Here is a 109,724-nt window from a genome sequence, read left to right on the forward strand (position 1 = left end):
AATTTACGCTTTTCCGTTGCGGCTGATCGGATCGCGTTGCGAGATTGTTGATCTGGGACGGTTCCGGACCCTCGAGATCCCAGGCGGAGCCGGCCGGAACCTGATCAACCAAGCAATGTTTGACTCATACGGAAACCGCTCTCCCGGGGCGGGATAGGACTCTGCATGGAAACTTCAAGCTCCTTCGAAGCCGCCCAGTCCAGCGACGGCCGCTACCGGCTCCTCGTCGAGGCGATCACTGATTACGCGATCTATATGCTGGATCGCGAGGGCCGCGTGACCAGTTGGAACCCCGGTGCCAGGCGCTTCAAAGGTTATGAGGCCGACGAGATCATCGGTCGCCATTTCTCGATCTTCTACACCGACGCTGAACGGGCGGAGAACATCCCCGCGCTGGCGTTGGCGGAAGCTGAGCGCACTGGCCGCTTCGAGCGCGAGGGCTGGCGCGTGCGCAAGGACGGCTCTCAGTTCTGGGCCCACGTTGTCATTGACGCAATCCGCTCCCCCGAAGGCGACCTTGTCGGCTTCGCCAAAATCACACGCGACTTGACCGAGCGAAGGGCCGCCGAGACTAAATTGCGCGAAAGCGAACAGCAGTTCCGAATGCTGGTGCACAGCGTCACCGATTATGCCATCTACATGCTGGATGTGGACGGGCACGTGGCGAGCTGGAACGCCGGTGCCCAGCGCATCAAGGGCTATGCCCCCGAAGAGATCATTGGCCGTCACTTCTCCAACTTCTACACCGAAGCTGACCGTGCTGCCGGCCTTCCGCGTACCGGCCTCGACACCGCGACCCGAAATGGACGCTGGGAGAACGAAGGTCAACGAGTCCGAAAGGACGGCACGGCGTTCTGGGCGCACGTCGTGATCGACGCCATACGCGACGACGACGGCAAGCTTGTCGGCTTCGCCAAAGTGACGAGGGATATCACCGAACGCCGCGAGGCGGAGGCTGCTCTTCAGGCGGCGCAAGCGACGATGATCCGTTCGCAAAAACTGGAGGCGATCGGGCAACTCACAGGCGGCGTCGCTCACGACTTCAACAATCTGCTGCAGGTCATCAGTGGAAATCTGCAACTGCTGAGCAAGGATATCGCCGGCAATGCCCGGGCCGAGATGCGGGTCCAAAGCGCGCTGGCGGGCGTTGCCCGCGGTTCGAAACTTGCCTCCCAATTGCTTGCCTTCGCACGGCGCCAGCCGCTGGAGCCGAGGGTGGTGAACGCGGGCCGTCTGATCAAAGGCATGGATGAGATGCTTCGTCGCGCCCTCGGTGGGGAGATCGAGGTCGAAACGGTAGTCGCCGGCGGGCTTTGGAATAGCTTGATCGATCCGGATCAATTCGAAAACGCGGTCTTGAACCTCGCGATAAACGCCCGCGACGCGATGAACGGTGATGGTCGCCTGACGATCGAGGCCAGCAACGCCTTCCTCGACGACGACTATGTCCGGCAGCATGATGAACTGTCCGCGGGACAATACGTGATGATCGCGGTGACCGACACGGGTACAGGCATTCCAGCGGACATCCTGGAGCGGGTCTATGAACCGTTTTTCACTACCAAAACGGAAGACAAGGGTACCGGTCTGGGCCTTGCCATGGTTTACGGCTTCCTCAAGCAATCTGGTGGACACGTAAAAATCTATAGCGAGATGGGCTCCGGAACGACAGTCAAGCTCTATTTCCCACGAAATCTTGCCAGTGAGGACGCTCTAGTCACTGCTCCCCACGGTGAGATCGAAGGCGGCGAAGAAACCGTGCTTGTGGTCGAGGACGACGATGAGGTCCGCGAGGTTGCGGTCTCCATGCTCACCCAACTCGGGTACCGCGTGGTCAAGGCGAAAGACGCGGCAAGCGCACTTGTTGTCGTCGATAGCGGCATTCCGATCGATCTGATCTTCACAGACGTCATGATGCCGGGCGCGCTGCGTAGCCCGGAACTGGCGCGAAAGGCCAAAGAACGGTTGCCCAACGTCGCGGTGCTTTTCACGTCCGGCTATACGCAGAACGCCATTGTGCACGGCGGACGACTCGATCCCGGGGTGGAGTTGCTCGCCAAACCCTACACGCGCGAGGCGCTCGCCCGGAAGATCAGACACGTGTTGGCCAATCAAGCTCAACGGCGCGTCGCTCAGGGATCGCAACACCCGGCAAACGAAAGAGCTCTCAAGGGGACGACCGTATTGTTGGTAGAAGACGACGACCTCATCCGTCTTACGTCGACGGAGATGCTGAGCGATATCGGATGCAAGGTGAGAGAAGCCAGCACGGCTCAGGAGGCTCTGAAGATCCTGGATGAGGGAACCGTGGACATCCTCCTTACCGACGTTGGCCTGCCTGGAGTTTCCGGCCTGCAACTCGCAAGAGACGTTTACGCGCGCTGGCCCGGTCTACTCCTCGTTCTCGCAACAGGAGACAGCGGGGTCAAATCTGAAGCCGCACGCTTGGGGGCACTATTCATCATGAAGCCCTACACGCCGGAGTCTCTTCGCCTTGGCTTAGAACAGGCGCTGAAGAAGCAACCCTGAGCGTCGATTAGGGCGTGAACCTATAAACTTGGAGCGGTCGGCGGACGTCCGCTTTGGTGCCGATAACGGACCCATGTCGGACATGGCCCCATGTCCGAAAAGTGACAGACGCGATCTGCAACGCTTTTTGCTCGATATCACGATTCTCTGCTCGTCAGGTAAACTGACAGATCGCAAAGGCGGGACCTCCGGAACGCTGAGCTATCCGGAGGTAATGGTGATCGGCAAGCGCGCGAGCTTCATGCGCAGTCGGACTCGATGGCTCTATCGCACTTCGGAGGCTTCAAGGATCCATCCAGAAGTCGACGGACTTGCGGCGACCGCAGTGGATCGTCGCAACGGGTCGCGGAAGGCCGGGCTGGGGGAGTTTGCGCGAACTTGGCCATCCATCGACGTTCGATGCGGTTCAGCACGTCTCGGGGCAATCCTATGTCCGCCATCGAAACCTCCATCTCAGGCGGCCAGAACCCTGGATGTCGAGCGGAGGCGATTCGGTCTGCCTCCGGGGGGATTGCGTGGACCACCGTCGAGTTCGCACAGCGCCTCGAGGATCTCGTCGATGGTGACCGGCGCTTTCAGCCCCGCCGGCGCCCTCAACGACGGGCAGGAGGCAATGGCCGATGCGTCGGACGCCCAGGATGCCAAGATAGCGCGTTTCTCGGAGGTCGAGAGCGAAGCGTTCGTCAGCACGTCCCGCGGGTGGCCAAACACCGTCCCGGGATGCAGGAGCGCGTTGAAGTCGATCACGTTGTCGTCGGAAGCGGTCGTCGGCCGCATGGTGTCCTCCATTCTTTGGACGAAGCCAGTGGCCGCGCGTCGGAAGACGCGCGGCATTCTCGGAGAGTGATGGATCAGGCCGCCTTGGACTCGATCTGGTGGACGTTGCCGGAAACCGATGCGCCGGCGATGGCGATGCGCCGCGGCTTCATGGCTTCCGGGATTTCCCGGAACAGTTCGATCTTCAGCAGGCCGTTGTCGAAGGCAGCGCCCTTGACCTGGACGTAATCCGCCAGGTTGAACTGACGCTTGAAATGGCGGGTCGAGATGCCCCGATACAGAAATTCCCGCTCGGTCTTCTCGGTCTTGCCGCCTTCGATGGTGACGACGTTTTGCTCTGCAGTGATCGAGATTTCATCCGGCGAGAAACCCGCGACCGCCAGCGTGATCTGGTAACGGTCTTCGGCAAGCCGTTCGATGTTATAGGGCGGATAGCTTTCCTCGGCACCGCGCTGGGCGGTCTCGGCGAGGTCGAATAGACGATCGAAACCGATGGTCGACCGGAAGAGGGGAGCGAAGTCATAAGTGCGCATAGCCAGATCCTCCTAAGAGCAAAATGGTTAATAGCGGCACCGGACACGACCGGTGCCCGTCTGGATTTCCTGGGCCCATCAGGCGCCCGGGAGCCACCCTGTGGTGGCGATTCAGAAAATACAAAACCCGTTTTTGGTTTCAAGGGGAGTCAAAATTTTTTCGCTGATTTGGATCGGTCGGCCGGGGCGATACGTCAGCAGGCAGGGCGCCTTGACGGCGCTCATTCGCCGTGAGCTATGGGCAGGCCCGGCGCACGGTGAGATCCAGCTTTTAATTCTGCTTCTCCAAACGGGCGTTTCGGCTTGCGAGCGCTTTCACAATGCGGCCCGCTTGGCCGCGTGGCCTGGTCGAAGAAGCCCAGCGAGGTTTGCTAGGTCTTCAGCTTTCTTGCGATGAGGCCCGGCCCTCTACTCTGCGGGCGGGACCGTTGGGGTCGCGTTAAGAAGCTGGGATATAGCAGTTACGATTTGAGCGGGGGCAAAAGGCTTTGTAAGCAGCAGGCTGTTAGGGACGCCCTTGGACGTCCATTCCTCCCCGTGAGTGCCGGTCATGTAGATGATGGGCATCGTCGGATCAATCTCCTGGGCAAAGCGACCGACCTCCCATCCATCGAGCTTTCCCAGCAGGTTGATGTCGGTCACGATCGCCCGGTATTTGGATTTGTTGTCCCGGAGAAGCGTAATTGCTTCCTCCCCGGACGCTGTCAGGGCCGACGCAAAGCCGCCTTCTGAAAGAGCTTCTTCGACCATAGCCTGAATGAGCTGGTCGTCCTCGATGACCAGAATCTTAACCGCATCGTTCAAAGCCGTATTCCCCTGGCTGCCTCGTTGCAGTCCTCCGGGCAGGACAACAGGTGGCGGAACAATAGGTTCCGTCATTAAACATACCGAAGAGTCTTCCAGCAATGCCGGGCCTGGCACTGGACGGTAGAGCGCCCGATCTCCCATCCCGCAAGACAAACCTAAGCGCGCTCGTCCGGTCGGCAACTTATCATGCTACAAGTGGAGGGCGGGCCGCTCGCCGGCATTTCGAAGGGACGAATATATGCCAACCCCCGCAGGGACAGAATCCGTAACGTCTCCCGTCGCGTCGAGCGCTGCAACCAGGCAGGAACTTCCTTACCGGTTGAGGCAACAGTCCTTGTTGGGCGAATTCGGCCGAACCGCGCTCCAGACCCGCGACATCAGCCAGATACTGCAACGTGCGACGGAGCTCTGCGCACAGGGTCTCGAAACACCGTTCGCCAAGGTCCTGGAGTACATTCCGGAGGCAAAAAGGTTGCTGGTGAGCGCAGGCGTCGGATGGGCGCCAGAGACGATCGGCCAAGTATCTTTGGGCGTCGACTTAGAGTCACCCGCCGGCTATGCGTTCCATACCGGCCAAATCGTCATTTCCAATCACCTTCAAGAAGAAACCCGCTTTCGGACGCCGAAACTGCTGTCGGAGCACGGCATCAAGCGCGCTATCAACGTTCTCATCGCGCGCGGCGGCGAAGGTCATCTACCGTTTGGAGTTCTAGAAGTCGACAGCGCGGACTCAGGTCAGTTCGATCTTGCAGATGCCGATTTCCTTGCGGGCTTTGCGGGCCTGCTCGGCATCGCCATCGAGCGGCAGCATGCCGACGCCGAGCTTCAAAAAGCCCTCGAGCATCAAGCCATGTTGACACGAGAGATGAGCCATCGTGTCAAGAACAGCCTGGCGTCGGTGGTAGGGCTGCTTCACGTCCAGTCGCGTAGCGCGCAGTCCAAGGAAGTGCAAAACGCACTCAAGGACGCCGCTTCCCGCATCACCACGATCGCGCAGGTTCACGACCACCTGTGGCGCAGCACCCGGATCGGATTCGTTGACATTGCGGACTTCGCGGGCGAGCTTTGCAGGAAACTGCAGGAGACGCTCGCCTACAAGATTGACTGCAACTTCGACCACCTGATGATTCCGGCGGACAAGGCAATTCCCCTTGGCCTCCTGATTAATGAGCTTGTCACGAACGCGGCGAAGCACGCCTATTCCGACAAATCCGGCGAAATCCAGGTGGCGGGCGCGGGGCGCGGAGCGGATTTGCATGTCTTAGTAGCGGATCAGGGTGTGGGACTGCCGGCGGATTTCGATATGGACCAGCCACGAGCGAGCCTGGGCTTCAAGGTGATCAAGAGTTTGCTTGCCCAACTCAATGGACGCATCGCTGTCTCATCAAACGAGCCAAAGGGCACAACAATCCAACTTGATGTACCGCTCGATTAGAGAAAGTTCCGCCCATCCTGCATCCGGGACCTGTCAGGGCTTCACGAACCGATAGGCGAAGCGATCGGTCTCGCCCTTGATCGAGGGATCGAACACCTTGATCGAGTGCGGATCGTCCTTGTTCGCGAGCATGGTGCTTTCCCCGTCCAGTACGAAGCCAGTCGCCTCCACCTCCTCGCGAACGGAGGTAGGCTCAATCCGATGCAACGACGGGGCGTCGCTCGTGCCCGCCCCAACGACGGCGGCGTGGTCTACGATGACGTAGAGCCCACCGGGCTTCAGCCGCTCGTAGACAGCTCGATTGAAGTGGGCCGCCGTCGCGCCCTTGGCCTGGATCAGCGCGGTGTGGAGATCGTGATAGAACAGGTGCAGCCACAGGACATCCGCTGGTTGGGTGACCTCCGGCATCGCCACGAGGTCCGCCGAGACGACTTCGACGTTCTCTCGGTCCGGCTCCTTCGCGAGCGTCCGCATGCGACCGACCGGATCGTTCTTGAAGTGGGCGACTTCGGTCGGCACGAAGCTGTAGACGCGTCCTTCGGGTCCTACGACGTCGGAGAAGAGGTGGGTCCAGTCGCCGTCGCCTGGGTAAACGTCGATGACGACGGAGCCCGCATTGACTCGTGCGAACTGGATCAACAAGGATAGCTTGGATTGGTCGTACATTGGAATCTCCTTTACGGCGGCATTCGACAAGCGCGCGGCGTGCGAGGGCGATTTACGGCTGATCCACCGTCTATCGCGAACCGACGGCCGCAGATCGGCAGCGCTACGCCGTCCCGGACGCGTCCATCTGCGCGGCCCGCGCCAGTGCCTGCGTGTCGACGTATTCTCGTATGTTGGTCACCTGCCGTCCCGGACCGTGATGGCGAAGATCCAGTCGTCCTCGAAAGTCTTGTTCGTTGCTTTGATCTTCCCTTTCGCGAAGCCGACGACCAGGACCCGGTCTCCCTGCGCGACGAACTCCCGGGGTTCCGTGGAGGTCTCTATCGACTCGGATGCCGTCTTGAGCAAATCCGCCAGCCCCGCGTGCCCGCGGTGCGTGCCGGCCAGCGGCCAGTCCTCGCCGGGGACGATCCACTCGATGTCTTCGGCGACAAGCGCCAACAGATCCTCCCTGTCGCCGCGGCCTATCGCGGCGAAGAAGTCCTTCACGGTCTGTACGTTCCGTTCAATGCTCATCGACGCATCTTCCTTGTCTCTCGATTGATGACGGTGGATCGGCCGGTGCCTGCGCCTACGCCCAGCGACCGGCCTCCTCGAAGCTCAGGCGGGGATTGCGCGGGAAGACGGAAGCCGGATCGCCGTGTCCGATGCTGCAGATGAAGTTCGACTTGATCCGCGTGCCCGCGAAGAACGCCTTGTCCACGCCCACGTTGTCGAAGCCGGACATGGGGCCGCAATCTAGTCCCAGCGCCCGCGCGGCGACGATGAGGTAGGCGCCCTGCAGCGTCCCGTTGCGCATCGCCGTCGCCTCGGCCACTTCGGGCGGAGCGAAATACTTCTGCATCATCTCGGCGGCGTGCGGCATGAGCTTCGGCAATTCGCCGGCGAAATCCATATCGTGCCCGACGATCACCGTGACGGGAGCCGCCAGAATCTTCGGCCTGTTCGCGTCGGCGGCCAACCTGGCGAGCGTGGCCTTGGCGTCGGCGCTGCGCACCCAGACAAAACGCTGTCATTCGGCCTGCAATATTTGAACGCCGATTGACACCTGGGGCGGCTTCGTCGATTGCACGCCGGACGCAGTGCCCGTGGTATCGCAGGTGGACGGGGTGAAAGGCCTGGTCCTCGCGGCGGGCTGCTCGGGTCACGGCTTTGGTTTGGGCCCGGGGCTCGGCTATCTGGCCGCAGAGCTTGTCGTAAACGACACGCCTTGCGTCGATCCCACACCGTTCCGGCTGTCGCGTCTGGTCGATGGCTCCAAGCTGGACATCGCCGCCATCTGAAGATCGAGCTGGAAGTCAGGCCTGACGTGCACCCTGGCGAGCAAAGGATTCGGAGCTGAGCTCGAAGATCCCCATCTGCGTGCGGGACTTAATGTCCATCGCGGATGGCTAACTTCAAGGGCGGTGGCCGAGAGTCTCGGCCTGCCATGCTCACTGATTGAACAGGTCGCGGCCTGATCGCGATTTAGCAGTCCCTAAAGGGCGTTTCCTCCCCCAACTTGAGCCACTCCTTCGGAGTGGCTCTCTCTTTATGGACAAGACGATTTGGCTGATCGAGGTGACTCTGCCGAAGATGCACCGTTTGGTTCGGGACGAAAGCAACGCCAACTGGCCGGCCGATGGTTCAACGGGCAGACTTCTCTCCCAAGGGGCAAACGATCGCGCCGGCGTTCATGATGTCCGCCGGATCAAAGGCGGTCTTGATCCGGCGCATCGCCGCAATACGCCCGACATCACCGTACCGTTCCAGAAGGTGCTTCTTGAAACGACCGACGCCGTGCTCCGCGCTGAACGTGCCGCCGAGCGTCGCGGCCGTATCGTAGAGTTGCAACGACAGGCTGCCTTCGATCCGCCTGGTGAATTCCAGCCGGTCGACGTCGGGAGGAATGAGCACATTGTAGTGCAGATTGCCGTCGCCGACATGGCCGTAGACGGACAGCTCAAGCTGGGCGTCATACGATCGCACCTGCGAGCCGGCCAGATTCAGAAAGCGCTGAATGGAGGAAAGCGGTACCGAGATGTCGTGCTTGACCGATCCGTTCCGGCATTTCTCGCCCTCGGGGATGGTCTCGCGGAGCTGCCACATCGCGGTCCGCTGCGATCCACTCTGCGCCAAGAATGCGTCCTCGATCCATCCAGCCTCGATCGCCTCGGCCAGAACGGCTTCCATCAGTTCGTCTAGATCGAGATGGCATGAGGAAGAGGCGAACTCGACGAGGACGGCGCCTGCTGAGCCCGCTCCAAGGGATGGCGGGTCCGTCATTGCGTCGCTCGCAAGCGCGATGGATCGGGCCGCCATGAATTCGAAAGTGGTCAGCAGATCCGCGGACTCGCGACGGACCGGGGCGAGAAGCTCAGCGAGCGGCGCGCCGCTCGCGAGCTTCAGCCAGGCAGTCGCGCGGCGGGTCGGCAAGGGCGCGAGACGCAACACCGCGCCGGTGACGATGCCGAGAGTCCCCTCGCTTCCGACGAAGCACTGTTTGACGTCGTAGCCGGTATTGTTCTTCCGCAGCTTGCGCATGTCGGAGACTACCGTGCCGTCCGCGAGCACCGCCTCGATTCCGAGCAGCAGATCGCGCGTCATCCCGTACCTGACGACCGACAGCCCGCCGGCGTTGGTGCCGATATTGCCGCCGATCCGGCAACTGCCCTCCGCGCCGAGGCTGAGCGGGAACAGAAGTCCGGCAGCCGCTGCGGCGTCCTGTGCGTTCTTCAGGATGACGCCGGCGTCGACAGAGATGCTCATGGAGACGGGATCGATTTAGCGAATCCTGTCCATCCGCTCGAGGCTCACGATGATTTGGCGTCCGGACGCGTCAGGCGTCGCACCGCCGCAGTAGCTAGTGTTGCCACCCTGCGGAACGATTCCGATACCGTGGTACGCGGCGAGCCGCACGATGTCGGCGACCTGCTTCGTCGTCTTCGGCTTCAGCACGGCAAACGTCGAGCCCGTGGAGAGCCGGCGTTGATCCGTCGTGTAGGTAGCCATCCGCTCCGGGTCGTCAACGACGCCTCCGTCGCCTACAAGGTCGCGAAAGGCTCGAACGTGTACTGACTGGGACATGCTCAGCTCCCGATTGGCATCGGGTCATCTTTGCGCGTTTGTGCCGCATTGGCTGCTGTTGGGGGGGCATTCAGAAGAAACCAATGCCGAATTGCTACGATTGTCGGCAGCTTGCGCCGCGCATCGAACAGTTTCATCGCGAGGACTTAGGGACTTCAGAGGAGCAATCGATTACTTCACCGGTAATCTATCGCGGCTTGGTCGCCGAAGTGCGGCGTCGGCCGTTCGCCGGGTCGCCACCGGTAGCCAAGATCGTAGGTTGCCCTGTGCTGAAATGAAAAACGACTTATATTTCAACGGGGATTGACTGACACTGTCTCCGCCAATTCCACGAATTTGTACGCCAAATCTGCGATTCCATGCGACTTTCCCCTCGGGATTCGTAAACTGTGCCGAATGGACGCTAGTCGCCAAGGCATAAGCAGAAACCGCAGCCGGACCTCAGATCGGTGTTTCCCTTCGCTGCGTCTGCGACCGGGGAGGCTGCGGCTCGGCCGTGTCGTCCGGAGACCCCGAGAGTGCATCCTTGCATCGGGCCGCGAATGTCATGAGGTACTCGCCGAGCTCTGCGCCAAGCACTTCGTTGGGCTCGACGTCCTGCACGCTCATGTTGAGTGCGTAAATCGGCAAACCGTCCAAAACGATCGGCGTTGCTACGGCGAGCACGCCAGGTTGCCAGGAGACCGCACAGTATCCGTCGCGCCGGATCGCGCGGATTGATTTCTGGATGTCGGCGATCAGCGCCTTCGTCGCGGCGGCAGAGCGTCGTCTGAATTGCGCGATTAGCCTGTCGCGGTCTGCGTCCGGGACGGCCGCGAGATAGGCGCGCCCGAGCGAGGTCAATTCCATCGGCACTTGTTGGCCGGCAACGATGCTGCGCAGTGTCGGGCGCGAGTTGTAGCGAATGGATTCCAGATAGACCATCATTGCACGATCAGCAGTCGCGAGACCGACGTTCAGTCGACGCCGCGTCGATTCGGCCCGCATCAGGGGACCAAGTACCTTGAGGACCGGCGATCCCATGCGAACGGCGTGGCCAAGGCTGAGAACGGCGGCTGAAAGGCGATAGTTTCGCGCAGTCCGGACTTCGTCGAGCATGCCGAACTCGACCAGCGTCTTGGTCAGGCGGCTGACGGTGGAGCGGGGCAGGCCGGTGCGCTCGGCAATCTCGCCGTTGCCGAGCGTATCGACGCCAGGCCGGAACGTGCGCAGGATTTCGATGCCGCGCTCCAGCGATCGATTTCCGTTTGCGCCACCCGAATATTGCCTCGCCAAAGCCATGCTGCCGGGACCAATTCCACTTAGTGGAAATAGGGGATATCTGCTTTTATGACGGTTCAGTATAGAAGCAAGCAATAAAACAAGCACAAAGCATCTCGGGAGTACGAAACGCAATGTCTGAAAACCCTGTTGAGTAATGTCCGGCGTGGTGCGGTTCGTCGATGAGGCGACGGACGCCGGTTTGAAATCGATACATCGTTGGTCCCCCGGCGCGTGCGCCGAGCTAGCCGGTCGGCATCAGCCAACGCGGCTGGAGTGATGTGTCCTCCACGATGCAGATCCGCGCATAGCGCCGAACCACAATCGAAGGCTTGCTCATGACCTATCAGCTCATCGAACTCTCAGTCGACGCCGGCGTTGCCACCATCGCCCTGAACAGGCCCGACCGCCGCAACGCAATGAGCGACGAGATGCGCTCGGAATTTGTGGACGCGCTTCAGAAGGTCACGAGCGACAACGCCATCAAAGCGCTGGTGCTGACGGGCCGCGGCAGCGCGTTTTGCGCGGGCGGCGATATCAGCGGCATGAAACGGCGTCTGGAAGCTCCGCAAGGCGAGGTCGCATTCAATGGCTGGAGTCGGCAGCAGGGCGTGCACCGGGTCCAGTCCCTGCTGCTCAACCTGCCCAAGCCGACCATTGCGGCGGTGAACGGAGCCGCGGCCGGTCTCGGCGCCGATACCGCGCTCGCGTGTGATTTCCTGATCGGCTCGGAGCGTTCGAAATTCACTTGGTCCTACATCAAGCGCGGACTGATCCCGGACGGCGGCGGATCCTATTTCTTGCCGCGCCGCGTCGGGCTTCCCAAGGCCAAGGAATTGATCTTCACCGGGCGGATGGTCCAGGCAGAAGAGGCCCTGGCGCTCGGCATTCTCGATCGCAAGGTGGTCTCCAGCGAACTCTTGTCGGCCGCGCAGGCATGGGCCGTCGAGCTCGCGCAGGGATCGGCGACCGCGCTGGCATTGAGCAAGAAGATCCTCAACCAGACTTTCGAGCGTTCGGCCCACGAGATCTTCGACCTTGGCAGCCAGGCGCAAGCCATCTGCTACACCAGCGCCGAGCACCGCGAAGCGGTGATGGCGTTTCTCGCACAGTCCTCCGCGAAGGAGTGATGCCATGAATGCCATCGCACGCCTCATCCGGCCGCGCAGTGTCGCCGTCATCGGCGCTTCCGCCGATCCAGCCAAGACCTCCGGGCGGCCAGTGTCATTCCTGCAAAAGCACGGCTTCTCTGGCGCGATTTACCCCGTCAATCCCAAGGTCGAGCGCATCGGTGACCTCACCTGCTATCCCGATGTTGGGGCGCTGCCGGCTGTCCCCGATGTCGGGATTGTCCTTCTCGGGGCAGAGCGCGCGCATCTCGCGGTCCGCGAGCTGTCGAAACGCGGCGCCGCTGCCGCGATCGTCCTTGCCAGCGGCTATACGGAAACGGGCGAAGAGGGGGCCTTGCGCCAGATGCAGCTCCTGGACGCTGCCGGCTCGATGCGGATCCTCGGCCCCAACACGATCGGCCTCGTCAACCTGACCGACAACATCGTGCTGTCGGCCTCGGGCGCGCTGGCGATGGACCACTTCCCGGCCGGTCCAATCGGGCTGGTGTCGCAAAGCGGCGGAATCCTTGGGGCGTTGCTCTCCCGCGCGGCAGCCCGTGGTATCGGGCTGTCGAAGCTCGTCTCCACCAGCAACGAAGCCGATCTCGAGCTTTCGGACTTCATCGAGTTTCTTGCCGACGACGAAGCCACCAGGGTGATCGCCCTGTATGTCGAGGCAATCCGGCATCCGGCTCGCTTCCGCGAGGCGGTGCGAAAGGCGCGCGAGGCCGGTAAGCCGGTGGTGGCCTTCAAGATCGGCCGCTCGGAGGCCGGAGCCAAGGCTGCCGTTTCACATACTGGCGCGCTGGCCGGCTCGGATCGGATGTACGACGCCCTGTTCAGGCAGCTCGGCGTGATCCGGGCGAAGACGTTCGAGGAGTTGCTCGACATTCCGGCTGCTCTGGCGGCTGGACGGAAGCTCGGCGGTAAGCGCGTGGCGATTCTCACCTCCACCGGGGGCGCCGGAACGATCGTCTCCGACAGCCTCGGTGTCGCCGGCTTCGAGACACCGGCGCCCGATGCGGAGACCGCGGCTCAGCTCGCCTCGCTGCAATCGGGCTCCTACGCCAGTCTCGACCGCAATCCGGTCGACTTGACTCTGGCCGGCCTGCATCCGGACATCTTGCGCGGCGCGATCCGCACTCTGCTAACCAGCCCCTCCTATGATGCCCTGGTCATCATCGCGGGGTCCTCCGCCGTTGGATCTCCGGCGTTGCTTGCAGACGCCGTTCACGACTGCCTGCCGCTGTCGGACAAACCGGTCATTGCCTATGTCAGCCCTCACGCGCCGAACGTCGGCGCAGTTCTCACCGAGCGCGGCGTGCCGGCCTATACGTCGGCCGAAAGCTGCGCATCTGCATTCTCGGGCTTGCTCCTGGCAGCTCAGTCCTCGCAAGGCGATTTTGCCGTGCGGGCCGAACGGCGGGTCGACATCGGCGATTTTCCGCCGGGCTCGCTCGACGAAGCTCAGGCCAAGGTGCTGTTCACCCGGTTTGGCATTCCCGCCGTAGCCGAGCAGATCGTCAGTACGCCGGCGGAGGCAGAAGTCGCCGCTCGCGAGCTTGGCGGAAAAGTGGTCCTCAAGATTCTCTCCGGCGAGATCACGCACAAGAGCGACGTCGGCGGCGTCGCCGTCAATCTGACGCCCGACACGATCAGCGCTCGCCTGACTGCCATGGCGGCCGACGTGGAAGCGGCAACCGGTCGGCGCCCACAACGCTTCCTGGTGCAGGAGATGATCGCGGGCGGCACCGAGCTGATCTTGGGCATGCATCGCGATGCGCTTGGCACCGCGGTTCTGATCGGCATGGGCGGTGTCACCGCGGAGCTCTTCAAGGATACGAGCATGCGCCTTCTACCGCCGCAGGGCGGCCTCAGCCGGGAGGAGGCGCTCTCGATGCTGCGTGACCTCATCACCTGGCCGCTGCTCGACAGATTTCGGGGAAGAGCAAAGGCGGACGTCGAGGCGCTGGTGTCGACGATCGTGGCTTTCTCGCTGATGGTGGCACAGCTCGGCGAGCGCCTGATCGAGGCCGAGATCAACCCCGTCTTCGTCTTGCCGGCGGGCCATGGCGTGCGGGCCGCGGACGGCGTCGTGGTGCTGGGAGCGGCAGGCGGCTGAGCAGGTCCTGCTCGCTCGGGGTAACTTGGCACTGAACTCTGACGAAGATCAGACCGCAACGATCATCAAAAAGCATCGGCACTTCGTCGGTGACCAAGAATCAAAATGGAGGATACGCATGTCGACGCTGGTTCATGCTGCGTCCGAAACGAACGGGGCGAGCACAAGGAAATTCCTGACCGTGCTGATCGGTCTGGCGATCATGGTGGCAATCATCATGGCTCCATCGCCGGCGGGTCTTTCGCCAGCGGGGCAGCGCGTCATCGCCGTGATGGCCTTTGTGGTGCTGATGTGGATCACCGAGGGGATCCCTTATGGGGTGAGCGCGGTCGCGCTGGTATTCCTGTTGATCCTCGCGCTCGGCTTTTCACCCGCAGGGAACGACGGAGGCGCTATTCTAGGAACCGCAAAGGCCATACCGCTGGCCCTCAGCGGCTTCTCGAACAGCGGCTGGCTATTCGTTGCGGCAGGTCTCGCCATGGCGGCGGCGATCACGAGCACTGGGCTCGAGAAGCGCGTCGCCTATCTGATCCTCAAGCTGGTCGGGGCGAACACCCATGCGATCATGTTCGGCATCATTCTGACCGCTTTCGCTCTCACCTTCTTCATTCCCTCGGTGATCGCGCGTGCAGCGACGCTGGTTCCGATCGTGATCGGGTTGACCGAGGCATTTGGTCTTCCGCGCAGCAGTCAGATCGGCAAGGCTATGCTCCTGCTCGCCGGCATCCTGCCGTCGGTGACCGGAGTCGGCGTGCTCACCGGAGCCGCGCCCAATCCGGTGATGGTCAATTTCCTGACCGGGGCTGGCCAGCCCCAGCTCGGCTATGTCGATTGGCTGACCTACCTTTTTCCTTATACCGTCGTGTTTTCGATCGGCCTCTATTTTCTGGCGACTAGGCTGTTCAAGTTTGAATTTACGGAATTGCCCGGAGGAAGCGATTACATCGCTGCCCGCGTCGCCGAATTGGGGCCGATGTCCACGGCCGAGAAGCGGGCATCTTTCATTATGGCGCTGACGATCGTGCTCTGGGCGACCGACAAAGTCCACCATGTCGAGTCTTCCGCCATTTCGGTGCTATGCGTGCTGTTGCTCGTGATGCCGGGCGTCGGCGTTACGACCTGCAATGATCTCTATAAACGAATCGATTGGAACTCGATCCTGCTGTTCGGCGCAGGAATATCGATGGCGGAGATGTTGACCAGGACCGGCGGCGCGGCGTGGCTGTCGGAGGTGGCATTCGTCGAGTCCGGGATGGCAGGCTTGTCTGTCACGGCGCTGGCGATCAAGATCTTCGTCGTCGTGTTCTTCGTCCGCTTCTGTTTCACCAGCATCACGTCGTGCCTGACCGCGATTACGCCGGCGATCATCGGCTTTCTGGTCTCCCTGCACAATCCGGACCTGCCGATCGTGGGAATCGTGCTGGGGGTGGCTCTCATTGCGCAATGCCTGTCGATCATCCCGGTGACGTCAGCTCCGGCTATGATCGCCTATGGCGCCGGCGGCTTCACGACGCGGGACATGATGCGGCTCGGCCTACCGCTCGCGGCCATCATGTACGGCCTGATCGTGCTGTTCATGTTCACTTACTGGCCGCTCGTGGGTCTCTGGAAGTGAACGGTGAAGTGCGCATGGACCGGGGGAGAACGCGCTGGCCTCGATCGCATTTGGCTGGCGTGGTGGCAGCGTTACTGGCCGGCTTTCCCCAGACTGCCATCGTCACGTCGAGAAAATCAATGACTTAGAAAACACTCACTGCGTTCGGGACGCAGGTGTCAAATTGCCACCTGAACCGAATGTCGGTATCGGTGGTTGCGCCTCTCCGCAACCACCGATACCGACACTCTAGGAGCCATCGCTGCTGCGGGGATTTTCGTTTGAGATCAGGAGCGCGCTCATCGAGCTCAACGATTAGTCAATAAGCTTACGCACGAGATGCACACATCTGCGGCTCGACGACATCGCCGTCCCATGCCTTGGTGTCCTTGATCTCTTCGTGGTGAGACAGGGCCGAGAAGGTGATCAGCTTTGCCGGCCTGCTATTGTCCGGCGTTACCAAGAGGTAGACCGCAGCCGGTCACGTCGAGAATGTTGGCAGGGATCCACGTGCCCTAGTCGAATTTACGTCGGGCGCCGCGGCAGTCGACGTGTTCGCCTTGGCGCTCATGCCATCGTCTTGCGGGCCATCTGCTCGATGCCTTCGTTCGGAATATCGAAAGTCGCTGGCAACGTTTGTTCGCCCGATACCAGCAAAAATGCCAGCAAACTGGACGGCCGTAGCGAATTTTTACGGGTGTTTTCAACGTGTCGCGAAAGTTTTCTCGTGAGAACCGGAATCGAACCAGCGACTTAAGTTATTGTTATTATTTGAATTTTTTTCGTGGTGCCCCTGGCCGACAATCACCTAGTACCATAACTAATTGAATTTGAAGTCACTTTTGTCATCAATTGCCACCGATACCAGCACAAATACCAGCAACGTGAGTTAGCTGGCAAAAAAAAATAAGTGCGTGGCTTCACGAAAGGAGGCGCGCCGGCTGCCGCCGTCCTCCGGGAGGGAGTGCCTAAGCTGTGACCGGACCGGATGGCGGCATACCTTCGAAGATCTTGTCGATCGTGAGCCGTAGTTCGTCCAGCCAGACCGGCTTGCGAAGCAGCGGGTGTCCCTTGAGTAGCGACGGAAGAACCTCGGGGCCGTAGCCGGACGCGAATAAGAACGGTTTGCGGCGAAGGGCTATCAGATCCGCCACGGGATCCACGTAGCGGCCGTGCAGATTGATGTCGAGGATGGCGAGGTCGTACTCGGCCGTCATGGCGAAGGACGAGGCGCTCTCGATGTCTCCAGCCTCACCGGCCACGCGATGACCGAGTTCGTCGAGCATGTCGGACAAGTTCATCCTTATTAGGACCTCGTCCTCGACCAGCAATACCGCGAGCGAGCGCTTCATGACTATAGGGTCCTGGCGAGAACCTGCGTTCGCGCCTCCTTGCGCTGTGTAGCCTCTCACTAAGACCGCGGCAAATCCATGGGGAATGGCTGCTTCGCAGGTCCACACTTCTGGAAATGGAACTACTTGAGAATTCGCTCGGCGCGGCATGAATTCGTCGGAGAAGAGGCCGCCCGCATCGGTGCGGACGGCTTCAAAAGTTCGTCGCTTCTGGCTACGCTGCCTTCTCGTTCACGCGAAGGGCCATCGTATTGAGCTCCTCGTCCGTCGACTTATCCTCACCGAGGTTCTGCTGAGAGGAACCGAAGCGCAGTCGCCGCGGTCGAGCTTTTTGGCCCGACGATCAGGGCTCCGTAGCGCGCGTGTTTACTCATTCCACCTGGTGGCGAACCGGTCCAGGTAGATGTGGAGCGCGCGGTCTCACGATCGGGCGGTCCCGACGGTGTCCGCCATCTTCGCGCCTCTGGCGCCGAGCGGCTTAGGCTCTCCCGTCGTCGTGTCGCGTGCCGTCTGGTGCTCCATCTCCGCGTTGAGCTCGGCACCCAGAAGGATCACGATGGCCGAGATCCAGAGCCAGGTCATGAATCCTATCACCGCGCCCAAGGACCCGTAGGTGGCGTTGAAGGTGCCGAAATTGGCGGCGTAGAAAGAAAAGATCGCGGAAGCCGCAAGCCAGAGGGTAGTGGCGGCGGCGCTGCCCCAGGTTATCCAGGTCCACCGCGGCGCCTCGCGGCTCGGACCGAACCGGTAGATGCAGGCCAGCGCAAGGGCCAGAGCGACGAAAAGAGCGGGCCAGCGTCCGATCCGGACGAGAAGGTCCGTCGCATTCGACAATCCTACGTACTGCAGCACCACGGGGATGACGACGACGGCGCCCAGCGCCGCCAACACGAACGCGATTCCGCCGACGGTGAATCCGAGCGAAATCGCGTTCAGTTTCACCAACCCGCGCTTTTCCTCCTCCCCATAGACGATGTTCAGGGTGTCAAACAGCGACTTCATGGCGGCGTTGGCGCTCCAGAGTGAGATGGCGAGGCCGATAGCGAAAGTGAAGCCGAGGGTCCGGTCGCCCTTGGTGGCGACGCGCGTTAGCTGCTCGCGCGCCACGTCCACGGCCCCGCCGGGAATGAAGCCGGACACGTCGTCGAGATGCTTCGCGATGCTGCCGGGATCGGAAAAGAATCCGTAGATCGCGACGAGTGCGGCGATCGCGGGAAAGATCGCTAGAAGGCTGTAGTAGGTCATGCCGGCAGCGAGCGCGAGAATACGATGCTCGCCGATGTTGCCGTACACGCGCCACAGGATGTCCTTCCATCCTCTCGCCGGGATTTCTGCGGGCGAAGTCGCCTGTCGTCCGCGATCTCCAACTTCGGTCGACATCTCGGTGGGCGAGGCGTCCCGATTGGCCTCTCGATTTTCGGGGAAGTCGTGATCGTTTTCGGGCCGCGCGACGCGATCGGGCGGGGCCAGCCGATCCCACAGGAAGGCGACGGCCAACAGCCCCAGCGCTGCGGCGAAACTCCACTTTTCGCTCTGCGATCTTCCTGCGCGAGTTTTTCCGAATTCGGCCATCGATCTCCTCCGCGGACTTCAATCGCCGCGGAAGGAGCCGGTTCCTGCTCGGGGGCTCCGTCAGCCTCGCAACGCGCCGAGCGGTAGCGTAATCCGGACGCAAAGGCCACGCTTCAGCCAATCGCGCTCGATCTCGCCGCCGACCCTTTCGATCGTCGTCTCGACAAGCTTCGATGAAACAACTCGATCGACGCACCAAGGCCGCCCTCGATGCCGTGCTCGAAGACGCCTGTCGCGACCTGCCGCACGGCGGAGATCACCTTTTCCGAAAAGCGATTGCCCAGAAGCTCATCCACAGCGCGCGCAAGGGCAACACCACAATCGAAGGCTTGATGATTGTCGCCCGCAATGCCATTCGTGAGACCACGGAACGCAAGTCGGCTTAGAAATAATGCGCGCGCGTGACGAGTGAGTGCCATGCCGCATGTCTTCGTATTCGGAACGCTAAAAAGAGGGCGGCCTCTTCACAAATGCGGTCTCGATGGGGCCTTGCTGCTCGGCGAGTACCGAACGGTCGAGCGTTTTCCGCTCGTTATTGCCGGACCGTGGTTCGCGCCAATGATGTTCAATGAACCTAGTTGCGGACATTGGATCACCGGCGAGGTGTATCGCATTGATGCGTACCGGCTTCAGAAGCTTGACAGGCTGGAATCGCTCGGCAAGCCAGGCAACTTCCGCGTCGCCATAGACGTCGTCCCAGTTAGTCTCGGCCAAACTGTCAGGGCCTTCGCCTATATGAAATCGCGCGATCTCGCCGAGGCGGCATATCACAGCGATCTCCTTGAAAGATACGAGGACGACCGATTTGTCGCTCCATGGCGACGATAAGATCAGACACGCGTTTACGATGCGCAACAATCGTCGCACGCGGCAGGGCGTTTTGAGGATAGATCCGCACCTTCTCCGCGCGCGGCGCGCGGCGCGCGATCGTGTCTGCGATGGCAGTTCGCCGAATAGTCTCCGATAGGCGCGCGAAAAATCACCGAGATGCCAGAAGCCATTTTCAAGCGCGACAGCCTTGACTCTAGGCGTCACCTCGCAGGAGGCTGCGCTGCATGGCCTGTAGCCTTTTCTGGCGTATGTAGTCGTGCAAGCGCATCCCCAGCACGGACCATGTAGCTTCTCGCAATGTGCGCACGGAGGTGCCGAGAGATCGGGCCAAGTCGATACTATAGACGGGAGACGCTAATCCGCCCAGATTGAATGAACGCTTAAACGGCGGTTAAGTTGGAACCGGCAACCGACGATCGCGTTTGCGCCTGCACAATCCAATGTGGGAGGACAGCATGGCAAAGCCGACGGATGAGCAGATACGCGAGCGCGCTCACTTGCTGTGGCAAGCGGCGGGCGAGCCTGAAGGGCAGCAGGATCGGTTTTGGTTCGAAGCCGAGCGCGAGCTGACGCGGTCCGATCCGGCGCTCAATGCGGACGAGAAGTCTGGTAACTTTACCGAGTAGCGGCTCCGGTTCCAGGCAACGTGCGCCGGAGCCGCCACATGCCCACGGCGACGGCGAACCAGACCAGAGAGGCGGCAGCCAGGCAGAGCGCCGGATTGAGACGGGGTGCCTGCCACCAGATCACCAGCGCGAACCCGGCCATGCCGATGCTGCCCCAGCCAGCTCCGGCGGCATCAAGCGCGGCGGCGCCCTTGCCGCGCTGCTCGCCCCGCAGGCCCTTTTGTTGCTTGCGCTCGCGTTCATGCTTTTCGATCAAGGTCGCACTGGCGCAGAAAATCGCCGGAAAGGCCAGCATCAGCCCGCCGGCCTCGGACCCTGCCAAGTCCGCCACGAGACCGGCAACGACAGTCGCGAACCCGCCGAGGGCGAAGCGCGCGACATATTCATAAGGTCGTCCCTGCTTGAGCGCGGAAAACTTAAAATGTGCCGCCATGACCGTTACCCGATGAGGGCTTGCTTGAGGCCTGCCGCCATCACGATCCAGACCACGAGAGCCGCGAGAGTGGATTTGAGCGCCGACCAGTCGGCCCGCATCAGCAACTGGCAAACAACCATGCTGTAGGCGGCCAGCGCAACCGAACCGAGGATCATCGAGCGAGCTTCGATCGCAACATAGTCGCCGCCATGCTTCCAGAAAGCGAGGCCGAGCGTGGCAAGCGCCACCGAGGGCGCGGCGCCGAACAATCCCGCGAAACTCTTAGGCCGCAGCACGTCGCCTATGACCGCGAACAGTGAGACCACAAGGCCGCCGATGATGAATCGCAATGCATAATCCACGACAGCTCCTTGCTTCTCGCTTTTAGGACGTTGTCGGCATCAGCATGCTGGCGGCCATGCCGACGATGCAAAGAGCCATCGCGGCTGTTGACGCCCAGCCGAGCCAGTACAGCCAGCCTTCGACGACAAGCTTGCCCATCACGTCACGGCGCCTGACCAGCAGCATCAGCATGGTCATCACCGGCGCCGCCAGTACGCCATTGATGACCGCGCTCCAGTAAAGCGCCTTGATTGGATCGATGGGCGTGAAATTGAGCGCAACACCGAGGCCGACCGAGAGGGCAAGCACCGAATAGAAAGCCACCGCTTGCTTCGGTTTGCGCGCGAGACCAACCGGCCATTTGCGGCCTTCGCCGATGGCATAGGCGGTCGATCCGGCCAGCACCGGCACGGCGAGCAAACCCGTGCCAATGATGCCGAGCGCAAAAACCAGTTCGGCCAGCGGCCCCGCAATTGGCTTCAAGGCGGCGGCCGCCTGCGCCGATGACTGCACATCGGTCACCCCCTGCTGATGCAGCGTGGCGGCCGTCGTGATGATGATCGCGATCGCAATTATGTTCGAGAAGGCCATGCCAATCATCGTGTCGAGCCGAATGCGCCAGAGCTCGCGCTCTTCAGTACGCGCGTCCTCCTTGAGCGGTTTCTTGTCGGGATGAATGCGCTGTTCCTCGGCTTCCTGCGAGGATTGCCAGATAAACAGGTACGGCGAGATCGTGGTGCCGAGGATGGCGACCAGCGTCGTCAGAAAGGCGCCGCTCCATTCGACCTTCGGGATGAACAGTCCCTTGAGCGCGTCAGGCCAGGGCACTTTGACGACCGCCAGCGCAACCACATAAGCAAAAAGCACCAGCGTCAGCCATTTGAGGATCGCGACATAGCGCTTGTAGGCGATGAAGATCTGCGCCAGTACCGAGACGACCGCAAAGGCAACGACATAGATGATCGCCGAGCCGCCAATCACCAGCTTCGCGGCATCCGCCATGGCGCCGAGATCGGCCGCAACATTGATCGTGTTGGCGACAAAGAGAAGACCGACGAGCGACCCAATCACCCAGCTGGGATAATTGCGGCAGACATTGCCGGCGATGCCGTGACCGGTCACCCTTCCGATCCGGCCCGAAATCTCCTGGATCGCTACCATTAATGGATAGCTGAGAAGCATCGTCCAGCCGATGCCAAAACCAAGCTGCGCGCCGGCCTGGCTGTAAGTGCCGATGCCGGAAGGATCATCGTCCGATGCGCCCGTAATCAGTCCAGGACCGAGCCGTTTCAGAAGGCCATTCTTCTCATCCGGCTTTTTGTCATCCGGCGTTTTGGCCTCGGCTTTTGCCATGTGCTCCTCGGGATCAGGGCTGCGCAGCGTCCCGTTTGCCACGTCAAGAAGCAACGAGGACTTCTTCGGTCAGAGTTCAACGCGCGATAGGGGACGCCCGCGCCGCCGGGGACGCGGCTCGCCAGCCTAATGGTGCCAGAAGATCGCCAGCAGCAGAATGATCGGCAGCGGGATACCCAGCAACCACAACAATGCGCCTCGTCCAAAACCCATGGCTCTTTCCTCCAATCATCTGTCCCACGCTTTCAACGCCACCGTCCGCCGCACAGTTCCTCGCTGGGAACGGTTTTCGCGGCTGTTGATTGAGAGACCGAGATGACCTGCTCCGCTTGCCAATCGCTATTTTATGGGATTGCGGCAGGCCGATCGTGGAAAGGAGGTCAAGGCTATCGATGACAATACGCGTGCACCCTTTGCCTGCCGACACCGCGCTCGCACGCATGATCGCGCGCAACACACGGCCTCTGCCTGAAGACGTATTCTCGATCATCACTTGGGGAGCCGATGGACATGTCCTGACGGCGCTCGCCGTCGGATGGTGGCTCTGGTCGCGCTCCAAGCCACCCGCGCAGCGACGGGTAAGCGATCATGTGCTGCTGACGACGCTAGCGGCGGTTCTGCTGCCTCACCTTTTGAAAACGCAGTTCGATCAGGTCCGGCCCGATCGTCGCACCGTGCGCGGCCATCTTCATGGCATTCCGCTCTCGGGCAAGGCGCTGGATGCGTTTCCGTCGGGTCACGCTGTGCATGTCGGCGCCCTTGCTTCCGCCGCAACCGAGTTGCCTCCAGTCAAGAGAAACCTTGTCTGGGCCGTCGGTGCCGTTCTCGTCTCGACGCGCATCGTTTTGCTCGCGCACTGGGCAAGCGACGTGATCGCGGGTCTGGCGATCGGCGCGGTCCTCGAGCGCCTGATGCGGCGGCTGACCGGCTTCGGAAGGTCGCGCTAGTCATGGGGCAATTGCTCTCACCGCCTGGCCCGCATGCCGTCCATCTCTGCATCGATATGCAAGGATTGTTCGCGCCCGGTGCTCCATGGGCAACGCCTTGGCTTGAGCATGCGCTACCCGAGGCGGTCAGGTTGATTGCACATGCGCCGCAGCGTACCGTCTTCACGCGATTCATACCCGTCCGCAACAAGGCCGAGGCGCGCGGCGTCTGGAAGGCCTATTACGAGAAATGGGAATGCGTAACACGTGATAGGATCGATCCGGCGCTGCTGGAACTGATGCCGGCCCTGCTACGCTTCGTGCCGCCTGCCACTGTCATCGACCGCCAAACCTACTGCGCTTTCGCCAATGGGCGGCTGCAAGGCTTCCTTGATGGGCATCAGGTGGATACGCTGATCGTTTCCGGCGGCGAGACCGATGTTTGTGTGCTGGCCACCGTGCTTGCCGCGGTCGATATTGGCTACCGCGTGATCCTTGCCGAAGACGCGCTATGCAGCTCATCCGATGAGAGCCACGACGCGCTGATCGAGCTCTATACCAAGCGCTTCAGCCTGCAGATCGAGGTGGCATCGGTTGACCGCATTCTAGCGAGTTGGGCGGTCGATGACTGAGCGCGTAGGATGATGGAACTTCTAGGGCGCGCTTAACATAGGTTAGACTTGTGCTTGCAAAGCAAACACTTCGATCAACGGGCTTGAATTGAAGCCGATCACATGGCCCGATGGGTGGGCGTCCCGCCGATCAGGATCGAAACTGTGAGCCGTACCAAAAGGCGCCTTTACCAATTGCTTCTCGCCGCCGCGCTGCTGGCGGCGGGGGCAGCGGCCGCCCAGGAAAACAAGAAGACCGACGACGATAAGCCGGCCGATCCCGATACGGGCGAAAGTACCGTGGAGGAAAAGACGCTGGGTCTCCTTCCCAACCCTTTCCAAAAATACGGCGTCAAATTCGCAGCCACCTATATCGGCGAAGTGCTGGGCAACCCTTCCGGCGGACTGAAACAGGGTTCGGTCTACGAAGGTCGGTTGAATCTCGCCGTGGACCTAGACCTGCAAAAGCTCGCCGGCCTCGATCAGCTGACATTCCATGCCAACTTGTTCCAAATCCATGGCGGCGGGTTGTCGCGCGGCAGTCTACAGAATTACTTTGTGGTCAGCGGGATCGAGGCGTTGCCGTCCACGCGTCTTTACGAGGCATATTTTGAAAAGCAGTGGGGCAACAAGAAAGTCTCAATCAAAATGGGGCAACTCGCGGCCGACAGCGAGTTCTTCAATACCAAATACACCGACGTGCTGACAAACGCCTCGATGGGCTGGCCGGCTATCACCTCGCTTGATTTGCCAAGCGGCGGTCCGTCGCCTCCCTTGGCTGCCATGGGAGCCCGGCTTCTGGTGAATGTCACTGAGCAGTTGTCCGTTCTTGGCGGCATCTTCGATGGCGATCAGGCTGGGCCCGGCCCCGGGGATCCGCAGGAGCGTAACCGCTATGGCCTCAACTTCCGCGTCAACGATCCGCCCCTCCTGCTCGGCCAGATCCAGTATGCCTGGAATAACACAAAGGGCGATCCGAACCCGGCCGGCCAGATCAAGTTTGGCGGCTGGCGACATTTTGGGTCTTTCGCCGATCAGAGATTGGCGTCCAAAGGCGTCTCACTCGCTTCACCCGTTAGCAGCGGCGAACCTCTGCTCTTGTCCGGTGATGTCGGCGGCTGGATGGTATTCGAGCAGAAGCTCTATCGTGTGCCGAAAAGCGACGACCGTGGCATTGGCATCTTTGCGCGTATCTCGGGTGCGCCTGCCGACCGCAATCTTATTGATCGCTACGCCGACGCCGGCATCGAATTCATCGGACTCGACGACCGCCGTCCCGACGACAAGTTCGGAATTGCAGCCGGCTACGCACATGTATCGAAGCGCGCACAGGCGCTCGATGCGGATTATCGCACATTTGTCGATCCAACCTGGCCGATGCGAAGTTTTGAAGGCCTTCTGACGGCCGTGTATCAATATCAGATCAGGGACGGGTGGACGTTACAGCCCAATCTTCAATACATCATCCATCCGGGTGGAAGTGCCACCAGCCCTTCCAGTGCAATGCCCGGCAAGGCGCTTCACAATGCGACAGTGCTTGGCCTGCGAACGACCCTGAAGTTTTGAGCCATGTGCCTGGAAACCTGGCGCCACGCGTTGCAGGAAACGTCGAGACGTCCCGAATGACGCGTGACTGCGCAGTGCCTGAATATTGCCCCGTTACTTCTTTTTCTTGGGGACTTTCTTGCCTTTTTTGCGGGCCTTGGAGAGGCCGATCGCGATTGCCTGCTTCTTGCTTTTCACCTTGCCGCCCTTTCCACCACGGCCGCTTTTGGCGGTCCCCTTCTTGTACCGTCGCATCTCGCTCTTGACGTCCGAGCCTGAGCTCTTCGAGGTGCGACGCTTCTTCTTTGCTTTCTTTGCCATGGGTTTCTTCCTTTCCGTGTTCGGATAACGACAGACGTTGTCAAGTCGTCGGGCTGTCACCACCCCCACCGACCATCCAATCCTCGATGCCTTCGTCGTCTTCCTCAGTACTCAGCCGCCAACTGCGTCGGCGGAATCGGTCGGATATCTGTTGCTTCAGCTGAGTTCTGGTGCGGCGCATCGATCAAGGGTTCTCCACGCCATCAACCATGCAACATCTGGCGGCGTTCCTATGCGGTCAATCCTATTCATCGCGTGCTAGGTCGGATGCGCGGAGCTGTACCTTGGAATTTGCCCGCGCCATCGAAATGTGTCGCCACACAGCTTAGCCGCGCGACGGATCAGCAAGATACACGCTCTAGTCACCAGTGATGAGTACGATGGCGATGACTGAGAGTGCAGCTCAGCGGGCCAGCCGTTTGATGGCCTTGGTCGTACGGTTTGGCCCATGCCAGCCGAGAAACTTCAGATCCTTGTTCTCCAGGGCATTCGTTGCCCGGAAGAACTGCTCGAGATCATCGCGCGCATGCGATGGAAGATTGCGGATATCCTTGAGATCGGTTTCGAGCGGTGACCGGTCCGGTACCGCAAAAATGCGGTCGTTTCGCTCGCTCTTGCCCTTTTTCTTCTGCTCGACTTCGAGAATGCCGATCGGCCGGCAGCGTAGCACAACACCGGGATAGGTTTGCGCGTCGTGCAGGATCAGCACATCCAGCGGATCGCCATCCTCGGCCTTGGTCGAGGGAATGAAACCCCAATCGTAGGGATAGGTCAGGCCCGCAATCAACGGCTTCGCCAGAGCAAAAGCACCGAGCTTAGGATCGAATTCGAGCTTGCACGAACTACCGCGCGGCGTCTCGACCACGGCGAAGATGTTGTTATCGTCAGCCCAACTCGGCAGTTTTATCAGATTGGTCATGACGGATGACTTGGCCTCGCAAGGAGTAGCAGGCCCGATGGAAAACGATCCGTCGGGCCCTGCCGGATCATGCGGCGGTGGAGGCCTTCTTGTTGACGCCCTTGCGCAACGCGACTGTGTTGAGCTTGGTGTTCGCCGCCTTTTCTTCGTTGAGGTTCGTCGTCAGGAAGCGCACGATGTCGTCGTGGCCGAGCTCTTCCGCCCAAGCGATCAAGGTGCCATAGCGGCAAATCTCGTAGTGCTCGACGGCCTGCGCGTTGGCTACGATCGCCGCATCCAGCACCGTCTTGTCTTCGATCTCGCCGGCCGTTTCGTCGGCTTCCTTGATGATGCCGTCGATGGCCGGGCATTGCGTGCCGCTTGGCGATTGGCCGAGTTTCTCGAAGACCTTCTCAAGCCGTTCGATCTGCTTGTTGGTTTCCTCGAGATGATTCTTAAGGCCAGTGGCCAGATCACGGTTGGTGGCCTTGTCGATCATTTTCGGCAAGGCCTTGGTGATCTGCTGTTCGGCATAATAGATGTCCTGCAAGCCATGCAGCAGCAGGTCGTCCATCGTCTTGATGTCTTTGGTGAATAGTCCCATGGCTTACTCCTTGCTCCAAAGCGGGGGAAACGCACGCTCAGCGTGCCGGTTCCTATGCGACAACGCCGCAGCCGGCCGGGAAGATGATGACATGGCGTATCGCGCGTCCGCAGGAACTCGCGCGAACAGGCCGCGTTTTGCCTCTTTGGGTGGAGTTCAACATGGTCAGCACCTCGCTCTGGATGGAGACCGAGATCCGGCCGGAGGCGGGGGCGCTTAAAGGCGATGTGCACTGCGATGTCGCCGTGGTCGGCTCCGGCATCGCCGGGCTCTCGACGGCGTACGAACTCATGAAGCGCGGCCGGTCAGTCGTCGTCATTGATCGCAAAGGCATCGCAAGCGGTATGACGGCGCGCACGTCGGCGCACCTTGCGCCGCTTTGTGATGATCTGATGAGCGAATTCAAGAAGCTGCGCGGCGCCGATGCCGCCAAGCTGTTCTACGAAAGTCAGGCTGCCGCCGTCGACCGGATCGAGGACATCCAGGCCGGCGAGAATATTGCCTGCGACTTCCTCCGTACTAACGGCTATCTTTTTCAAGGCAACGGCATGCCGGCCGATATATTCGATGAGGAGCTGGAAGCGGTGCGCGAGGTCGGCGCTCCCGTTCACCGGCTGGTCGGCGTGCCCCTCAAAGGCTGCGAGAACCGGCATGTCCTTCGATATCCACGCCAAGGAAAATTCCACCCCCTTAAATATCTCGCCGGACTTGCGGCCGTTTGCGAGAGCGGCGGCGTTCGTTTCTTTGCCAACAGTCCAGTGGAAGAAGTTGCCGAGCAGGACGGCGCCGTCACGCTGCGAACATCGCAAGGGCAGGTCACGGCCAGCCACGCCGTGATCGCGACCAACGCATCCATCGCCGATCGGTTTCAACTGCACACGAAGGTGGCTCCCTATCGCACGTATGTCGTCGCTTTCGACATTGAACGGGGCGAACTTCCCGATGCGCTCTATTGGGACACCGAAGATCCCTACCACTATGTACGGCTGCAAACCGGCCCAGACGATCATGATTTCGTCCTTGTCGGCGGCGAAGACCATAAAAGCGGCGAGGCCAACGACGCCGACAAACGCTTTGCCCGGCTGGAAAGCTGGGCACGCGACCTGATCCCGGCTTTGGGCCGCATCACCCATCGCTGGTCGGGTCAGGTTCTCGATACGATCGACTATGCCGGCTTCATCGGCCGCGAGCCCGGCAGCGAGCGCATCTACCTCGCGATGGGAGATTCAGGCCAGGGTCTGACCCATGGCGTGATGGGCGCGATGCTGAACACGGCGCTCATTCTGGGCGAAGATCATCCCTGGAAGCCCGTCTATGCGCCGGATCGCAAGCCGCTCGCAGCGGCGCGGAACTTCCTACGCGAGAACATGACGATCCTGCAAAATCTCGCGGAATATGTGGCACCGGGTGAAATCGCTTCCCTCGAAGAGCTTGAGCCGGGTGAGGGCGCTATCCTGCGGCGGGGACTCGAAAAGATCGCCGCCTACAAGGACAAGGCCGGCGAACTGCATCTTCATTCGGCCAGTTGCACCCATATCGGCTGTCATCTGCACTGGAACAGCTTTGAGAGCTGCTGGGACTGCCCGTGCCACGGTTCGATCTTTGCCCCCAACGGACAGCCGATCAATGCACCGGCCGTGTCGGCCTTGCGCCCGGTGAAGGTCTAGGGGGTCAAGGCACCTGGGAGCGTTCCATCTTCAAAAATGATGACATCGAGCAGGACGATCTGCGCAGCCCGCGCGCACCGTGGGCCGTCCTGCCGCCGCCGCCGATTGAACCGATAGCTGACAGCTTTCGATGCGAGGTTCTGATCATCGGCGCCGGCATCACCGGCGCGCTGGTGGCCGAGCGTCTGACACGGCAAGGCCATCAGGTTGTCATTATCGATCGCGAGCTTCCGAGTCTCGGTAGCACGGCTGCCAGCACCGCCATGCTACTCTGGGAAATCGACCGGCCGCTGTTCGAACTCGCGCAGCTCTATGGCTTCGAGAAGGCGGCGCGTTGCTATCGAGCCAGCCACCATGCTGCGCAAGGCCTGCTGTCCCTGGTTGCGCAGCATGGAATTGCCTGCGAGATGCGGCCACGTCTATCGCTCTATCTCGCCATCGATGACAGTCGGAAGCTTGTTCAGGATGAATATGCTCTGAGGAGCCGCGCCGGTCTGCCGTCGCTCTATCTCGAACATGCCGCGCTGCTGAAGCGCTTCGGCATCGCGCGGGCGAGCGCCCTTTTGTCAAGGGACGCGGCTGATGCCGATCCCGTGCTGCTCACGCATGGCCTGCTCGATATCTCCGTCCAGCGCCGTGCACGCCTTCTCAAGGCCAATGCGGTTGCCTTTGATAGCGCGGCCCAAAGCGTAACCGTCGGCCTCGAAAGCGGGCTTTCGATCGAGGCCCGCCATGTCGTGCTGGCGACCGGCTACGTGGCACCCGACATCGTGAAGCTCAAAACCCGACCAGCCTCCAGTTGGGCTATCGCGACCCGGCGGCAGCCAGGTAATCTGTGGCCCGAACAGGCGCTGATCTGGGAAGCGAGCCGGAACTATCATTATGCGCGGACCACAGCTGATGGCCGCATCATCCTTGGCGGCGAGGACGATCATGCGCTGATCGAGCCCGAGGTTCGTAATAATGTCACACCGGCAAAGGTGGTTGCGCTCAAGAATTATTTGAAGGCACTTTGGCCGCATGCATCGGACCGGGTCGACTTCGCCTGGTCGGGCGCTTTCGATACCACCCATGACGGCCTGCCGCTGATCGGCGCGGTGCCCAGCTGCAAGAATATCTTCGCCGCCTTTGGCTATGGCGGCAACGGCATTACCTTCAGCTTTCTTGCGGCGGGACTTCTGGCCGCGCTGCTTGCCGGAGGCTCTTCGCCCCTGCTCGATGATCTTGCGATTGACCGCGATATTCTCGGCTAACGACGCGCGATCAGGCAGCCCAGCATGAAGGCGACGAGTAGCGAGGGCAGCGGGGCCTCTCGCACCACGTCGCGCAGAAAGGCGAGCGCCTGACCCGGCGGCTGTCCCTCTTCCAGGCTCTGCCGCACCGTGCGGGCGGTCTCACGCACGCCTTCCGAAACGTCCTTCACTTTTGCCAAGGCGTCTTCGGTGTCCATCTGATCCTCCTCCGGCATGTCCAGCAAGCCAAGCTCATGGATGCCCAGTCGTTCCTCCACCGTTCTGGCTTTCACCATGAAGCCGTTCTAGGAGCCATCAGCGGAAGCTTGCCTCGGCGCCTGAGACGAAAGACGGAGAGCAAGCCCCAGCGACTCCGCTTATCGTAGCGTAATGGTTCGTCCTCGCGTGTGCCGTACGGAAGACCTGATTTAGGAACTTCTGATCTCGGCCGGGCGTTTAGGCATGTTTCGCGGAGTCGGGAACCAACCGGCCAAGGCGACCCAGGGGCAGGAAAAACAATGGTACCGCACCCCTCTGGTCCTGGCGCGGGGGATGAGGCCTATGAATATTCAGCAGACGGCGGTCGATCTTGACAGTCTCGAGCCGCTCGCAGCGCTCGGTTTGCAAAGCCCGTCACCCGCTTTCCTCGCGCAGCTTCCCATCGCAATCCACGCCTGTGACGCGGAGGGGCGTATTCTGTGGTTCAATTCACGCGCGGCGGACTTGTGGGGCCGCGCGCCGCGGGTTGGCGACAATAGCGAACTCTTCTGCGGCTCCTACAAGCTCTTCCTTGATGGACGGCCGATCTCGCGCGAACAGACGCCAATGGCCGAAGTGCTGCGGACCGGAACTCCGGTCCGTGGCCTCGAAGGTCGCCTGGAAAGGCCCGATGGCTCACACGTCTGGGCCACCATCCATATTGCGCCGGTGTTCGATGAGGACGGTGTCCTGGCCGGGGCCATCAACTGCTTTCACGAGCGCATCGGCGGCCGACCGGAAATGTCGGACGCCCGTTCCGACGACTGGGTGCAGGCCCGCGACGAACGGCTTGCGGCCACCTATGAGCATGTCGGTGCCGGCATCGTCGAAATCGATCGCGACGGCCGCATGCTCCGGGTCAACCAGCAGCTTTGCCGGCTGACCGGATATACGGCCTCCGAGCTTCTGGGGCGAACGATCTTCGAGGAGACGCTGCCCGATGATATTGCCGAGGACCGCGCGCAATTCAGCCGCCAGATCGCGGGCGAATTCGATCGCTACAGCATCGAAAAGCGCATCTACCGCAAGGATGGCGGACATATCTGGGCGGCCGTCACGTCATCGAGCATTCGCGACGCCGCCGGCCAATTTCTCTACGCCGTCCGCGTGCAGCACGATATTACGGACCGCAAGCGCGCCGAACAGGCGCTCGCCCGGCGCATGGAAGAGCAAGCCGCCTTGTTCGCTTTCTCGGAGCGACTTCAGCACTGCCAATCGGCCGAGCAAGTCCACCAGGCCGCGCTTGATGCCATCACGCGCGCGCTGGGCTGCACGCGGGCCTCGATTCTGCTCTATGATCAAGCCGAGGTCATGCGGTTCGCGGCTTGGCATGACCTCTCGGAAGCCTACCGGAAGGCGGTGGAAGGACATTCCCCGTGGGACCGCAATGAGACAAGGCCGGCGCCTGTCTGCATCGAAGACGTTGCCCGTAGCGACCTGCCTGATGATCTGAAACAGACAATCCTCAACGAAGGCATTCAAGCCGCGGCCTTTACGCCCATTGTCCAGGATGGCCGGCTTGCCGGCAAGTTCATGGCCTACCATGGTGAGCCCCATCACTTCACGCCATCCGAGCTCGATACGGCGCTCACGCTGGCACGCCTGCTCGGCTTTGCCCTTGCGCGCCTTGCCGGCGATGAAGCCCGCCGCCTGGCCGAGCGCGATGCCCAGCAACTGGCGGCCATCGTTGAATCGTCAGCCGATGCCATCGTCAGCAAGAATCTTGATGGCATTATCCAGACCTGGAATGACGGTGCCCGGCGTCTGTTCGGCTACAGCCGAGATGAGGCTGTCGGCCGGTCGATCGCGATGCTTATCCCGTCCGACCGGCAGGATGAGGAGCCGCACATTCTGGCCAAGATCAAAGCCGGCGAGCGGGTGGATCATTTCGAGACCGTGCGTCGCCGCAAGGATGGCAGTCTGGTCGACATTTCGCTGACAATCTCGCCGATCCGCGATCGCATGGGGCGCGTCATTGGAGCCTCGAAGATCGCCCGCGATATCACAGAGCGCAAGCTCTCCGAAAGGAGATTGCAGGAGAGCGAACAGCGGTTGCAGGAATTGCTCGACGCCATACCGGCCGCCATCTACACGACCGACGCCGACGGCAAGATCACCTATTTCAACCAGACAGCCGTCGAATTTGCCGGCCGGACACCGTCGCTCGGCAGCGACGAATGGTGCGTGACCTGGAAGCTCTATCTTCCCGACGGTACGCCGTTGCCACATGAGCAATGCCCGATGGCCATCGCCCTCAAGGAAGGCCGTCCGGTGCGCGGGGTCGAGGCGGTTGCCGAACGGCCCGATGGCACACGCGTTCCCTTCATCCCGTTCCCGACGCCCCTGTTCGATGCATCCGGCCGGGTCACCGGCGCCATCAACATGCTGGTTGATCTGAGCGAGCGAAAGCAGGCTGAGACCCAGCAGCGCCTGCTGCTCAATGAACTCAACCACCGCACCAAGAACAACATGCAGATGCTCCAGGGGCTCCTGTACACGGCGGCCCGCAGCGCCCGGAGCGAGGAGGCCCGGCGTGTGCTCGACGATGCCTGTAGCCGGATTGCCGCCATGGCCGCTGCCCAGCGTGTTCTTTATGGCACCACCGACGCGACCAGCTTCGCGGCGGATGAGTTTCTTAGCGCAGTGGTCGAAACGATCCAGCAGACGCTGCCAGCGAGAATCAAGATCACGCATACGCAGGCTACCGGTGCTCTGTCCAACGATATTGCCATGCCGCTCGCCCTGATCCTCAATGAATTGCTGACCAACGCAGCCAAGCACGGGATCAGCGATCCGGCCGCCGACAGTATTCGCGTCAGCCTTGTTGAGCATGATGGACAGTTCGAGCTTCATGTCGAGGATGACGGGCCCGGATTTGACTTGAATGCGGTGCGACAAACGTCGTCGGGCCTGCGTCTGATACTTGGCCTTGCCCGCCAGCTCCATGCCGAGTTTACCGTGAGCCGATCGCCTTCGCGCGCTACGCTTCGTTTCGGCGCATCGCGAGGTGCATGATGACACAGGCGAGCATGTCCGAAAGCCATGAGCTGGCCGATCCGACCGATCGTTCGCCTGATGATAAAGTGGCGCCCGCCGCCGACGAACCGAACGATCATGTTGATCAGTCCCGCGCGGTCCTGATCGTCGAAGACGATTTTTTGATCGCCATGCAGGCTGAAGCCGCGTTGCTCGATGCTGGCTTTCGGGTGACCGGCATTGCAACCACCGCCGAGGAAGCCTTGACGATGGCAAGGGAACAGAAGCCGGCCCTTGCTATCATGGATATACGTCTGGCCGGCCGACGCGACGGCGTCGAGGCAGCCGGTGATCTCTTTCGCGAGCTCGGCTTGCGCTGTGTCTTTGCTACGGCCCATGATGATCTCTTGACCCGCACGCGGGCCGAGCCGTTCGCGCCGCTTGGCTGGCTCTCGAAGCCTTATACCATGGCTTCCCTGACGAGCGTGGTCCGTGCAGCGTTGACGCGGCCAGCCTAGCTTCTGCGCGTCCAGCGTCGATGGCGCGACACTTCAGTAGATAGGAACGACCGCGTTGCGAGGCCGTTTGGGACTCATCTCCCTTCAAGCCCGAGGCTCTTTCATGTATCACCACGTCAAGAAGTTGATGTTCACCGTCCGCGTCGATGAGCCGGACCCGCGCTTTGGCAATATGCTTCTTGAACAGTTCGGCGGCGCCAACGGCGAACTTGCAGCCGCGATGCAGTATTCGATCCAGGGCCTCAATTGCGAGGACCCCGATCGCAAGGACCTCCTGATGGATATCGGCACCGAAGAGCTGAGCCATCTGGAAGTCGTCGGTACGCTGGCCCGCATGCATCTCAAGCCGGCGAAGTTTGATCGCCAGGCGGCCGAGGCCGATCCGCTGATCGCGATCGCGGGTGGGGGCGGCGTGAATCTCTTCAATTCGCAAGGCAATGCCTGGACCGCCGATTACCTGAAGATCACGGGCGAACTGGACGTGGACCTGCGCAGCAATATTGCCGCCGAAGCGCGGGCGAAGATCGTCTACGAACGCCTGATCAACTTTACTGACGACGCCGGCACTAAGGACGCCTTGCAGTTCCTCATGACCCGCGAAATCACCCATATGAAGGCATTCTCGCTCGCCCTCGAGAGCATGAGCAAGCCGGCCTTCAGCATTGGCCGCATCGCGCCCACACCGGGTCTCGTCGACCAGTTCTTCAACGACTCCACGGGCACCGGCGATCATGGTGAGATCGACACCCGCGGGCCCTGGAACGAGGGCGGCGAATGGGTCTTCACGGAATCGCCGGCCATTCAGGCCGGGGAACCAGGACCCGCGGCGGCTATCGTCACCGAAAGCTCACCGCCGGTCGACGAGGCCGGTCTTGGCGACCTGCTGATCGACGAGCTCCGCGACATCCTTCACGCCGAGAAGCAGTTGACGAAGGCGCTTCCCAAGATGGCGGAAGCGGCGCGATTCGACCAGTTGCGCGAGCTGTTCGAGCTGCATCTCGGCGAGACCGAAACCCAGATCGAGCGCATCAATGAATGCTTTGAGTTGCTCGGCAAGTCCGCGCGCGCCAAGCCCTGCAAGGGCATGATGGGTCTTGTCGAAGAAGGTCAGGAAGTCATGACCGAGGGCGAGGAGAAGGAAGACGCCGCGGCCGACCTCGCCCTGATCGGCGCGGCGCAGCGGGTCGAGCATTATGAGATTGCCGGCTACACGACAGCGCGCAACCTTGCCCAGCAGCTACGCCATAGCGCCGTCGTCAGCCTCCTATCGAAGTCACTGGCAGAAGAGGAAAACGCGGACCAATTGCTCAACCAGGTCGCGCGGTCCCTGATGTCCGTCGCCAAGATGCCGGCCGCCGTCGAACAGACCGAACAGTAGGCGGATGAGGGCGGTCCCGAGCAATGCCACGGTAACTGCGCAGCTTTGAGTCTGCGTCAGCCGCCGTGCCTTGCTGTAGTCGGAGGCGTTGCCGATGTCGTCCATCGTCCCTCAGCGTGACGAGCAGGACATCTATCTCGGTGAAGACGATGGTGGCGCCTCGGGCCCTGTCTGGTGCGAGGCGCCCGTCCTTGGCAACGACTTCGAAGCCGTTGTGATGGATCTGCTGGAGGGAAACTATCAATGCCCGCGCCGGGTCGCGGTCTATCGCTCAAGGTTGGGTGCGCGATGCGTCGGCCGAGGTGGTTCACGAATTGCGGCGGCGCTGCGATCTCCAGCTCCGCGATATACCGGAGGCCCTGCATGCCTTTACCGACCGCTATGAAGGACGCTTCGCGGACGTGCAATTGCCGTTGCCAATACCAATAGGCATTTAAGCCTTCCACACACGCCATGACACAACCTGTCACCCCTGCCACCTTTCTAAGCCTTCCTGCGGGCGCGCCCGACATGGTCTCAAGCGCGGATGTCGTGATCTTTGGTGCGCCGGACGCGACGCCGCATGTTCCGGGCGCCACCAGCCATGCCGCACGGGCTCCTTCGGCTCTACGGGAAAGTACCCAGCAAATTGCGCGTGATCCCTTGCGGTGGGATTTCGATCAGGACGGCCCGTTGATCCCCGAAGGATTGCGGGCGGTTGATCTTGGCGACCTTCCAACCGATCCGGCAACACCGCAGGAGAACCGCTCGCTGATCACATCCACAACCGTGAGCATTCTGAAGGCGGGCGTCGTGCCTCTGCTGCTCGGCGGGGATGACTCGGTTCCCATTCCATTCTTCGCGGGGTTCGAGCGGTTTGGCCCCGTCACCATCCTGCAAATCGATGCGCATCTCGACTGGCGTGACGAGCGGGATGGCCTCAAGCATACATTCTCCAGCACCATGCGCCGCGCCAGCGAAATGCCATGGGTGGAGCGGATCATTCAGGTTGGACAGCGCGGCATCGGTGGTTCGCGGGAACGGGATCTTGCCGACGCCCAAGCTTGGGGCGTGACACTGTTCAGTGCGGCGACCGTGCGCCGACATGGCGTGCAGCCAGTCATCGACCTCATCCCGCCGGGCAGCCAATGCGTCGTTACGCTCGATTGCGACGGCCTCGACCCGACTGTTATTCCCGCGGTGCTGGTCCCACAGCCGGGCGGTCTCGGCTATCTCGATATCGTCGAGCTGTTGCATGGCGTTACGCAACGGGCGCGGATCGTTGGTTTTGATCTCGTGGAATTGGTGCCGGATGCGGATGTACGAGGCTTAGGCGTGCTCGCCGCCTCGCGCATTCTCTGCGTTGCCCTCGGATGCGTGGCGCGACAGCGATCCGCTATGAGGCTAGCGGATCAATGACAGCACGAGAGACCTGATCAGGATTTTGCGGTGCCGGGCTCCGCCTGTTTGCGATGCTGCTTGGCGAGTGTTTCGGCCGGCGTCACATTGGCAACCGCCGACTGGATCTTGTTCTTGAGGCCGGTCACGACATCGCCTTCGCCATTCATCATCGCCTCGAAACCCTTGCGGGCGACCATCGCCGCATCGTCCTTGTCCTCAGAGCCCACTTTGGTGTCGAGCATATCTGCGCGTGCGAAGAACTCGGTCTCGGTGGCGCCCGGCATCAGGCAGGTGACCGTCACTTTCGTGTCGCGCAGTTCCTCGCGCAGCGCAAAAGAGAGGGAGTTCAGGTACGACTTCGAGGCGTTGTAGACGGCCTGGAAGCTCCCCGGGGTGAAGCCCGCGATCGAACCGGTAATAAGGATCTGTCCCTCATTGCGCCGGCGCATGTCCTGGCCAACCCGATGGAGCAGGTAGGTCGTCCCCATGACGTTGGTGTCGATCACCTGACGGACACGCGCCCACTCCTGATCCAGGAAAGCATGGCCCAGGCCGCGGCCGGCATTGGCCATCAGCACGTCGACCTTGCGACCTTGTGCAACCTCGTAGAGCTCGTCGACGCCTTCAATGGTAGCTAGATCGGCTTGCAACGCCACAACGGCGATGCTGTTGACTTCTTTGCGCAGCGCCTCCGCGGCCGCCTCGATCTCGGGTTCATCCGCGGCGACGAGAAGGTCATATCCTTTGGAGGCGCAGAGCCGGGCAAGCTCAAAGCCGATGCCGGTCGAGGCACCCGTCACAATTGCAAACTGTCCGGCCATGGGCGCATTCCCTCTCGGTTTTTTTTACGTGGCTCTGAGCCTAATGGGGCACAGGCGAGAGCGTTCCTAAGCGGTTAGGAACCAGCCGCAAGATTGATGCTTGGTCTGGTCGCGCAACCTTTGGAGCGGAGCATGAAAGCCCTCACCTGGCACGGCAAGAGCGACATCCGCTGTGAATCCGTTCCCGATCCCAAGATCCAGGACGGACGTGACGCGATCATCAAGGTGACGGCCTGTGCGATCTGCGGCTCGGACCTTCATCTGTTCGACGGCATCATGCCCACCATGGAAAAAGGCGATGTGCTCGGCCACGAGACAATGGGCGAGGTTGTCGAGGTCGGCAAGGACAATAGCAAGCTCAAGGTCGGCGACCGCGTGGTGGTGCCCTTCACCATTGCCTGTGGCGAATGCTTTTTCTGCAAGAACGGCTTCTACTCCGGTTGCGAGCGCTCCAACCCCAACGCCAAAGAGGCTGAGAAAATGTGGGGGCATTCGCCCGCTGGCCTGTTCGGCTATTCGCACATGTTGGGCGGCTTTGCCGGCGGCCAGGCCGAGTATATGCGCGTACCGTACGCGGATGTCGGGCCTTATAAGGTCCCGGAGGGGCTCACGGACGAACAGGTCTTGTTTCTCTCGGATATTTTCCCGACCGGCTATATGGCCGCGGAATTTTGCAACCTCAAAGGCGGCGAGACAGTCGCCGTCTGGGGCGGCGGACCAGTCGGCCAGTTTGCCATCAAGAGCGCATTTCTGCTGGGCGCCGAACGGGTGATCGCCATCGACACGGTGCCCGAGCGATTGACCCTCGCCATGCAATCGGGCGCCATCACGCTCGATTTTATGAAAGAGGATGTCTACGAGCGCATCCAGCAACTCACGCAAGGGCGCGGCGCCGATGCCTGCATCGATGCGGTCGGCACCGAGCCTGACACCATGGCAAGCAAGGATTCTGTGATCGATCGCATCAAGGTCGCGACCTTCATGGGAACCGATCGCCCGCATGTTTTGCGGCAGGCCATCCAATGCTGCCGCAACTTCGGTACTGTCTCGATTGTCGGCGTCTATGGCGGCGTGCTCGACAACATCCCGATGGGCAGTGCCATCAATCGCGGACTAACCTTCCGCATGGCCCAGACCCCTGTTCAGCATTACCTGCCCAAGCTTTTGCAACGCATCGAAAAGGGCGAGATCGATCCAAGCTTCGTTATCACCCATCGAGCGACGCTTGAGGAAGGGCCCGATCTCTACAAGACGTTCCGCGCCAAACAGGATGGCTGCATCAAGGTCGTGATGAAGCCGTTCGGCTGATGGGAGAGGGCGCCGCGAAAGAGTCGAAGTCGAATTGGCTGGCGGCCGCTCAACTCGGGCTTGTCAGCAGCACGTTTTCGACGCTCATCAGCCAGCTTGCGGCGTCACAGTTGGGACGGGACGCGGCGGTCGACTGGATGACGGTCGCTGCCATTCCAGGTCGCGACGCCATGCTGAGCGCGTCGCCTTCGGTTCACGCGATTGCCCTTGGCATCGCCTTTCATCAATGGGCGGACTTTTCCTGGGCGCTGGTCTTCTTCGGTCTGTTTGGGCGCTGGACGAGCCGTCTTGTGCCCGGCACTCTCTTTTGGCTGGCGATACCCTGGGCCGCGGTTACTTCGGCGACCGAGTGGTTTGGACTGGTGCCGCTGTTTCCGTTCTTCCAGCCGATCTTCACTTTGCAGCAACCCTACTGGATCGGCTTTCTCGTTCATCTCTCGTCCGCTTTGATCTATCCCCTGTTCGCCTGGCTGCGTTGGCCGCTGGGGCGCGCGCCGCCAACATCCGCGGTGCGCTTTGCCAAACGGTGGGCAGCGGGAGCACTTCTCGTGCTTGCAACGTTCGGCCTTGTTTCCGTGATTGATGGGTTGGGTTGGCCGCTGCCAATCCTCAGCCGCGATGTTGCCGGTGATCAGCGCTATATCCGCCATATGGTCACGCATCATGAGCAAGGAATTGAGCTTGCTAAGCTCGGCCAGCAGCGTGCGCAGGACCCGCACCTGCGCGCGCTCGCGGCCTTGATGATCGCCAGCCAGCAGGGCGAGAACCGCATCTTCGATCGTTGGTGGCGCGGGTGGTTCAGCGAGCCGATGGCGCTCTGCTCGAGCGAGGAGCGGGTGGCCATGCCTGGCTATCTGACGTCGGCACAAATGGCGGATGCGCGCAACGCGGCCGATGGTGAGTTTGATGCGATGTTTATCCGTCTGATGAGCCTGCATCATGCCGGCGCCGTCCAGATGGCGGATAACCAATGGCATTCGTCCGGCGATCCCCGCCTGCGTCTGATGGCGCATGCCATACGACATGAGCAGCAAGGCGAGATTGCTTTGATGAACAACGTCACGGGCATCGAAGCCGTGCGGCAGGCGACGCGCAACATGCTGGCCAACAATCTCTGACCAACCTTAATCTTTCTCTCAGGAACGAGCTTCTGATCTCGCCATTAGCCTTCATGGGCCGGGCAACAAACAAGGAGAAGATTGATGGCAGACGAACAACGTGGTGGCTCCGGAAATTTCGCCAACGATCCGCAGCGCGCGTCTGAGGCCGGCAAGAAGGGTGGCGAGCAAAGCCACGGCCAGCAGGGACAGCAGACCCAGGGCGGAAGCAAGCCCGGCCAGCAGGGCGGGAGCTCGACGGACAATCCGGGCAATTTCGCCAACGATCGCGAGAAGGCCAGCGAAGCCGGACGTAAAGGCGGCCAGTCCTAAGGCTTCACTGACCCAGCAAGGCCAGGACGTCGATGAGATGTCCTGGCCTTTGTTAAAAGCGCGCCGAGCTACGTCGCTGCTCGGAAGGTTTGTGTGGCCGCCCTCTGCCGAAGCTGATCCATGCGACATTGCGAGGGCTTCTTGTCAGGACGCCACCGGATGACTTTCGTGCCGTGCCGAAAGCGGTCGCCCGTCACATGGTCATAGGATACTTCGACCACGAAAGTTGGACGCACGGCTTTCCATTCAGCCGATCGCTTTGTCGACCAGCGGCTTGGACCGCCCGGTGAATTGCCGGTGAAGCTCTGCAACCTGACGATTTTCTCCAGCCGATCGGTGAGAGCCAGTCGATCGGACGATCGGATGCCGGACGTAAATCCGACATGGTGCAGAAGTCCACCCTTGTCGTAGAGGCCGAGCAACAATGAGCCAACGACTTTTCGATTGCCCTGCTTCTTCTCGGCATAACGAAATCCGCCGACAACGCAATCAGCCGATCGCAGCAGCTTGATCTTCTGCATGCCGTCTCGGGTGCCGCCTCGATAAGGCAGGTCGAGGCGCTTGGCGACCACGCCGTCATGATCTTCATTTACGCTGTTGAGCCAGGCCTCGGCATCCGCATAGTTTCGGCTTGCCGGTGTCAGCCGGAAAAGCCCGCTCGCCTGGAAGGCCTTTCCCGCAAGTGTTTCAAGGGCGGCGCGGCGCATCATAAGCGGCAGACCCGAAAGATCTCTCGCGCCCGATCGCAACAGGTCAAAAACCATGAAGGTTGCGGGAGTTTCTTTGGCAAGGTGCTTGACCCGGCCGGCGGCCGGATGAATGCGTTGAAGCAACGCATCAAACGAATAGCCCTCATCAAGCTCGATAATCAACTCACCATCCAGGGTGAGCGTCTTCGGCGACAAGGCGGCCGCGGCTGCGGCAATTTCCGGGAAGTAACGAACCAGATCGCGGCCGCTTTTGGATTGCATGCTGACTCGGCTGCGTTCGCGGATCAAAAGACAACGGAATCCATCCCATTTCGGCTCGTATTGCCACTGGGCCCCCCGTGGCAGTTGGGCGACGGACTCGGCTTCCATGAGCTGCATTGTGCGGTTCAAGCCTCCCGGAGGGGGCGCAGGACACTGATCGTGTGGCTTTTCACGGCATCAAGCGAAACCGTCCCGAAACGTTCCTCCGTCACAGTTATACTGCGACTGAATGTTGGCGGCTTCTGGCCCAACCGCTACAGCAGTTCTCTCAATGCCTGCGCGTCGGCCGGCGCTGCACTCTTCTGATCATTGTCGAAATAAACATAGACGTCACAGCCTTGCCGCTTCCACGACTTGAGGCGTCCGGCCCACTGGGCGAGCGCGGCTTGCGAGTAATGGCCGTGATAGCGTCCGCCTGGGCCATGTCCGCGGACATAGACGAAGTCCGCAGTGCGCTTCCACGGAGCCGGCGCCTCGTGATGATCGGACAGGCAGAGTGAGATATTCTCGTCAGACAGCATCCGGAGAATGCGCGGCTGGTACCAGCTCGGATGCCGAAATTCGAAACTGTAGCGGCGCTTCCTGGAGAGAAGCTTGAAGAAGGATCCCAGCCGATCGGGGTCCACTTCAAACTGCGGCGGAAGCTGAAACAGGATCGGGCCGACCTTGCCGCGTAAAAGGGAAATGCGACTTTCAAGCAGGTCGAGGCTGTTCTCGGAGCGTTCGGACAGGCGCTTCCAGTGCGTGATAAACTTCGAAGCCTTCCAAGCGAAGACGAAGTCGCGCCCGGTCTGGTCGCGCCATGCCTTCACTGCCTCTGGCGTAGGAGTACGGTAGAACACGCCGTTCAGCTCGGTGGTCTCAAACCGCCCGGCATAGTAGGGGAGCTGCTTCTTAAGCGGCAATCCTTCGGGAAAAAACGGACCTCGCCAGGAGGCGTAGTGCCAGCCGGAGGTGCCAATCAGAACGCGCGCCATCTGCCTTGCCATTGTTGGGCGCGATGCCATCCAAGTCGCGCTTTCAAAGAACAACGTTGGGGCGCAGGATACGTTGCTGTCGGTGCAGCCGACTTAGGGAACCACGCGATCTTGGGGCGGTTCAGAGCGCGTGCATTAACGTGGGTTGATCCGTCTGAGCACGAGCCGGCCCTCAGGAGACAGCCCGCGCGGTCGAGGCCGTCGACATCGCTATGAGCGCGGCGGCCCGAGGCCGCCGCAGTCGCATCGTCGCCCCGCCCGGGCGAGGTGGACCGTCGTCCTCGCCGTCGAGGCGCCGCAGCGCCGCCAAGATATCGGCGAGTCGGATCGTATGCCCCATGCCAGGTATCTCGCGCAGGTTGGGGCAGGATTCGACCGCGAACATGTCGGACGCCCAAGACGACAGGATGATGCGCTTCTCCGACGTGGAGAGGTCGGCGTCGTTCAGGACATCGTCCGGAGATCCGTAGTGCGCAGCGGGGTGAAAGAGGGGACTAAGATTGCCGGAATTGGTTTTGGCATCGGTCATCGGTGGTCTCCCTTACGCTCCTTTCCAAGGGATGGTGTGATGGGCGGCGGGCTTGCGCGCCCGCCGCCGCTTGCCGATCGCATGAGAGCGATCAGGCTGCCTTCTTTTGCTCGATCTGGGGCGAAGCCGTCGCGCCTGCGATTTGGATCCGGCGCGGCTTCATGGCCTCCGGCACTTCGCGGACGAGATCGATGATCAGAAGACCGTCCTGGAAGGATGCCTGTTTCACCTGGACGAAGTCGGCCAGATTGAAGATGCGGCGGAACGGACGTGCTGCGATGCCCTGGTACAGGAATTCGCCGGCGGCCTTCTCGGGCTTCTTGCCTTCGATGGTCAGCGCGTTCTGCTCGGCGGTCACGCTGATGTCGTCGGCGCCGAAGCCTGCCACGGCAAGCGTGATCCGGTAGTGGTCCTCGCCGGAGCGCTCGATGTTGTAGGGCGGGTAGTTGTCCTCGGTCGCCTGGCGCAACGCGCTGTCGACGAGGCCGGCCAGATGGTCAAAGCCGATGGTGGAGCGCCACAGGGGCGCGAAGTCGAACGTGGTCCTCATATCCAAGTCCTCCAAAGAGCAAGATGGTTACGAAGGAGCGCAAGACGGCGGTCCGAGGACCTGCCGGCCGGCGCCCGAGCCGGACCCATGGGGGCGTCCGGCACACCGCTCTCGCGGCGAAAAACGACTTAGAGAAACGCAAGGGAGATTCAAGAGGTCGGCCATAATTTTTTTTCGCTCCGCCTTGGCTAACGCGCTGGGAAGGATTCGGCGTCGCACCAGTGCCATCTTGACAGCTTTCCCGCGGCGAATATTTTTTGCCGGGAAGTCGCCTTCCCGTTTCTCGAAACGCAAAGGACCTAAGAGACCGTCAGGAGTGGCGAAGATGATCGACGAAGATTTTGCCCGCATCCGCGCGCAACGCAACAACATCCACCGCTACCGCAGGCTGCTGAAGACGCAGCTCTCGGAGCTCGAGCGCCAGTTCATCGAACGGCGTCTCTCCGAGGAAAGCTCCGCGCTGGAGGCTTTGACCTCCAAGACTTTCCCCATCGCGTTCGCCATGCCCCCAAGGCGACCCGCTCCGGCGAACGTGGGGGCGGCGCCATGACCGACGTCAGAGATCTGCTGGTCCGCGGCAGCGAGAAGGTCATCGAGCACTACCGGCTGCTCCTTGCCGGCGCCAAGACCGAGAAGGAACGCGAGCTTTACCTCCGTCGGATCGAGCGCGAGCAGTGGCTTATCGACCAGTTCAAAGGCAGCTTGCCGGGACGGTTAGCGGCATGAACGTCGAGAAAGAGGATCGCTTTGCGGGCTACGACATCATGTTGAAACAACGTGGGCGGAGCCGGTGGAAGTGGGCGGTCTGCGCGGCCGGAGGGGAGGTCGTAATGTCTGGTTCGGAGTGGAGTCGCTCGGCCGCCAGATACAAGGCGGAACGCGCGTTGTTCGATCTGCTGTGCGCAAGCGCGTCGTGCACCGTCGTCGGACGGGAGGGCCTTACAGGTCCTCCCGCAAACGCTTGAACATAGGGCCAAGCTTTTTCTTGGCCGACTTCGCCCAGAAGAAGCTCAACCAGTGCACCGCTGGTGGGGGGCGGACGGCGGCTGAAGCGCCCAACCTTCGGCGGTTCAACTATCGAAACAATGGGAACGTCGCTGCCGGAATGGAGGGTAGCTGTGGTCACGACAAATAGGCGCCATAGGGCAACTTCGCCACCTAGGAAGCATTTGATTGACCTCTGAGCCCTCCGGCGGGCCACGCCGCTTCGACGCCGGCAAGCGCCTCCGGCCATCGGACTCGCTTGGCTCCACGCCGCCCATCTGAGGCTCCTAACTCGCCCATTGGCCAGCCCTGAAAGTGTCTACGCTTTTTGAGTTAGGCTCTTAGCTAGGACAGTCCTGCCAGGAAGTGCCGAATTTTCCCAACCGTTCAGGAACTTTTTGCTTGTGCACACTTTGTAACGTCCAGCCGACATGTAGGATCTGGTGGAAGGTTTGACGCAAATGCCAGCAACAGTCCTTGTCATCGAAGACGGCGAGGAGAACTCAGTTCTTTAACGCGTGCTTGGCGGCCGGTTCAGGCAAGGCTCAGACAAATGAAACAGGCATCGATATTCCTTGTCGAAGATGAGGTGCTCATTCGGATGATGCTTGTCGAAATGGTCGAGGATCTGGGGCACGAGGTCATCGCTGAAGCAGGCAACGTAGATGACGCGCGCTCACTGGCGGAAATCGAGCAATACGACCTTGCGATCCTCGATATTAATTTGCACGGTTTCAGCGTGCAGCCCGTGGCCGAAGTGATCGCAGCTCGCGACTTGCCCCTCTTTTTTCTGAGCGGCTACGGGTCGGAAGGCATCCCTGATCAATTCAGGGGGAGGCCGGTGCTCTCCAAGCCGTGTGAGCTGGAAATCCTAAAGCGCACGATTGATGCCGTTCTAGCGAATGGAAGCCTGTGACAAGCCGAATGCTTGGACCCGAGAAGTGTCGTAAGGCTTGAGAGGGCTTTGCGGCCATCGCGACTCATGCCTCTCTCAGCGTTCTCTACCAAACAAGCTCGGATTTGCCCCAACATACTCTGCCCAAAGCTCTTGCATCATCCGCCTCACGGTCACCGGATCGTATCGTTCACCGGTTCGAGGATCGCCTTCGAGCTGGCCCGCGCGAATTCTCCCGGCATGAGGATTGCCGATGTCAGGTATAAAAGAAGCACCCGTTGGCTTGTGTATGATGCCTTCGGGTGTCACGTTGAATTGGTCTCGACTGACTAGGATGTTGGCCACTCGCTGCTACCTCACGGCGACCTGGCATTTTCGGTGTGACGCCCAACGTCTCGCGGATCGCAACGTTCCTCTCGAACTTCCCTAACTTCCGCGGCGTCGACGACTATTGCCGCGGCATTCCGTAAGTTCGGTCGCATCGTGGCTGCAAGGTCGGCTACGCTGCCTTCGTTGAGCCGCGTTGACCCAAACCAGCGCCTACCTTGGTGGCTGCAAACCGGGTGATGTCAGCCACTCGTGTATGTCAGGCAATTTCGATCGTCCGGCGCTTGCGTTTACAACTTCGCGCTGTGGTCCCTGTTCAACCTTTTCGAAGGCCGCCTCGATGCGAGCTTTCAGCCAGACAGGACGTCGTTCGGCTAGGGGGCGTCAAAACGCGTACCGCGCTGACCGGTCAGCTTCTGCGTTACGCATGATTGGAAGTGCTTGCCGTGACCTTGAGCGCTCGTCGGCTCATTGCTCAGGAGGCCGCTTGCGTGTGCTTGTCGAACCGCTTCTCGGTGCTCCGGTCTTTGCCTGCCTTGAGCAGATATTTGGTGCTCACGCCGCGCGTCGGCGATGGAGGGACCGCCGCCGGGCACGCCGGAAATCTTAGCCAGGCTTCCACGCGCCAGTGTCGCATTTCGGTCGGGCGGATCTACTTGGGGTTGGCGCTCTCGCCATCGTTCTTGCAGACAACGTCACGCGAAAAGTGGTGAACGGGGCCAGGCCGGCGCTCAATTCCTCGCTCGGAATATCGAAACTCGCAGCGGCGCGCGTTTGGCTTGGCGATACCAGCAAAAATACCAGCAAAGCGGACGGCTGCAGTCGGCTTGTGCTTGTATTTTCAACGCGTCGGGGAAAGCTTTTCGGAGAAATCCGGAATCGAACCAGCAACCTAAGTTATTGTTATTGTTGTAATTTTTCTCGTGGTGCCCCTGGCCGGAATCGAACCAGCACTCCTTGCGGAACTCGATTTTGAGTCGAGCGCGTCTACCAGTTCCGCCACAGGGGCCTTCGGTCGGCCGCTCGGAGGAGGGGCGTCGCGAAGCCGGCGGACTATAGCCATGGACAGGACGGGGTCAACCCGCGCCAAAGTGATCCCGGCCGTTCTCGACAGCTGCATGGGCCGGAGTTAGCTAAGATACGCGACCGATCGGAGAGAGCTGCCGTGACGACCCAGAGTGCCGCAATCCCAGCATTCAAGCCGGCCGGCGCGGGCCCCGCGCTGACCGCCTCGCTGCTCGTCACATTGATCGCCGCGGTTACGATCGCGGGCGCCTGGTTCTTCCAGCTCGTGCTGGAAATCCTGCCCTGTCCGCTCTGCCTGGAGCAGCGTTACGCCTATTATCTCGCGATTCCGCTCGGCGCGCTGACCGCCGTCGCGGCAAGGACCGGCGCGGCGCGGCCGCTGCTGCTCGCCGGACTTGCGATCCTAGCGCTGGCGACGCTCGCCAATGCCGGTCTCGGCGCCTATCACTCCGGCGTCGAATGGGGATTTTGGCAGGGGCCGACCGAATGCTCAGGTCCCGTCGTCAATCTCGGCAATGCCGGCGACCTGTTCTCGCGGCTCGACACCGTGAAGGTGGTCCGCTGCGACGAGGTGCAGTGGCGTTTCCTCGGCCTCTCGCTAGCCGGCTACAACGTGCTGATCTCGCTGCTGATGGCCGCGATCGCCGGGTGGGGATTCGTGCGGACGGCGAGCGCTAGGACCTAATCATCCACGTCGTCCTGCGTGCGCCCGAACAGGTGCACGATGCCCGGGGTTGCGATCGTCACGAAGACGAAGCGCGACAGGTGATGGGCGCCGACGAAGATCGGGTCGATGTGCAGCGTCAAGGCCAGCGCCAGCATCGCGTCCATCGCGCCCGGCGCGAATGCGACGACGACATCGGAGAATTTCACCTGCGTGGTGAGCGCGACGATGCCGACGAAGACGGCGGAGATGGCAATTGCGACCGCGAACGAGCCCAGCGCCGCGTTGATGTGACCGGCGAGCGTCTTGATCCGCATCCGCGCGAAGCGGCTGCCGATCAGGGCGCCGATGCCGACCAGCGCCACGCCCCGCATCCAGTCCGGCAGGCCGCCCTCGACCCAGCCCGCGCCATGCAACGCGCTGGAGGCGATCATCGCGCCGAACATCCAGCTCGCCGGAAATTTGATCAGCCGCAGGACGAGCGCCACGGCCAGCGAGGCTGCGGCCAGCTCCACGAGGTCGAGCGGCGAGGCGATCGTCGTCGTCAGCGACGGTGCGGCAGAGGGCGCCACGCCCGCACTCGCCAGCACCATCGGCAGCGCCGCGGTGAGGATGATGACCCGCATGGTCTGCACCACCGCGATGCCCGGCAAATCGGCACCGCGCTCGACAGCCAGGATCGTGATCTGCGAGAGCGCCCCGGGGCTGCCGGCGAGGAAGGCCGAGGTGCGGTCCCAGCCGTGGATGCGCTGGAGGTAATAGCTCGAGCCGAAGGTCGAGCAGAAGGTCGCGAGCGCGAGCAGGCCGATGGTGACGGGATAGGCGCTGACCTGCTGGATCAAATGGCGCGAGACGACCGAGCCCAGCGAGATGCCGAGCAGCACCAGCACGGTCTGGGTCAGGATCGGCGGCAGCGTCAACTGACGGCCGGCGATTGCGGCGATCCCGACCGCGATCATCGATCCGGAGATCAGCCCGCCCGGAAGGCCGGCGAGCAGGAACGCGAGACCGCCGGCGGTGCCGATGACGAGCGTCTCCATCGTGCTCAAGACGCTGGCACGGCTCGGCCATTCGAACGGCAGGGAGGCGACGATCTGCTTCACGCCGCCTTATCGCAAATCAGCAAGAGGCGCACAATTGCAGGCTCGTCATGCCGCAATGCGTGCGCCTCCCGCTGATGCTCGCGGAGGATCGTGACCGGCTTATTTCTTGTCGGCGGCGGGGGCGGCAGGGGCCGCGGTGCCGGCCTTCGCTTCCTTCTTGCACTCGCGGCGGAATTTCTTGCGCTCCTTGCCCTTCAATCCCTTGGCGTCCGCCTGCCTGGAGCATTCGAGCGATTCCGCCGAGCGCTCCTTCGTTGCCTTCTTGTCGGCGGTAGTGGCGGCCGCGTCGGTCTTGGCAGCCGGCGCGGCGGTCTGTGCGAACGCGGTGCCGGTGACGAGCAGGGAGGCGAGGGCGATGGCGGCGAGGCGGGACGTGGCGGTCATGTGTTGCACTCTTCTTGCGAGAATTGCGAAGAACCGGGAACGTCGGCCTGCGTTGCTGAACGCCACATGAATGATGAGAGCGGCGGGGATCACTATATTTTGCCGCCGCAACTCATCGCATCCTTGTCGCAAGCGGCCGGCACGCTAGGATAGCAATGTTCGTTTCACTTCCGTCGAGGAAGATCAAGGAGGAGACACAGGGATGACCATTCAGACCAGATTGATGTGTGCGATTGCAGCGTCGGGTGTCGCGGCATTGGTGGCAAGCGCGCCGGCGCAGGCACTGACCTCGCAGGAGTGCAGCGCGAAATATCAGGCGGCCAAGAAGGACGGCTCGCTCGGCACCATGAAGTGGAATGATTTCCGCAAAGCCCAGTGCGGTGCAGACGCAACGCCGGCGGCTGCGCCTGCCGCGGCCGCTCCAGCTGCGCCTGCCGCTCCCGCCGAGCCGAAGCAGGCCAAGAAGGAGGCCGCGCCCGCCGCCGCACCGGCGCTGCCCGCCGGACCTGCGATCTATCCGAACGCGGTCGATCCGAAATATGCCAAGGAGACTCCCGGCAAGGCACGCCTGCACACCTGCGTCGACCAGTACAATGCCAACAAGACCACCAACGGCAATGGCGGCTTGAAGTGGATCCAGAAGGGCGGCGGCTATTACAGCGAATGCACCAAGAAGCTGAAGGGCGCTGCCTGAGCCTCGACGCGCGCGACAATGCGATGGCCGGAGCCTGGCTCCGGCCATTTTGTTTGGTCCAATCGTCTAGGCCAGCAGCTTCTCGGCCGATTTCGCCACGAGCTGCGATCGTTTGCGCGGGCCGCGCTCGACGAACAGCAGGCTCTGGCCGAAGATGAAGCAGTAGAACAGGAAGGCCTGCGCCTCGGCCTCCTCGGCCGCAAGGCCGGTCGCGCGATAGAGCTCGGCGACGTGCTTGAGCCGCGCCGCGTCCACGCTTGCCACCGCCGCGGCCGCGCCCTCGTCCGCGCGGGCCCATTGCCGGATCGCGAGTTCGATCGCCATGCCCTCCGGGTTCAGCCGCTCGGAATAGAGCTGGATTACCGCCCTCAGCCGCTCGCGGGGCTCTTCACCGTCGAGACTTGTCTGCTGTGCGATGGCCGCTGTGCGTCCCTCGCGCCAGCGCTCCAGCATGGTTTCGAGCAGCGCGGCGCGGTCGGCAAAGCGGCGGTAGAAGCCGCCCTTGGTGACGCCGAGGTGCTTGGCGAGCACCTCGACCCGCACGCCCTCGACCCCCGAGCGGGCGAGCTCGGTAAACCCTGCCTCGACCCAGACATCGCCCTTGCCGTCGCTCATTGAAGGAAGCCTCGCCGGTTCTTGATACGGTGCCGTATTGCTAGCGCGCCCGGGCTCTGATACGCTACCGTATCAACGAAGAAAAGCCGGAAACAGCAGAGGAGGAATTGCGATGGAGCACGAGGCGACCTATCGCGGCACGGTCTATCCGTGGCAATGCGATCATGTCGGCCACATGAACATCATGTGGTATGTCGGCAAGTTCGACGAGGCCAACTGGAATCTGTTCGCCCGGCTCGGGCTGACGCCGAGCTATCTGCGCAACTCGGGGCGCGGCATGGCCGCGGTGCAGCAGAACATCGCCTACAAGCGCGAGCTGCTCGCCGGCGACATCGTCGAGATTCGCAGTCACCTGCTCGAGATCAACGACAAGTCCATCCGCTTCCGGCACGAGATGAGAAATGCAGAGACCGGCGAGATTGCCGCGACCTGCGAGATCACGGGCGTGCACATGGATCGCAGCCAGCGGAAGTCGATGCCGTTCGCCGACGCCGTCCGCGAAACTGCGTCGCGGTATCTTGCCGGGCCGGTCGAGGTGTAAGCCATGACCGCGTTCGAACCGAAGGACCCGGGCTATCGGGCGGCGGCCATCGCCATGTTCAATGAGCAGCCCGCGATGCACACACTCGGCATCGTGATCGTCCGCCTTGCGCCGGGCGACGTGGAGCTGGCGATGCCGTATTCGGCCGCCTTCACGCAGCAAAACGGGTTTGCCCATGCCGGCATCATCACCGCGGGCCTCGACAACGCCTGCGGTGTTGCCGCCTTCACCCTGATGCCGCGCGAAGCGGACATCCTGACCGTCGAGTTCAAGACGACGCTGCTCGCGCCTGCGCGCGGCACGCGCTTCGTCTTCAAGGCGGAGGTGGTCAAGCCCGGCCGCACGCTAACCTTCTGCGAGGCCAGGGCCTTTGCCGAGCACGAGGGCAAGACGACGCTGATCGCAACCATGACGGGGACGCTGATGGCGATGCTGCCGCGCGCCTAAGGCTTCGCTAGCGCCGGCCAACCGCGCATAGCCTGGCGATGACATTGCGTCCGCAAGGTTCTATACCAGCCGTAGCAATTCCCGGTCGCGAACCGTATTTGCGGCGATGGGACCGAAACGGGACGAGATATGGCTGGATCTGGAAACAAGAACCTTCTGACGACGCGGCGCGCGGCGTTCACGCTGATCGGGGCTGGCGCCTTGGCGGCGGGCGGGATCACCTACGCGCGCGCGGCCGCCGATGACGACGAGGTACTGACTGAATCCAAGGTGCTGCGCGATCCGGACACGCCGGTTGCCGGCAATCCCGACGGCAACATTACCATCGTCGAATGGTCCGACTACAATTGTCCTTACTGCCGCAAGCTCGAGCCCGAGCTGCGCCAGGTCGTCCAGGACGACGGCAAGGTGCGGCTGGTGATGAAGGACTGGCCGATCCTCGGGCCGGTCTCCGTCACCGCGGCGCGAAGTGCGCTCGCGGCGAAATTCCAGAACAAGTACCATCAGGCCCACGATGCCATGATGGGTGTCAGCTCGCGCCTGACAGAGCCGCGCATCAACGAACTGCTGGCGGCTGCCGGCGTCGACATGGATCGCCTGAAACGCGATCTCACCGGCCGTGGCAGCGACATTGACGCTCTCCTCAAGCGCAACAATGATCAGGCCGAAGCCTTCGGCTTCCGCGGCACGCCGTCCTTCATCGTCGGCAAATACCGCGTGCCGGGCGTCTTGAGCATGAACGAGTTCGAGCAGGTGATTGCCGATGCGCGCAAGGCCAAGATGAACTGAGCCGGGCTGTCTTCATCGCGCAACACAAAGGCGCCGCCGCGGAGTTCGCGACGGCGCCTTGTTCATGATCAAGCGTCGTTACTTCGACGAGATCCGGACCCAGTCCTTGTGCGCGCGGTCGCGCAGCGCGTCAAAGTCGGCCTTGGCGACGTCCCAGTTCACGATGGTGCGATTGGTGGTCGCAACCTCGCCTTTGGCGACCGACGACGTCTGCATGGAGTCGTAGACGTAGACGCCGCCCGCAAGCAGCAGCGCGCCCAGGATCATTCCAAAAAAAGTCTGCATGGCGAACCTCCGGTGACCGGCAATAACGTCGACCCGGAATGATGGTTCCGCGGCAGAACGGCGCGGATAAGGACGGGGTGTTCACGTCCCATTCAGCCATGCCAGCAGCTCCGCGTTGATCTCGCGCGGGTAGGTGTGGCTGAGATCGTCGATCTCGCGATAGGTGACGTCGGCGCCGGCGGCCGAGAGTGCGGCCTGCGTCTGCCGCGCGGTTTGCACCGGAAACATCCAGTCGAGCCTGCCGTGGGTGATGAAGACAGGCAGGCCCTGCAGGCGCGTGGCATCCGCCACCTCCGCCATCAGCGGATGGAAGGTCGCCGACACCGGTGCAAGATGCGTGAAGGGCGATGCGCCGCCGAGGCCGGTGACGTAGCAGAAGGTGCCGCCGTCGCTCATGCCGGTCAGCAGCATGCGCGAGACATCGATGGTCCAGCGGCTGCGCACGATGTCGAGGATGCGCATGAGGTTCGGCGTGTCGTTGTCGTCGCCCATCAGCGCCCAGGTCGGGCCGGTCGCGGTCGGCGCCACCAGGATCGCGCCGAGGCTGCGCGCATCGCGCAGCCAGCTCCACAGGAAGCCGCGTCCATTGCCGCTGCCGCCATGCAACGCCATCACAAGCGGCATTGGCCGGTCGGGTGTGTAATATTCGGGCACATAGACCGAGAAGCCGCCGCGGCTGCCGGGCTCGTTGTGATCATGGAAGATGCCGGTGTGCTCGCTTGCGCCGACTTCCAGTCGCGCGAGCAGATCCGCATTCTCGCGATTTGCGGCGTTGAGGAAGAAGCTGCTCACCGGTGGAAACTGCACGGCCAGCGGATAAAGCGCCTCCTGCGCGCGGGGCACGTGGCGCAGCGCGCGGAATACCGCGACGAGATCGCCATTGCCGCGCTCGACCTCGCGAATGCCTGCAAAGGCGGCGAGCGTTTCATCGCAGGCCCGATCGAGCTGGCCACGCAGTCCGGCAAACTGCTTCGGCCACTCTCGGATCGCCGCGCGTGCGGCTTGCAGAGTTTCGTCCGGCGTTCCGATCGCGTTCATCACGGAGGCGAAGGCCGGCGGATGCAGGTGCCGCTGGAAAAAGCCCAGCGCTTCCAGCGCATTGAGCAGCGGTGGTAGCACGGCCACAATGTCGTCCACCACCGCCTCGGTCATCGCTGCTTCCTCGAAGTCGGCTCAGTGCAGCTTCGGCGCCTTCAACAGCTTGAAGCGGTCGGTCGACGTCACCGTGACATCGAAGGTGACGCCTTCATGATGCACGGTGAGCGGCACGTCGACGCCGGCGGCGCCGAGCGCCCACATTTTCTTGTAGAACGCGGTCTGGCCCGTGACCTTGTCGCCGTCCACGGCGAGGATGACGTCGCCGGTCTTGAGCTCGGCGCGGGCAGCCGGACCGTTGGCCGAGATTCCGATCACCACCACGCGGTTGTCGATCTCGGTCGAATAGAGTCCGAGCCAGGGTCGCGCCGGCTTGTTGACGCGGCCGAACTTGCGCAGATCATCCAATACCGGCTTCAACAGGTCGATCGGCACGATCATGTTGACGTGCTCGGCCTTGCCGTCGCGTTCGCGCTCGAGCTGAAGCGAGCCGATCCCGATCAATTGGCCACGCTCGTTGAGAAGCGCCGTGCCGCCCCAGTTCGGATGTGCGGGGTAGGTAAAGACGGCCTCGTCCAGCAGATATTCCCAGTAGCCGGCGAATTCCTGCTTGGCCACGATCTGGCTCGCGACCGATCGCGTGCGGCCGCCGGCGCCGCCGACCACGACGCGGTCGCCGATCCTGGTTTCGGCCGAGCTTCCGAGCGCCAGGGGCTCGACGTCGAGCTCGCCGAGCGCCTGCACCAGGCCGAACCCGGTCTCGGAATCGAAGCCGAGTGCATGCCCCTCCACGACCCGTCCGTCGGCGAGATGCAGCCATACGGATTCCGCCTCGGTGATGAGATAGCCGATGGTGAGCACCAGCCCGCGGTCGATGACGACACCGTTGCCGGCGCGTTCAGTGCCCAGCGTCTCGGCGCTGAAGGCATCCGGCGGGATGATGGAGTGCAAGCCGACGACGGACGCGAGCGCGCGGTCGAGATCGAAACCATAATCGCTCGCACGCGGCTGGTTGGCCGGTGGCACTCTCCATTCGGTCATGGCGGGCATGGAGTTCTCCTGGCTGGGTGCGTTGCGCCGCCAAGGCCACCGGAGCGACGCGCGAAGCAAGGATAATTTAGGCCGGAGGAGGCCGTCTTGAAAGCCTCGTCCCCTAACTATTCCGGAGAACCTCATGTGAAATCTTCGAAATGTGCGCGACCGGTTCGTGCAAGGCGCGACCAGGGAGTCCACTAATCCGGCACCGGCCGCATGGCAGGTGTCCGGCGAGGTGCTAGGCGGAGTGCGATGAAGCTGCTACCGATTGTCGCTTCGTTTTGACCTAGGGATCACGGACCGAAGCAATGGATAACCGCAGCGACATCTGGCGTGGCATCGACACGATCAAGGCGCGTTTCATCGACCTCAGCGACAAGGTCTGGGGCATGCCTGAGGTCTGCTACACCGAAGCGAGGTCCGCGGCCGAACATCTCGCCGAGCTCCGCCATCAGGGTTTCCGCATTACCGAGCAGGTAGCAGGCATTCCGACCGCCGTGATGGGCGAATGGGGCGAGGGCGGTCCGGTCATCGCCTTCATGGGTGAATATGACGCGCTCCCGGGATTGAGCCAGGAGGCTGGCGTCGCCGAGCACCGCCCGATCGAGACCGGCGGCCATGGCCATGGCTGCGGTCATAATCTGCTCGGTTCCGCGGCGCTGCTCGCCGCAACTGCGGTGAAGGACTGGCTTGCCGAGACCAAGGTGCCCGGCCGCGTACGCTATTACGGCTGCCCTGCGGAAGAAGGCGGCGCGGCCAAGGCCTTCATGGTGCGCTCCGGCGCGTTCGAGGACGCCGACATCGCCATCACCTGGCATCCGCACAGCTTCTGGGAAGTCGCGGTGACGCCTTCGCTCGCCAATACGCGCGCGGATTTCATCTTCACCGGCCGTACCTCGCATGCGGCGGCCTCGCCCCATCTCGGCCGTTCCGCGCTCGATGCGGTCGAGCTGATGAACGTCGGCGTGAACTACATGCGCGAGCACATGCCGAGCGACGCGCGCGTGCACTATGCGCTGCTCGACACCGGCGGCATCGCGCCGAACGTCGTGCAGGCCCATGCGCGCGTGCGCTATTCGATCCGCGCGCGCGATCTTCCCGGGATGAACGAGCTGGTCGAGCGCGTGTCGAAGATCGCGCAGGGCGCGGCGCTGATGACCGAGACCAAGGTGGAGATGAAGATCATTTCCGCGGTTTCCAACATCCTGCCGAACGCGCCGCTGGAGCAGGCGCTGCACCGGGTGATGGAGGAGCTCGGGCCGCCGCATTTCGACGAGGCGGACAAGGGCTTTGCCAGCCAGATCCGCGCGACGCTGAGCGACAAGGACATTTCATCGGTCTATTACGCGATCGGCATGGAGCCGACCGACCGGCCGCTGGCCGACTTCCTGGTGCCGCTGGATGCCAAGCGCAACCCGCTGGTGGGCTCCACCGATGTCGGCGACGTGAGCTGGGTGGTGCCGACCGTACAGGTTCACGCACCGACGGTTGCAATCGGCACACCCTTCCACACCTGGCAGGTCGTGGCGCAGGGCAAGAGCCCGCACGCCCACAAGGCCATGGTGCAGGCCGCCAAGGCGATGGCCGGTCTCGGCATCAAGGCGCTGACGGAACCGGAGCTGATCAACTCCGCCAAGGCCGATCTGAAGAAGCGGACGGCCAAGACGCCTTACGTTTGTCCGTTGCCGGACCACGTCGCCCCGCCGCTCGACATGTCCGTGGCGTAGAATTTTGCCTCGATACTTCGTCTGATCCGGCGAATAAATTTTCCGCAGTGCAGCGTGCAATCCAGCCTGTTTTCATGCTGGATTGCCGAACAGTTGGGCTAACGGAACACCGGTTTGCCCAACGGACAGTCAGAAGACCGTTTGCACACACACGGTCCCAGTTGACGTGCACCCCATTCGGTGCGCCATCTACTGCCAGCCAAATGGGCGGCCGCGCATCACGGCCGCCTTCATCACTATGGGAACCAGACGGGGGACAACCATGCTGGATAAAGAACTGCGTTCGATGATCGGCGAGGTGAAGGACGGGCGGATGGATCGCCGCGCCTTCATCCAGCGTCTGGCGGCGGTGGGCCTGACCGCGCCGCTGGCCAACCAGATCCTTGCGCTCGGCGGTGTGGCGATGGCGCAAGGCGCCTCGACCTACAAGCCGACCAAGCGCGGCGGCGGCGGCCCATTGAAGCTGCTGTGGTGGCAGGGCCCGACCCTGCTCAATCCGCATTTCGCCACCGGCACCAAGGACCAGGACGGCTCGCGCCTGTTCTATGAACCGCTCGCCTGCTGGGACCCGGACGGCAACATGAAGCTGGTTCTGGCGGCCGAAATCCCCTCGGTGCAGAACGGCCTGCTCGCTGCCGACGGCACGTCGGTGACGTGGAAGCTGAAGCCGGGCGTGAAATGGCACGACGGCAAGCCATTCTCGGCCGACGACGTCGTCTTCACCTGGGAATACACCAAGGACCCGGCGACCGCGACCGTCACCAGCGGTACCTATCGCGACCTCAAGGTCGAGAAGATCGACGATCTCACGGTCAAGATCACCTTCCAGAAGCCGACGCCGTTCTGGGCCGACGCGTTCGTCGGCGCTGGTGCCGGCCAGATTATTCCGAAGCATCTGTTCGCCGACTTCATCGGCTCGAAGTCCCGCGAAGCACCGACCAATCTCTCGCCCGTCGGCACCGGTCCCTACAAATTCGTCGAGTTCAAGCCGGGCGATCTGATCCGCGGCGTGATCAATCCCGACTATCACATGGCCAATCGTCCCTATTTCGATTCGATCGAGATGAAGGGCGGCGGCGACGCCGTCTCGGCCGCGCGCGCGGTGATCCAGACCGGCGAATATGATTTCGGATGGAACATTCAGGTCGAGGACGACGTGCTTCTCCGCCTCGAGAAGGGCGGCAAGGGCAAGACCATCTACGCCGTGGGCGGCGACACCGAGTTCATCGCGCTGAACTTCTCCGACCCCAACACCGAGGTCGACGGCGAGCGCTCCTCGATGAAGACCAAGCATCCGCTGTTCTCCGACCCGGCGGTTCGCAAAGCGCTGTCGATGCTGGTCGACCGCGACTCCATCAAGAAGGCGATCTACGGCCGTGCCGGCCGCACCACCGCCAACTTCCTGAACGGTCCCGAGAAGTTCGTTTCCAAGAACACCTCGTGGGAATTCAATATCGAGAAGGCCTCCAAGCTGCTCGACGACGCCGGCTGGAAACCCGGCGCCGACGGCATCCGGGAGAAGGACGGCAAGAAGCTGAAGCTGCTGTACCAGACCTCGATCAACGGTCCGCGCCAGAAGACCCAGGCCATCGTCAAGCAGGCCTGTCAGAAGGCCGGCATCGACGTCGAGCTGAAGTCGGTCGTCGCGTCCGTGTTCTTCTCGTCCGACGTCGCCAACCCCGACACCTATCCGAAGTTCTATGCCGACCTCGAGATGTTTCAGATTCCGCTGAGCCAGCCGGATCCGTCGCAGCACATGCGCCGCTATCATTCGCGCTATATCGCCAGCAAGGAAAACAAGTGGCAGGGCACGAATTTCACGCGCTGGACCAACAAGGAGTATGACGACGCGATCGACGCGGCCGATGCCGAGATGGATCCGGTCAAGCGCGCCGCGCTCTACATCAAGTGCAACGACCTGATGTGGCAGGACACCGTCTTCATCCCGGCGATGCATCGCCTGAAGGTGGAAGCGTCCGCGAACACGCTGCGCCCGGTGATCTCTGGTTGGGCCAACGAAACCGACAACATCTTCGACTGGTACCGCGAGGAATGATCACGCGCGCCTAGGCGGGGTCCTTCCCTCATGAGTCAGTATGTCCTGCGTCGCCTGATGATCGCGATTCCGAGCTTGCTCGGAATCTCGGCCGTCCTGTTTTTCGTGCTGGCGCTCGCGCCCGGCGATCCCTTCTCGGAACTGGCGACCAATCCGAACGTGCCACCCGAAGTGCAGGCCGCACTTCGGGCCAAGTTCGGCCTCGACGATCCGATCTACCTCCGCTACCTGCACTGGCTCAACGCCATGGTGCACGGTGACTGGGGCTTCTCCTTCGTCAGCCGGATGAACGTCGACACGCTGATCCTTCAGCGTCTGCCGGCGACGCTCTACGTGATCGGCTCGGCGCAGATCCTGGCGCTGCTGATCGCGATCCCCGTCGGGGTCTATGCGGCCACAAAGCCCTATTCGATCTTCGACCAGATCGCGAACACGCTCGCCTTCATCGGCTTTTCGCTGCCGACCTTCTTCACCGGTCTGTTGTTCATCCTGATCTTCTCGGTGACGCTGGACTGGCTGCCTTTCGTCTATTCCACCGACATCAAGGCGACCGGCATCCGCTGGGTGCTCGAGATGATCCGGCAGGCGATCATGCCGGTGGCGGTGCTCGGGCTTTTCCAGGCGGCATCGATGACGCGCTTCGTGCGCTCGGCGATGCTGGACGTGATCCGGCTCGACTACGTCACAACCGCCCGTGCCAAGGGGCTCGGTCAGGCCAAGGTCATCGTCAAGCACGTGATGCGGAACGCCATGATCCCGGTGGTGACGCTGATCGCCTTGCAGATGCCGGCCGTGTTCGGCGGCGCTATCGTCACCGAGCAGATCTTTCGCATCCCCGGCATCGGATCGCTCTTGATTACCTCCATTCTCTCGAACGACACGCCGGTCGTGATGGCCGTCACCTTCGTGTTTGCGTGCCTGGTCGTGCTGTTCAATCTCATCGCGGACGTCCTGTATGGCTGGCTTGACCCTCGCATCTCCCTCCGCTGAGCGGCGCGCTTACTCGCCGTGGCGCGAGACGTGGCGGCGCTACAGCCGCCACAAGCTCGCCGTTGTCAGCGCCTTCCTGCTGCTCATCCTGGTGCTGGCCGTGGTGGTCGGGCCCTTCGTGTGGCGCGTGAAGATCAACGACATCGACATCGTCGCGGGCCTGCAGGGACCTTCGCTCGCCCATCCCTTCGGCACCGACGATCTCGGCCAAGACATTCTGGCGCGAATGATCTATGGCGGTCGTATCTCGCTCGCGGTCGGGCTCGCGGCGATGCTGGTCTCCGTGATCATCGGTGTGCTGATTGGCGCGCTCGCCGGCATGTCGCGCGGCGCGCTCGGCCACGGCCTGATGTGGCTCACCGACCTCTTCCTGTCGCTGCCGCAATTGCCGCTGCTCTTGCTGCTGATCTACTTGTTCCGCGACGGGCTGAAGCAGATGTTCGGTCCAGAAGGCGGCATCTTCATCCTGATCGTGCTGGTCATCGGCGGCCTGCGCTGGATGCCGGTGGCGCGCCTCGTGCGCGCGCAGTTCCTGTCGATCCGCGAAAAGGAATTCGTCGAGGCTGCGCGTGCGCTCGGGGCAAGTCCAGTGCGGCAGGTGGTGCGGCACATCCTGCCCAATGCGCTCGGTCCGGTGATCATCGCCGGCACCATCGACGTCGCCGCCGCCATCATCGCTGAATCGACGCTGTCCTTCCTCGGTCTCGGTTTCCCGCCGGATACCCCGACCTGGGGCCGGCTGCTCTACGACGCCAAGGATTTTCTGGATATCGGTCCGCACTGGGCCCTGTTTCCGGGCGGCGCGATCTTCGTCGCGGTGGTCGCCATTAACTTCATCGGCGACGGCCTGCGCGACGCGCTCGATGCGCGACGGGTGATCTGATGGCGCCGCTGCTCGAGATCAAGGGCCTGAAAACCCACTTCTCAACCGACGACGGCATCCTCCAGGCCGTCGACGGCGTCGACATCTCCATAAACAAGGGCGAGACGCTCTGCGTGGTCGGCGAGTCCGGCTGCGGCAAGACCGTCACCGCAATGTCGATCCTGAAGCTGATCGCGATGCCGCCGGGCCGGATCGCGGCGGGCCAGATCATCTTCGAGGGACGCGATCTCGTGCCGCTGACGAGCAATCAGCTCGACGAGATCCGCGCCAAGGAGATCGGGTTCATCTTCCAGGAGCCGATGACGTCGCTCAATCCGGTGCTCACCATCGGCGAGCAGATCGCCGAGAGCCTGCGTCGGCACGAAGCGGTGACCAAGAAGCAGGCGCTCGAGCGCACCATCGAGATGCTGAAGCTGGTGCAGATTCCGAATGCCGAAGGCCGCGTGCACAATTATCCGCACCAGTTCTCCGGCGGCATGCGTCAGCGCGTCATGATCGCGATGGCGCTGGCCTGCAAGCCCAAGCTGATCATCGCCGACGAGCCGACCACTGCGCTCGACGTCACCATCCAGGCCCAGATCCTCGACCTGCTCCAGGACATGAAGGACCGCTTCGGCATGGCGGTGATGCTGATCACCCATGCCATGGGCGTCGTCGCCGAAACCGCGCAGCGCGTCGTCGTGATGTATGCCGGCAAAGTCGTGGAAGAGGCGCCCGTCGACGACCTCTTCGGCGATCCCCGACATCCCTATACGCAAGGGTTGATTCGCTCGATCCCGCGCATCGACCTCGACAGTGAGCACAAGACGCGGCTGGAGGCGATCGGCGGCTCGGTACCTATCCTGATCAATCCCCCGGTCGGCTGCCGCTTTGCGCCGCGCTGCAAGTTCGCCATGGAGGTCTGCACCGAGAAGGAGCCGTTGCTGCGCGAGATCGCGCCTGGCCATCGCATGGCCTGTCACTTGGGAGATTCTAGCCTCGGAGGCGCGGCATGAGCGAACCGTTGCTGCGCGTCAGCGGCCTGAAGAAACACTTCCCCGTGCTCGGCGGCCTGCTGTCGCGCCAGGTCGGGACCGTCTACGCGGTCGACGGCGTGTCGTTCTCGGTCAATCGCGGCGAAACGCTGGGGCTCGTCGGCGAATCCGGTTGCGGCAAGTCGACGACGGGGCGCTGCGTGCTGCGCCTGATCGAGCCGACCGACGGCGAGGTCACCTTCGACGGCCAGGACGTGCGCAAGCTCGGCGGCAACGATCTGCGAGCGATGCGGCGGAACATGCAGCTGGTGTTTCAGGATCCGTTCGCCTCGCTCAATCCGCGCATGACCGTCGGTGCGATCCTCGGTGAGGCCTTCACCATCCACAATCTCGCCTCCTCCCCGAAAGAGCGCGAGGAGCGTGTCGCCGGTCTCCTGGTCAAGGTCGGGCTCAAGGCCGAGCACATGCGGCGCTATCCGCACGAATTCTCCGGCGGCCAGCGCCAGCGCATCGTCATCGCGCGCGCGCTCGCGGTCGAGCCGAAGCTGATCGTCTGCGACGAGCCGGTTTCCGCGCTCGACGTGTCGATCCAGGCGCAGGTGATCAACCTGCTGGAGGATCTCCAGGCCGAGCTGAACCTCACCTATCTCTTCGTTGCGCACGATCTCTCGGTCGTCGAGCACATCTCCGACCGCGTCGCGGTGATGTATCTCGGCCGCATCGTCGAACTGGCGAAGGCGAGCGATCTCTACCGCAACCCGCAGCATCCCTACACCAGAGCCCTCCTATCGGCGGTGCCGGTGCCCGATCCCAAGCTCAAGCGCGAACGCATCCGGCTCAAGGGCGACGTGCCGAGCCCGATGAAGCCGCCATCCGGCTGCCATTTCCACACCCGCTGCCCGATCGCCCAGCCGCGCTGCGCGGAAAGCGCGCCGGTGCTGAGGGAAGGGGCGGGCGGCCACTTTGTGGCGTGCCATCTCGCCTGACGGCGGGGAGCGCGGATTTTACTCGCGAAGCAGGCCGTACTCCGCAAGGGCCTGCTTGAACCCCTCCACCGACGTGTGGTGATGCGCGAAGAGGCCCGCCTCGCGCGCGCCGGCGACATTGGCCATGAGATCATCGACGAACAGGGTGGTCTCCGGCCTCGCATCGAGTTCCGACAGGCAGAGGCGGTAGCAGCGCGGGTCCGGCTTCGCCGTCTTGAATTGGGCCGAAGTGTAGATTCGCGCGCCGAACAGCGGCTGCAAGTTCGGCAGCAGCGTGTCGATGTGGTCGGCGACCAGTGTGGTGTTGTTGGTCAGGACGGCAATGTCGACGGTCTTGCGCAAGCTGCCGGCAATCTCCAGCATCGCGCGATTGGCCTGCATAGAGCGGCGCCGCGCCTCGACCCATTCCTCGAGCGACAAGGGATAGCCGATGCGTTCGCCAAAGCCCCGCAGATAGTCCGCGGCATCGAGCGTGCCGGAATCGCCGAGCAGCTCGTATCCGCTGTCCCAGATCGCCTCGTGGATGGATTCGCTGGTCGATCCCGCGAGCTCCGCCAGATACGCGACGCGCTTTCCCCTGTCGTAGTTGCACAGGACATTGTCCATGTCGAAGAGGACGAGCTTGATCCCATCAGCCACAGCAGCACTCTCGGAATGGCCGGACGTCCGGCCCTGCTCCTGGTCATATCCTGCCCGAGCGCGCGCGACAAACGCCGGAGCGAAGTTCGAACTCGGCGATGGATGGCGCGATCGAATTTCGAAAGCGAATATTCAGAATGCCTGCGGCAGCCACGTCCGCAAAGGGCAGCGTGCGCACCGCTTGATGACCGGTCGATCCCGTCACGCGCTCTTCGCGGGCCACGGTATGACCTGTCCCGACATCACCAGCCGGTCGCGGCCGCCGTCCTTGGCGGCATAGAGCGCGCGGTCGGCGGCGGCGACCAGCGTGCTACAGTCCGTCGTGGTCTCGGACGGAAGAGCCGCCGCGCCACCGATGCTCGCGGTCACCAGCCGGGAAGGCGGATTCTGTCCGTGCAGCATGGCGAGATCGTGCAGCGCCTGGCGAATTCCCTCGCCGACGTCGGCGCAGCCGTCTGCGCCGGTGTTCGGCAGCAGTACGGCGAATTCCTCGCCGCCATAGCGCGCGGCGAGGTCGGCCGGGCGCCTGGCCTGGGCGGACAGGATCCGGCCCAGCGCGCGCAGGCAGGCGTCGCCCGCCGGATGTCCGTAATGGTCGTTGAACTTCTTGAAATGATCGAGATCGATCAGCAGCAGCGAGAGCTGCGTGCCGTCGCGTCGGGCGCGCGCCCATTCGTCCGCAAGGCGCTCGTCGAATGCGCGCCGGTTGGCAAGGCCGGTGAGGCCGTCGGTGGTTGCCAGCGAGGCGAGCCTGTCCTGCAGATCCTTCTGTTCGGTCATGTCGCGCACGACCGCGACGACGCCGTCGATCGCCCCGCTGTCCGACGCCAGGGTCACGTGCAGCGCCGCCTCGGCCCAGATCTCGCCCTTGTCACGATGACGCTGGCGATAGACGAAGCGCGCCTCTTCGGCCTCGCCGTTCTTCAGCGCGGCGATGGCCTGCCCGACCCGTTCCATGTCGTCGGGGTGAATGCCGGCCAGGGCCGATGTGCCCAGCAGTTCCTCGGCGGACCAGCCGGTGATCCGCGCGCACGCGGGAGAGACGTAGAGCAGGGTATTATCCAGCCCGATACGGGTCACCATGTCGCTGGATTGCTCGGCCAGCAGGCGGAAATTGGCTTCCGTTGCGACGAGCGCCTGTGCGGTGCGCTGCCGCTGGACGAGCTGACGCACAAGATAGAAGCCGATCATTGCGATCAGCAGGACGAGGCCGAGGACGGCGGTCATGCGCGTGGTTGCTGCACGACGCCAGGGAGCCAGCACGTCGTCCTGCGACTTGCTCGCCAGCACGATCAGCGGATAGCGGCTGCTGCGCTGGTAATAGCTCAGCCGCTGCACGCCATCGAGCGGCGATTTGAAATAGTAGACCGCCGCGGCGGGGCGGCTGTCCCAACCCTTGAACAAGGGCGCATTGGACAGGTCGCGTCCGACGAAGGCACCGCTCTCATCGCGGCTGCGCGCCAGCATGATGCCGCTATTGTTGAGCAGCGATGCCGAGCCGTTCGGGCCGAGGTCGAAACGCTCGTAGAACTTGACGAAATAGCTGACATCGATCGTGAGCAGGGCAACGCCTGCGAAGCCGCCGTCGGGATCGTTGATTCGGCGGGACGCGGTGATGATCCATTGGCCCCCGGCGCGGCTCCTGACTGGTGGTCCGATCAGCGTGCCCATCGCCGGCGAGTCGCGATGGCGTTGGAAATAGCCGCGGTCGCTATTGTCGAGCTTGGAGAAATCGAGGCGCTCCGTGGTGGCAAGCCAGCGCCCGGTCGCGTCGTAGACGAAGATGCCGCGGATGCGCTCGGATGATTTTCGCGTCGGGAGATAGGCCTGGAGCTTTGCGATCGTGTCCGGTCCCGTTCCGTCGATCTCGAGCCGATGGACCAGCCCGACCAGGATCGTATCGGCGATCTCGAACGTGTCGTCTGCGTGCTGGATCAGCGAATGTGCCAGATTGGCGACGTCGACTTCGGCGTTCCTGAGATCGGCCTCGCGCGCCTCCCATTCGCGCCAGGCGCTCAAGCCGAGGATAGCAAAGCAAATCAGCGCGACGAACCCTGCCGCCCAGAGCGGAAGGCGCGTCTTGCCGAGTTCGCGGCTCGTCACCATCAGGCTTGCTCCAAATCGGTGCAAACCTCTCACTTTGGCCTTAACGGGCTGTTGCAGATTCTGCGATGATTTTGTGCGTCCGCATTCGGCCGGAGGGTGCTGACGATATCTTGAGTAACTCACCCCGCCGTGGGTTAACCGTGCCGCCCGTGTCGCGGCGATTTCGTCCGGAACCGCTGCGTCATCCCTCCAGTGTGAAGCCGACGCGCAACGTCACCTGATAGTGGCGGACAGCGCCGTTCTCGATGTGGCCACGCGTCTGAACCACCTCGAACCATTTCATCTCGCGAAGGGTCTTGGCGGCGCGGCTTATCGCGTTCTTGATCGCATCTTCGATCGAGGTCTCGGACGATCCGACCAGTTCCAGGATCTTGTAGACGTGATCATGTTCGGCTGTGGGCATGATGAGTCTCCCTCGTTGCGCTGCGGCATGCGTCGCTGCTGTGCGTCTCATCTGAACGAGCGCCAATCCTTCAGGTTCCGTCCTGCGACGACCCCGCATGCGTCAGGGGAGGTGGAACGGACGGTCCCCACCTGCTAAGCGCAGGCCATGGATTCCGCGCGGCGCGACAGGACGATCGGCTCTCTCTGCCTGTGTGTGACGGCGTTCGGCTGGGCGTTGAACTGGCCGCTGATGAAGCTGTTGCTCCAGCAATGGCCGCCTCTGTTCGCGCGCGGCCTTGCGGGCGTCTGCGCCTCGCTCATTCTCGGCACGCTGGCGTTGAGCCGGGGGGAATCGTTCGCCGTTCCGCGCGAGGTGATCCCGCGGCTGCTGTTTGCGACCCTCACCAACGTCCTGGCCTGGATGGGGCTCGGCACGGTCGCGATGAAATACGTGACCGTGAGCGAGGGGGCCCTGCTTGCCTACACGATGCCCATCTGGGCCATGTTGTTCGCCTGGCCCGTGCTGCATACGCGGCCGACCCTGCGGGACGTCTTCGGGCTCGTTCTCGGCGTTGCCGGCGTCGCGCTGCTCCTGAGCGGAAACGGCCTCGCGTTTGGCGCGGACAAGCTGCTCGGCATTGCCCTGGCGCTGCTTTGCGCGATCCTTTTCGCGCTGGGCAACGTGCTCAACCGCAAGCCGCTGCCGATGCCGCCGCTGGTCGTTGTCGCCTGGCAGGTCGGGCTCGGCTGCGCCACGATGCTGGTCCTGGGCGTGCTGTTCGAGCATCCGAACTACACGGCGATCACGCCATTGGGGCTCGCTTGCTTCGTCTACATGACGCTGGTGCCGATGGGCCTCTGCTATGTCACCTGGTTCGAGACGCTGCGCCGCCTGCCGCCGACCTCGGCTTCGACCGGCATGCTGATCGTTCCCGTGATCGGCGTGGTCTCCGCCGCGATCATCCTGGGTGAGCCGCTGGGTTATCGCGAATGGGCGGCAATGGCGCTCACGCTCGGCGGCGTCACGCTGGCGTTGCAGCGGGCGTAGGTTCTTTATTCAGTGGCTGGCACGGTCCGCGACGGCGCGGGCGCCGGCCGCGCTCCGCGCAACAATAGCCGCACCAGCAGAACAAGCAGCGCCATCAGCGCGAAGCCGCCGATGGCCGGCGCAAAGTGCTGGTCGGGATCGACCTTCTGCCCGAATTGCACGGCCAGTCGCCCCGATTGCAACAGCCCGTAGGCGCCGGCGAGCAGAATCAGGCTGTAAATCGCGCTGCGCTCGCGCGGCCGCGTGAGCTTCGTGAGATCGGGCAAGATCAGAGCCAGACCGATTCCCAGCATCGGCAGGTCGTAGTCATAGGCATAGGGACTGATCATCACCGACACCATCACGCTGACGCCGAGGGCGAACTGCGGAGATACGTTGCGTGCCGCGCCGAGCAGGACGGCGAGCAGGGCTACTCCCGCGACGGCCGCCTGCCCCCAAACGGCGACGCTCGCCGGCAGGCCCGCCTTGTACAAGGCAGCATAGGCCGAGATCATCCGGAACAGTGGATAGAAGCCCTGTTCGAGAAAGACCGCGGATTCCCTGATCGCCCCCAGCCAAGCCGTCCAGATCTGCCAGCCGAACAGGAGCGTGCAGAGCAGTGAGCTCGCCAGGACCACGGCCGCCGCCGTTCCGAGCACAATCCAGCGCCGCGTCGCCAGCAGGTAGAGGCCGACGGCAATCGCAAGATGCGGCTTGATCACCATGGCGCCGAGGGCGAGGCCGGCGAGCCACTGCCGCCGTTCCACATTGAGGCAAACGATCCCGATCAGCGCGCCGGTGAGGAATCCGTTCTGTCCGCAGCCGATGGTGATCGCCAGTGCCGGAAACAGGATCACGAGCACCTGCGCGAAATTCCTGCCGGCCATCGCACGGAGCGTCACGAGATAGAGCGCGAGTGTTCCGGCGGTGAACAGGAGATAGCCGACGCCGACCGGCAGAAACGCGAACGGCGCGACCAGGAGGTCGTATTGCGGCGGATAGGTCCAGGGCATGAAGCCGGTAGCGCCGCCGGCGGCTTCCATCTGCATCTTCAGCAGCGACTCGAAATGATAGACCTGAACGAGGTCGCCGCGCCAGACGTGCTGCGCGACGATGTGGAAGGCATCGAAGTCGGCGAGCTCGCGATCAGTCCAGCCGCCCCAGCGCGCGAACCAGAAAGTCTTGAAGAGGGTGATTGCCGCCAGGGCTACCAGCACGAAGCGGACATAGGCCGTCCGCCTCGACGGCGAGGACTGAACCGCTTCCAGCGTCTCGGCAAGCATGAGCGACGACCTCAGATATGACCAACCGGCGGCTGGGGGAGCGCGCGGACCCCGCCCAAACTGCCATTGGAGGCTTAAGGGACGGTAACGAATCCGGAAGGACCTTGGAGACGGCTCCCCGGCGGAGCTGCGGCGCGAGCAGTCTTGCCGGAACCAGCCTTTTCGAAATTGCCCGCTGCGCTGGATGGCCGCGCTTGCCGGCCTGAATGCGGGCGAGCTAACGTTCGTGCCTTCCCTGTCATGTTCGAAGTGCGGTGATGATCGAGCGTTGGACGAAAGGCGCGCTGGTTGCGATCTGTCTCTGCGCCGCTGCCCCGGCCGTCGCGCAGGATGATCTCGACGCTGCGCCCGGCACGATGTCGCTGCAAGTGACAACCGACCCGTCCACGATCGAGTGCCGCAAGCTGGACACGGTCAATCCAAGTTCGCTCATGTTCCGGTCGATGCGCCGAACCTTCAACGACGATTTCGACGAGCATCCGCTCACAACCGGACGCTGGGTGCCGCACTATGCCGGAGGCGCAGCTTGGCCGGAAGCGCGCTACTGGGGTGGCGATGGTTCCGACTTCAAGCGCAAGACCAGCGCCAATGGCGAGCAACAGATCTATGTCGATCCGCACTACGCGGGCCGCGCCCTAGCGCCGCTCGGGCTCGATCCGTTTAAGATCAGGGATGGCGTGCTCTCGATCGTCGCCAGCCGCACGCCGCCGGAGTTGAAGCCGGTGCTGTTCAACAATGAGTACGTTTCGGGGATTCTGACGACGCAGGGCACGTTCGCGCAGAAGCATGGCTATTTCGAAATCCGCGCCAAGGTCCCGGTCGGCCATTCGGTGTGGCCGGCGTTCTGGATGCTCGCGGACGACGGCGGCTGGCCACCGGAGGTCGACGTGCTGGAAGGCCGCGGCGAGCGGCCCGGCGATGTCGCGATGACGACGCACTGGCGGATTCCCTCGACCCAGAAGATCCAGTCCTGCGGTTTCGATTTCTCTGTCGGCGACGCCTCGCATGCGTTCCACAATTACGGTGTGCTGTGGGAGGAGGATCGCCTGGTTTATTTCATCGACCGCAGGCCGGTCTCCGACATCAAGGTGCCAATCGGATTCGACGACCCCATGTACATGATCGTCAATCTCGCGATCGGATCGAAGTTCTTTCCCGGCGTCGGTCCGGTCGATGCGGAAACGCCACCGAGCGTCGCCTTCGAGATCGACCGTATTTCTGCCTATCAGATCGATATGGAGCAGGCGCGGAGATAGCGATGTCAGCTCAGGCCCGCGGCGAGAAAGGCAATCGGTCGAACGCGCGGGCAAAGTTGAACTGCATCGTTAGCACGCAACCCTACGGATCCAGTTCCGTATCCCAGTACAGATAGTCCAGCCAGCTGTCGTGCAGATAGTTCGGCGGAAACATGCGGCCGTTGCGGTGAAGCTGATGCACGGTCGGCGCGAATGCGCTCTGGCGCGGGAACATTTTGGCTTGCGCCGGGGTGAGGTTGCCCTTGCGCAAGTTACAGGGCGAGCACGCCGCGACCACGTTCTCCCAAGTGGTCTGGCCGCCCTTGCTGCGCGGGATGATGTGATCGAAGGTGAGGTCTTCGGGCGAGCCGCAATATTGGCAGGCGAAACGATCGCGCAGGAAGACGTTGAACCGGGTGAAGGCGGGATGGGTGGTCGGCTTGACGAAGGATTTGAGCGAGACGACGCTCGGCAACTGCATCTCTAACGTCGGGCTTCGAACCGCCTGGTCGTAATGTGCGACGATGTTGACGCGGTCGAGGAACACCGCCTTGATCGCGTCTTGCCACGACCACAACGACAGTGGGTAGTAACTCAGCGGCCGGAAGTCCGCGTTCAGCACCAACACCGGCCAACTGCCTTGTGAGACATGTGCGTTCAAGTAACGCTCCCGGCCTCCAACATACGCTGCGAAGCAGCATGTACTGACATACTACATGCAGCGTGACGGGATTGTGAAGCCCGTTGAGCGACTTATTCAGGGTCAAGCAATGCGGCAGCGGGGTGGCAAACGCACTCAAAAAGCCGCGATCTGGCGTTGGTTCCTCCGCCGTCGTCCCGGCGAAAGCCAGGACGACATGAGGGAGGCTTGAAGTCGCTTCAATTGTCGGGGGGGCGCGGGCGTGGCCGCTACTCGCGCACCCGCTCCAGCTTCTGCAAGCACCGCGTGGCGCGCACGGCGGCCGGCATCTCCTCGTCCGGAAAGCTCGTCTTCCAGTCGGTAACGCCGACCTCCCCGACATAGATGTCGCCCTTCGAATCCAGCGCAATGCCGTGCGGCGCCAAGAACTTTCCGCTGGCAACGCCGGGCCCGTCCTCGCCGCCAAGCCGCGCGATGCGCCTGCCTTTCGCGTCCACGATGGACAGCCGCGGTCCGAGATTGGGTACCTTGCGGTTGACGGCCATGCCGGGGCCGAGCTCGCCGATCACGAAGGTCGGGCTCTTACCCCCGCCGCAGCAGCACAGCGCACAGGGGCGGTGAAGGTTGTTCCACTGCGTCTCGTATTTGCCCTCGCCATCGAACACCTGCACCCGGTGATTCTCGCGGTCGGCCACGTAGACCCAGCCGTCGGCATCGGTGGCAATATTGTGCACGATGTTGAACTGGCCTGGATCGGTGCCCGGCTCGCCCCAGCTCTTGAGCAGCCTGCCGTCGGGCGTGAACTTGTGCACGCGCGCATTGCCATAGCCGTCGGAGACGTAGATATCGCCCTTCGGCGACAGCGCGGTGTGAGTGCAGCGGTGGAAGGGATCGCCGCTCATGAACGGCGATGGCTTGTCAGGGATGCCGATGGTCAGCAGCACCTTGCCGTCGGCGGTGCATTTGCGCACCGTGTGGTCGCCATCGTCGGTGCAATAGAGATTGTCGTCCGCGTCGATATGCAGGCCATGCGCGCGCGAGAACAGGCCTTCGCCCCAGCTGCGGAGGAAATTGCCGTCGCGATCGAGCACCACCATCGGATGGGCGCCGCGGTTGAAGACGTAGATCCGGTCCTTGCTGTCGACCGCGACGGAGGCGACGTCGGTGAGCTGCCAGCCGTCCGGCAGCTTGGCGAAGTTTTCGACGACGCGGTAGCGGTGTTCGCCGGTGCCGAGAATGGCTGGCATGTGTGGTCTCCCCTGCTGTCATTTCGGGGCACGCGAAGCGTGAGCCCGGAATCCATTGCGCCGCATAGTTTGTGGATCGATGGATTTCCGGATTCGCGCTGCGCGCGCCCCGGAATGATGGCTGTGTTCTACGTCCGCCCCAAAATCCCTTCCTCGATCGCCTTGATCTGGAGCGCGAGAAATTTCGAGTTGATCCGGCATTGCGCGAGACTGCCGGCGATGAACCAGAGGCCGGGTTGCTTCGTGCGCGCATACATATTGCGCAGCTCGAGGCCGTCGCCAAAGCCCCAGACCGGGCCGACACGGTCTGCGATTTCATCTCCAAACAATTTCCGCACGAGATATTCCTGCGGCTTGTAGCCGGTGGAGAGCACGATCAGGTCGGTGGCGATGGTGGTGCCGTCCTTCATCCGCGCGCCATCCGCCGTGAAGCTCTCGATCTCGGAGAACTGCCTGAGCTTGATCGCGCCTTCGACGATGAGATTGGAGCAGCCGACGTTGAAGTAATAGCCGCCGCCGCGGGTCAGATATTTGAACTGCCAGCCGGTGCCGGCCTCGCCGAAATCGAGCTTGAAGCCGACGCGGGAGAGACCGTCGAGCAGGTCCTTGTCGAGCTCCTTGGACTGCTGCGTCAGCATCACATGCGTCTTCTTCGCGAGCGGCGTCGGCATCGAGGCGGCGATCAGATCGTTGTCGTCGAGCGTGCCTTCATTGTAGGCCGCATAGGCGAGCTGCGCCGAGGGTTCGATATTGGTCACCAGCGTTGGAGAACGCTGCACCAGCGTCACCTCGGCGCCGCTGGAATGCAGATCCTGCGCGATGTCGTGACCGCTGTTGCCGGTGCCGATGACGATCGCGCGCTTGCCCGTCCAGTTCTCGCCGTCCTCGTAGCGGCTGGAATGCAGCAGCGTGCCGCCGAAATTGCTCAGCGTCGGAATGTCCGGGATGTTCGCGATGCCGCTCACGCCGGTCGCCATCACCACGTGACGCGGATGCATGGTGCGGGTGCTGCCGTCGGCGCGGCGCAACGTCACGGCCCAGTGTTCGTTCGCCTCGTCATAGGCGCCGCTCTCGAATTCGCTGCCGGTCCAGAAATTCAGCTCCATCGCATCGACATAGGCTTCGAACCAGTTGGCGAGCTTGTCCTTCGGAATATAGGTCGGCCAATTCAGCGGGAACGGCATGTAGGGCAGGTGATTGACCTGAACCTGGTTGTGCAGCGTCAGCGCATGGTAGCGCTTGCGCCAATTGTCCCCGATCCTCTTCTCGCGATCGACGATCAGCGTGTCGACCTTCAACTGCTTGAGCCGCGCCGCGATGGCGAGCCCGGCCTGGCCGCCGCCAACCACCAGCACGGTCGGGTCGCGATCGCTGTAGTCGCGCGAGAGGTTGCGCAAATCGAGCCAGTTCGGCCCGCGGAAATCGCGCGAATAGGCCTGCCCGCGCGGCCGCGACGTGCCGAGCTGTTCCTCGAATCCCTTGAGCTCGTCGAGGGCGGTGAGCAGCGTCCATGCTTTCAGGCCGTCGTCGGGGCCATCGGGAACGAGCCGGACGATGCCGCTGCCGCGGCCGATCGCGGTTTCGAAATCGAAGATCGCTTCGATGGTGTTGGTGCCGGCACGCGTCACCCCGCGCGGCGGCGCGCGGTTCGCGGCGATCCTGAAATTGATCGGCGTCGCCTTGGGCGCGAGCGTGGCCAGCGCACGCGCGATCCTGTCGCGGCCGGCGATCGTCTGCAGGTTCCAGCTCAGCGCCAGCACATCGCGCCAGAAGCTGTCGGCGACAAAGAGATCGTCCAGCGAGGCCGGATCGGGCTTGTCCAGCGTGCGCTCGAACGCGTCGAGCCAGGCTTGCACGGATATGGAAATATCCTTCGTCCGGTCCAGCATGCGCGACCTCGTGGCCGTCTTCGCGGCGTTTCCTCTGGCTTGACGGTATATCGGTTCGACACCCGTCGAAAGCGCTTTACCCGAGCAGTGAGAGCATGTGGCCCTGCTCAGGCGGAATGCGCCCCTTCAGCGTGTCGAGATAGACGCGGCGTACCGCTTCCGGCCCGCGGCTCTCGACCACGGTCAGGCATTTTTCCAGCAGCGGCACGAAGCCGGTCCATGCGGCACCAAAGCTCTGCTCGATGCCGCCTGGGCCCCACTCCTTGGCGCGCTTGCGAATATGGTCGGGTGCGAAGAACCAGCGCGGCTTTGCGCCCGGCAACGGGCCTTCGTCGGCGTCGGTGGTACGATGCGTCAATCCGACGCGTACCGAGCAGGCCATCTGGTCGCGGAAATGGCGATGCAGCTCGGTCCGCAACGCGCTGCTGCCGGCCATGTCGACGAACGCGACCGGCGCGTCCGAGGGCAGCAACGTCACCCGATCATAGCTGACGACCTCGTCATAGCAGCCGAGCGAGGAGACGAAGGCGCGATTGCCCGCCGAGGTCAGCCCGATCACCTTGCGGCCGCGCTTGTGCAGGAGATGGGCGAGCCCGAACGCGGTCTTGCTCGATGCGCTCGAGAGCAACACGCGGCGCGCGCCGAAGTCGTCGTTCTCGGCGAGGAAATCGTCGACCATGAACGACAGCATAAAGAGCGGTCGCAGCAGCGCCTGAAGATCACCCTGATGTCCGGCAAAGGCAGGATCCCCGGTGACGCGGGAATAGCGGTTATAGACCGGCGAGACCTCTCGTCGATGCTCGGCGCCGTCGCGAAGGGCACCCTTGCTGACGTCGGTGGCCTCGATGACGAGATGCGTCGCCATCGGGAAGTAGCCGAACAGCCACTCACCGACGGCGACGCCGGGATGTCTGGAGGCAATCACTTCGCCGAAGCCCCACACCGGGATGTTTCCGAAGCCCTGCGGCGCCGGAAAGATCTGCCAGTATTTCAGCGCGTCGCCCATCACCGCATAGGTGATGTTGTTGGCGGTGAACGCGAAGCGCTCGACCTTCACCAGCAACGCATCCTGCGGCAGCGCGGCTGCGTCTGGAATTGTCGTCTCGATCAGCTTGCACTGCTCGAGATCGTCGCGCGCAACGATGAAATCGGTCGATGTCATGGCAATGGTCCCGGCTTCTTCCGTGCCGGCGTTTTCTCTTTCACCGTTATGCGCTTTGCAACAGCAACATTGTTTAAAACAGCGTTCGCCTCGCCGGCGATGACGCCTTCGCGCTTCTTCACCGCACGATAATAGCTCCACCACAGATGCGCGGCCGCGCCGCGCAGGGGCCGCCAGGATTCGGCAAGCGGTGCCATCTGCTTCTCCGTCGGCCGCGCCTTCAGGCCGAGCCCGATGCGGATGCCTTCCTGCACGGCGAGGTCGCCGGCCGGCCAGGCATCGCCATGGCCGAGGCAGAACAGCAAATAGACGTCCGCGGTCCAGGGGCCGATGCCGGGCAGCGAGATCAAGGTGTGATGCGCCGCGTCGGCGTCTTCCTCCGCGAGCACGTCGAGGTTCAGCCGCTGCGCGGTGATCTCGCGCGCGAGATGTTTCAGCGTCTTGATCTTGGCGGCGGACAGGCCGAGCCGCCCCAGCCGGTCGGCGCGGGCGCGGCCCACCGCGTCATGGTCGAACGGGTCGAAGGCCGCCGACAGCCGCCCCCAGATCGCCGCGGCACTCGCGGTGGAAAGCTGCTGCCCGCAGACGATGTGCGCGAGCCCGGCAAAGCCCGGCTCGCGCCGTCGCAGGGCGGGCATGCCGGCAATCTCCAGCACGGGCTTGAGGCGCGGATCGCGCTTGATCAGGGCCTGGACGGCCTCTTCGAGATCGGACTGGGTTTCGAGGTGGATGGTCATGGTGGCCCTGCTCGTCATGCGCGGGCTTGACCCGCGCATCCATCTCCTATCGTAACAGAGTCCTGGAAGATGGATTGCCGGGTCAAGCCCGGCAATGACAAGTCTCGTGAGAATCCATGCCACCCGTTTTCCGATTTGCCCCGAGCCCGAACGGCTTCCTGCATCTCGGCCACGCCTATTCGGCGCTGCTGAATTCTGACCGCGCGCGCGAGACCGGCGGGCGGCTGTTGCTGCGGATCGAGGACATCGATACGACGCGCTGTCGGCCGGACTATGAGACGGCGATCTACGAGGATCTCGCCTGGCTCGGCATCGCCTGGGAGACGCCGGCGCGGCGGCAGTCCGACCATCTGGCCGATTATCGCGCCGCGCTGGAAAAGCTCTCTGCGCTCGGTCTCGTTTATCCCGCCTTCGAAAGCCGCGCCGAGATCGCAAGGCTCATTGCCGCGCGCGAGGCGGACGGGCGGTGGCCGCGCGATCCCGACGGCGCGCCGATTTATCCCGGCGGCGCCAAATCACGGTCGGCCGACGAGCGGTCGCGGCTGATCGCATCTGGCGCGCCTTACGCGCTGCGGCTCGACATGGCCGCCGCCTGCCGCTTTGCCGCCGGCCTGAGCTGGAATGAGCTCGGCGAGGGGCCCGATGGCGAGCACGGCCCCGTCGCCGCACGGCCGGAGGCTTGGGGCGACGTCATCCTGGCCCGCAAGGAGACGCCGACCAGCTACCATCTGTCGGTGGTGGTCGATGATGCGCTCCAGGGCGTGAGCGAGATCGTGCGGGGGGAGGACCTGTTTCATGCCACCGCGGTGCACCGTCTGCTTCAGGTCCTGCTCGGCCTGCCGGAACCCATCTACCGCCACCACCGCCTGATTTGCGATGGCGAGGGCCGGAAGCTGTCGAAATCGAGCCGGTCGACGGGACTGCGCGAATTGCGAGCGGCCGGCATCACGCCGGCCGGTGTCCGCCAGCTGGTGGGATTAGGTCAAGTTTCTCTGGGGGTTAGCAAAACGCCGCCGTGACTCCGAGGGTTCCGCCGTGCCATGCTCGCCCGACATCCCGGGTTCGAAGGGGATCTATGGCGGCGAAAAAGCGCACAATGCGCACCATGCGGACGTCCACGCGACCGCCTCGAAAGCGGTCCGGGGCGGCCAGCCGGTTGCGCAAGCGCAGCAGCAAGGCGGTCACGCCGGATGTGGTCCAGGCGGCGCTCGCCGCGTTCGCCCATGAGGTCCGCACCCCCCTGACCGGTATTCTGGCGATCAGCGACCTGCTCGCGACGTCCGATCTCGGTGAGCGGGAACGGCGCTGGGCCGACACCATCAAGGCCGGCGCGGAGCATCTGGCGAGCCTTGCGACCCTGTTCGTGGACGCTGCCAGGACAGGAGAGGGGGCCGGTAAGGGCGGCAGCACGCTCCGGCAGGACCTGTTCGACCTACGAGCCCTTGCCCGCAGCGCCGGCGATTCGCTGGCCGGCCGGGCCGCGGCCAAGGGCCTGAAGGCCGAGGTCGAGATTTCCGAGAAACTGCCGGGGCTGGTGGTCGGCGATCCCGTCCGCCTGCGCGCCGCGCTCGAGAACCTGATCGACAATGCCGTGAAATTCACCGACCAGGGCGGCGTGGCGCTCGCAGTGGCGCCCTGGCGTGCGGCCAAGGACGAGCGCAAAGGCAAAGCGAAGAGCAAGGGCAGGGTCGGCATCGCCTTCGCCGTATCCGACAGCGGCATCGGCCTCACCATGGCCGAGATCAAGCGGCTGTTCCGCCCGTTCACCCAGGCCAATGTCACCATTGCGTCGCGCTTCGGCGGCGCCGGCCTCGGGCTATCCTCGGTGAAGCAATTGGCGCGCGCCATGGGCGGCGACATCACGGTCGCTCCGCGCCACGGCGGCGGCGCCACGTTCACGCTGACGGTGTCGCTGGATGCGACGGGATCGGGTAAATCGCGCAAGCCGAAGGACAGCAGCGAGCCCGAGCCGGCTGCGGCCCTCCGCGTGCTCAGCGTCGAGGACAATCCGTTCGGCCGCGTGGTGCTCAACACCATTCTGACCGAGCTCGGCCATCATGCCGAGTTCATCGGGCGCGGCGAGGATGCCGTCGACCGTCTGGCCCAGGGCGCGTTCGACGCGGTGCTGATGGACATGGTGCTGCCGGGCATCGACGGCGTCGAGGCGATCAGGCGGATCCGCACCATGCCGACGCCGCTGGCTCAGATCCCCATCATCGGTGTCTCCGGCCGCGAAGAAGACGAGGCGGCCTCGCGCGAGGCCGGTGCCGACGCCTTCCTGGTCAAGCCTGTGTCTCCGCGGGCGCTAGCGACTGCGCTGCTTGAAGCGACACGCCGCGAGGAAGTCGCGACTTGATGATCGCGGCGTTGAGCTCGCCGCCGTAAACGAAGATCGCGGCGATGAAGTAGAGGAACACCAGCGCGATGATGACCGAGGCGAGCCCTGCATACATCGTGACGTAGTTGTTGGCGAAGCGCGCCAGATATTGCCCGAACACGATGCCGGAGATCAGCGACGCCACGATGGTGAAGACGATGCCGGGCAGAATCTGGAGAAAGCTGCGCCGTCCCGCCGGCAGCCAGGCATGCAGGATGATCAGTGCCACCACCAGCGCACTGATGGTGATGCCGTAGCGCACCCAGGTGAGGATGCTTTCGTTGGACTCGACGAACAGCGGGATATGGCGTCGCGCCGCTTCGATCATGAGCGGACCGAGCACGATCAGGAATGCCATGGCGAGCGCAGTGAAAGCTGCAATCAGCGTGTAGGCAATTGATTCCAGCCGCAGCCAGTACCAGCGCCGCATCTCCACCACGGCATAGGCGCGGTTGAGCGCGACCCGGAGTGCCTCGACGCCGTTGGAGGCGAAATAGACCGACAGCGCCGCGCCGATGGTCAGCAGGCCGGTGCGGGTCGTGGTCAAGACGTCGTGGACCTCGCCCGAGATCGAATCGGCGACCTGCTTGGGCCAGATCTGGAGCATCAGGCTGGCGGCCTGGTCGGCGAGTTCCTTGGAGCCGAAGAAGCCGGCGAGCGACGTCAGCACGATCAGGAACGGGAACAACGCCATCAGGGTCGACAGCGCGATGTGGCTGGCGATCGCCCAACCGTCGTCGGCGAGGAAGGTGTAGAACGCGTCCTCCACGACCATGTAGATGTAACGGACTGCCTTCACGGTTTGCCCCAGAGCACACGCTCTGCCCGCGAGCGGGAAGAGGCGAAGACGGCCAGCGATTGGCGCAAATCGGAAATCATTCAGCCAGCTTCGGATATTATTGCCCCAAAAGCCAGATCGCGAAGCGCTCCGCCGTCATTCCGGGGCGCGCGCAGCGCGAGCCCCGAATCCATCCAGCCGCAGCACAAGTGGCGCGATGGATTTCGCGCTGGATACGCCGGGCCTCGCTTCGCTCGGTCCCGCCGCATCGCCCCGGAAAGACGGACTGGGGAGATGGCGTAGCCGCGCACACGGTGTTATCTACCCTCGATGGCATCTATCCTGAGTACTTTCATCCTGCCGGTCGCGGTCGGCGCCGTGGCGTTGGTGCTGCTGCTCGGTCTCATCAACATGATGCGTGGCGGCTCGCCCAACACCTCGCAGAAGTTGATGCGCTGGCGCGTGGCGCTCCAGTTCCTGGCGATCGTCATCGCGATGGCAGCGGTCTGGGCGATGGGACGCTGACATGGTCGTATTGAACCGCATCTACACCAAGACCGGTGACGACGGCACGACGGCGCTCGGCTCGGGCGAGCGGCGTCCGAAATACGATCTGCGTATCGAGGCCTATGGCACCGTGGACGAGACCAATGCCGCGATCGGCGTGGTGCGGATCTACACGCATGATCTGCCCGAGTTCGACGCGATGCTTGGCCGTATCCAGAACGATCTGTTCGATCTCGGTGCCGATCTGGCGGTGCCCGAGCGTGAAGGCAAGGCCGAGCGGCTGCGGGTGGTGGCGAGCCAGGTCGAGCGGCTCGAGCGCGACATCGACGCGCTCAACGACAAGCTTGCGCCGCTGACCTCCTTCGTGCTGCCCGGCGGTACGCCGGCTGCGGCTCATCTCCATGTCGCGCGCACAATATGCCGCAGGGCGGAACGCGTGATCGTGGAACTGGCGGCCAGGCCCGGCGAGCCGGTGAGCGCGGCTGGCATCCAATATATGAACCGCCTGTCGGACTTCCTGTTCGTGGCGAGCCGGGCCGCGAACGGCAATGGCGCCGGCGACGTGCTCTGGGTTCCCGGCCAGAACCGCTGACCCATTTGGGCGGTGCATTTCTAAGGTCTAAAATTTTGGCCCCTTCGCGCGTTGACCGGGCCTGATCAGGCCTTTAGGTTCCGCGCCAGTTGATAACCCCCCTCCCAAATTGAGTGAAAGAGGATCGATGAAGGTCTTGGTGCCGGTAAAGCGGGTGGTCGATTACAACGTCAAGGTCCGCGTCAAGGGCGATGGATCGGGCGTTGAACTCGCCAACGTCAAAATGTCCATGAATCCGTTCGACGAGATCGCGGTCGAGGAAGCGCTGCGCCTGAAGGAAGGCGGCAAGGCGACTGAGGTCGTGGTGGTCTCGATCGGACCGGCGCAGGCATCGGAGACGATCCGCACCGGGCTCGCCATGGGCGCCGATCGCGGCATTCTGGTGAAGGCCGAAGGCAATGTCGAGCCGCTTGCGGTCGCCAAGATCCTGAAGAAGGTCGCCGAAGAAGAGCAGCCGGGCCTGATCATCCTCGGCAAGCAGGCGATCGACGACGACAGCAACCAGACCGGCCAGATGCTGGCCGCGCTGCTGGGCTGGTCGCAGGCGACCTTCGCCTCCAAGCTCGAGGTCGAAGGCTCTGACTTCAAGGTCACGCGCGAAGTCGACGGCGGTCTGCAGACCGTCAAGCTGAAGGGACCGGCGATCGTCACCACAGACCTTCGTCTCAACGAGCCGCGCTATGCCTCGCTGCCCAACATCATGAAGGCCAAGAAGAAGCCGATCGCGGAGAAGGCCGTCGCCGACTACGGCGTCGACGTCGCTGCGCGCCTCGAGGTTCTCAAGACGACGGAGCCGGCCGGCCGCAAGGCGGGCGTCAAGGTCAAGGACGTCGCCGAGCTGGTGTCCAAACTCAAGAACGAAGCCGGGGTGCTCTGATGACGACGCTTCTGATTGCCGAACACGACAATGCGTCGCTCAAGGACGCGACCAACAAGGCGCTCACCGCGGCTGCCGCACTCGGCGCGGATGTCGAGGTGCTGGTCGCCGGCCAGAACGCCAAGGCCGCGGCGGATGCCGCCGCCAAGCTCGCCGGCGTGAAGAAGGTGCTGCTCGCCGATGGCGACCTCTACGCGCACGATCTCGCCGAGCCGCTGGCGGCGCTGGTCGTGTCGCTGGCGTCCGGCTATGACGCGATCGTCGCGCCCGCGACCTCGCGCTTCAAGAACGTGATGCCGCGCATCGCCGCCCTGCTCGACGTCATGCAGGTCTCGGAGATCATCAAGGTGGTCGCCCCCGATACGTTCGAGCGTCCGATCTATGCCGGCAACGCCATCCAGACGGTGAAGTCGAAGGACGCCAAGAAGGTGATCACGGTGCGCACCTCCACTTTCGCCGCCGCGGGCGAAGGCGGCAGCGCCGTGGTGGAGAACGTCGCGGCGGCGGCCGATCCGGGCCTGTCGTCGTTCGTCGGCGAGGAAGTCGCCAAGAGCGATCGTCCCGAGCTGACCTCGGCGAAGATCATCGTCTCCGGTGGCCGCGCCATGCAGAGTCGCGAGAATTTTGCCAAGTACATCGAGCCGCTCGCAGACAAGCTGGGCGCCGGCGTTGGTGCCTCGCGCGCGGCGGTCGACGCCGGCTATGCGCCGAATGACTGGCAGGTCGGCCAGACCGGCAAGGTCGTGGCGCCCGAGCTCTACGTCGCGGTCGGTATTTCCGGCGCGATTCAGCATCTGGCCGGCATGAAGGACTCCAAGGTGATCGTCGCGATCAACAAGGACGAGGACGCGCCGATCTTCCAGGTCGCCGATTACGGCCTGGTCGCCGACCTCTACCAGGCGGTTCCGGAGCTGACGGCCGAGCTCGGCAAGCTCGGCAAGTAAAACGAGCCAAAAACACCGGCCGGAGCTATAAACTCCGGCCGGTGTTGCTTTTTGGGGCGTTTTCTTTCGGCGTGGGCGCGCCTTCGAAGCGATCCAATCTAGGTTTCGAGCCAAGGTTCTGATTAAATCGGACCTCCCGGCTCGGGGGATAGGCAGGCGCGACATGCGCGCCGTTCCGGTGGATGACAAGATGGCGGCAGTGATCAAGAAGGTCGGCGTGATCGGCGCGGGTCAGATGGGCAATGGCATCGCGCATGTTGCGGCGCTGGCCGGCTTCGACGTGGTGCTCAACGACGTCTCGGCCGACCGCCTCAAGTCGGGCATGGCCACCATCAACGGCAATCTGGCGCGACAGGTCTCCAAGAAGGCCGTCTCCGAGGACGACAAGGCCAAGGCGATGGCGCGCATCAAGCTTGCCGAGAAGCTGGACGACCTCGCCGACTGCGACCTCGTGATCGAGACCGCGGTGGAGAAGGAAGAGGTCAAGCGCAAGATCTTCCATGAGCTCTGCGCCGTGCTGAAGCCGGAGGCGATCGTCGCCTCCGACACGTCCTCGATCTCGATCACGCGGCTCGCCGCCGCCACCGATCGGCCGGAGCGCTTCATCGGCATTCACTTCATGAATCCCGTGCCGCTGATGGAGCTGGTCGAGCTGATCCGCGGCATCGCCACTGACGATGCGACCTTCGAGGCGTCCAAGGAATTCGTCGCCAAGCTGGGCAAGCAGGTCGCGGTCTCCGAGGATTTTCCGGCCTTCATCGTCAACCGCATCCTGCTGCCGATGATCAACGAGGCGATCTACACGCTGTATGAAGGCGTCGGCAATGTCGAGGCGATCGATGCCGCGATGAAGCTCGGTGCGCACCATCCGATGGGCCCGCTGGAGCTGGCCGATTTCATCGGCCTCGATACCTGCCTGTCTATCATGCAGGTCCTGCACGAGGGCCTCGCCGACTCCAAGTACCGTCCATGTCCGCTGCTGGTGAAATATGTCGAGGCCGGTTGGCTCGGCCGCAAGACGCAGCGCGGCTTCTACGACTACCGCGGCGCCAAGCCGGTTCCGACGCGCTGACCCATTTCCCGGTGCCGTAGGGGTGGGGCAAAGGCGAAAAGCGCCGTGCCCACCATCTCTCCGATGATGCGATGGATCTGGTGGGCACGCGACGGCACCCGTGACAATTCATTTCGCGTTAACCTCTCGCGCCTAGGTTACGGCCGGTAAGAGGGTTCGCGTAATGGACATGATGGCGATGGTCAGCACCATGCTGGCCGCTCAGCAAGGCGCGCTGCAATCGAATATCTCGGCGACGCTGACCAAGCAGAACATGGACATGGAGAAATCCACGGTCCTGACGCTGATGGGCGCCGGCCAGCCCTCGCTTGCCAATGTCGGCCCCGGCGTCGGCGGCAATCTCAACGTCACCGCCTGAACTTCTCTTAAAGCGACGCGGCGGCCTTGCCTGTCGCGGCCCGGATCAGCTTGAGCGCGTCCTCGCTCGCCCATTCCGCCGGCCCCGCAATCGTCGCGATCTCGCAGCCTTGCGGGTCGACCAGCACCGAGGTCGGCATCCCCAGCGCCCGGCTTATCGCCTTAAGATCCTGGAAAACCTTGGCTTTCTGGTCGCTGAAATAGCCGAGCCGGGTCAGATTGGCCTCTTTCAGGAAGGTCTTGGGCTTCTCGGGATCGCGGGTGTCGATATTGATCGCCACCACCTCGAAATTCGGGCCCGACAGCTTGCCCTGGAGCTCGTCCAGCGCCGGCATCTCCTTGCGGCAGGGCACGCACCAGGTCGCCCAGAGGTTCACCAGCAGCGTCTTGCCGCGGAAATCGGACAGCTTCCTCGGCTTGCCGTCGGCATCCTCAAAGGCGAGGTCGGGCAGCTTCAGCGGGGCGCTCGCCATGGTCAGGGACGCCACCTCGCCATGGGCGAGCGGAGCGATCTTTTGAGCCGTCGCCACCGCCGGCTTGCAGGTCGGATCGCCTGAAGGCGCGCGGCTCAGCCCCAGCCCGTACAGCGCGGCGAAGCCGGCCAGGCCCACGACCGCCACGGCGGCGATGACGAGGGGGATCCGGCGCGTGGCGGAGGGCGTCTTGTCGAGCATATCGTTTGTCATCCGGTCGCAGATATGGCTATCAGGGGCCTCTTAATACGGCTGGCAGCAGTCGGCAAACATGCGGCGGCGACAGGCAAGGCGTGAGCAGGGGATCATGAGCAACAAGATGTGGGGCGGCCGGTTCTCGGAACGTCCCGATGAGATCATGGAAGAGATCAACGTCTCCATCGACGTCGATCGTCACCTCTTCGCCCAGGACATTGCCGCGTCCAAGGCCCACGCTGCGATGCTGGCCGCCCAGGGCATCATCACGGCCTCTGATGCGAAAAATATCGGCAAGGGTCTAGACACGATCTTGTCAGAGATCGGCAAGGGCGGCTTCACGTTCAAGCGCGCGCTCGAAGATATCCATATGAACGTCGAGAGCCGCCTGTCCGAGCTGATCGGCCCCGCCGCCGGAAGGCTGCACACGGCGCGTTCGCGCAACGACCAGGTCGCGACCGATTTCCGCCTGTTCGTCCGCGACGTCATCGACGAGACCGATGCGGCGCTCGCCGCGTTCCAGCAGGCGCTGGCGGAGCGCGCGCTGGAGCACGCCGCAACCGTGATGCCCGGATTCACGCATCTGCAGACCGCGCAGCCCGTCACCTTCGGCCATCATTTGCTGGCCTATGCCGAGATGGCCGCGCGCGACCGCGGCCGCTTCCAGGATGCGCGCAAGCGGCTGAACGAATCTCCACTGGGCGCGGCCGCGCTCGCCGGCACCTCGTTCCCGATCGACCGCCATGCCACCGCGAAGGCGCTGCTGTTCGACCGCCCGATGGCGAACTCGCTCGATGCGGTGTCCGACCGCGACTTCGTGCTGGAGACGCTGTCGGCCGCCTCGATCTGCGCCGTGCACATGTCGCGCTTTGCCGAGGAGATCGTGATCTGGACCTCGCCGCTGGTTGGGCTGATCCGGCTCAGCGACAAGTTCACCACGGGATCCTCGATCATGCCGCAGAAGCGCAATCCTGACGCCGCCGAGCTGGTGCGCGCCAAGACCGGCCGCGTCATCGGCGCGCTCAACGGTCTTCTGATCGTGATGAAGGGCCTGCCGCTCGCCTATCAAAAGGACATGCAGGAGGACAAGCAGGGCGCCATGGAGGGCTTCGCCGCGCTGTCGCTGGCGATCCGCGCCATGACCGGCATGGTTCGCGACCTCGTGCCCGACGAAGCCAGGATGAAGGCGGCCGCGGGCGAGGGCTACGCCACCGCGACCGATCTCGCCGACTGGCTGGTGCGGACGCTGAAGATGCCGTTCCGCGAGGCCCACCACGTCACCGGCCGCATCGTTGCCAAGGCCGCCGAGGGCGGCGTGGCGCTGCACGACCTGCCGCTGAAGGAGATGCAGGCGATCGAGCCCAGGATTACCAAGGACGTGCTCGGCGTGCTCTCGGTCGAATCGTCGGTGAAGAGCCGGACCAGCTTCGGCGGCACTGCGCCGAAGAACGTGGCGTCGCAGGCCAAGGCCTGGGCGAAGCGGCTGGAAAAAGAGGGGAAATCGGATTGAGGGCAAAATTTCGCTTATGTTTCATGGTCATCCGGCTCTCGCCAGAGCGCACCAATCTCTGTATGGTGCGCGCCGCGTAGTGGGGATTCCGTCGTGACGTCAAAGTTTCGCCCGGCCGGCTCGGGGTGGGCCATCATTGTCCTTAGCCTGACGGCGCTGGCGCTCGCCGGCTGCGGCCGCAAGGGCCCGCTGGATCTGCCGCCGACCGCGTCCAACACCTCCGCGACCACCGGCGTCGCACCGGTCGACGCCGAGACCGATGCCCCGAGGACGCCGGGCGCGTTCAATCCGACCTATGGTGCTGATTCTGCGCCCGCGGCGGCCAAGGGCCGGAAGAAACCGTTCATTCTCGATCCGCTTCTGGACGAACCGCCCGGCCGGAGATAAGCCGGGACAACCGAGCCTGCGTCATGAACCATTTCGATTATCGCAACGGCGTGCTGCACGCCGAGGCGGTGAACCTGTCCGAGCTCGCCGCAACAATCGGCACGCCGTTCTATTGCTATTCGACCGCGACATTGGAGCGGCACTACCGCGTCTTCGCAGATGCCTTCGCCGGCGAGAAGGTGCTGGTCTGCTACGCCATGAAGGCCAACTCCAACCAGTCGGTGCTGCGCACACTGGCCAAGTTGGGCGCCGGCGCGGACGTCGTCTCGGGCGGTGAGCTGAAGCGCGCGCTGGCCGCCGGCATTTCTGCCAGCAAGATCCTGTTCTCCGGGGTCGGCAAGACCGAGGCCGAGCTGCGTGCCGCGCTCGCCGCCGACATCCTCTGTCTCAACGTCGAATCCGAGCCCGAGCTCGCGCTGTTGTCGCGGCTTGCGACCGAGATGGGCAAGACCGCCCGCATCTCCGTGCGCGTCAATCCCGACGTCGATGCCGGCACGCACGCCAAAATTTCCACCGGCAAGTCCGAGAACAAGTTCGGCATCCCGATCGCCCATGCCCGCGAGGTCTATGCCCGCGCGGCGAAGCTCCCGGGCATCGAGGTGACCGGCACCGACGTGCATATCGGCAGCCAGATCACCGATCTCTCCAAGATGGAGACGGCGTTCCGGATCCTCTCCGAATTCGTGCAGACGCTGCGCGCCGACGGTCACAACATCAGCCACGTCGATTTCGGCGGTGGCCTGGGCATTCCCTATTACATGGACCGCGAGGCCCCGCCGGCGCCCGATGCCTATGCCGCCATGGTCAAGCGCGTCAGCCACAATCTCGGCTGCACGCTGATGTTCGAGCCGGGGCGCATGATCGTCGGCAATGCCGGCATCCTGGTCGCGAAGGTCATCTACGTGAAGCACGGCGACGGCAAGAATTTCGTCATCATCGACGCCGCCATGAACGATTTGATCCGCCCGACGCTGTACGAGGCGCATCACGACATCCTGCCGGTGACGCAAGCCCCGAAGGGCGCGGCCACCATCATGGCCGACGTCGTCGGCCCGGTCTGCGAGACCGGCGACTACCTCGCGCTCGACCGCACGCTGCCGACGCCGAAGCCGGGCGACCTGCTCGCGATCATGACCGCAGGCGCCTATGGCGCCGTGCAGGCCGGCACCTACAATACGCGGCCCCTGGTGCCCGAGGTGCTGGTGAAGGGCGATCAATACGCGGTGGTCCGCCCCCGCATCGAGGTCGAGCAGCTGATTGCGATGGATACGCCGGCGCCGTGGCTGTGACGGCGTAGCTGGCTCAACGATTAAGGTGTCGTCCCGGCCTGCGCCGGGACGACAGCGGAGGTTGGCGGCCTCACTTCCCCGCCAATTCGCCCTTCCCACCAACCACGACCCCCGCCTTCTTCTCGATCGGCTTGATCGCCGCTGTGAAATCCGATTCGGCGCCTTCCGCGCTGATCACCGTCTCCCACAACCGTCCCACCGCGTCGGCCACCTCCATCGACAGGCCGAGCTGCTTCATCTCCTCCAGCGCCAGCCGCACGTCCTTCACCATCAATCCGGTGGCGAAGCCGAAGTCGAACGTCCGCGGCAGCACGGAGCGCGGAAACTTGTCGCGGCTCGCGGTGTTCATGCCGGAGCCGGCATTGATGACGTCGATCATCACGGCGGGGTCGAGCCCGGCCTTGACGCCCATCACCACCGCTTCGGATGTCGCCACGATCGCGGTCGCCGAGAGGAAATTGTTGGCGAGCTTCATGGTCTGCGCCGCGCCGGGCTTCTCGCCGATGAAGAACACCTTTCCGATCACGTCGAGCGCGGGCTTCAGCAGCTCGAACTCCGCCTTTGGGCCCGACACCATCACCGCCAGTGTGCCCTTCTCGGCGCCGCCGACCCCGCCGGACACCGGGCAGTCGATCTGGACGATGTTGCGTTTGGCGAGCAGGCCGTGGATCTTCGCGGCCATCGTCGAGCCGACCGTCGAAAGATCGACGAAGCGTTTGGCGCGGCGTCCCTCGATCACGCCGTTCGGCCCCGTGGCGACGTCGAGCGAAGCCTGCAGCGAGGGCAGGCTCGCCATCACCGTCTCGACCTGGTCGGCGACGTCCTTCGGCGAAGTTGCCGCGGTGGCGCCGCGCGCGACCAACCCGTCGACGACCTCCTTGCGGGTGTCGAACACGACAAGCTTGTGCCCCGCCTCGATCAGCCGCCGCGCCATCGGGAAACCCATGTTTCCGAGCCCGATGAATCCGATGTCCATGGTGTTTCCTTGCTTCGTTTTCGTTGTTTGTCGGTATGCGCGCCATATCTTCGGTGTCGTCCTGGCGAAAGCCAGGACCCATTACCCCAGGGAGCAATCGCCACGCGCGGTGGCAACCACCAGTCTTCGCATCGCATCCGCCGGTGGTTATGGGTCCTGGCTTTCGCCAGGACGACGGTGGTGAGGGAAGGCGCGTCCCTCACCACACGGCCCTCACGCCTTCCCATCGATCTCGGCGAATACCTCGCGCGCGATGCGGAAGCTGTCGACGGCGGCCGGCATGCCGCCATAGATCGCGACCTGCATCAGGATCTCGCGGATCTCCTCGCGGGTCACGCCATTGGTCAGGGCGCCCTTGAGATGCGCGCGAAACTCATGCTGGCGGTTGAGGATCGCGATCATCGCGATGTTGAGCATGCTGCGGGTCTTGCGCGGCAGCTCCTCGCGGCCCCACACCGTGCCCCAGCAATATTCGTTGAGCATCTCCTGGAACGGGCGGTTGAAATCGTCGACGTTCTTCAGGGCATTGTTGACATAGGCCTCGCCCAGCACCGCTTTGCGGACTTCCAGGCCCTTGTCGTGCATCTTCTTGTCCATGGCGTTTCCTTCGTTTCCTTCGGAGATGGCATCGCGGAAATTACGGGGTCGCGCCGGGCCAGTCACGTCCTCGTGTTATGCGGGAAAAGGGGCCTCTCCCGTGCAGGAACGGATGCCTCAGTGCTGCCGTTGTGATAGGATTTCTCTCTACCGGGCAACCTGGAGAGCTGATTGAACGGCGTCACCCCCGACCCGTCAGACCCGAACCGCGATGGCGACGCTCTGTCGCGGCTGAAGCTGGCGCAGGCCCTCGATCGGGCCCTTTATGCCATCGCATGGGAGCGTGCCTGGCCGAATCTGGCGCGGCTTCTGACTGTCGTCGGGCTGTTCCTGGTGGTGTCCTGGGCCGGTCTGTGGCTGGCATTGCCCTTCGTGGCTCGCGCCATCGGTCTTGCCATTTTTGCCGGCATTGCGATTGCCGCCCTGTTCCCCCTGGTTCGCTTTCGCTGGCCAAGCCGCGAGGAGGCTCTGAGCCGGCTCGATCATGGCTCCGGCATCCGTCACCGTCCGGCCACGACGCTCACGGACACGCTGACCTCGCAGGACCCGGTTTCCAGGGCGCTGTGGCAGGCGCAGCGCGAGCGCACGCTGGCCTCGCTCAAGCGCATCCGCGCCGGCCTGCCGCATCCGCGGCTCGCGCTGCACGATCCCTGGGCGTTGCGCGCCCTCGTCATGGTGATGCTGGTTGCGACCTTCTTCGCGGCCGGCGACGAGCGCGCGATGCGGCTCGGGGCCGCCTTCGACTGGAACGGCGTGCTCGCCCCGACCAATGTCCGCGTCGATGCCTGGGTGACCCCGCCGCTCTACACCGGCAAGCCGCCGGTCATCCTGTCGGCCGCCAGCAAGGAGGCTGCGGCGCTGCCCGCCAGTGGCCCGCTCGCCGTCCCCGCCGGCTCGACCCTGATCGTGCGCTCCTCCGGCGGCAGCCTCGATGTTGCCGTCTCCGGCGGCCTCAAGGAGGTCGCCCCCACTGAAGCCGCGCCAAAGGGCACCAACGAGAAGCACTTTACCATCACCGGCGACGGCACCGCGCATGTCCGCGCGCCCTCCGGCCAGCCGCAATGGGCCTTCGCGGCAACGCCGGACCGTGCGCCGACGATCGCGCTCGCCAAGGATCCCGAGCGCCAGGCGCGCGGCGCGCTTCAGCTCTCCTACAAGATCGAGGACGATTACGGCGTCACCGGTGCCGAGGCGCACATCGCCCTGCGTCCCGCTGATGCCAAGGATAGTGCCAAGGACCGCAGCAAGGATGCCGACGGCAAAGGCGCGGCGCGGCCGCTGTTCCAGCCGCCGCAATTCCCGCTCGTGCTGCCGAATGCGCGCACCCGTAACGGCGTCGGCCAGACGGTGAAGGATCTCAGCGAGGATCCCTATGCCGGCGCCGATGTCACGCTCACGCTCACCGCCAAGGACGAGGCCGGCAACGAGGCGCGGAGCGAGCCCTTCAGCATGCGCCTGCCCGAACGGCTCTTCACGAACTCGCTCGCGCGCGCGCTGATCGAGCAGCGCCGCATCCTCGCACTCGACGCCAACAGGAATTCCGAGGTCTACACCGCGCTCGACGCGCTGATGATCGCGCCGGAATTGTTCACCCCGGATGCGGGTTGCTATCTCGGCCTTCGCAGCCTGGCGTCCCAGCTCGAAGCGGCCCGCACCGACGACGCGTTGCGCGAGGTGGTGGCGAGCATGTGGGCGTTCGCGGTCACCATCGAGGACGACGGCGTCGCCGGCAGCGTCAACGCGGCGCTGCGCTCGGCGCAGGACGCACTCAAGGCGGCGCTGGACCGCGGCGCGAGTGAAGATGAGATCAGGGTGCTGACGCAGAAGCTCCGCGAGGCGATGGCCGGCAAGGTACGGGACCTCGCCCGGCGCGCCGAGCAAAATCCGCTCGGGCCCCGGCAGCCGTTCCCCGCGGAGGTCCAGCTCATCCTCGACAAGGCCGTCGAGCTGCGACAGAAGACCCAGCAGGCGACGCCCGAGCAGCTCGCCGAGCTGGCGCAGCAGCAGGATGCCTTGCGCCAGCAGCTTCAGGCCTATCGGCAGTCGGCCAACAGCCGGGCCAAGGCGGGCAACGACGGGGCCAACCAGTTTACGCGGGACCGGAAATGCGGGAGCTAGCGCGCGTACCAGTCTTGAGGGCGATCTCGATCGCCTGCTTCGCCTTCCTGCTGGCAGGCTTGTCGCCTGCGGCCGCCCAGCAGGATCAGGATCCCGATGCGCTGCTCGACAGCGCGGAAAAGGCGATGCAGGAGTCCGGCGACAGCCTGCGGCAGAAGGAATCCGGCAAGAGCCTGAACAACCAGTCCGACGCCATCCAGAAACTGGAGGAATACAAGCGCGCGACGGAGCGAAGCCAATCGTCCAATCGCGATCGGTCCGTCATCACGCAACGGGATCTGGACGACCTCCTGAAGCAGATCGAGAAGGCGGCTCGCGAAGGCAATCGCGAGGCGGCCCAGCGCATGCTCGAGCAGCTCGCGCAGATCATGGAAAATCTCCAGATGGCGCAGCGCGGGCAATCCGGCGAAAGCGAGATGGAGCAGGCGCTCAACGAGCTGAGCGACATGATCCGCAAGCAGCAGCAATTGCGCGACAAGACGTTCAAGCAGGGCCAGGATTCCCGGCGCGACCGCTCGCGCGGCAAGCAGCAGGGCGACCAGTCGATGTCGGACCTGCAGCAGGATCAGGACGCGTTGCGCGACCGCCTAAAGAAGCTGCAGGACCAGCTCGCCAAGCGCGGCCTCGCGCAGAAAGGACAAAAGGGCCAGAAGCAGCAAGGGCAGAAGGGCCAGCAAGGCGAGCAGGGCCAGTCCGGCCAGAATGGCGATCAGGACGGCGACCAGGGCGATGACGACGGCAGTCTCGATGACGCCGACGGTGCCATGGGCGATGCCGGCTCGAAGCTCGGCGAAGGCAATGCCGACGGCGCCGTGGATTCGCAGGGCAAGGCCCTCGAGGCCCTGCGCAAGGGTGCGCAGAAGATGGCCGAGGCGATGCAGCAGGGCGATGGCGACGGGCAGGGCGATGGTCCCGGCAATCGGGCCGGCCGTCAGCAGAGCGGTGGCAATCAGACCGATCCGCTGGGCCGCCCGCTTCATGGCCGCGATCTGAGCGACGACTACACCGTCAAGATCCCCGGCGAGATCGACGCCCAGCGCGTCCGCCGCATTCTCGAAGAGCTCCGCCGCCGCCTGGGCGATCCGTCGCGCCCGCAGATCGAGCTCGACTATATCGAGCGGCTGCTGAAGGATTTTTGAGGGGGCAGTGAGTTAGCTCGGAGCGCCCAACAATCCCGGCGTCGTCCCGGCGAAGGCCGGGACCCATAACTCCAGGAGCCAGTTGCCGCGCGAGCTGGCAACTACGAGTCTTCGCCAAACCACTCCCTGTGGTTATGGGTCCCGACTTTCGCCGGGACGACATCGTTGGTGCGGGACGAGATTGGACCCCCAGCGGCAGTGCGACCGCCGCCTACCCCTTCTTCGCCGCCAGTGCATCCGCCACCGCGGTGCGGATGTCGGCGACCGAGAACGGCTTTGTCACGACGTCATGCACCAGCGCGTTGAGGTTCGAGGCGCGCTCGCGCTGGTCGGCAAAGCCGGTCATCAGGAGAATGGTCAGGTCGGGGAAATCGCGCGCGGCGGAGAGGGCCAGCGCGATGCCGTCCATGACGGGCATCTGGATGTCGGTGAGCAAGAGATCGAACGCGCCGTCCTCGCGGGTCAGGATCTCCAGCGCCTCGGCGCCGTCCTGCGCGGTGACGGTCTCGTGGCCGTCCATGGCGATCGCGCGCGCCACCAGCGTGCGCATCGAATCCTCGTCGTCGGCGATCAGGATCTTCGACATGAGACAACCTTGCGACCAACTCCCGCGCGGACCTTCCGAGGCTGATTACACGCTGCCGCCGGCAATGTCGCGTCGGTTGAAGAAGCGAACGTCGATATTGCGGCCCTCCGGCGGCGGCGAGGCCAGGCGCGAGCGGAAGAAGGCGCGCTCGCCGGGCCGCAGCACGGTCTGCTCCAGCACCGTGTTCCAGGCGTAGATTTCCGCGCCCTGCGCGTCGCGCACGGCGAAGCGCAGGCGGGGGATGTCGAGCGGCTTCTTGCCCTCGCCGACGATCACGCCCTCGATCACCAGCACCTGCTTACCGTCCACGGTCTCGCTGGACAGCTTGATGTCCTTGAAGGCCAGCCCTCTCAGATTAACGTCGAGCCCGGCCAATTTGTAGAACGCTGCCGTTTGCGGCAGCAGCCGGACCATGTCGGCGCGCCAGATCACCAGCGCGAGGACCAGCGCGCCCATGGCGGCGCATGCGGTCGGCAGGCCGAAATAGGATTTTCGCGGCGCCGCGGTGGCGACCGGGCGGCTGACCCGCGCGCCGCGGCGACGGAACAGGCTGCGGAACCAGGACTGGTGCTGCGCACCGGCGACGTCCTCCTCGGCGGCCCGGGCCGCCGCGGACCACTCGTCCTCGATCTCCTTGGTATCTTCGGCTGGCCAGTCGCTGGCGATCGAAGGACTGTCGACGACCGGGGTATCGGCCGTGCCGTCGTCCTTGGCATAGGAGTTCCACTGCTCGGCGAGGTCGGACTGGTCATCGGCCTGGCTGGCGGCGGCCATGGCCGGGATCGAGGCCTCCTCGATGGCATCCTCGGCATGGGCGATCCAGGTCTCCTTGCAACGGGAGCAGCGCACCGTCCGGCCGTTCGCCCCCAGGCTCGCAAGCTTGATGGCGTAGGATGTCGTACAATGGGGGCAGACGATATGCATGGACGAGCCTTGATGCATGAACGAGGACTTGGTCTTGACGATGCCACGGTCGCGGAGAACCGGGCGGCCCTTATGCTACCGGGCGAGCGTTAACGAACCGGAAACCATAACGGTCGCAAAAACCCTTGATCGTCCATGGCGGGGCACAGCCGTGCGGCCCGCGCGCCCTCTCGAACGGAGCTGAGCTTGGTTCGGTTCGAAAATGTCGGATTGCGTTACGGTCTGGGGCCGGAGATCCTGCGCGATCTCAGTTTCCAGATCTCGGCGCATTCCTTTCAGTTTCTCACCGGCCCCTCCGGCGCCGGCAAGACCTCGCTCTTGCGCCTGTTGTTCCTGTCGCATCGGCCGACGCGGGGTCTCGTCAATCTGTTCGGCCACGATATCTCGCAGCTCGGCAAGGACGAGATCGCCGATTTGCGCAAACGAATCGGCATCGTGCTCCAGGATTTCCGCCTGCTCGACCACATGACGACCTATGAGAACGTCGCGCTGCCGTTCCGCGTCATGGGCCGAAGCGAGTCGAGCTATCGCAAGGAGGTCATCGACTTGCTGCGCTGGGTCGGCCTCGGCGACCGCATGGATGCGCTGCCGCCGATCCTGTCCGGCGGCGAAAAGCAGCGCGCGGCAATCGCGCGCGCCGTGATCTCGCGTCCGCAGCTGCTGCTCGCGGACGAGCCGACCGGCAGCGTCGACCCGACGCTCGGCCGCCGTTTGCTGCGGCTCTTCATCGAGCTCAACAAGTCAGGCACGGCCGTCATCATTGCGACCCACGACATCGACCTGATGGACCAGTACGAGGCGCGGCGCCTCGTGCTGCATCAGGGGCGGCTGCACATCTATGAGTAGGACCGACGAGCGCGGCGTGCTGGTCGACCTCGGGCAGGAGCGTCCGCAGCTTCCGGCCAAGGCCCGCAACATGTCGCCGATCGTGCCGCGCGCCTCGATCCATGGCCGCGCGCTGGTCGCCGTCGTTGCCATCATGACCTTCCTCGCCTCGATGACGACGGGCACGGTGCTGCTGGTCAGCGCCTCCGCCGCCGAATGGCAGTCGGACGTTGCGAGCGAGATCACCATCCAGGTCCGTCCGCAGGCGGGCCGCGATCTCGAGCGCGACACCGCGGCGGTGACGGAAGCGATGCGCGCCCAAGCCGGCATCGTCGAGGTCAAGCCGTTCACCAAGGACGAGAGCGGCAAGCTGCTCGAGCCCTGGCTCGGCACCGGGCTGTCGATGGACGATCTGCCGGTACCGCGCATGATCATCGCCCGCGTGCAACCGGGCACGCTGCTCGACCTCGGCGCCTTGCGCGCGCGCGTCAGCCAGGTGGCGCCGGGCGCGAGTGTCGATGATCACCGTGCCTGGATCGAGCGCATGCGCTCGATGACCAATGCCACCGTCCTCGCCGGGCTTGGCATCCTCGCGCTGGTCATCATCGCCACCATCATTTCGGTGTCGTTTGCGACCCGCGGTGCCATGGCGGCAAACCGCCCGATCGTCGAGGTCCTGCATTTCGTCGGCGCCGGCGACCGCTACATCGCCAACCATTTCCTGCGCCATTTCCTCCGCCTGGGCCTCGAGGGCGGCGTGATCGGCGGCGGCGTGGCCATGCTGCTGTTCGGCTTCTCCGAGTCGATCGCCGGCTGGTTTTCCGGCACCCCTGTCGGCGACCAGTTCGCCGCCCTGCTCGGCACCTTCTCGCTGCGGCCATCCGGCTACATCGTGCTCGCGGTCCAGGCCGTGCTGATCGGCGCCATCACCGCGGTGGCCTCACGCCAGACGCTGTTCGCGACGTTGAATGACGTCGATTGAGTGAAGCGTGATTGAGTTGGATGAAATTCTCGCTGCCGCGAGCTCGCTGTTTTCCCTTCTCCCCTTGTGGGAGAAGGTGGCGCGAAGCGCCGGATGAGGGGTATTTATCCACGCGTACGAACGTCGATGCGAATGTGCGGAGAGAAACCCCTCACCTGTCTCGCAAGGGGAGAGGGTGAATAAACCGGACTCCACTTCGCCTCAAAACCTCTTAAAATCACCTCAGGGAAGGGATTACTGCCAGCGCATGACCTCGCCGACCGACGATCGATCGCCGAAACTGCCGCGCGGCTGGCTGCGCGCGACAATCGTGTCGACGATTGCGCTCGCCTTCGTCGGCGCGGCGGCGGGCTTCGTTGCGTTCCTGTCGCAATTGCGCGGCGCCGAGACGGTACCGGACCGCAAGGCGGACGGCATCGTGGTGCTGACCGGCGGCTCGTCGCGGGTGTCGGACGCGATGGAGCTGCTCGCTGCCGGTTACGGCCGCAGGCTTCTGATCTCGGGCGTGCATCCGACCTCGACTGCGAACGACATCTCCCGGACCTTGCCGGAGAACCAGTCATTCATGACCTGTTGCGTCGATCTCGACCGCACCGCGCTCTCGACCCGCGGCAACGCGGCGGAGGCGCGGCGCTGGGCGGAGGGACGCCGGTTCAAATCGCTGATCGTGGTCACCTCGAACTATCACATGCCGCGCGCGCTGGTGGAATTCTCCCATGCGATGCCGCAGACGACGCTGATCCCGTTCGCGGTGGTCGGCGAAAAATGGCGCGAGGAGCCGTGGTGGACTTCGCCGCCGACCTTGCGGCTGCTGTTGTCGGAATATGTCAAGTATGTCGCGGCCGAGCTCAGGGTGCGGCTGGAGAATTTCGGGATTGACCTTTGGCCCGAGATGTCGGAGCAGCCTGCGGGCGTGCAGCCGAAGCGGCCCAACACGGCACAGGCCAATTGATCGGCAATTGATTGGCAAATTGATCGGACCGTCGATGTTCCTGATTTTCCTGCGCTCGCTCGTGTTCAACGTGCTGTTCTACGCCGTGCTGGTCTGCCTCGCGATCGTGGCGCTGCCGACCTTCGCGTTGCCGCCGCGCGCCATGCTGACGGTCGCACAATGGTGGGCGAAGACGACGCTGGTCCTGATGCGCCTGGTCTGCAACATCAAGGTGGAGTTTCGCGGTGTCGAGAAGATCCCGCAGGGACCGTTGCTGATCGTGGCGAAGCACCAGTCGTTCTGGGAGACGTTCGTGCTGCCGGGCTTCTTCAATCGCCCGATCTTCATTCTCAAGCGTCAGCTGATGCAGATCCCGGTGTTCGGCCAATTCCTGGCCAAGACCGGAATGATCGCGATCGATCGCAATGCCGGGGTGAAGGCGCTGCTCGACATGACGCGGCGGGCGCGCGAGGCGGTGCGCAGCGGAAAGCAGCTCGTCATCTTCCCGGAAGGCACGCGCCGCGCGCCCGGCGCGCCGCCCGATTACAAGACCGGCTTTGCGCAGATCTATTCCTCCTGCGGCGTGCAGTGCCTGCCGATCGCGCTCAATTCAGGACTGTTCTGGCCGCGCCGCACCTTCATGCGTTATCCCGGCACGCTGGTGGTGGAATTCCTCGATCCGCTGCCGGCGGGCCTGCCGAAGGACGAGTTTCTCTCCCGCGTGCAGACGGCCGTCGAGGACGCTACCAGCCGTCTCGTCGATGCGGGGCGGAAAGAGCAGGAGCAGTTGATCGGCTCCGCGCCGAGCTATGCGCCGTCGGAGAGCTAGCGGGTGTCTCGATCTTCGGTCGGCGCCGGCAGGGAATGCGCATCGCCATGCAGCATGGTGGCAAGCTGGTGCAGCTGCGTGTCGCGAAAGCCTTCGGCCTCGATCGCCTTCACCGTCGCCGTCACGTAGTCGCGATTGGCGCCGGACTGGCCGTGACCCTGGATGACATGGCGGTGCTGCTCGGTGAGCGATAGCCGCCCGGCATATTGCACATGGCCGCGGTCGACGACATAGGCGAGCGCGGAGACGCGCTGCCGCGCATCGTTCTCCAGCCACACCGAGCGCATCACCTCGCGATAGACCGAGGTGACCTGCTCGCGCGCCCGCAAATAAGCGACGACATCGGCGCGGTTCTCTTCAGCGACGCGGAAGGCGATGCCGCGGCAGGCGCCGCCGCGGTCGAGCCCGAGCACCAGCCCCGGCTTCTCCGGCGTGCCGCGATGCACGAAGGAATAGACGCAGAGCGCACGGTGCTCGCCAACCAGCCGCGCCGGGACGCGTTCCCTAAATTCGAAGCCCGGCCGCCACATCAGCGAGCCATAGCCGAACACCCAGAGGTCGCCCTTGGCTGTGGTGACGGAGGGGAGGGTGATTTCCGACATTTCGGGCACGGCTACCAGAACCGTGCCGCCAAGCGAAGCGATTTCTCCGCCTTTTGTCGCAGGCGGCCCTCGCTTACATTTGCCTGAATCTGGGATCAAAGGGTCGCCGCATGTCCAATATGACCGTTGCCGCAGGCCGCCGCCGCTCCCGTTGGGGCCTTTTCATCGCCCCCGTTTTCGTCCTGTTCCTCGCCGTCGCGTGGAGCTGCTTCTGGTTCTATGCGGCCTCGCAGGCCGAAATCGCCGCCGATGCCTGGCGCGCGCAGGAGGCCAAGGCGGGCCGCATCTATGATTGCGCCAAGCGCTCGATCGCGGGCTTCCCGTTCCGTTTCGAGGTCCAGTGCTCCGGCGCCAGCGTCGCCCTGGTCTCACAGAATGCGAGCAAGACACCGTTCACGGCGAAGCTCGACAACATCCTGGTCGTTGCCCAGGTCTACGACCCCAAGCTCGTCATCGCCGAGTTCTCCGCGCCGGCGACGCTGACCGACGGCGTCACGCAAACCACCTTCGTGGTGAACTGGAGCAAGGGGCGCAGCAGCGTGGTAGGCCTGCCGGCGGTGCCGGACCGGGCCTCCATCGTGTTCGACGACCCCAGCCTCAACCGTCTCGACGGCAGCGTGCAGGTGCCGCTCGCGCGCGCCAAGCAGATCGAGCTGCACGGGCGTCTCGCGGACGGATCGAAGTCCGATCGCCCGGTGATCGAGACCGTGCTCCATGTCGCGCAGGGCAGCATCCAGGGTGTGCATCCGCTGCTCGCCGAGCCGTTCGAGGCCGATACGCGCGCGAAGATCACGGGCCTCACCGACCTCGCGCCAAAGCCCTGGCCGCAGCGCTTCCGCGAGATCCAGGCCGCCGGCGGTCATATCGAGATCGTGCAGTCACGCATCCAGCAGGGCGAGATGATTGCGATCGCGGCGGGCACGCTGGGCCTCTCCGCCAATGGCCGGCTCGACGGCGAATTGCAGATGACGGTGACCGGCCTCGAGCGCGTGATCCCGGCGCTCGGCATCGAGAAGATGCTGGAGGAGGGCGTGCCGCAGGCAACCCTCGACCGCGTCGCGCCCGGCGTGAAGTCGCAAGACCTCAACAATCTGTTCGGCGCGCTCGACCGCGCCGTTCCGGGCCTTGGCAAGGTGATCAAGCAGAACGCCAATGCCGGCGTTGCCGCCGGCATCAATTCGATCGGCACCGAGAGCACGCTGGAAGGCAAGAAGGCGCGCAGCTTCCCGCTGAAATTCGTCGACGGCGCCGTGCTGCTCGGCCCGGTCAAGGTCGGCCAGATCCCGCCGCTGTATTGATCCGCCGTCATTGCGAGCGAAGCGAAGCAATCCAGAATTTTTCCGAGGAAACGGTCTGGATTGCTTCGTCGCTCCGCTCCTCGCAATGACGGAGGGGAGTGGGTGGTCTAAGGCTTCTTCAGCGCCGCGTGCGGCCGGCCGAAATCGGGCGCGGCCGAATCCTGGCCGATCTCGACGATGCCGCGGCGGATGGCGCGGGTGCGGGTGAAGTGGTCGAACAGCGCCTCGCCGTCGCCGCGGCGGATCGCGCGGGTGAGCTTGGCGAGATCCTCGGTGAAGGTGCCGAGCATCTCCAGCACGGCTTCCTTGTTGGCGAGGAAGACGTCGCGCCACATCGTCGGATCGGAAGCCGCGATGCGGGTGAAATCGCGAAAACCGCCGGCGGAGAATTTGATCACCTCGGATTCCGTCACCTGCGCCAGCTCGTCGGCGGTGCCGACGATGGTGTAGGCGATCAGATGCGGCAGGTGGCTGGTGATCGCGAGCACGAGATCATGATGATCCGGCGTCATCACCTCGACCTTGGCGCCCATCGCCGCCCAGAAGGCACGCAAATGCTCCGTGGCCGCAGCGTCGGTGCCGTCAGGCGGCGTGAGAATGCACCAGCGGTTGATGAAAAGCTCGGCGAAGCCCGAATCCGGGCCCGAATGCTCGGTGCCCGCGACCGGATGCGCCGGCACGAAGTGAACGCCCTGCGGCAGATGCGGGGCCATATCCCTGACCACCGCGCCCTTGACCGAGCCGACGTCGGAGATGATCGCACCCGGCTTGAGATGCGCGGCGATCTCCTGGGCCACGGGTCCGCAGGCACCGACGGGAATGCAGAGGATGACGAGATCGGCGTCCTTCACGGCCTCCGCATTGGTCGCCACGACCTCGTCGACGATGCCGAGCTCGGCGACGCGCGCGCGCGTCTTCTCCGAGCGCGCGGTGGTGACGATCTCGCCCGCCAGGCCCTGGAGCTTCGCGGCGCGCGCGATCGAGCCGCCGATCAGGCCGAAGCCGATCAGCGCCACGCGCCGGAAGTGCGCCTGCGCGTTCATTTGCCGGCCATGAAGTCGCGCAAGCCCTCGACCACGAGGCGGTTGGCCTCCTCGGTGCCGATGGTCATGCGTAGCGCATGCGGCAGGCCGTAGTTCTTCAGCGCACGCAGCACCAGGCCCCGCTTGGTGAGGAAGGCGTCGGCCGCGTCCGACGTCTTGCCCTCCGTCGGGAAATGGATCAGCACGAAATTGGCGACACTGGGCGTCACCTTCAGCCCGAGCTTGCCGATCTCCTCGGTCAGCAAGTTGCGCCAGGTCTCGGTGAACTGCTTCGACATCGCCTGGTGCGCGGTGTCCTCGATCGCGGCGATCGCGGCATACATCGCCGGCGTCGACACGTTGAAGGGGCCGCGGATGCGGTTGACCGCGTCGATGATGTGCTCGGGCCCGAACATCCAGCCGATGCGCAGCGCGGCAAGGCCGTGGATCTTGGAGAAGGTGTGCGTCACCACCGTGTTCTCGGTGGTGGCGACCAGCTCGATCCCCATCTCGTAATCGTTGCGCGAGACATAGTCGCAATAGGCGGCGTCCAGCACCAGCAGCACGTGCGACGGCAGCCCGGCGCGCAGCCGCTTGACCTCGTCGAACGGCACATAGGTCCCGGTCGGATTGTTGGGATTGGCAAGCCAGACCAGCTTCGTCTTCGGCGTCACGGCTTTCAGGATGGCGTCGACGTTGCAGGTGAGGTTGGTCTCCTGCGCGATGACGTTCCTGGCGCCGACCGCCATGGTCGCGATCGGGTAGACCAGGAAGCCGTGCGTGGTGGAGATCGCCTCGTCGCCCTGGCCGAGATAGGTGTGCGCGAGCAGATTGAGGATCTCGTCCGAGCCGGCGCCGCAGATGATGCGGTTGGGATCGAGACCGAAGGAGCGGCCGATCGCTTCGCGCAGCACCCGCGAGGTGCCTTCCGGATAGTCCTCGAGATGATCCGCCACGCGCTTGAACGCCTCGATCGCCTTCGGCGAGGGCCCGAACGGCGTCTCGTTGGCCGAAAGCTTGAACACCTTGCGGCCCGGTTCGGCGACCGGGCTCTTGCCGGGCGTGTAGGGCGCGATATCGAGAATGCCGGGATTCGGCACGGGGCGGGACATCTTCAACTCCGGATAGGCTGGGCGGATCGCGACTTACGATTTCGGCCCGGTCGGGGGCACCGTATAGCGCGTTGCGTGGCTGCCGACGAGGGCCGTGGAGCGCACCGAGGCCCCCGCGTCGATCAGGGCAGCCTTGATTTTGTCGATGCTGGTCGCGCCCGTGACCGAGACCAGCAGGGCCGCGCCGTCAAAGGCGGTGTCGGGCACCGCCACGATCTCGGCGAGCGGCGACAGGGCGCGCGCGACCTCGGCGTTCCACCCCGACACGCGCACGCTGAAGGTCTCGACCTCCGTCACCAAAGCGCTGTCGGCGACGCGGGAGATCGCGAACACCGGCAGTGCGGCCGGATGGTCGGCGCGCTCGACGAAGGGCATCCGCGCGATGATCTTTGGCGCGCCGTCTTGCTCGAGCGAGAGCCACCATGGCGTGCGGCTGGAGGTGGCCGAGACCAGCGCCAGATCGCCCTTGGATTTCGCCACCGCCTCGACCGCGGCCTGCGCGCTGAAATGCGCGACGTAAGGCACCGTGAAACCAAAATGGAAGCGCGCGGAATCGCGCATCGCCGGCTCGCTCACGGAGATGTCGGCATGCACGGAGAACGGCGCCTGGACATAGGTGAAGGTCGAGATGATGACGCGCCAGATGCTCTCGACCGTGTCGAGCGGCAGGATGCCGCGATGACGCTGGACGATCTCGCGCATCATGGCGGCCTCGCGCGCCGGGCGGAACGCAGAGCCGACCTCCTGGGTCTGCTTGACCTGGATCAGGCGGTCGATGATGTCGCCGCGCTGCATCAGCAGGCGATGCATGCCCGCGTCGATCTCGTCGATCTCCTTGCGCAATTCCTGAAGCGATGGTGGCGCGGGCGGGCGTTGGGACATATCTGACAGGCGCTGTTGAGAGGCGTTTGGAGGCGGATCGGCCGGTGCCGTCACCGCTGCGGTCAGTGTCTTGATTAGGCAGTCAGGGCGGCGAAAGCAAAGAGAAATGACGGTCTTTTCGGCCCGCGGCCGGGAGGCAAATCCGGTTGAACCCGGTCGCGACTTGACGAAAACCGCCCAAGCCAGTAGATTTTGCCTGTTCCGTGGTCATTTGAGCCGGCCGGCTTGCAGCCACGTTAAAAAACTCGCTAAACAGGCCGGGGACGCTTCCGATCCCGGCCGAACCTATCGTTCAGGCCGGGTTTTTCATGGCCTGATGTCACTGCGGTCTCGAGTCTGATCGCAAATGAGGTCGATGGTCAGATGGGCAGCGTCAAGTCGATTCCGAGTCCCGCGATCAGCACCGATGATCGGTCGCATGAAGTTGATCATCCGAGCTCGGAGGTCATGCATTTCGGCGCCGACCAGCCGCTGCGGCTCGATTGCGGCGTCGATCTCTCGCCGTTCCAGATCGCCTACCAGACCTATGGCGAGCTGAACGCCGATCGCTCCAATGCCGTTCTGATCTGCCATGCGCTGACGGGCGACCAGCATGTCGCCAATGTGCATCCCGTCACCGGCAAGCAAGGCTGGTGGGACACGCTGGTCGGTCCCGGCCGCCCCATTGATCCCAGGCACTACTTCATCATCTGCTCCAACGTGATCGGCGGCTGCATGGGCTCGACCGGTCCGGCCTCGATCAATCCTGCGACCGGCAAGGTGTGGGGCCTGGATTTCCCTGTCATCACCATCCCCGACATGGTGCGCGCGCAGGCCATGCTGATCGACCGGCTCGGCATCGACACGCTGTTCGCGGTGGTCGGCGGCTCGATGGGAGGGATGCAGGTGCTGCAATGGACGGCGGCTTATCCTGCCCGCGTCTACTCCGCGCTGGCGATCGCCTGCTCGACGCGGCACTCGGCGCAGAACATCGCCTTCCATGAGCTCGGCCGCCAGGCCGTGATGGCCGATCCCGATTGGCACAATGGAGGCTATGCCGACCGCGGCATTCATCCGCATCGGGGCCTCGCGGTGGCACGCATGGCGGCGCACATCACCTATCTCTCCGACGCCGCGCTGCACCGGAAATTCGGCCGCCGCATGCAGGATCGCGAGCTGCCGACCTTCTCGTTCGACGCGGATTTCCAGGTCGAGTCCTATCTGCGCTACCAGGGCTCGTCCTTCGTCGAGCGCTTCGACGCCAACTCCTATCTCTACCTGACGCGCGCGATGGACTATTTCGACATCGCCGCCGATCACGGCGGCGTGCTGGCGAAGGCGTTTGCCGGCATCAAGACGCGCTTCTGCGTGGTCTCCTTCACCAGCGACTGGCTGTTTCCGACCTCGGAATCGCGCGCGCTGGTGCATGCGCTGAATGCGTCGAGCGCGCGGGTGTCGTTCGCCGAGATCGAGACCGATCGCGGCCATGACGCCTTCCTGCTCGACGTGCCCGAATTCTTCGACATCTCCCGCGCCTTCCTGCAGTCGGCAGGCAAGGCCCGCGGACTGAAGGATAGTTAGCATGTCCGTGCAGGAAGTCTTGCCGCTCGACGGCGTCGCGACCGGGCAGTCCGGCGATTTTCGCGCCGATCACCGGCTGGTGGCCGAAATGGTGAAGCCGGGCTCGAAGGTGCTCGACGTCGGCTGCGGCGAGGGCGATCTGCTCCAGCTGCTGGAGACGCACGGCATCGACGGCCGCGGCATCGAGCTGTCGCGCGAGGGCGTCAACCGCTGCGTCGCCAAGGGCCTTGCGGTGGTGCAGGGCGATGCCGACACCGACCTCGTGAACTACCCCGATGATGCGTTCGACTACGTGATCCTGTCGCAGACGCTGCAGGCGACGCGGCAGCCGCGTGTGGTGCTGGAGAATCTCCTGCGCATCGGCCGCCGCGCCATCGTCTCGTTCCCGAATTTCGGCTTCTGGAAGATGCGGCTCCAGCTCCTGATCGGTGGCCACATGCCGCGCACCGAGAATCTGCCGGCGACCTGGTACGACACCGCCAACATCCATTTCTGCACCATCAAGGATTTCGTCGAGCTCTGCGACGAGATCAACGTCAAGATGGAGCGTTCGGTGGCGCTCGACCTCTACGGCCGCCCGGTGCCGCTGAACCTGCCCTGGTGGGTGTGGAACATGTTCGGCGAGCAGGGCGTGTTTCTGCTGAGCCGGGGCGGCGGGAAGTAGTTTCCTCGTCATTGCGAGGAGCTCTTGCGACGAAGCAATCCAGGCTGTCTCCGCGAGGGATTCTGGATTGCTTCCTACGCTCGCAATGACGGGATTTGGCTGCGCGGGTGCCTAATGCGCCGCCAGCGACCGCGGATCGCGCACCGGCCACCGTCCTGCTTCCACCAGCGTCACGAACCGCTCGACGCTCTCGTTGAACAGCGCGGGCTCTTCGAGATTGAGCACGTGGCCGGACTTCGGAAACATCGCGAGCCCCGCCGCCGGCAGATGCTTCTTCAGAAACAGGCTTGGTCCGACGCACGGATCGTCCTCGTCGCCGCAGATGATCAGGGCCGGCGTCGCAACGCCCTTGATCGCATCCGTCATCGTGTAGATCGATGGACGGCCGCCCTGGAAGCCGCGCATCGTGCGCGCCGATCCCTGGGCATCGTGCCGCGCGAGCGCTGCATAGAAGTCGGCGTGGCCGCGCGGGTCCTTCACGAGGAAGGGAATCCGGCTCGGCGCCTCGCGCGTGACCTTTGCGACTTCGACTGAGCCTGATGTCTCGAACTGCTCGGCATTGGCGCGGCACTGCTGGCGCCAAGCGTCGAGGTTCTCGATCTCCGAGCCCGAGCCGACGCCGGCCAGGGTCATCGACAATGCGCGCTGCGGCGCGTTGAGCCCGATCTGGAGCGACGAATAGGCGCCCATCGAGAGTCCGACGAGATGCGCGCGTGCGATGGCGAGGTGATCGAGCACGGCAAGCGCATCGGTGTAGAAATGCTTGAACGTGTAGACGTCGCCATCGGGTACGTCCGACGGCGCATAGCCGCGCCCCGAATAGGTGATGCAGCGGTGACCGCGCGAAAAGTAGCGCATCTGCGGCTCCCAATTGGTGTAGTCGGCCGCGAACTCGTGCAGAAAAATGATGGGCGATCCCTGGCCCGCTTCCTCGAAATAGATCCGGACGTCGTCCCTCGTCGTGGCGTGGGGCATTAACCTTTTCCCTCTCTTTCAAGCCGCGTTTGAGGATCGCAGTTAATGCTGGTGTCTGCAATGCGGCAGCAACGGACGAGCATCAGCGCAAAATCATCGCAGCCATTCGCCGACGTCGCGTCTTTTTCTCGCCACATCGGGCGGCTTAACGGCCAGACGGAGGTCGGCGGCCGCACAGGCCGGCGGGAAGTGGGGGTGTAACGAGGATGAAGAATGTTAGAGTTGTTTGCGTCTCGCCTGTCGCGTTGTGTTGTTGCGATGGCGATCTTCTTCGCGGCGGTCGCCGTGTTCGTTTCTCCGGCCTCAGCGCGGCCGCATCATCGTCATAGCGCAGAGCGGCACGGTTACGTGCATCACGCCAGGCATCATCACTCCCGTCATTATCGTCACCATGCCCGCAGCTCGCGCTTCGAGCGCAGCGCGGCGCAATTGCAGGCGAGCGGATTTGCCAACGCCCAGGCAAGCTATGATCCGAACGCCAATGGCGGCGGCATCGCCAATAACGGCATGGCCAATAACGCCGTGAGCAGCGGCAGCCTCGGTGGCGGATCGGGCCTCGTGTCCGAGGCGCGCCGTTATATCGGAGGCAACCCGACCGGTCGCGGCAGCCTGTGGTGCGCCCGGTTCATGAACATGGTGCTGCAGCATACCGGGCATCAGGGCACCGGCTCCGACATGGCGAGCTCGTTCGCGCGCTACGGGACCCGTGTCTCCGGTCCGCAGGTCGGTGCGATCGCGGTGATGTCGCGCGGCCGTCGCGGCGGTCATGTCGGCATCATCACCGGCATCGATGCGCAGGGGAATCCGATCATGATCTCCGGCAACAACGGCAACCGCGTCCGCGAAGCACCGGTCTCGCGCGGCCGGATCTATGCCTATGTGATGCCGAACTGACGACGGGGCCGTAGGGTGGGCAAAGGTGCGAAGCGTCGTGCCCACCAGCGGTGTGTCAATGTTCGAGAGCCGGAGTGGTGGGCACGCTTCGCTTTGCCCACCCTACGGCAGCTCAGACGAGCTTCGGCTCTTCCACCGCCACCGCATCGCCGACGCCGATCTCGCCGCCCTCGATCACTTCGGCATAGATCCCGCAGTCCATATGGCCGAGATGGCGCGAAAGCGTCGGTGGTATCTCGAGATCGCGCTCTGCGGTGACAGGATCGACATTGGTGGCCGGGCAGCGGACGATGCGCTTGACCACTTCCAGCCGCGCCTCGCCGATCGCGAGCGTCTGGCCAACCATATCGAGCTCCGACCAGGCCGGCCAGCCCTTCACGTAGAGATTGGCGCGGAAGCGCAGCGGATGCACCGCGACGCCGCCGAGCATGGTCTCGATGGCGCGGACGCTGTCGAGATTGATGATGGAGACGACTTTGCGCGCGACGTCGGAGAAGCTGTGGTCGCGGCCCGACAGCACTTTTGGCGGGCCCTTCAGCTCCGGCTGGAAATTCTCGCTGAAATAGGCCTCGATGGCGGCGCGCCCGGCCGCGGTCTCGAGATCGCCGGTGGCGACGATCTCGCCGTCCTTGCGGATGATCAGGCGGTTGGTGGCGTCGTCGAACCGGCTGTCGAGGGACGCCAGCCGCTCGTTCCGCGCCAGCATCAGGAACTGGATTTTCGGCTTCCAGGCCGGGGCGTCGGGATCGAAGCCGCTTGGGCCGTTCTCGATGGCGTAGCGGCGATCGGCGGGCAGGGTCTCCCCGCGCCGCAAGGTCACGCGGGGCAGGGCTTCCGGCGTCAGGCCCTTGATCGGGTAGCGGTAAAGGCCGGTGATCTCGGCGGTCTGGCTGGCTGTCATGCCGCTACTTAGGGGATTCGGCCGGGCGTCGCCAAGCGGGCCGATCAGCGCACGAATTTGTGAAGTCGGCTCTTCCGATCCGAGGACATGCTTCCCACATCTGGGTCAGGCCGGCACCAGCGCCGGCTGATAAACGACCGCTGCCGGTTGAGGAACGTCAACGCAGGCACCGGAAACCCAATGAAGATGCCGTTTGGGGTGCCTTAGAGGGCCCCGAGGGCAGGCCGAGGGACAGAAAAGATGAATATCGACAAATACACCGAACGCTCCAGGGGCTTCATCCAGTCCGCGCAGTCGCTTGCGATGCGCGAGGGGCACCAGCAGTTCTCCACCCTGCACGTCCTGAAAGTCCTCCTGGACGACAATGAGGGGCTCGCTGCCGGTCTCATCGACCGTGCGGGCGGCAATTCCCGTGCAATTCTCAAGGCGACGGAAGACGCGCTCGGCAAGGTGCCGAAGGTCTCCGGCGGCGGTGCCGGGCAAATCTATCTGGCGCCCGAGCTCGCCCGCACCTTCGATGCGGCTGAGAAGGCCGGTGAGAAGGCCGGCGACAGCTTCGTCACTGTCGAGCGGTTGCTGCTCGGCCTGACGCTGGAGAAGGCCAGCGAAGCCGGCGCCATCCTCGCCAAGGGCGGCGTTACCGCGCAAAATCTCAATGCGGCGATCGAGGCCCTGCGCAAGGGCCGTACCGCGGACTCGGCCACCGCCGAGAACGCCTACGACGCGCTGAAGAAATATGCCCGCGACCTGACCCAGGCGGCGCGCGACGGCAAGCTCGATCCGGTCATCGGCCGCGACGAGGAGATCCGCCGCACCATCCAGGTGCTGTCGCGCCGGACCAAGAACAATCCCGTGCTGATCGGTGAGCCCGGCGTCGGCAAGACCGCCATCGCCGAGGGCCTCGCGCTGCGCATCGTCAACGGCGACGTGCCGGAGAGCCTGAAGGACAAGAAGCTGCTGTCGCTCGACCTCGGCGCACTGATCGCCGGCGCGAAATACCGCGGTGAGTTCGAGGAACGGCTGAAGGCCGTGCTCCAGGAGGTCACCGCCAGCGAGGGCGCCTTCATCCTGTTCATCGACGAGATGCACACGCTGATCGGCGCCGGCAAGGGCGACGGCGCGATGGACGCTTCCAACCTGCTCAAGCCGGCGCTCGCCCGCGGCGAATTGCACTGCATCGGGGCGACCACGCTCGACGAGTACCAGAAGCACGTCGAGAAGGACGCCGCGCTGGCGCGGCGTTTCCAGCCGATCTTCGTCAGCGAGCCCTCGGTCGAGGACACGATCTCGATCCTGCGCGGGCTGAAGGACAAGTACGAGCAGCACCACGGCGTGCGGATCACCGATTCCGCCCTCGTGGCCGCCACGACCCTGTCCAACCGTTACATCACCGACCGCTTCCTGCCCGACAAGGCGATCGACCTCATGGACGAGGCTGCGGCGCGGCTGAAGATGCAGGTCGATTCCAAGCCGGAGGAGCTGGATTCGCTCGACCGCGAGATCATCCGGCTCAAGATCGAGCAGGAGGCGCTCAAGAAGGAAAGCGATGTCGGCTCCAAGTCTCGGCTCCACACGCTGGAGAAGGACCTGGCCGAGCTCGAGGAGAAGTCCGCGGCGCTGACCTCGCGCTGGAGCGCGGAGAAGAACAAGCTCTCCGACGCCCAGAAGCTGAAGGCCGAGCTCGACGGCCTGCGGGTCGAGCTGGCCAACGCGCAGCGGCGCGGCGAATTCCAGAAGGCCGGCGAGCTGGCCTATGGCCGGATCCCGGAGCTGGAGAAGAAGCTCGCGGATATCGAAGCCAAGGATAATTCGATGCAGAACTCCGGCGAGATGATGGAGGAGGCCGTTACCGCCAACCACATCGCGCAGGTGGTCTCGCGCTGGACCGGCGTGCCCGTCGACAAGATGCTGGAAGGCGAGAAGGAGAAGCTCCTGAAGATGGAGGAGCAGCTCGGCAAGCGGGTCGTCGGCCAGGCCGAGGCCGTGCGTGCGGTCGCGACCGCCGTGCGCCGCTCGCGCGCGGGCCTGCAGGACCCGAACCGGCCGACCGGCTCGTTCATGTTCTTGGGCCCCACCGGCGTCGGCAAGACCGAGCTGACCAAGGCGCTCGCCGAGTATCTCTTCAACGACGAGACCGCGATGGTCCGCCTCGACATGTCCGAATACATGGAGAAGCACTCGGTCTCGCGGCTGATCGGCGCGCCTCCGGGCTATGTCGGTTATGACGAGGGCGGTGCCCTCACCGAAGCGGTGCGTCGCCGGCCTTACCAGGTCGTGCTGTTCGACGAGATCGAGAAGGCGCACCCCGACGTCTTCAACGTCTTGTTGCAGGTGCTCGACGACGGCCGTCTGACCGATGGCCAGGGTCGTACCGTCGATTTCCGCAACACGCTGATCATCATGACCTCGAACCTCGGTTCGGAGTTCTTGGTGAATCAACCCGAGGGCGAAGACACGGCTGCCGTGCGCGAGCAGGTGATGGGCATGGTTCGGGCGCACTTCCGCCCCGAATTCCTCAACCGCGTCGACGAGATCATCCTGTTCCACCGCTTGCAGCGGAGCGAGATGGGCCGGATCGTCGAGATCCAGTTCGCGCGGCTGCAGAAGCTGCTGACCGATCGCAAGATCGTGCTGACGCTCGATGCCGCAGGCCGCGACTGGCTCGCTGCCAAGGGCTGGGACCCTGCCTATGGCGCAAGGCCGCTGAAGCGCGTGATCCAGCGCCACCTCCAGGATCCGCTCGCCGAGATGATCCTGGCGGGCGACGTCAGAGACGGCGACAGCGTCGCGATCTCGTCCGAAGGCAACGTGCTGACTTTCAACGGCAAGGCGCCGCAGACCGCGGAGATCGCCCCGTTCGAGGCGCCGGTGGCGAAGCGAAAGCTGAACTGAGCGGCGGCGATTGACGCTGAGACGATAAGCGCCCCGGAGAGAGCAATCTCCGGGGCGTTTGCTTTGCCATGGACCAGCTAGCTGATCGCGGACGCGGAGCCCGGATCGGCCGGACCTTCCTCGTCGCCGTCCTCTTCGAGCTCCGACAAGATGTCCACGAGTTCGCGCACGCGGCCCTGCGCCAGCGGCCGCAAATCGTTGATCATCGGCTCGTCATTGGCGAGCCAGGCCCGAGCCTCGGCAAGCTCCTCGACGGTCGCGCCGGTTCCGATGATTCTGGGCAATGGTGACATCGTCGGCCCGGTCCACGGCCTTGACGACGTCGTCGCGTGAGAGGCGCGTCATGGGCGATCCTCCTGCTGGGGCGCTTCCGTCAGCCTCTAACCGGAAGTCCCGCGTGCGGGTTCCGTTGGCAGGCCTCGTCCGGCGGATGCTATTTCTTCGTGACCTTGTAGATCGCGTTCTCCAGGTCCGACGAGACGTAGATGACGCCGGTTGCGCCAATCGCGACACCCGTCGGAATATGCATCGGCAGGCCGCTCGGCGCGCCCGTCAGGCCGATCGGGAGGTTGGCCGCGATCTCGGTCACCTTGCCGCTGTCCGGCACGATCTCGATCAGCCGCTTGGCGCCGACTTCCGCCACGACCAGCTTGCCGTCGCTCGTGCGCGCGATGCCTTCGGGCATTTTCAGCTCCTTGGCGACCACGGTCTTCTTCCCATTGCCGTCGATCCTGGAGACGATGCCTGCAAAGGCCTCGGTGACGTAGACTTCGTCGCTTGCCCCACGAACGAGGCCCACGGGGCCCTCGAGATCGCCGATCAGCGTGGTGCGATCCTTGCCGTGCTCGCCGCTGACCTTGACCAGCGACTTGGTGCCGAGCTCGGCCACCAGGATGCTGCCGTCCGCGAGCATGATCGCGTCATGCGGCGCCTTGAAGCCGTGCAGCATGTCGCGCGCTGCGCCGCTCTTGCCGTCGATCACCTGCACCGTGCCGGTGAACCAGCTCGACAGGATCACGTCGTTGCCGCGCGCCGTCGCGCTCATCGGATATTCGAGGGAGACGCCTGCGGCGTGCATGCGCGCCTTCTCGGTGATCTCGCCGGTCACCGCGTCCACAATGCGATCGGCGAACACGTCGGCGACGTGGATCGTATCCCTGCCGTTCTCCGAGGTGACACCGATGCCGCCGGGCAGGGCGAGCTTGCCGATGATGATCTGCTTTGCCTGTCCGGTCGCCGGATCGACCTCCTGGATGCCGTTGTCAGCCATGTTGGACACGTAGATGCGGTCCTTGTCGTCGATCGCGAGATTGTCCAGCGACGGCTTCAATTGCGCGACGATGGTCTTGGTGCCGGACTTGGGATCGACCCGCACGAGCTGGCCGAGCGCAGTGTCGACCACGAACAGATTGCCCTTGGAATCGAAATTCACCGCGGCCGGGACCTTGAAGCCATCGGCGACGACGGTCAGCTCGGCCTTGTCGACGTCGACCTTGGCGACCTGTCCCTTGAACCACAG

General features: G+C 63.6%; 108 protein-coding genes, 1 tRNA gene, 6 pseudogenes and 1 riboswitch (1 of these 116 running past the window's edge). Of the genes and pseudogenes, 60 read left to right on the forward strand and 55 right to left on the reverse strand.

What is annotated here, in order from left to right; genetic code table 11:
- Nucleotides 1-165: 165 nt before the first annotated feature.
- The gene (locus tag HAP40_RS05405) at nucleotides 166-2,529 is read left to right on the forward strand and encodes a hybrid sensor histidine kinase/response regulator (protein WP_166818758.1); all 2,364 of its coding nucleotides are present in this window, start codon (nucleotides 166-168) and stop codon (nucleotides 2,527-2,529) included.
- Nucleotides 2,530-2,982: 453 nt separating this feature from the next.
- On the opposite strand, the gene HAP40_RS05410 is transcribed toward HAP40_RS05405, so the two are convergent.
- From HAP40_RS05410 to HAP40_RS05420, 3 genes are all read right to left on the reverse strand, one after another.
- Nucleotides 2,983-3,306: a hypothetical protein gene (locus HAP40_RS05410; protein WP_166818757.1), complete on the reverse strand. Its 324-nt coding sequence runs from the start codon at nucleotides 3,304-3,306 to the stop codon at nucleotides 2,983-2,985.
- A gap of 74 nt (nucleotides 3,307-3,380) precedes the next feature.
- Complete coding sequence (hspD, locus tag HAP40_RS05415; protein WP_166818756.1) at nucleotides 3,381-3,839, reverse strand: small heat shock protein HspD; 459 nt, start codon at nucleotides 3,837-3,839, stop codon at nucleotides 3,381-3,383.
- Between the two features lie 408 nt (nucleotides 3,840-4,247).
- Nucleotides 4,248-4,643, reverse strand: a complete 396-nt coding sequence (locus HAP40_RS05420; RefSeq protein WP_246741167.1) for a response regulator — start codon at nucleotides 4,641-4,643, stop codon at nucleotides 4,248-4,250.
- Between the two features lie 241 nt (nucleotides 4,644-4,884).
- Between HAP40_RS05420 and HAP40_RS05425 the strand changes: the two genes are divergently transcribed.
- Nucleotides 4,885-6,081, forward strand: a complete 1,197-nt coding sequence (locus HAP40_RS05425) for a sensor histidine kinase (protein WP_166818754.1) — start codon at nucleotides 4,885-4,887, stop codon at nucleotides 6,079-6,081.
- Nucleotides 6,082-6,114: 33 nt separating this feature from the next.
- Here the strand turns inward: HAP40_RS05425 and HAP40_RS05430 are convergent, their stop codons facing one another.
- The 3 genes and pseudogenes from HAP40_RS05430 to HAP40_RS05440 all read right to left on the reverse strand — a co-directional run bounded on the left by HAP40_RS05430 (nucleotide 6,115) and on the right by HAP40_RS05440 (nucleotide 7,744).
- Entirely contained in the window at nucleotides 6,115-6,747 is a 633-nt protein-coding gene (locus HAP40_RS05430; protein WP_166818753.1) for a class I SAM-dependent methyltransferase, read from the reverse strand.
- A gap of 103 nt (nucleotides 6,748-6,850) precedes the next feature.
- Nucleotides 6,851-7,263, reverse strand: a pseudogene (locus HAP40_RS05435) (nuclear transport factor 2 family protein).
- A 55-nt stretch (nucleotides 7,264-7,318) separates the two neighbouring features.
- Nucleotides 7,319-7,744, reverse strand: a complete 426-nt coding sequence (locus tag HAP40_RS05440) for a malonic semialdehyde reductase (protein ID WP_166818752.1) — start codon at nucleotides 7,742-7,744, stop codon at nucleotides 7,319-7,321.
- A gap of 46 nt (nucleotides 7,745-7,790) precedes the next feature.
- On the opposite strand from HAP40_RS05440, the pseudogene HAP40_RS05445 reads away from it, so the two are divergent.
- Together HAP40_RS05445 and HAP40_RS05450 are read left to right on the forward strand one after the other, a co-directional pair.
- Nucleotides 7,791-8,030, forward strand: a pseudogene (locus HAP40_RS05445) (NAD(P)/FAD-dependent oxidoreductase); the annotation flags it as partial.
- A gap of 33 nt (nucleotides 8,031-8,063) precedes the next feature.
- Nucleotides 8,064-8,207, forward strand: a pseudogene (locus HAP40_RS05450) (alanine dehydrogenase); the annotation flags it as partial.
- Nucleotides 8,208-8,373: 166 nt separating this feature from the next.
- Here the strand turns inward: HAP40_RS05450 and HAP40_RS05455 are convergent.
- From HAP40_RS05455 to HAP40_RS05465, 3 genes and pseudogenes are all read right to left on the reverse strand, one after another.
- Entirely contained in the window at nucleotides 8,374-9,333 is a 960-nt protein-coding gene (locus HAP40_RS05455; RefSeq protein WP_246741376.1) for an FAD-binding oxidoreductase, read from the reverse strand.
- Between the two features lie 3 nt (nucleotides 9,334-9,336).
- Nucleotides 9,337-9,813 (reverse strand): annotated as a pseudogene (locus HAP40_RS05460) (FAD-binding oxidoreductase); the annotation flags it as partial.
- A gap of 441 nt (nucleotides 9,814-10,254) precedes the next feature.
- Nucleotides 10,255-11,094, reverse strand: coding sequence for an IclR family transcriptional regulator (locus HAP40_RS05465; protein ID WP_166819612.1), 840 nt, complete (start codon nucleotides 11,092-11,094; stop codon nucleotides 10,255-10,257).
- A 317-nt stretch (nucleotides 11,095-11,411) separates the two neighbouring features.
- Here HAP40_RS05465 and HAP40_RS05470 point away from each other — a divergent pair, with 317 nt between their 5' ends.
- From HAP40_RS05470 to HAP40_RS05480, 3 genes are read left to right on the forward strand one after another with little or no spacing between them, the layout of a single operon-like run.
- Nucleotides 11,412-12,203: an enoyl-CoA hydratase/isomerase family protein gene (locus HAP40_RS05470; RefSeq protein WP_166818751.1), complete on the forward strand. Its 792-nt coding sequence runs from the start codon at nucleotides 11,412-11,414 to the stop codon at nucleotides 12,201-12,203.
- Between the two features lie 4 nt (nucleotides 12,204-12,207).
- Nucleotides 12,208-14,304, forward strand: a complete 2,097-nt coding sequence (locus HAP40_RS05475) for an acetate--CoA ligase family protein (protein ID WP_166818750.1) — start codon at nucleotides 12,208-12,210, stop codon at nucleotides 14,302-14,304.
- Complete coding sequence (locus HAP40_RS05480) at nucleotides 14,252-15,919, forward strand: DASS family sodium-coupled anion symporter (protein WP_246741166.1); 1,668 nt, start codon at nucleotides 14,252-14,254, stop codon at nucleotides 15,917-15,919. Before HAP40_RS05475 ends, HAP40_RS05480 begins: the two co-directional genes overlap by 53 nt.
- Nucleotides 15,920-16,866: 947 nt before the next feature.
- Here the strand turns inward: HAP40_RS05480 and HAP40_RS05485 are convergent.
- Complete coding sequence (locus HAP40_RS05485) at nucleotides 16,867-17,250, reverse strand: response regulator (protein ID WP_166818749.1); 384 nt, start codon at nucleotides 17,248-17,250, stop codon at nucleotides 16,867-16,869.
- Between the two features lie 420 nt (nucleotides 17,251-17,670).
- Nucleotides 17,671-18,822, reverse strand: coding sequence for a YihY/virulence factor BrkB family protein (locus HAP40_RS05490; protein ID WP_166818748.1), 1,152 nt, complete (start codon nucleotides 18,820-18,822; stop codon nucleotides 17,671-17,673).
- Between the two features lie 173 nt (nucleotides 18,823-18,995).
- Here HAP40_RS05490 and HAP40_RS05495 point away from each other — a divergent pair, with 173 nt between their 5' ends.
- Both HAP40_RS05495 and HAP40_RS05500 read left to right on the forward strand, forming a co-directional pair.
- Nucleotides 18,996-19,208 carry a hypothetical protein gene (locus tag HAP40_RS05495; RefSeq protein ID WP_166818747.1) on the forward strand — a complete coding sequence of 71 codons (213 nt, stop codon included), beginning with the start codon at nucleotides 18,996-18,998 and terminating at the stop codon, nucleotides 19,206-19,208.
- Between the two features lie 31 nt (nucleotides 19,209-19,239).
- Nucleotides 19,240-19,650, forward strand: a complete 411-nt coding sequence (locus HAP40_RS05500; protein WP_166818746.1) for a gamma-glutamylcyclotransferase family protein — start codon at nucleotides 19,240-19,242, stop codon at nucleotides 19,648-19,650.
- A 141-nt stretch (nucleotides 19,651-19,791) separates the two neighbouring features.
- Here HAP40_RS05500 and HAP40_RS37295 read toward each other — a convergent pair.
- Nucleotides 19,792-19,857: pseudogene (locus HAP40_RS37295) on the reverse strand (hypothetical protein); the annotation flags it as partial.
- Nucleotides 19,858-20,108: 251 nt separating this feature from the next.
- Between HAP40_RS37295 and HAP40_RS05505 the strand changes: the two are divergent.
- Nucleotides 20,109-20,279: a DUF2934 domain-containing protein gene (locus HAP40_RS05505; protein ID WP_166818745.1), complete on the forward strand. Its 171-nt coding sequence runs from the start codon at nucleotides 20,109-20,111 to the stop codon at nucleotides 20,277-20,279.
- Here the strand turns inward: HAP40_RS05505 and HAP40_RS05510 are convergent.
- From HAP40_RS05510 to HAP40_RS05520, 3 genes are read right to left on the reverse strand one after another with little or no spacing between them, the layout of a single operon-like run.
- On the reverse strand, nucleotides 20,269-20,712 hold the full coding sequence (locus HAP40_RS05510; protein ID WP_166818744.1) for a DUF3147 family protein: 444 nt from the start codon (nucleotides 20,710-20,712) through the stop codon (nucleotides 20,269-20,271). The genes HAP40_RS05505 and HAP40_RS05510 overlap by 11 nt on opposite strands.
- A 5-nt stretch (nucleotides 20,713-20,717) precedes the next feature.
- A complete protein-coding gene (locus HAP40_RS05515) occupies nucleotides 20,718-21,056 on the reverse strand; it encodes a DUF3147 family protein (RefSeq protein ID WP_166818743.1) in 339 nt (112 codons plus the stop codon).
- A gap of 22 nt (nucleotides 21,057-21,078) precedes the next feature.
- A complete protein-coding gene (locus tag HAP40_RS05520) occupies nucleotides 21,079-22,389 on the reverse strand; it encodes an NRAMP family divalent metal transporter (protein ID WP_246741375.1) in 1,311 nt (436 codons plus the stop codon).
- A 404-nt stretch (nucleotides 22,390-22,793) separates the two neighbouring features.
- Here HAP40_RS05520 and HAP40_RS05525 point away from each other — a divergent pair, with 404 nt between their 5' ends.
- The 3 genes from HAP40_RS05525 to HAP40_RS05535 all read left to right on the forward strand — a co-directional run bounded on the left by HAP40_RS05525 (nucleotide 22,794) and on the right by HAP40_RS05535 (nucleotide 25,492).
- Nucleotides 22,794-23,336, forward strand: coding sequence for a phosphatase PAP2 family protein (locus tag HAP40_RS05525; protein WP_246741374.1), 543 nt, complete (start codon nucleotides 22,794-22,796; stop codon nucleotides 23,334-23,336).
- Between the two features lie 2 nt (nucleotides 23,337-23,338).
- A complete protein-coding gene (locus HAP40_RS05530) occupies nucleotides 23,339-23,947 on the forward strand; it encodes a cysteine hydrolase (RefSeq protein ID WP_166818741.1) in 609 nt (202 codons plus the stop codon).
- A 144-nt stretch (nucleotides 23,948-24,091) separates the two neighbouring features.
- Nucleotides 24,092-25,492: a carbohydrate porin gene (locus HAP40_RS05535; RefSeq protein WP_166818740.1), complete on the forward strand. Its 1,401-nt coding sequence runs from the start codon at nucleotides 24,092-24,094 to the stop codon at nucleotides 25,490-25,492.
- 102 nt (nucleotides 25,493-25,594) lie between these two features.
- Here the strand turns inward: HAP40_RS05535 and HAP40_RS05540 are convergent.
- The 3 genes and pseudogenes from HAP40_RS05540 to HAP40_RS05550 form a co-directional block, all read right to left on the reverse strand.
- Nucleotides 25,595-25,792 (reverse strand): annotated as a pseudogene (locus HAP40_RS05540) (DUF6496 domain-containing protein); the annotation flags it as partial.
- A gap of 403 nt (nucleotides 25,793-26,195) precedes the next feature.
- Complete coding sequence (locus HAP40_RS05545; RefSeq protein ID WP_246741165.1) at nucleotides 26,196-26,657, reverse strand: inorganic diphosphatase; 462 nt, start codon at nucleotides 26,655-26,657, stop codon at nucleotides 26,196-26,198.
- Between the two features lie 121 nt (nucleotides 26,658-26,778).
- Nucleotides 26,779-27,294, reverse strand: a complete 516-nt coding sequence (locus tag HAP40_RS05550) for a ferritin-like domain-containing protein (RefSeq protein WP_039146734.1) — start codon at nucleotides 27,292-27,294, stop codon at nucleotides 26,779-26,781.
- Nucleotides 27,295-27,455: 161 nt separating this feature from the next.
- Between HAP40_RS05550 and HAP40_RS05555 the strand changes: the two genes are divergently transcribed.
- Both HAP40_RS05555 and HAP40_RS05560 read left to right on the forward strand, forming a co-directional pair.
- A complete protein-coding gene (locus HAP40_RS05555) occupies nucleotides 27,456-28,961 on the forward strand; it encodes an FAD-dependent oxidoreductase (protein WP_166818738.1) in 1,506 nt (501 codons plus the stop codon).
- An 89-nt stretch (nucleotides 28,962-29,050) separates the two neighbouring features.
- Complete coding sequence (locus HAP40_RS05560) at nucleotides 29,051-30,214, forward strand: NAD(P)/FAD-dependent oxidoreductase (protein ID WP_414645392.1); 1,164 nt, start codon at nucleotides 29,051-29,053, stop codon at nucleotides 30,212-30,214.
- Here the strand turns inward: HAP40_RS05560 and HAP40_RS05565 are convergent.
- Nucleotides 30,211-30,489 carry a hypothetical protein gene (locus tag HAP40_RS05565; RefSeq protein WP_166818737.1) on the reverse strand — a complete coding sequence of 93 codons (279 nt, stop codon included), beginning with the start codon at nucleotides 30,487-30,489 and terminating at the stop codon, nucleotides 30,211-30,213. The two genes, HAP40_RS05560 and HAP40_RS05565, sit on opposite strands and share 4 nt — an antisense overlap.
- 265 nt (nucleotides 30,490-30,754) lie before the next feature.
- On the opposite strand from HAP40_RS05565, the gene HAP40_RS05570 reads away from it, so the two are divergent.
- The 4 genes from HAP40_RS05570 (at nucleotide 30,755) to HAP40_RS05585 (ending at nucleotide 36,721) form a co-directional block, all read left to right on the forward strand.
- Nucleotides 30,755-33,466, forward strand: a complete 2,712-nt coding sequence (locus HAP40_RS05570; protein ID WP_166818736.1) for a PAS domain S-box protein — start codon at nucleotides 30,755-30,757, stop codon at nucleotides 33,464-33,466.
- Nucleotides 33,463-33,945: a response regulator gene (locus HAP40_RS05575; RefSeq protein WP_246741164.1), complete on the forward strand. Its 483-nt coding sequence runs from the start codon at nucleotides 33,463-33,465 to the stop codon at nucleotides 33,943-33,945. Before HAP40_RS05570 ends, HAP40_RS05575 begins: the two co-directional genes overlap by 4 nt.
- Before the next feature lie 103 nt (nucleotides 33,946-34,048).
- A complete protein-coding gene (locus HAP40_RS05580) occupies nucleotides 34,049-35,323 on the forward strand; it encodes a DUF892 family protein (RefSeq protein ID WP_166818735.1) in 1,275 nt (424 codons plus the stop codon).
- Nucleotides 35,324-35,776: 453 nt separating this feature from the next.
- Nucleotides 35,777-36,721, forward strand: a complete 945-nt coding sequence (locus HAP40_RS05585; RefSeq protein ID WP_166818734.1) for an arginase family protein — start codon at nucleotides 35,777-35,779, stop codon at nucleotides 36,719-36,721.
- Nucleotides 36,722-36,738: 17 nt separating this feature from the next.
- Here HAP40_RS05585 and HAP40_RS05590 read toward each other — a convergent pair whose 3' ends face one another.
- Complete coding sequence (locus HAP40_RS05590) at nucleotides 36,739-37,524, reverse strand: SDR family NAD(P)-dependent oxidoreductase (protein WP_166818733.1); 786 nt, start codon at nucleotides 37,522-37,524, stop codon at nucleotides 36,739-36,741.
- A gap of 132 nt (nucleotides 37,525-37,656) precedes the next feature.
- On the opposite strand from HAP40_RS05590, the gene HAP40_RS05595 reads away from it, so the two are divergent.
- From HAP40_RS05595 to HAP40_RS05605, 3 genes are all read left to right on the forward strand, one after another.
- Nucleotides 37,657-38,832, forward strand: coding sequence for a zinc-dependent alcohol dehydrogenase (locus HAP40_RS05595; RefSeq protein ID WP_166819607.1), 1,176 nt, complete (start codon nucleotides 37,657-37,659; stop codon nucleotides 38,830-38,832).
- Nucleotides 38,832-39,950 carry a DUF305 domain-containing protein gene (locus tag HAP40_RS05600; RefSeq protein WP_166818732.1) on the forward strand — a complete coding sequence of 373 codons (1,119 nt, stop codon included), beginning with the start codon at nucleotides 38,832-38,834 and terminating at the stop codon, nucleotides 39,948-39,950. Before HAP40_RS05595 ends, HAP40_RS05600 begins: the two co-directional genes overlap by 1 nt.
- 84 nt (nucleotides 39,951-40,034) lie before the next feature.
- Nucleotides 40,035-40,262, forward strand: a complete 228-nt coding sequence (locus HAP40_RS05605) for a KGG domain-containing protein (RefSeq protein ID WP_166818731.1) — start codon at nucleotides 40,035-40,037, stop codon at nucleotides 40,260-40,262.
- A gap of 68 nt (nucleotides 40,263-40,330) precedes the next feature.
- Here HAP40_RS05605 and HAP40_RS05610 read toward each other — a convergent pair whose 3' ends face one another.
- The 4 genes from HAP40_RS05610 to HAP40_RS05625 form a co-directional block, all read right to left on the reverse strand.
- Nucleotides 40,331-41,341, reverse strand: coding sequence for an ATP-dependent DNA ligase (locus tag HAP40_RS05610; protein WP_246741372.1), 1,011 nt, complete (start codon nucleotides 41,339-41,341; stop codon nucleotides 40,331-40,333).
- A gap of 146 nt (nucleotides 41,342-41,487) precedes the next feature.
- Nucleotides 41,488-42,210, reverse strand: a complete 723-nt coding sequence (locus HAP40_RS05615) for a DUF72 domain-containing protein (RefSeq protein WP_166818729.1) — start codon at nucleotides 42,208-42,210, stop codon at nucleotides 41,488-41,490.
- Nucleotides 42,211-42,382: 172 nt separating this feature from the next.
- The gene (locus HAP40_RS05620; protein ID WP_051378248.1) at nucleotides 42,383-42,739 is read right to left on the reverse strand and encodes a hypothetical protein; all 357 of its coding nucleotides are present in this window, start codon (nucleotides 42,737-42,739) and stop codon (nucleotides 42,383-42,385) included.
- A 91-nt stretch (nucleotides 42,740-42,830) separates the two neighbouring features.
- The gene (locus HAP40_RS05625; RefSeq protein ID WP_166818728.1) at nucleotides 42,831-43,289 is read right to left on the reverse strand and encodes an Hsp20 family protein; all 459 of its coding nucleotides are present in this window, start codon (nucleotides 43,287-43,289) and stop codon (nucleotides 42,831-42,833) included.
- A gap of 325 nt (nucleotides 43,290-43,614) precedes the next feature.
- Here HAP40_RS05625 and HAP40_RS05630 point away from each other — a divergent pair, with 325 nt between their 5' ends.
- The 3 genes from HAP40_RS05630 to HAP40_RS05640 all read left to right on the forward strand — a co-directional run bounded on the left by HAP40_RS05630 (nucleotide 43,615) and on the right by HAP40_RS05640 (nucleotide 45,189).
- Complete coding sequence (locus HAP40_RS05630; protein WP_166818727.1) at nucleotides 43,615-43,839, forward strand: hypothetical protein; 225 nt, start codon at nucleotides 43,615-43,617, stop codon at nucleotides 43,837-43,839.
- Nucleotides 43,836-44,015, forward strand: a complete 180-nt coding sequence (locus HAP40_RS05635; protein WP_166818726.1) for a hypothetical protein — start codon at nucleotides 43,836-43,838, stop codon at nucleotides 44,013-44,015. The genes HAP40_RS05630 and HAP40_RS05635 overlap by 4 nt, the downstream gene beginning before the upstream one ends.
- A gap of 811 nt (nucleotides 44,016-44,826) precedes the next feature.
- Nucleotides 44,827-45,189 carry a response regulator gene (locus HAP40_RS05640; RefSeq protein ID WP_166818725.1) on the forward strand — a complete coding sequence of 121 codons (363 nt, stop codon included), beginning with the start codon at nucleotides 44,827-44,829 and terminating at the stop codon, nucleotides 45,187-45,189.
- A gap of 1,230 nt (nucleotides 45,190-46,419) precedes the next feature.
- Here the strand turns inward: HAP40_RS05640 and HAP40_RS05645 are convergent.
- Nucleotides 46,420-46,504, reverse strand: a tRNA-Leu gene (locus HAP40_RS05645).
- 156 nt (nucleotides 46,505-46,660) lie between these two features.
- On the opposite strand from HAP40_RS05645, the gene HAP40_RS05650 reads away from it, so the two are divergent.
- Entirely contained in the window at nucleotides 46,661-47,206 is a 546-nt protein-coding gene (locus tag HAP40_RS05650) for a disulfide bond formation protein B (protein ID WP_166818724.1), read from the forward strand.
- Here HAP40_RS05650 and HAP40_RS05655 read toward each other — a convergent pair.
- Nucleotides 47,203-48,288 carry an AbrB family transcriptional regulator gene (locus HAP40_RS05655; RefSeq protein ID WP_166818723.1) on the reverse strand — a complete coding sequence of 362 codons (1,086 nt, stop codon included), beginning with the start codon at nucleotides 48,286-48,288 and terminating at the stop codon, nucleotides 47,203-47,205. The genes HAP40_RS05650 and HAP40_RS05655 overlap by 4 nt on opposite strands.
- 99 nt (nucleotides 48,289-48,387) lie before the next feature.
- Complete coding sequence (locus HAP40_RS05660) at nucleotides 48,388-48,672, reverse strand: PsiF family protein (protein ID WP_166818722.1); 285 nt, start codon at nucleotides 48,670-48,672, stop codon at nucleotides 48,388-48,390.
- A gap of 202 nt (nucleotides 48,673-48,874) precedes the next feature.
- On the opposite strand from HAP40_RS05660, the gene HAP40_RS05665 reads away from it, so the two are divergent.
- Nucleotides 48,875-49,366, forward strand: a complete 492-nt coding sequence (locus HAP40_RS05665; RefSeq protein ID WP_166818721.1) for a hypothetical protein — start codon at nucleotides 48,875-48,877, stop codon at nucleotides 49,364-49,366.
- 66 nt (nucleotides 49,367-49,432) lie between these two features.
- Here the strand turns inward: HAP40_RS05665 and HAP40_RS05670 are convergent, their stop codons facing one another.
- The gene (locus tag HAP40_RS05670) at nucleotides 49,433-49,981 is read right to left on the reverse strand and encodes a TetR/AcrR family transcriptional regulator (RefSeq protein ID WP_166818720.1); all 549 of its coding nucleotides are present in this window, start codon (nucleotides 49,979-49,981) and stop codon (nucleotides 49,433-49,435) included.
- Nucleotides 49,982-50,093: 112 nt separating this feature from the next.
- On the opposite strand from HAP40_RS05670, the gene HAP40_RS05675 reads away from it, so the two are divergent.
- The 3 genes from HAP40_RS05675 (at nucleotide 50,094) to HAP40_RS05685 (ending at nucleotide 51,758) form a co-directional block, all read left to right on the forward strand.
- Nucleotides 50,094-50,522 (forward strand): acyl-CoA thioesterase, encoded by a 429-nt coding sequence (locus tag HAP40_RS05675; RefSeq protein WP_166818719.1) that lies wholly within the window; start codon nucleotides 50,094-50,096, stop codon nucleotides 50,520-50,522.
- 3 nt (nucleotides 50,523-50,525) lie between these two features.
- The gene (locus HAP40_RS05680; RefSeq protein ID WP_166818718.1) at nucleotides 50,526-50,969 is read left to right on the forward strand and encodes a PaaI family thioesterase; all 444 of its coding nucleotides are present in this window, start codon (nucleotides 50,526-50,528) and stop codon (nucleotides 50,967-50,969) included.
- Between the two features lie 129 nt (nucleotides 50,970-51,098).
- A complete protein-coding gene (locus tag HAP40_RS05685; RefSeq protein WP_166818717.1) occupies nucleotides 51,099-51,758 on the forward strand; it encodes a DsbA family protein in 660 nt (219 codons plus the stop codon).
- A gap of 78 nt (nucleotides 51,759-51,836) precedes the next feature.
- On the opposite strand, the gene HAP40_RS05690 is transcribed toward HAP40_RS05685, so the two are convergent.
- From HAP40_RS05690 to HAP40_RS05700, 3 genes are all read right to left on the reverse strand, one after another.
- Entirely contained in the window at nucleotides 51,837-52,043 is a 207-nt protein-coding gene (locus HAP40_RS05690; protein WP_166818716.1) for a hypothetical protein, read from the reverse strand.
- A gap of 81 nt (nucleotides 52,044-52,124) precedes the next feature.
- Nucleotides 52,125-53,195, reverse strand: coding sequence for a phospholipase (locus HAP40_RS05695; protein WP_166818715.1), 1,071 nt, complete (start codon nucleotides 53,193-53,195; stop codon nucleotides 52,125-52,127).
- A gap of 21 nt (nucleotides 53,196-53,216) precedes the next feature.
- Complete coding sequence (locus tag HAP40_RS05700; RefSeq protein ID WP_166818714.1) at nucleotides 53,217-54,188, reverse strand: S1C family serine protease; 972 nt, start codon at nucleotides 54,186-54,188, stop codon at nucleotides 53,217-53,219.
- Between the two features lie 293 nt (nucleotides 54,189-54,481).
- Here HAP40_RS05700 and HAP40_RS05705 point away from each other — a divergent pair, with 293 nt between their 5' ends.
- The 6 genes from HAP40_RS05705 to HAP40_RS05730 all read left to right on the forward strand — a co-directional run bounded on the left by HAP40_RS05705 (nucleotide 54,482) and on the right by HAP40_RS05730 (nucleotide 61,789).
- A complete protein-coding gene (locus HAP40_RS05705) occupies nucleotides 54,482-55,900 on the forward strand; it encodes a M20 family metallopeptidase (protein WP_166818713.1) in 1,419 nt (472 codons plus the stop codon).
- 262 nt (nucleotides 55,901-56,162) lie between these two features.
- Nucleotides 56,163-57,956: a peptide ABC transporter substrate-binding protein gene (locus tag HAP40_RS05710; RefSeq protein ID WP_166818712.1), complete on the forward strand. Its 1,794-nt coding sequence runs from the start codon at nucleotides 56,163-56,165 to the stop codon at nucleotides 57,954-57,956.
- 30 nt (nucleotides 57,957-57,986) lie between these two features.
- A complete protein-coding gene (locus tag HAP40_RS05715) occupies nucleotides 57,987-58,946 on the forward strand; it encodes an ABC transporter permease (protein ID WP_166818711.1) in 960 nt (319 codons plus the stop codon).
- Nucleotides 58,912-59,829: an ABC transporter permease gene (locus HAP40_RS05720; RefSeq protein ID WP_166818710.1), complete on the forward strand. Its 918-nt coding sequence runs from the start codon at nucleotides 58,912-58,914 to the stop codon at nucleotides 59,827-59,829. The genes HAP40_RS05715 and HAP40_RS05720 overlap by 35 nt, the downstream gene beginning before the upstream one ends.
- Entirely contained in the window at nucleotides 59,829-60,824 is a 996-nt protein-coding gene (locus tag HAP40_RS05725) for an ABC transporter ATP-binding protein (protein ID WP_166818709.1), read from the forward strand. Before HAP40_RS05720 ends, HAP40_RS05725 begins: the two co-directional genes overlap by 1 nt.
- Nucleotides 60,821-61,789 carry an ABC transporter ATP-binding protein gene (locus tag HAP40_RS05730; protein ID WP_061849844.1) on the forward strand — a complete coding sequence of 323 codons (969 nt, stop codon included), beginning with the start codon at nucleotides 60,821-60,823 and terminating at the stop codon, nucleotides 61,787-61,789. Before HAP40_RS05725 ends, HAP40_RS05730 begins: the two co-directional genes overlap by 4 nt.
- A gap of 18 nt (nucleotides 61,790-61,807) precedes the next feature.
- On the opposite strand, the gene HAP40_RS05735 is transcribed toward HAP40_RS05730, so the two are convergent.
- The 4 genes from HAP40_RS05735 to HAP40_RS05750 all read right to left on the reverse strand — a co-directional run bounded on the left by HAP40_RS05735 (nucleotide 61,808) and on the right by HAP40_RS05750 (nucleotide 64,937).
- Nucleotides 61,808-62,395: an HAD family hydrolase gene (locus HAP40_RS05735; protein WP_166819606.1), complete on the reverse strand. Its 588-nt coding sequence runs from the start codon at nucleotides 62,393-62,395 to the stop codon at nucleotides 61,808-61,810.
- A gap of 76 nt (nucleotides 62,396-62,471) precedes the next feature.
- Complete coding sequence (locus HAP40_RS05740; RefSeq protein ID WP_166818708.1) at nucleotides 62,472-62,651, reverse strand: hypothetical protein; 180 nt, start codon at nucleotides 62,649-62,651, stop codon at nucleotides 62,472-62,474.
- Nucleotides 62,630-64,534, reverse strand: a complete 1,905-nt coding sequence (locus HAP40_RS05745) for a sensor domain-containing diguanylate cyclase (RefSeq protein WP_166818707.1) — start codon at nucleotides 64,532-64,534, stop codon at nucleotides 62,630-62,632. The genes HAP40_RS05740 and HAP40_RS05745 overlap by 22 nt, the downstream gene beginning before the upstream one ends.
- 181 nt (nucleotides 64,535-64,715) lie before the next feature.
- Nucleotides 64,716-64,937, reverse strand: coding sequence for a dodecin (locus tag HAP40_RS05750; RefSeq protein WP_166818706.1), 222 nt, complete (start codon nucleotides 64,935-64,937; stop codon nucleotides 64,716-64,718).
- Between the two features lie 147 nt (nucleotides 64,938-65,084).
- On the opposite strand from HAP40_RS05750, the gene HAP40_RS05755 reads away from it, so the two are divergent.
- Nucleotides 65,085-65,966 (forward strand): DMT family transporter, encoded by an 882-nt coding sequence (locus tag HAP40_RS05755; RefSeq protein WP_166818705.1) that lies wholly within the window; start codon nucleotides 65,085-65,087, stop codon nucleotides 65,964-65,966.
- A 5-nt stretch (nucleotides 65,967-65,971) separates the two neighbouring features.
- On the opposite strand, the gene HAP40_RS05760 is transcribed toward HAP40_RS05755, so the two are convergent.
- Nucleotides 65,972-67,228: a glycosyltransferase family 87 protein gene (locus tag HAP40_RS05760; RefSeq protein WP_166818704.1), complete on the reverse strand. Its 1,257-nt coding sequence runs from the start codon at nucleotides 67,226-67,228 to the stop codon at nucleotides 65,972-65,974.
- A 257-nt stretch (nucleotides 67,229-67,485) separates the two neighbouring features.
- Between HAP40_RS05760 and HAP40_RS05765 the strand changes: the two genes are divergently transcribed.
- Entirely contained in the window at nucleotides 67,486-68,484 is a 999-nt protein-coding gene (locus HAP40_RS05765; protein ID WP_166818703.1) for a glycoside hydrolase family 16 protein, read from the forward strand.
- A gap of 82 nt (nucleotides 68,485-68,566) precedes the next feature.
- Here HAP40_RS05765 and HAP40_RS05770 read toward each other — a convergent pair whose 3' ends face one another.
- From HAP40_RS05770 to HAP40_RS05790, 5 genes are all read right to left on the reverse strand, one after another.
- Nucleotides 68,567-69,124, reverse strand: a complete 558-nt coding sequence (locus tag HAP40_RS05770) for an HNH endonuclease (protein WP_028173554.1) — start codon at nucleotides 69,122-69,124, stop codon at nucleotides 68,567-68,569.
- A gap of 248 nt (nucleotides 69,125-69,372) precedes the next feature.
- On the reverse strand, nucleotides 69,373-70,350 hold the full coding sequence (locus HAP40_RS05775) for a peptidyl-alpha-hydroxyglycine alpha-amidating lyase family protein (protein WP_166818702.1): 978 nt from the start codon (nucleotides 70,348-70,350) through the stop codon (nucleotides 69,373-69,375).
- Nucleotides 70,351-70,478: 128 nt separating this feature from the next.
- Nucleotides 70,479-72,239: an NAD(P)/FAD-dependent oxidoreductase gene (locus tag HAP40_RS05780; protein WP_166818701.1), complete on the reverse strand. Its 1,761-nt coding sequence runs from the start codon at nucleotides 72,237-72,239 to the stop codon at nucleotides 70,479-70,481.
- Between the two features lie 76 nt (nucleotides 72,240-72,315).
- Complete coding sequence (locus tag HAP40_RS05785; protein ID WP_166818700.1) at nucleotides 72,316-73,401, reverse strand: DUF2855 family protein; 1,086 nt, start codon at nucleotides 73,399-73,401, stop codon at nucleotides 72,316-72,318.
- On the reverse strand, nucleotides 73,398-74,138 hold the full coding sequence (locus tag HAP40_RS05790; RefSeq protein ID WP_166818699.1) for a DNA-3-methyladenine glycosylase family protein: 741 nt from the start codon (nucleotides 74,136-74,138) through the stop codon (nucleotides 73,398-73,400). The genes HAP40_RS05785 and HAP40_RS05790 overlap by 4 nt, the downstream gene beginning before the upstream one ends.
- 116 nt (nucleotides 74,139-74,254) lie before the next feature.
- Here HAP40_RS05790 and gluQRS point away from each other — a divergent pair, with 116 nt between their 5' ends.
- Nucleotides 74,255-75,157, forward strand: coding sequence for a tRNA glutamyl-Q(34) synthetase GluQRS (gene gluQRS, locus HAP40_RS05795; protein WP_166818698.1), 903 nt, complete (start codon nucleotides 74,255-74,257; stop codon nucleotides 75,155-75,157).
- Between the two features lie 56 nt (nucleotides 75,158-75,213).
- A complete protein-coding gene (locus tag HAP40_RS05800) occupies nucleotides 75,214-76,494 on the forward strand; it encodes an ATP-binding protein (protein WP_166818697.1) in 1,281 nt (426 codons plus the stop codon).
- Here HAP40_RS05800 and HAP40_RS05805 read toward each other — a convergent pair.
- Nucleotides 76,421-77,314, reverse strand: coding sequence for a YihY/virulence factor BrkB family protein (locus tag HAP40_RS05805; protein ID WP_166818696.1), 894 nt, complete (start codon nucleotides 77,312-77,314; stop codon nucleotides 76,421-76,423). The genes HAP40_RS05800 and HAP40_RS05805 overlap by 74 nt on opposite strands.
- 309 nt (nucleotides 77,315-77,623) lie before the next feature.
- Here HAP40_RS05805 and HAP40_RS05810 point away from each other — a divergent pair, with 309 nt between their 5' ends.
- The 6 genes from HAP40_RS05810 to HAP40_RS05835 all read left to right on the forward strand — a co-directional run bounded on the left by HAP40_RS05810 (nucleotide 77,624) and on the right by HAP40_RS05835 (nucleotide 81,643).
- Complete coding sequence (locus tag HAP40_RS05810) at nucleotides 77,624-77,818, forward strand: twin transmembrane helix small protein (RefSeq protein WP_166818695.1); 195 nt, start codon at nucleotides 77,624-77,626, stop codon at nucleotides 77,816-77,818.
- Nucleotide 77,819: 1 nt separating this feature from the next.
- The gene (locus HAP40_RS05815; protein WP_166818694.1) at nucleotides 77,820-78,392 is read left to right on the forward strand and encodes a cob(I)yrinic acid a,c-diamide adenosyltransferase; all 573 of its coding nucleotides are present in this window, start codon (nucleotides 77,820-77,822) and stop codon (nucleotides 78,390-78,392) included.
- A gap of 127 nt (nucleotides 78,393-78,519) precedes the next feature.
- Nucleotides 78,520-79,269, forward strand: a complete 750-nt coding sequence (locus HAP40_RS05820) for an electron transfer flavoprotein subunit beta/FixA family protein (protein WP_166818693.1) — start codon at nucleotides 78,520-78,522, stop codon at nucleotides 79,267-79,269.
- On the forward strand, nucleotides 79,269-80,213 hold the full coding sequence (locus HAP40_RS05825; protein ID WP_166818692.1) for an electron transfer flavoprotein subunit alpha/FixB family protein: 945 nt from the start codon (nucleotides 79,269-79,271) through the stop codon (nucleotides 80,211-80,213). Before HAP40_RS05820 ends, HAP40_RS05825 begins: the two co-directional genes overlap by 1 nt.
- A gap of 190 nt (nucleotides 80,214-80,403) precedes the next feature.
- The gene (locus tag HAP40_RS05830) at nucleotides 80,404-81,285 is read left to right on the forward strand and encodes a 3-hydroxybutyryl-CoA dehydrogenase (protein ID WP_166819605.1); all 882 of its coding nucleotides are present in this window, start codon (nucleotides 80,404-80,406) and stop codon (nucleotides 81,283-81,285) included.
- A 163-nt stretch (nucleotides 81,286-81,448) separates the two neighbouring features.
- Complete coding sequence (locus tag HAP40_RS05835; RefSeq protein ID WP_166818691.1) at nucleotides 81,449-81,643, forward strand: putative motility protein; 195 nt, start codon at nucleotides 81,449-81,451, stop codon at nucleotides 81,641-81,643.
- 7 nt (nucleotides 81,644-81,650) lie between these two features.
- Here HAP40_RS05835 and tlpA read toward each other — a convergent pair whose 3' ends face one another.
- On the reverse strand, nucleotides 81,651-82,316 hold the full coding sequence (gene tlpA, locus HAP40_RS05840) for a thiol:disulfide interchange protein TlpA (protein WP_166819604.1): 666 nt from the start codon (nucleotides 82,314-82,316) through the stop codon (nucleotides 81,651-81,653).
- A 106-nt stretch (nucleotides 82,317-82,422) separates the two neighbouring features.
- Here tlpA and argH point away from each other — a divergent pair, with 106 nt between their 5' ends.
- The 3 genes from argH (at nucleotide 82,423) to lysA (ending at nucleotide 85,496) form a co-directional block, all read left to right on the forward strand.
- Entirely contained in the window at nucleotides 82,423-83,820 is a 1,398-nt protein-coding gene (argH, locus tag HAP40_RS05845; protein WP_166818690.1) for an argininosuccinate lyase, read from the forward strand.
- 93 nt (nucleotides 83,821-83,913) lie between these two features.
- Entirely contained in the window at nucleotides 83,914-84,207 is a 294-nt protein-coding gene (gene lptM, locus HAP40_RS05850) for an LPS translocon maturation chaperone LptM (protein ID WP_166818689.1), read from the forward strand.
- Nucleotides 84,208-84,230: 23 nt separating this feature from the next.
- Nucleotides 84,231-85,496 (forward strand): diaminopimelate decarboxylase, encoded by a 1,266-nt coding sequence (lysA, locus tag HAP40_RS05855; protein WP_166818688.1) that lies wholly within the window; start codon nucleotides 84,231-84,233, stop codon nucleotides 85,494-85,496.
- 70 nt (nucleotides 85,497-85,566) lie between these two features.
- Here the strand turns inward: lysA and HAP40_RS05860 are convergent, their stop codons facing one another.
- Together HAP40_RS05860 and HAP40_RS05865 are read right to left on the reverse strand one after the other, a co-directional pair.
- On the reverse strand, nucleotides 85,567-86,472 hold the full coding sequence (locus HAP40_RS05860) for an NAD(P)-dependent oxidoreductase (RefSeq protein WP_166818687.1): 906 nt from the start codon (nucleotides 86,470-86,472) through the stop codon (nucleotides 85,567-85,569).
- Between the two features lie 213 nt (nucleotides 86,473-86,685).
- Nucleotides 86,686-87,069, reverse strand: coding sequence for a carboxymuconolactone decarboxylase family protein (locus tag HAP40_RS05865; RefSeq protein WP_028134137.1), 384 nt, complete (start codon nucleotides 87,067-87,069; stop codon nucleotides 86,686-86,688).
- A gap of 171 nt (nucleotides 87,070-87,240) precedes the next feature.
- Between HAP40_RS05865 and HAP40_RS05870 the strand changes: the two genes are divergently transcribed.
- Nucleotides 87,241-89,187 carry a TIGR02302 family protein gene (locus HAP40_RS05870; protein ID WP_166818686.1) on the forward strand — a complete coding sequence of 649 codons (1,947 nt, stop codon included), beginning with the start codon at nucleotides 87,241-87,243 and terminating at the stop codon, nucleotides 89,185-89,187.
- Entirely contained in the window at nucleotides 89,175-90,326 is a 1,152-nt protein-coding gene (locus HAP40_RS05875) for a DUF4175 family protein (RefSeq protein ID WP_166818685.1), read from the forward strand. Before HAP40_RS05870 ends, HAP40_RS05875 begins: the two co-directional genes overlap by 13 nt.
- Nucleotides 90,327-90,537: 211 nt before the next feature.
- Here the strand turns inward: HAP40_RS05875 and HAP40_RS05880 are convergent, their stop codons facing one another.
- Both HAP40_RS05880 and HAP40_RS05885 read right to left on the reverse strand, forming a co-directional pair.
- On the reverse strand, nucleotides 90,538-90,912 hold the full coding sequence (locus tag HAP40_RS05880) for a response regulator (protein WP_166818684.1): 375 nt from the start codon (nucleotides 90,910-90,912) through the stop codon (nucleotides 90,538-90,540).
- Between the two features lie 45 nt (nucleotides 90,913-90,957).
- The gene (locus HAP40_RS05885) at nucleotides 90,958-91,836 is read right to left on the reverse strand and encodes an MJ0042-type zinc finger domain-containing protein (RefSeq protein WP_166818683.1); all 879 of its coding nucleotides are present in this window, start codon (nucleotides 91,834-91,836) and stop codon (nucleotides 90,958-90,960) included.
- 186 nt (nucleotides 91,837-92,022) lie between these two features.
- On the opposite strand from HAP40_RS05885, the gene ftsE reads away from it, so the two are divergent.
- The 4 genes from ftsE (at nucleotide 92,023) to HAP40_RS05905 (ending at nucleotide 95,403) form a co-directional block, all read left to right on the forward strand.
- Nucleotides 92,023-92,682: a cell division ATP-binding protein FtsE gene (gene ftsE / locus HAP40_RS05890; RefSeq protein WP_166818682.1), complete on the forward strand. Its 660-nt coding sequence runs from the start codon at nucleotides 92,023-92,025 to the stop codon at nucleotides 92,680-92,682.
- The gene (locus tag HAP40_RS05895; protein WP_166818681.1) at nucleotides 92,675-93,643 is read left to right on the forward strand and encodes a cell division protein FtsX; all 969 of its coding nucleotides are present in this window, start codon (nucleotides 92,675-92,677) and stop codon (nucleotides 93,641-93,643) included. Before ftsE ends, HAP40_RS05895 begins: the two co-directional genes overlap by 8 nt.
- Nucleotides 93,644-93,890: 247 nt before the next feature.
- Nucleotides 93,891-94,595: a YdcF family protein gene (locus HAP40_RS05900; RefSeq protein ID WP_166818680.1), complete on the forward strand. Its 705-nt coding sequence runs from the start codon at nucleotides 93,891-93,893 to the stop codon at nucleotides 94,593-94,595.
- Between the two features lie 34 nt (nucleotides 94,596-94,629).
- Entirely contained in the window at nucleotides 94,630-95,403 is a 774-nt protein-coding gene (locus HAP40_RS05905; protein ID WP_166818679.1) for a lysophospholipid acyltransferase family protein, read from the forward strand.
- On the opposite strand, the gene HAP40_RS05910 is transcribed toward HAP40_RS05905, so the two are convergent.
- The gene (locus tag HAP40_RS05910) at nucleotides 95,400-96,005 is read right to left on the reverse strand and encodes a gamma-glutamylcyclotransferase (protein ID WP_166818678.1); all 606 of its coding nucleotides are present in this window, start codon (nucleotides 96,003-96,005) and stop codon (nucleotides 95,400-95,402) included. The genes HAP40_RS05905 and HAP40_RS05910 overlap by 4 nt on opposite strands.
- A 110-nt stretch (nucleotides 96,006-96,115) precedes the next feature.
- Here HAP40_RS05910 and HAP40_RS05915 point away from each other — a divergent pair, with 110 nt between their 5' ends.
- Complete coding sequence (locus HAP40_RS05915; protein WP_166818677.1) at nucleotides 96,116-97,303, forward strand: DUF2125 domain-containing protein; 1,188 nt, start codon at nucleotides 96,116-96,118, stop codon at nucleotides 97,301-97,303.
- 107 nt (nucleotides 97,304-97,410) lie between these two features.
- Here the strand turns inward: HAP40_RS05915 and HAP40_RS05920 are convergent, their stop codons facing one another.
- From HAP40_RS05920 to HAP40_RS05930, 3 genes are read right to left on the reverse strand one after another with little or no spacing between them, the layout of a single operon-like run.
- Nucleotides 97,411-98,346, reverse strand: coding sequence for a prephenate/arogenate dehydrogenase family protein (locus HAP40_RS05920; RefSeq protein WP_166818676.1), 936 nt, complete (start codon nucleotides 98,344-98,346; stop codon nucleotides 97,411-97,413).
- On the reverse strand, nucleotides 98,343-99,437 hold the full coding sequence (locus HAP40_RS05925) for a pyridoxal phosphate-dependent aminotransferase (RefSeq protein WP_166818675.1): 1,095 nt from the start codon (nucleotides 99,435-99,437) through the stop codon (nucleotides 98,343-98,345). Before HAP40_RS05925 ends, HAP40_RS05920 begins: the two co-directional genes overlap by 4 nt.
- 33 nt (nucleotides 99,438-99,470) lie before the next feature.
- Entirely contained in the window at nucleotides 99,471-100,319 is an 849-nt protein-coding gene (locus HAP40_RS05930) for a chorismate mutase (protein ID WP_166818674.1), read from the reverse strand.
- Nucleotides 100,320-100,512: 193 nt separating this feature from the next.
- Nucleotides 100,513-100,592, forward strand: a riboswitch (SAM riboswitch).
- A 90-nt stretch (nucleotides 100,593-100,682) separates the two neighbouring features.
- On the opposite strand from HAP40_RS05930, the gene metX reads away from it, so the two are divergent.
- Nucleotides 100,683-101,879 carry a homoserine O-acetyltransferase MetX gene (metX, locus tag HAP40_RS05935; protein WP_166818673.1) on the forward strand — a complete coding sequence of 399 codons (1,197 nt, stop codon included), beginning with the start codon at nucleotides 100,683-100,685 and terminating at the stop codon, nucleotides 101,877-101,879.
- A gap of 1 nt (nucleotide 101,880) precedes the next feature.
- The gene (gene metW / locus HAP40_RS05940; RefSeq protein WP_166818672.1) at nucleotides 101,881-102,543 is read left to right on the forward strand and encodes a methionine biosynthesis protein MetW; all 663 of its coding nucleotides are present in this window, start codon (nucleotides 101,881-101,883) and stop codon (nucleotides 102,541-102,543) included.
- Nucleotides 102,544-102,654: 111 nt separating this feature from the next.
- On the opposite strand, the gene HAP40_RS05945 is transcribed toward metW, so the two are convergent.
- Entirely contained in the window at nucleotides 102,655-103,518 is an 864-nt protein-coding gene (locus HAP40_RS05945; protein ID WP_166818671.1) for an alpha/beta fold hydrolase, read from the reverse strand.
- A 213-nt stretch (nucleotides 103,519-103,731) separates the two neighbouring features.
- Here HAP40_RS05945 and HAP40_RS05950 point away from each other — a divergent pair, with 213 nt between their 5' ends.
- A complete protein-coding gene (locus HAP40_RS05950; RefSeq protein WP_166818670.1) occupies nucleotides 103,732-104,412 on the forward strand; it encodes a TIGR02594 family protein in 681 nt (226 codons plus the stop codon).
- A gap of 112 nt (nucleotides 104,413-104,524) precedes the next feature.
- Here HAP40_RS05950 and HAP40_RS05955 read toward each other — a convergent pair whose 3' ends face one another.
- The gene (locus HAP40_RS05955; protein WP_166818669.1) at nucleotides 104,525-105,313 is read right to left on the reverse strand and encodes an MOSC domain-containing protein; all 789 of its coding nucleotides are present in this window, start codon (nucleotides 105,311-105,313) and stop codon (nucleotides 104,525-104,527) included.
- 240 nt (nucleotides 105,314-105,553) lie between these two features.
- Here HAP40_RS05955 and clpB point away from each other — a divergent pair, with 240 nt between their 5' ends.
- A complete protein-coding gene (clpB, locus tag HAP40_RS05960; protein ID WP_166818668.1) occupies nucleotides 105,554-108,205 on the forward strand; it encodes an ATP-dependent chaperone ClpB in 2,652 nt (883 codons plus the stop codon).
- Nucleotides 108,206-108,282: 77 nt separating this feature from the next.
- On the opposite strand, the gene HAP40_RS05965 is transcribed toward clpB, so the two are convergent.
- Complete coding sequence (locus tag HAP40_RS05965; RefSeq protein ID WP_246741163.1) at nucleotides 108,283-108,489, reverse strand: hypothetical protein; 207 nt, start codon at nucleotides 108,487-108,489, stop codon at nucleotides 108,283-108,285.
- 149 nt (nucleotides 108,490-108,638) lie between these two features.
- Nucleotides 108,639-109,724: the 3' portion of an SMP-30/gluconolactonase/LRE family protein gene (locus HAP40_RS05970; protein ID WP_166818667.1), read on the reverse strand. 534 nt of this gene lie beyond the right edge of the window; the window shows 1,086 of its 1,620 coding nt (coding positions 535-1,620); the start codon falls outside the window, past its right edge; it ends in the stop codon at nucleotides 108,639-108,641.

The sequence above is a fragment of the Bradyrhizobium sp. 1(2017) genome, from assembly GCF_011602485.2.
Classification (GTDB): domain Bacteria; phylum Pseudomonadota; class Alphaproteobacteria; order Rhizobiales; family Xanthobacteraceae; genus Bradyrhizobium.

Excerpts from the sequence above, each read along its gene's own strand:
- HAP40_RS05750 (WP_166818706.1), bottom strand. The coding sequence starts at position 64,937 with ATGCCCACAGCCGAACATGATCACGTCTACAAGATCCTGGAACTGGTC.
- HAP40_RS05660 (WP_166818722.1), bottom strand. The coding sequence starts at position 48,672 with ATGACCGCCACGTCCCGCCTCGCCGCCATCGCCCTCGCCTCCCTGCTC.
- HAP40_RS05760 (WP_166818704.1), bottom strand. The coding sequence starts at position 67,228 with ATGCTTGCCGAGACGCTGGAAGCGGTTCAGTCCTCGCCGTCGAGGCGG.
- HAP40_RS05920 (WP_166818676.1), bottom strand. The coding sequence starts at position 98,346 with ATGAACGCGCAGGCGCACTTCCGGCGCGTGGCGCTGATCGGCTTCGGC.
- HAP40_RS05830 (WP_166819605.1), top strand. The coding sequence starts at position 80,404 with ATGGCGGCAGTGATCAAGAAGGTCGGCGTGATCGGCGCGGGTCAGATG.
- HAP40_RS05615 (WP_166818729.1), bottom strand. The coding sequence starts at position 42,210 with ATGGCGCGCGTTCTGATTGGCACCTCCGGCTGGCACTACGCCTCCTGG.
- HAP40_RS05910 (WP_166818678.1), bottom strand. The coding sequence starts at position 96,005 with ATGTCGGAAATCACCCTCCCCTCCGTCACCACAGCCAAGGGCGACCTC.
- HAP40_RS05875 (WP_166818685.1), top strand. The coding sequence starts at position 89,175 with ATGCGGGAGCTAGCGCGCGTACCAGTCTTGAGGGCGATCTCGATCGCC.
- HAP40_RS05705 (WP_166818713.1), top strand. The coding sequence starts at position 54,482 with ATGGATAACCGCAGCGACATCTGGCGTGGCATCGACACGATCAAGGCG.
- HAP40_RS05775 (WP_166818702.1), bottom strand. The coding sequence starts at position 70,350 with ATGCCAGCCATTCTCGGCACCGGCGAACACCGCTACCGCGTCGTCGAA.
- argH (WP_166818690.1), top strand. The coding sequence starts at position 82,423 with ATGAGCAACAAGATGTGGGGCGGCCGGTTCTCGGAACGTCCCGATGAG.
- HAP40_RS05495 (WP_166818747.1), top strand. The coding sequence starts at position 18,996 with ATGAAACAACTCGATCGACGCACCAAGGCCGCCCTCGATGCCGTGCTC.
- HAP40_RS05625 (WP_166818728.1), bottom strand. The coding sequence starts at position 43,289 with ATGAGGACCACGTTCGACTTCGCGCCCCTGTGGCGCTCCACCATCGGC.
- HAP40_RS05580 (WP_166818735.1), top strand. The coding sequence starts at position 34,049 with ATGTATCACCACGTCAAGAAGTTGATGTTCACCGTCCGCGTCGATGAG.
- HAP40_RS05745 (WP_166818707.1), bottom strand. The coding sequence starts at position 64,534 with ATGGTGACGAGCCGCGAACTCGGCAAGACGCGCCTTCCGCTCTGGGCG.
- HAP40_RS05735 (WP_166819606.1), bottom strand. The coding sequence starts at position 62,395 with ATGGACAATGTCCTGTGCAACTACGACAGGGGAAAGCGCGTCGCGTAT.
- HAP40_RS05455 (WP_246741376.1), bottom strand. The coding sequence starts at position 9,333 with ATGACGCGCGATCTGCTGCTCGGAATCGAGGCGGTGCTCGCGGACGGC.
- HAP40_RS05800 (WP_166818697.1), top strand. The coding sequence starts at position 75,214 with ATGGCGGCGAAAAAGCGCACAATGCGCACCATGCGGACGTCCACGCGA.
- HAP40_RS05895 (WP_166818681.1), top strand. The coding sequence starts at position 92,675 with ATGAGTAGGACCGACGAGCGCGGCGTGCTGGTCGACCTCGGGCAGGAG.
- tlpA (WP_166819604.1), bottom strand. The coding sequence starts at position 82,316 with ATGCTCGACAAGACGCCCTCCGCCACGCGCCGGATCCCCCTCGTCATC.
- HAP40_RS05785 (WP_166818700.1), bottom strand. The coding sequence starts at position 73,401 with ATGACATCGACCGATTTCATCGTTGCGCGCGACGATCTCGAGCAGTGC.
- HAP40_RS05695 (WP_166818715.1), bottom strand. The coding sequence starts at position 53,195 with ATGACCGAGGCGGTGGTGGACGACATTGTGGCCGTGCTACCACCGCTG.
- lysA (WP_166818688.1), top strand. The coding sequence starts at position 84,231 with ATGAACCATTTCGATTATCGCAACGGCGTGCTGCACGCCGAGGCGGTG.
- HAP40_RS05565 (WP_166818737.1), bottom strand. The coding sequence starts at position 30,489 with ATGGTGAAAGCCAGAACGGTGGAGGAACGACTGGGCATCCATGAGCTT.
- HAP40_RS05820 (WP_166818693.1), top strand. The coding sequence starts at position 78,520 with ATGAAGGTCTTGGTGCCGGTAAAGCGGGTGGTCGATTACAACGTCAAG.
- HAP40_RS05925 (WP_166818675.1), bottom strand. The coding sequence starts at position 99,437 with ATGTCCCGCCCCGTGCCGAATCCCGGCATTCTCGATATCGCGCCCTAC.
- HAP40_RS05520 (WP_246741375.1), bottom strand. The coding sequence starts at position 22,389 with ATGGCAAAAGCCGAGGCCAAAACGCCGGATGACAAAAAGCCGGATGAG.
- HAP40_RS05915 (WP_166818677.1), top strand. The coding sequence starts at position 96,116 with ATGTCCAATATGACCGTTGCCGCAGGCCGCCGCCGCTCCCGTTGGGGC.
- HAP40_RS05465 (WP_166819612.1), bottom strand. The coding sequence starts at position 11,094 with ATGGCTTTGGCGAGGCAATATTCGGGTGGCGCAAACGGAAATCGATCG.
- HAP40_RS05510 (WP_166818744.1), bottom strand. The coding sequence starts at position 20,712 with ATGGCGGCACATTTTAAGTTTTCCGCGCTCAAGCAGGGACGACCTTAT.
- HAP40_RS05630 (WP_166818727.1), top strand. The coding sequence starts at position 43,615 with ATGATCGACGAAGATTTTGCCCGCATCCGCGCGCAACGCAACAACATC.
- HAP40_RS05945 (WP_166818671.1), bottom strand. The coding sequence starts at position 103,518 with ATGCCCCACGCCACGACGAGGGACGACGTCCGGATCTATTTCGAGGAA.
- HAP40_RS05930 (WP_166818674.1), bottom strand. The coding sequence starts at position 100,319 with ATGTCCCAACGCCCGCCCGCGCCACCATCGCTTCAGGAATTGCGCAAG.
- HAP40_RS05590 (WP_166818733.1), bottom strand. The coding sequence starts at position 37,524 with ATGGCCGGACAGTTTGCAATTGTGACGGGTGCCTCGACCGGCATCGGC.
- HAP40_RS05670 (WP_166818720.1), bottom strand. The coding sequence starts at position 49,981 with ATGAGCGACGGCAAGGGCGATGTCTGGGTCGAGGCAGGGTTTACCGAG.
- HAP40_RS05675 (WP_166818719.1), top strand. The coding sequence starts at position 50,094 with ATGGAGCACGAGGCGACCTATCGCGGCACGGTCTATCCGTGGCAATGC.
- HAP40_RS05835 (WP_166818691.1), top strand. The coding sequence starts at position 81,449 with ATGGACATGATGGCGATGGTCAGCACCATGCTGGCCGCTCAGCAAGGC.
- HAP40_RS05550 (WP_039146734.1), bottom strand. The coding sequence starts at position 27,294 with ATGGGACTATTCACCAAAGACATCAAGACGATGGACGACCTGCTGCTG.
- HAP40_RS05640 (WP_166818725.1), top strand. The coding sequence starts at position 44,827 with ATGAAACAGGCATCGATATTCCTTGTCGAAGATGAGGTGCTCATTCGG.
- HAP40_RS05880 (WP_166818684.1), bottom strand. The coding sequence starts at position 90,912 with ATGTCGAAGATCCTGATCGCCGACGACGAGGATTCGATGCGCACGCTG.
- HAP40_RS05430 (WP_166818753.1), bottom strand. The coding sequence starts at position 6,747 with ATGTACGACCAATCCAAGCTATCCTTGTTGATCCAGTTCGCACGAGTC.
- hspD (WP_166818756.1), bottom strand. The coding sequence starts at position 3,839 with ATGCGCACTTATGACTTCGCTCCCCTCTTCCGGTCGACCATCGGTTTC.
- gluQRS (WP_166818698.1), top strand. The coding sequence starts at position 74,255 with ATGCCACCCGTTTTCCGATTTGCCCCGAGCCCGAACGGCTTCCTGCAT.
- metW (WP_166818672.1), top strand. The coding sequence starts at position 101,881 with ATGTCCGTGCAGGAAGTCTTGCCGCTCGACGGCGTCGCGACCGGGCAG.
- HAP40_RS05725 (WP_166818709.1), top strand. The coding sequence starts at position 59,829 with ATGGCGCCGCTGCTCGAGATCAAGGGCCTGAAAACCCACTTCTCAACC.
- HAP40_RS05490 (WP_166818748.1), bottom strand. The coding sequence starts at position 18,822 with ATGGCCGAATTCGGAAAAACTCGCGCAGGAAGATCGCAGAGCGAAAAG.
- HAP40_RS05810 (WP_166818695.1), top strand. The coding sequence starts at position 77,624 with ATGGCATCTATCCTGAGTACTTTCATCCTGCCGGTCGCGGTCGGCGCC.
- HAP40_RS05815 (WP_166818694.1), top strand. The coding sequence starts at position 77,820 with ATGGTCGTATTGAACCGCATCTACACCAAGACCGGTGACGACGGCACG.
- HAP40_RS05900 (WP_166818680.1), top strand. The coding sequence starts at position 93,891 with ATGACCTCGCCGACCGACGATCGATCGCCGAAACTGCCGCGCGGCTGG.
- HAP40_RS05485 (WP_166818749.1), bottom strand. The coding sequence starts at position 17,250 with ATGAAGCGCTCGCTCGCGGTATTGCTGGTCGAGGACGAGGTCCTAATA.
- HAP40_RS05665 (WP_166818721.1), top strand. The coding sequence starts at position 48,875 with ATGACCATTCAGACCAGATTGATGTGTGCGATTGCAGCGTCGGGTGTC.
- HAP40_RS05710 (WP_166818712.1), top strand. The coding sequence starts at position 56,163 with ATGCTGGATAAAGAACTGCGTTCGATGATCGGCGAGGTGAAGGACGGG.
- HAP40_RS05765 (WP_166818703.1), top strand. The coding sequence starts at position 67,486 with ATGATCGAGCGTTGGACGAAAGGCGCGCTGGTTGCGATCTGTCTCTGC.
- HAP40_RS05680 (WP_166818718.1), top strand. The coding sequence starts at position 50,526 with ATGACCGCGTTCGAACCGAAGGACCCGGGCTATCGGGCGGCGGCCATC.
- HAP40_RS05865 (WP_028134137.1), bottom strand. The coding sequence starts at position 87,069 with ATGGACAAGAAGATGCACGACAAGGGCCTGGAAGTCCGCAAAGCGGTG.
- HAP40_RS05755 (WP_166818705.1), top strand. The coding sequence starts at position 65,085 with ATGGATTCCGCGCGGCGCGACAGGACGATCGGCTCTCTCTGCCTGTGT.
- HAP40_RS05405 (WP_166818758.1), top strand. The coding sequence starts at position 166 with ATGGAAACTTCAAGCTCCTTCGAAGCCGCCCAGTCCAGCGACGGCCGC.
- HAP40_RS05730 (WP_061849844.1), top strand. The coding sequence starts at position 60,821 with ATGAGCGAACCGTTGCTGCGCGTCAGCGGCCTGAAGAAACACTTCCCC.
- HAP40_RS05860 (WP_166818687.1), bottom strand. The coding sequence starts at position 86,472 with ATGGACATCGGATTCATCGGGCTCGGAAACATGGGTTTCCCGATGGCG.
- HAP40_RS05715 (WP_166818711.1), top strand. The coding sequence starts at position 57,987 with ATGAGTCAGTATGTCCTGCGTCGCCTGATGATCGCGATTCCGAGCTTG.
- metX (WP_166818673.1), top strand. The coding sequence starts at position 100,683 with ATGGGCAGCGTCAAGTCGATTCCGAGTCCCGCGATCAGCACCGATGAT.
- HAP40_RS05610 (WP_246741372.1), bottom strand. The coding sequence starts at position 41,341 with ATGGAAGCCGAGTCCGTCGCCCAACTGCCACGGGGGGCCCAGTGGCAA.
- HAP40_RS05635 (WP_166818726.1), top strand. The coding sequence starts at position 43,836 with ATGACCGACGTCAGAGATCTGCTGGTCCGCGGCAGCGAGAAGGTCATC.
- HAP40_RS05600 (WP_166818732.1), top strand. The coding sequence starts at position 38,832 with ATGGGAGAGGGCGCCGCGAAAGAGTCGAAGTCGAATTGGCTGGCGGCC.
- HAP40_RS05585 (WP_166818734.1), top strand. The coding sequence starts at position 35,777 with ATGACACAACCTGTCACCCCTGCCACCTTTCTAAGCCTTCCTGCGGGC.
- HAP40_RS05500 (WP_166818746.1), top strand. The coding sequence starts at position 19,240 with ATGCCGCATGTCTTCGTATTCGGAACGCTAAAAAGAGGGCGGCCTCTT.
- HAP40_RS05685 (WP_166818717.1), top strand. The coding sequence starts at position 51,099 with ATGGCTGGATCTGGAAACAAGAACCTTCTGACGACGCGGCGCGCGGCG.
- HAP40_RS05620 (WP_051378248.1), bottom strand. The coding sequence starts at position 42,739 with ATGACCGATGCCAAAACCAATTCCGGCAATCTTAGTCCCCTCTTTCAC.
- HAP40_RS05780 (WP_166818701.1), bottom strand. The coding sequence starts at position 72,239 with ATGCTGGACCGGACGAAGGATATTTCCATATCCGTGCAAGCCTGGCTC.
- clpB (WP_166818668.1), top strand. The coding sequence starts at position 105,554 with ATGAATATCGACAAATACACCGAACGCTCCAGGGGCTTCATCCAGTCC.
- HAP40_RS05955 (WP_166818669.1), bottom strand. The coding sequence starts at position 105,313 with ATGACAGCCAGCCAGACCGCCGAGATCACCGGCCTTTACCGCTACCCG.
- HAP40_RS05595 (WP_166819607.1), top strand. The coding sequence starts at position 37,657 with ATGAAAGCCCTCACCTGGCACGGCAAGAGCGACATCCGCTGTGAATCC.
- HAP40_RS05690 (WP_166818716.1), bottom strand. The coding sequence starts at position 52,043 with ATGCAGACTTTTTTTGGAATGATCCTGGGCGCGCTGCTGCTTGCGGGC.
- HAP40_RS05470 (WP_166818751.1), top strand. The coding sequence starts at position 11,412 with ATGACCTATCAGCTCATCGAACTCTCAGTCGACGCCGGCGTTGCCACC.
- HAP40_RS05575 (WP_246741164.1), top strand. The coding sequence starts at position 33,463 with ATGATGACACAGGCGAGCATGTCCGAAAGCCATGAGCTGGCCGATCCG.
- HAP40_RS05505 (WP_166818745.1), top strand. The coding sequence starts at position 20,109 with ATGGCAAAGCCGACGGATGAGCAGATACGCGAGCGCGCTCACTTGCTG.
- HAP40_RS05475 (WP_166818750.1), top strand. The coding sequence starts at position 12,208 with ATGAATGCCATCGCACGCCTCATCCGGCCGCGCAGTGTCGCCGTCATC.
- HAP40_RS05825 (WP_166818692.1), top strand. The coding sequence starts at position 79,269 with ATGACGACGCTTCTGATTGCCGAACACGACAATGCGTCGCTCAAGGAC.
- HAP40_RS05555 (WP_166818738.1), top strand. The coding sequence starts at position 27,456 with ATGGTCAGCACCTCGCTCTGGATGGAGACCGAGATCCGGCCGGAGGCG.
- HAP40_RS05885 (WP_166818683.1), bottom strand. The coding sequence starts at position 91,836 with ATGCATATCGTCTGCCCCCATTGTACGACATCCTACGCCATCAAGCTT.
- HAP40_RS05530 (WP_166818741.1), top strand. The coding sequence starts at position 23,339 with ATGGGGCAATTGCTCTCACCGCCTGGCCCGCATGCCGTCCATCTCTGC.
- HAP40_RS05790 (WP_166818699.1), bottom strand. The coding sequence starts at position 74,138 with ATGACCATCCACCTCGAAACCCAGTCCGATCTCGAAGAGGCCGTCCAG.
- HAP40_RS05570 (WP_166818736.1), top strand. The coding sequence starts at position 30,755 with ATGAATATTCAGCAGACGGCGGTCGATCTTGACAGTCTCGAGCCGCTC.
- HAP40_RS05410 (WP_166818757.1), bottom strand. The coding sequence starts at position 3,306 with ATGCGGCCGACGACCGCTTCCGACGACAACGTGATCGACTTCAACGCG.
- HAP40_RS05905 (WP_166818679.1), top strand. The coding sequence starts at position 94,630 with ATGTTCCTGATTTTCCTGCGCTCGCTCGTGTTCAACGTGCTGTTCTAC.
- HAP40_RS05425 (WP_166818754.1), top strand. The coding sequence starts at position 4,885 with ATGCCAACCCCCGCAGGGACAGAATCCGTAACGTCTCCCGTCGCGTCG.
- HAP40_RS05950 (WP_166818670.1), top strand. The coding sequence starts at position 103,732 with ATGTTAGAGTTGTTTGCGTCTCGCCTGTCGCGTTGTGTTGTTGCGATG.
- HAP40_RS05720 (WP_166818710.1), top strand. The coding sequence starts at position 58,912 with ATGGCTGGCTTGACCCTCGCATCTCCCTCCGCTGAGCGGCGCGCTTAC.
- HAP40_RS05700 (WP_166818714.1), bottom strand. The coding sequence starts at position 54,188 with ATGCCCGCCATGACCGAATGGAGAGTGCCACCGGCCAACCAGCCGCGT.
- HAP40_RS05480 (WP_246741166.1), top strand. The coding sequence starts at position 14,252 with ATGGCGTGCGGGCCGCGGACGGCGTCGTGGTGCTGGGAGCGGCAGGCG.
- HAP40_RS05605 (WP_166818731.1), top strand. The coding sequence starts at position 40,035 with ATGGCAGACGAACAACGTGGTGGCTCCGGAAATTTCGCCAACGATCCG.